General features: G+C 69.6%; 108 protein-coding genes and 3 pseudogenes (2 of these 111 cut by a window edge). 36 read left to right on the forward strand and 75 right to left on the reverse strand.

Annotated features, from left to right (window positions below; translation table 11 throughout):
• The 7 genes from ATK36_RS07860 to ATK36_RS33375 all read right to left on the reverse strand — a co-directional run.
• Positions 1–406 carry the 5' portion of an ESX secretion-associated protein EspG gene (locus tag ATK36_RS07860; protein ID WP_098510666.1) on the reverse strand. It extends 374 nt beyond the left edge of the window, so 406 of the gene's 780 nt are visible here — the first part of the coding sequence; its start codon is at positions 404–406; its stop codon lies off the left edge, out of view.
• A gap of 4 nt (positions 407–410) precedes the next feature.
• Positions 411–1,727: a hypothetical protein gene (locus ATK36_RS31345; protein WP_141544393.1), complete on the reverse strand. Its 1,317-nt coding sequence runs from the start codon at positions 1,725–1,727 to the stop codon at positions 411–413.
• Positions 1,727–2,335 (reverse strand): DUF3558 domain-containing protein, encoded by a 609-nt coding sequence (locus ATK36_RS07865; protein ID WP_342751993.1) that lies wholly within the window; start codon positions 2,333–2,335, stop codon positions 1,727–1,729. The genes ATK36_RS31345 and ATK36_RS07865 overlap by 1 nt, the downstream gene beginning before the upstream one ends.
• Positions 2,332–2,775, reverse strand: coding sequence for a hypothetical protein (locus ATK36_RS31350; protein WP_141544394.1), 444 nt, complete (start codon positions 2,773–2,775; stop codon positions 2,332–2,334). The genes ATK36_RS07865 and ATK36_RS31350 overlap by 4 nt, the downstream gene beginning before the upstream one ends.
• Before the next feature lie 162 nt (positions 2,776–2,937).
• Entirely contained in the window at positions 2,938–3,279 is a 342-nt protein-coding gene (locus tag ATK36_RS33365; protein WP_245914501.1) for a GNAT family N-acetyltransferase, read from the reverse strand.
• Complete coding sequence (locus ATK36_RS33370; protein ID WP_245914503.1) at positions 3,276–3,488, reverse strand: hypothetical protein; 213 nt, start codon at positions 3,486–3,488, stop codon at positions 3,276–3,278. Before ATK36_RS33370 ends, ATK36_RS33365 begins: the two co-directional genes overlap by 4 nt.
• Before the next feature lie 70 nt (positions 3,489–3,558).
• Positions 3,559–3,825: a hypothetical protein gene (locus ATK36_RS33375; protein ID WP_245914505.1), complete on the reverse strand. Its 267-nt coding sequence runs from the start codon at positions 3,823–3,825 to the stop codon at positions 3,559–3,561.
• Between the two features lie 120 nt (positions 3,826–3,945).
• Between ATK36_RS33375 and yaaA the strand changes: the two genes are divergently transcribed.
• The gene (gene yaaA / locus ATK36_RS07880; protein WP_098510668.1) at positions 3,946–4,689 is read left to right on the forward strand and encodes a peroxide stress protein YaaA; all 744 of its coding nucleotides are present in this window, start codon (positions 3,946–3,948) and stop codon (positions 4,687–4,689) included.
• A gap of 297 nt (positions 4,690–4,986) precedes the next feature.
• On the opposite strand, the gene ATK36_RS07885 is transcribed toward yaaA, so the two are convergent.
• A complete protein-coding gene (locus tag ATK36_RS07885) occupies positions 4,987–6,075 on the reverse strand; it encodes an NAD(P)/FAD-dependent oxidoreductase (RefSeq protein WP_098510669.1) in 1,089 nt (362 codons plus the stop codon).
• A 194-nt stretch (positions 6,076–6,269) separates the two neighbouring features.
• A pseudogene (locus ATK36_RS07890) lies at positions 6,270–7,017 on the reverse strand (phytoene desaturase family protein); the annotation flags it as partial.
• A 209-nt stretch (positions 7,018–7,226) separates the two neighbouring features.
• On the opposite strand from ATK36_RS07890, the gene ATK36_RS07895 reads away from it, so the two are divergent.
• The 3 genes from ATK36_RS07895 to ATK36_RS07905 all read left to right on the forward strand — a co-directional run bounded on the left by ATK36_RS07895 (position 7,227) and on the right by ATK36_RS07905 (position 12,329).
• Positions 7,227–8,177, forward strand: a complete 951-nt coding sequence (locus tag ATK36_RS07895) for a serine protein kinase RIO (protein WP_098510670.1) — start codon at positions 7,227–7,229, stop codon at positions 8,175–8,177.
• 323 nt (positions 8,178–8,500) lie between these two features.
• The gene (locus tag ATK36_RS07900; RefSeq protein WP_245914507.1) at positions 8,501–10,291 is read left to right on the forward strand and encodes a DEAD/DEAH box helicase; all 1,791 of its coding nucleotides are present in this window, start codon (positions 8,501–8,503) and stop codon (positions 10,289–10,291) included.
• 865 nt (positions 10,292–11,156) lie between these two features.
• Positions 11,157–12,329, forward strand: coding sequence for an 8-amino-7-oxononanoate synthase (locus tag ATK36_RS07905; protein ID WP_245914509.1), 1,173 nt, complete (start codon positions 11,157–11,159; stop codon positions 12,327–12,329).
• 307 nt (positions 12,330–12,636) lie between these two features.
• On the opposite strand, the gene ATK36_RS07910 is transcribed toward ATK36_RS07905, so the two are convergent.
• The gene (locus tag ATK36_RS07910; protein ID WP_098510672.1) at positions 12,637–13,080 is read right to left on the reverse strand and encodes a GNAT family N-acetyltransferase; all 444 of its coding nucleotides are present in this window, start codon (positions 13,078–13,080) and stop codon (positions 12,637–12,639) included.
• 19 nt (positions 13,081–13,099) lie between these two features.
• Complete coding sequence (locus tag ATK36_RS07915; RefSeq protein WP_098510673.1) at positions 13,100–13,936, reverse strand: S1 family peptidase; 837 nt, start codon at positions 13,934–13,936, stop codon at positions 13,100–13,102.
• Positions 13,937–14,112: 176 nt separating this feature from the next.
• Between ATK36_RS07915 and ATK36_RS07920 the strand changes: the two genes are divergently transcribed.
• Complete coding sequence (locus ATK36_RS07920) at positions 14,113–14,973, forward strand: M15 family metallopeptidase (protein ID WP_211291833.1); 861 nt, start codon at positions 14,113–14,115, stop codon at positions 14,971–14,973.
• Between the two features lie 68 nt (positions 14,974–15,041).
• Positions 15,042–16,436 (forward strand): mycothione reductase, encoded by a 1,395-nt coding sequence (locus ATK36_RS07925; protein WP_098510675.1) that lies wholly within the window; start codon positions 15,042–15,044, stop codon positions 16,434–16,436.
• A 24-nt stretch (positions 16,437–16,460) separates the two neighbouring features.
• Here ATK36_RS07925 and ATK36_RS07930 read toward each other — a convergent pair whose 3' ends face one another.
• Positions 16,461–17,735: a CynX/NimT family MFS transporter gene (locus ATK36_RS07930; RefSeq protein ID WP_098510676.1), complete on the reverse strand. Its 1,275-nt coding sequence runs from the start codon at positions 17,733–17,735 to the stop codon at positions 16,461–16,463.
• A 27-nt stretch (positions 17,736–17,762) separates the two neighbouring features.
• Here ATK36_RS07930 and ATK36_RS07935 point away from each other — a divergent pair, with 27 nt between their 5' ends.
• Complete coding sequence (locus tag ATK36_RS07935; RefSeq protein WP_098510677.1) at positions 17,763–18,437, forward strand: FadR/GntR family transcriptional regulator; 675 nt, start codon at positions 17,763–17,765, stop codon at positions 18,435–18,437.
• Positions 18,438–18,499: 62 nt separating this feature from the next.
• Here ATK36_RS07935 and map read toward each other — a convergent pair whose 3' ends face one another.
• Both map and ATK36_RS07945 read right to left on the reverse strand, forming a co-directional pair.
• Complete coding sequence (map, locus tag ATK36_RS07940) at positions 18,500–19,357, reverse strand: type I methionyl aminopeptidase (protein WP_098510678.1); 858 nt, start codon at positions 19,355–19,357, stop codon at positions 18,500–18,502.
• A gap of 68 nt (positions 19,358–19,425) precedes the next feature.
• A complete protein-coding gene (locus ATK36_RS07945) occupies positions 19,426–20,280 on the reverse strand; it encodes a GNAT family N-acetyltransferase (RefSeq protein ID WP_098510679.1) in 855 nt (284 codons plus the stop codon).
• Positions 20,281–20,367: 87 nt separating this feature from the next.
• Between ATK36_RS07945 and ATK36_RS07950 the strand changes: the two genes are divergently transcribed.
• On the forward strand, positions 20,368–20,574 hold the full coding sequence (locus ATK36_RS07950) for a DUF4177 domain-containing protein (protein ID WP_098510680.1): 207 nt from the start codon (positions 20,368–20,370) through the stop codon (positions 20,572–20,574).
• Positions 20,575–20,771: 197 nt separating this feature from the next.
• Here ATK36_RS07950 and ATK36_RS07955 read toward each other — a convergent pair whose 3' ends face one another.
• Positions 20,772–21,170, reverse strand: coding sequence for a VOC family protein (locus ATK36_RS07955; protein ID WP_098514717.1), 399 nt, complete (start codon positions 21,168–21,170; stop codon positions 20,772–20,774).
• Between the two features lie 116 nt (positions 21,171–21,286).
• On the opposite strand from ATK36_RS07955, the gene ATK36_RS07960 reads away from it, so the two are divergent.
• Positions 21,287–21,802: a hypothetical protein gene (locus ATK36_RS07960; RefSeq protein ID WP_098510681.1), complete on the forward strand. Its 516-nt coding sequence runs from the start codon at positions 21,287–21,289 to the stop codon at positions 21,800–21,802.
• 13 nt (positions 21,803–21,815) lie between these two features.
• Here ATK36_RS07960 and ATK36_RS07965 read toward each other — a convergent pair whose 3' ends face one another.
• Complete coding sequence (locus ATK36_RS07965) at positions 21,816–22,619, reverse strand: helix-turn-helix domain-containing protein (protein ID WP_098510682.1); 804 nt, start codon at positions 22,617–22,619, stop codon at positions 21,816–21,818.
• A gap of 67 nt (positions 22,620–22,686) precedes the next feature.
• Here ATK36_RS07965 and ATK36_RS07970 point away from each other — a divergent pair, with 67 nt between their 5' ends.
• Positions 22,687–22,941 carry a hypothetical protein gene (locus tag ATK36_RS07970; protein WP_098510683.1) on the forward strand — a complete coding sequence of 85 codons (255 nt, stop codon included), beginning with the start codon at positions 22,687–22,689 and terminating at the stop codon, positions 22,939–22,941.
• Positions 22,942–22,948: 7 nt separating this feature from the next.
• On the opposite strand, the gene ispG is transcribed toward ATK36_RS07970, so the two are convergent.
• The 3 genes from ispG to dxr all read right to left on the reverse strand — a co-directional run bounded on the left by ispG (position 22,949) and on the right by dxr (position 26,646).
• A complete protein-coding gene (gene ispG, locus ATK36_RS07975; protein ID WP_170069657.1) occupies positions 22,949–24,100 on the reverse strand; it encodes a flavodoxin-dependent (E)-4-hydroxy-3-methylbut-2-enyl-diphosphate synthase in 1,152 nt (383 codons plus the stop codon).
• A 116-nt stretch (positions 24,101–24,216) separates the two neighbouring features.
• Positions 24,217–25,440, reverse strand: a complete 1,224-nt coding sequence (locus ATK36_RS07980; protein WP_098510685.1) for a M50 family metallopeptidase — start codon at positions 25,438–25,440, stop codon at positions 24,217–24,219.
• Positions 25,441–25,443: 3 nt separating this feature from the next.
• Complete coding sequence (gene dxr / locus ATK36_RS07985; RefSeq protein ID WP_098510686.1) at positions 25,444–26,646, reverse strand: 1-deoxy-D-xylulose-5-phosphate reductoisomerase; 1,203 nt, start codon at positions 26,644–26,646, stop codon at positions 25,444–25,446.
• A gap of 98 nt (positions 26,647–26,744) precedes the next feature.
• On the opposite strand from dxr, the gene ATK36_RS07990 reads away from it, so the two are divergent.
• Positions 26,745–26,999 (forward strand): DUF2631 domain-containing protein, encoded by a 255-nt coding sequence (locus ATK36_RS07990; protein ID WP_098510687.1) that lies wholly within the window; start codon positions 26,745–26,747, stop codon positions 26,997–26,999.
• 414 nt (positions 27,000–27,413) lie between these two features.
• Here ATK36_RS07990 and ATK36_RS07995 read toward each other — a convergent pair whose 3' ends face one another.
• On the reverse strand, positions 27,414–28,034 hold the full coding sequence (locus ATK36_RS07995; RefSeq protein ID WP_098510688.1) for a DUF3558 family protein: 621 nt from the start codon (positions 28,032–28,034) through the stop codon (positions 27,414–27,416).
• Positions 28,035–28,433: a hypothetical protein gene (locus tag ATK36_RS08000; protein ID WP_245914511.1), complete on the reverse strand. Its 399-nt coding sequence runs from the start codon at positions 28,431–28,433 to the stop codon at positions 28,035–28,037.
• A 239-nt stretch (positions 28,434–28,672) separates the two neighbouring features.
• On the opposite strand from ATK36_RS08000, the gene ATK36_RS08005 reads away from it, so the two are divergent.
• Entirely contained in the window at positions 28,673–28,849 is a 177-nt protein-coding gene (locus tag ATK36_RS08005) for a hypothetical protein (RefSeq protein WP_386999146.1), read from the forward strand.
• A gap of 53 nt (positions 28,850–28,902) precedes the next feature.
• Here the strand turns inward: ATK36_RS08005 and ATK36_RS08010 are convergent, their stop codons facing one another.
• From ATK36_RS08010 to rlmN, 12 genes are all read right to left on the reverse strand, one after another.
• A complete protein-coding gene (locus tag ATK36_RS08010; protein ID WP_098510689.1) occupies positions 28,903–30,672 on the reverse strand; it encodes an MFS transporter in 1,770 nt (589 codons plus the stop codon).
• Between the two features lie 212 nt (positions 30,673–30,884).
• Positions 30,885–31,493, reverse strand: coding sequence for a class F sortase (locus ATK36_RS08015; protein ID WP_098510690.1), 609 nt, complete (start codon positions 31,491–31,493; stop codon positions 30,885–30,887).
• Positions 31,490–32,383 (reverse strand): choice-of-anchor P family protein, encoded by an 894-nt coding sequence (locus ATK36_RS08020; protein ID WP_098510691.1) that lies wholly within the window; start codon positions 32,381–32,383, stop codon positions 31,490–31,492. Before ATK36_RS08020 ends, ATK36_RS08015 begins: the two co-directional genes overlap by 4 nt.
• A 464-nt stretch (positions 32,384–32,847) precedes the next feature.
• Positions 32,848–34,173, reverse strand: a complete 1,326-nt coding sequence (locus ATK36_RS08025; protein ID WP_098510692.1) for a hypothetical protein — start codon at positions 34,171–34,173, stop codon at positions 32,848–32,850.
• A 20-nt stretch (positions 34,174–34,193) separates the two neighbouring features.
• Complete coding sequence (locus ATK36_RS08030; protein WP_342752084.1) at positions 34,194–36,014, reverse strand: nSTAND3 domain-containing NTPase; 1,821 nt, start codon at positions 36,012–36,014, stop codon at positions 34,194–34,196.
• Positions 36,015–36,112: 98 nt separating this feature from the next.
• Positions 36,113–36,865: a TIR domain-containing protein gene (locus ATK36_RS08035; RefSeq protein ID WP_098510694.1), complete on the reverse strand. Its 753-nt coding sequence runs from the start codon at positions 36,863–36,865 to the stop codon at positions 36,113–36,115.
• Positions 36,866–36,919: 54 nt separating this feature from the next.
• A complete protein-coding gene (locus ATK36_RS08040) occupies positions 36,920–38,200 on the reverse strand; it encodes a helix-turn-helix domain-containing protein (RefSeq protein WP_245914514.1) in 1,281 nt (426 codons plus the stop codon).
• Between the two features lie 961 nt (positions 38,201–39,161).
• Positions 39,162–39,530, reverse strand: coding sequence for a hypothetical protein (locus tag ATK36_RS08050; RefSeq protein ID WP_098510696.1), 369 nt, complete (start codon positions 39,528–39,530; stop codon positions 39,162–39,164).
• A 151-nt stretch (positions 39,531–39,681) separates the two neighbouring features.
• Positions 39,682–39,912: a hypothetical protein gene (locus ATK36_RS08055; RefSeq protein WP_098510697.1), complete on the reverse strand. Its 231-nt coding sequence runs from the start codon at positions 39,910–39,912 to the stop codon at positions 39,682–39,684.
• 56 nt (positions 39,913–39,968) lie between these two features.
• Positions 39,969–41,069, reverse strand: coding sequence for a serine hydrolase domain-containing protein (locus tag ATK36_RS08060; RefSeq protein WP_170069658.1), 1,101 nt, complete (start codon positions 41,067–41,069; stop codon positions 39,969–39,971).
• 308 nt (positions 41,070–41,377) lie between these two features.
• Positions 41,378–41,656 carry a hypothetical protein gene (locus ATK36_RS08065; RefSeq protein WP_098510699.1) on the reverse strand — a complete coding sequence of 93 codons (279 nt, stop codon included), beginning with the start codon at positions 41,654–41,656 and terminating at the stop codon, positions 41,378–41,380.
• Between the two features lie 31 nt (positions 41,657–41,687).
• Positions 41,688–42,794: a dual-specificity RNA methyltransferase RlmN gene (gene rlmN, locus ATK36_RS08070; protein ID WP_098510700.1), complete on the reverse strand. Its 1,107-nt coding sequence runs from the start codon at positions 42,792–42,794 to the stop codon at positions 41,688–41,690.
• Positions 42,795–42,937: 143 nt separating this feature from the next.
• Between rlmN and ATK36_RS08075 the strand changes: the two genes are divergently transcribed.
• A complete protein-coding gene (locus ATK36_RS08075) occupies positions 42,938–43,318 on the forward strand; it encodes a penicillin acylase family protein (protein ID WP_245914516.1) in 381 nt (126 codons plus the stop codon).
• Positions 43,319–43,334: 16 nt separating this feature from the next.
• Positions 43,335–43,653, forward strand: a pseudogene (locus tag ATK36_RS32830) (penicillin acylase family protein); the annotation flags it as partial.
• Between the two features lie 110 nt (positions 43,654–43,763).
• Here ATK36_RS32830 and ATK36_RS08085 read toward each other — a convergent pair.
• Entirely contained in the window at positions 43,764–45,416 is a 1,653-nt protein-coding gene (locus ATK36_RS08085; RefSeq protein ID WP_098510701.1) for a glutamate--tRNA ligase, read from the reverse strand.
• Between the two features lie 158 nt (positions 45,417–45,574).
• Between ATK36_RS08085 and ATK36_RS08090 the strand changes: the two genes are divergently transcribed.
• Complete coding sequence (locus ATK36_RS08090) at positions 45,575–46,204, forward strand: PadR family transcriptional regulator (protein WP_098510702.1); 630 nt, start codon at positions 45,575–45,577, stop codon at positions 46,202–46,204.
• On the opposite strand, the gene ATK36_RS08095 is transcribed toward ATK36_RS08090, so the two are convergent.
• A complete protein-coding gene (locus ATK36_RS08095) occupies positions 46,144–46,962 on the reverse strand; it encodes a class I SAM-dependent methyltransferase (RefSeq protein ID WP_245914518.1) in 819 nt (272 codons plus the stop codon). The two genes, ATK36_RS08090 and ATK36_RS08095, sit on opposite strands and share 61 nt — an antisense overlap.
• A gap of 108 nt (positions 46,963–47,070) precedes the next feature.
• Between ATK36_RS08095 and ATK36_RS08100 the strand changes: the two genes are divergently transcribed.
• Positions 47,071–47,913 (forward strand): VOC family protein, encoded by an 843-nt coding sequence (locus ATK36_RS08100; RefSeq protein ID WP_098510703.1) that lies wholly within the window; start codon positions 47,071–47,073, stop codon positions 47,911–47,913.
• 4 nt (positions 47,914–47,917) lie between these two features.
• Here ATK36_RS08100 and ATK36_RS33380 read toward each other — a convergent pair whose 3' ends face one another.
• The 5 genes from ATK36_RS33380 to rpsB all read right to left on the reverse strand — a co-directional run bounded on the left by ATK36_RS33380 (position 47,918) and on the right by rpsB (position 52,733).
• Positions 47,918–48,745, reverse strand: a complete 828-nt coding sequence (locus ATK36_RS33380; protein WP_245915347.1) for a phosphatidate cytidylyltransferase — start codon at positions 48,743–48,745, stop codon at positions 47,918–47,920.
• Positions 48,746–49,467: 722 nt separating this feature from the next.
• A complete protein-coding gene (gene frr / locus ATK36_RS08110) occupies positions 49,468–50,025 on the reverse strand; it encodes a ribosome recycling factor (protein WP_098510705.1) in 558 nt (185 codons plus the stop codon).
• A gap of 49 nt (positions 50,026–50,074) precedes the next feature.
• On the reverse strand, positions 50,075–50,818 hold the full coding sequence (pyrH, locus tag ATK36_RS08115) for a UMP kinase (RefSeq protein WP_098510706.1): 744 nt from the start codon (positions 50,816–50,818) through the stop codon (positions 50,075–50,077).
• 96 nt (positions 50,819–50,914) lie between these two features.
• A complete protein-coding gene (tsf, locus tag ATK36_RS08120) occupies positions 50,915–51,730 on the reverse strand; it encodes a translation elongation factor Ts (RefSeq protein WP_098510707.1) in 816 nt (271 codons plus the stop codon).
• Between the two features lie 85 nt (positions 51,731–51,815).
• Positions 51,816–52,733 (reverse strand): 30S ribosomal protein S2, encoded by a 918-nt coding sequence (gene rpsB / locus ATK36_RS08125; protein ID WP_098510708.1) that lies wholly within the window; start codon positions 52,731–52,733, stop codon positions 51,816–51,818.
• A 1,105-nt stretch (positions 52,734–53,838) separates the two neighbouring features.
• Here rpsB and ATK36_RS08130 point away from each other — a divergent pair.
• Positions 53,839–54,636, forward strand: a complete 798-nt coding sequence (locus ATK36_RS08130; RefSeq protein WP_386999163.1) for a murein hydrolase activator EnvC family protein — start codon at positions 53,839–53,841, stop codon at positions 54,634–54,636.
• A 263-nt stretch (positions 54,637–54,899) separates the two neighbouring features.
• Here ATK36_RS08130 and ATK36_RS08135 read toward each other — a convergent pair whose 3' ends face one another.
• From ATK36_RS08135 to ATK36_RS08215, 15 genes are all read right to left on the reverse strand, one after another.
• Positions 54,900–55,748, reverse strand: a complete 849-nt coding sequence (locus tag ATK36_RS08135) for a FliA/WhiG family RNA polymerase sigma factor (protein WP_386999166.1) — start codon at positions 55,746–55,748, stop codon at positions 54,900–54,902.
• Positions 55,749–55,857: 109 nt separating this feature from the next.
• The gene (locus ATK36_RS08140; protein WP_098510710.1) at positions 55,858–56,877 is read right to left on the reverse strand and encodes a tyrosine recombinase XerC; all 1,020 of its coding nucleotides are present in this window, start codon (positions 56,875–56,877) and stop codon (positions 55,858–55,860) included.
• 51 nt (positions 56,878–56,928) lie between these two features.
• A complete protein-coding gene (gene dprA, locus ATK36_RS08145) occupies positions 56,929–58,098 on the reverse strand; it encodes a DNA-processing protein DprA (RefSeq protein ID WP_098510711.1) in 1,170 nt (389 codons plus the stop codon).
• Between the two features lie 1,386 nt (positions 58,099–59,484).
• Complete coding sequence (locus tag ATK36_RS08155) at positions 59,485–60,996, reverse strand: YifB family Mg chelatase-like AAA ATPase (RefSeq protein ID WP_098510713.1); 1,512 nt, start codon at positions 60,994–60,996, stop codon at positions 59,485–59,487.
• Positions 60,996–61,388, reverse strand: coding sequence for a YraN family protein (locus ATK36_RS08160; protein WP_098510714.1), 393 nt, complete (start codon positions 61,386–61,388; stop codon positions 60,996–60,998). The genes ATK36_RS08155 and ATK36_RS08160 overlap by 1 nt, the downstream gene beginning before the upstream one ends.
• Before the next feature lie 204 nt (positions 61,389–61,592).
• The gene (locus ATK36_RS08165; protein ID WP_003096226.1) at positions 61,593–61,916 is read right to left on the reverse strand and encodes a DUF2469 domain-containing protein; all 324 of its coding nucleotides are present in this window, start codon (positions 61,914–61,916) and stop codon (positions 61,593–61,595) included.
• Positions 61,913–62,701: a ribonuclease HII gene (locus ATK36_RS08170; protein WP_098514721.1), complete on the reverse strand. Its 789-nt coding sequence runs from the start codon at positions 62,699–62,701 to the stop codon at positions 61,913–61,915. The genes ATK36_RS08165 and ATK36_RS08170 overlap by 4 nt, the downstream gene beginning before the upstream one ends.
• 78 nt (positions 62,702–62,779) lie before the next feature.
• Positions 62,780–63,709 (reverse strand): signal peptidase I, encoded by a 930-nt coding sequence (gene lepB, locus ATK36_RS08175; protein ID WP_098510715.1) that lies wholly within the window; start codon positions 63,707–63,709, stop codon positions 62,780–62,782.
• Positions 63,710–63,740: 31 nt separating this feature from the next.
• Entirely contained in the window at positions 63,741–64,109 is a 369-nt protein-coding gene (rplS, locus tag ATK36_RS08180) for a 50S ribosomal protein L19 (RefSeq protein ID WP_098510716.1), read from the reverse strand.
• 161 nt (positions 64,110–64,270) lie between these two features.
• Positions 64,271–65,053: a tRNA (guanosine(37)-N1)-methyltransferase TrmD gene (gene trmD / locus ATK36_RS08185; RefSeq protein WP_098510717.1), complete on the reverse strand. Its 783-nt coding sequence runs from the start codon at positions 65,051–65,053 to the stop codon at positions 64,271–64,273.
• Positions 65,054–65,103: 50 nt separating this feature from the next.
• Positions 65,104–65,613 carry a ribosome maturation factor RimM gene (gene rimM, locus ATK36_RS08190; protein WP_098510718.1) on the reverse strand — a complete coding sequence of 170 codons (510 nt, stop codon included), beginning with the start codon at positions 65,611–65,613 and terminating at the stop codon, positions 65,104–65,106.
• Between the two features lie 25 nt (positions 65,614–65,638).
• The gene (locus tag ATK36_RS08195) at positions 65,639–65,878 is read right to left on the reverse strand and encodes an RNA-binding protein (protein ID WP_003103110.1); all 240 of its coding nucleotides are present in this window, start codon (positions 65,876–65,878) and stop codon (positions 65,639–65,641) included.
• Positions 65,875–66,312 carry a 30S ribosomal protein S16 gene (rpsP, locus tag ATK36_RS08200; RefSeq protein WP_098510719.1) on the reverse strand — a complete coding sequence of 146 codons (438 nt, stop codon included), beginning with the start codon at positions 66,310–66,312 and terminating at the stop codon, positions 65,875–65,877. The genes ATK36_RS08195 and rpsP overlap by 4 nt, the downstream gene beginning before the upstream one ends.
• A 195-nt stretch (positions 66,313–66,507) precedes the next feature.
• Positions 66,508–67,305, reverse strand: a complete 798-nt coding sequence (locus tag ATK36_RS08205) for a CPBP family intramembrane glutamic endopeptidase (protein WP_098510720.1) — start codon at positions 67,303–67,305, stop codon at positions 66,508–66,510.
• A 303-nt stretch (positions 67,306–67,608) separates the two neighbouring features.
• On the reverse strand, positions 67,609–68,331 hold the full coding sequence (locus ATK36_RS08215) for a CPBP family intramembrane glutamic endopeptidase (RefSeq protein WP_098510722.1): 723 nt from the start codon (positions 68,329–68,331) through the stop codon (positions 67,609–67,611).
• Positions 68,332–68,828: 497 nt separating this feature from the next.
• On the opposite strand from ATK36_RS08215, the gene ATK36_RS08220 reads away from it, so the two are divergent.
• Positions 68,829–71,132 (forward strand): SdrD B-like domain-containing protein, encoded by a 2,304-nt coding sequence (locus ATK36_RS08220; protein ID WP_141544396.1) that lies wholly within the window; start codon positions 68,829–68,831, stop codon positions 71,130–71,132.
• A gap of 108 nt (positions 71,133–71,240) precedes the next feature.
• Here ATK36_RS08220 and ATK36_RS08225 read toward each other — a convergent pair whose 3' ends face one another.
• Together ATK36_RS08225 and ffh are read right to left on the reverse strand one after the other, a co-directional pair.
• A complete protein-coding gene (locus ATK36_RS08225) occupies positions 71,241–72,314 on the reverse strand; it encodes an amidohydrolase family protein (protein ID WP_098510724.1) in 1,074 nt (357 codons plus the stop codon).
• Positions 72,311–73,843 (reverse strand): signal recognition particle protein, encoded by a 1,533-nt coding sequence (ffh, locus tag ATK36_RS08230; RefSeq protein ID WP_098510725.1) that lies wholly within the window; start codon positions 73,841–73,843, stop codon positions 72,311–72,313. Before ffh ends, ATK36_RS08225 begins: the two co-directional genes overlap by 4 nt.
• 208 nt (positions 73,844–74,051) lie before the next feature.
• Here ffh and ATK36_RS08235 point away from each other — a divergent pair, with 208 nt between their 5' ends.
• The gene (locus ATK36_RS08235; protein WP_098510726.1) at positions 74,052–74,510 is read left to right on the forward strand and encodes a MarR family winged helix-turn-helix transcriptional regulator; all 459 of its coding nucleotides are present in this window, start codon (positions 74,052–74,054) and stop codon (positions 74,508–74,510) included.
• Positions 74,511–74,707: 197 nt separating this feature from the next.
• Here ATK36_RS08235 and ATK36_RS08240 read toward each other — a convergent pair whose 3' ends face one another.
• From ATK36_RS08240 to ATK36_RS08255, 4 genes are all read right to left on the reverse strand, one after another.
• A complete protein-coding gene (locus ATK36_RS08240; RefSeq protein WP_098510727.1) occupies positions 74,708–75,088 on the reverse strand; it encodes a hypothetical protein in 381 nt (126 codons plus the stop codon).
• A 110-nt stretch (positions 75,089–75,198) separates the two neighbouring features.
• Positions 75,199–77,496: a [protein-PII] uridylyltransferase gene (locus ATK36_RS08245; RefSeq protein WP_098510728.1), complete on the reverse strand. Its 2,298-nt coding sequence runs from the start codon at positions 77,494–77,496 to the stop codon at positions 75,199–75,201.
• Between the two features lie 11 nt (positions 77,497–77,507).
• The gene (locus ATK36_RS08250) at positions 77,508–77,846 is read right to left on the reverse strand and encodes a P-II family nitrogen regulator (protein ID WP_098510729.1); all 339 of its coding nucleotides are present in this window, start codon (positions 77,844–77,846) and stop codon (positions 77,508–77,510) included.
• The gene (locus ATK36_RS08255) at positions 77,843–79,216 is read right to left on the reverse strand and encodes an ammonium transporter (RefSeq protein WP_170069659.1); all 1,374 of its coding nucleotides are present in this window, start codon (positions 79,214–79,216) and stop codon (positions 77,843–77,845) included. The genes ATK36_RS08250 and ATK36_RS08255 overlap by 4 nt, the downstream gene beginning before the upstream one ends.
• A gap of 174 nt (positions 79,217–79,390) precedes the next feature.
• On the opposite strand from ATK36_RS08255, the gene ATK36_RS08260 reads away from it, so the two are divergent.
• The 4 genes from ATK36_RS08260 (at position 79,391) to ATK36_RS08270 (ending at position 82,419) form a co-directional block, all read left to right on the forward strand.
• On the forward strand, positions 79,391–80,242 hold the full coding sequence (locus ATK36_RS08260; protein WP_098510730.1) for a putative RNA methyltransferase: 852 nt from the start codon (positions 79,391–79,393) through the stop codon (positions 80,240–80,242).
• A gap of 185 nt (positions 80,243–80,427) precedes the next feature.
• Positions 80,428–80,604 carry a hypothetical protein gene (locus ATK36_RS32080; RefSeq protein WP_170069660.1) on the forward strand — a complete coding sequence of 59 codons (177 nt, stop codon included), beginning with the start codon at positions 80,428–80,430 and terminating at the stop codon, positions 80,602–80,604.
• 97 nt (positions 80,605–80,701) lie between these two features.
• Positions 80,702–81,034, forward strand: coding sequence for a hypothetical protein (locus ATK36_RS08265; RefSeq protein WP_141544397.1), 333 nt, complete (start codon positions 80,702–80,704; stop codon positions 81,032–81,034).
• Complete coding sequence (locus ATK36_RS08270) at positions 81,031–82,419, forward strand: WXG100 family type VII secretion target (RefSeq protein WP_098510732.1); 1,389 nt, start codon at positions 81,031–81,033, stop codon at positions 82,417–82,419. Before ATK36_RS08265 ends, ATK36_RS08270 begins: the two co-directional genes overlap by 4 nt.
• Positions 82,420–82,425: 6 nt before the next feature.
• Here the strand turns inward: ATK36_RS08270 and alc are convergent, their stop codons facing one another.
• Both alc and allB read right to left on the reverse strand, forming a co-directional pair.
• Positions 82,426–83,442: an allantoicase gene (gene alc, locus ATK36_RS08275; RefSeq protein WP_098510733.1), complete on the reverse strand. Its 1,017-nt coding sequence runs from the start codon at positions 83,440–83,442 to the stop codon at positions 82,426–82,428.
• Positions 83,443–83,444: 2 nt separating this feature from the next.
• Entirely contained in the window at positions 83,445–84,773 is a 1,329-nt protein-coding gene (allB, locus tag ATK36_RS08280) for an allantoinase AllB (protein ID WP_098510734.1), read from the reverse strand.
• A 124-nt stretch (positions 84,774–84,897) separates the two neighbouring features.
• Here allB and ATK36_RS08285 point away from each other — a divergent pair, with 124 nt between their 5' ends.
• The 7 genes and pseudogenes from ATK36_RS08285 (at position 84,898) to ATK36_RS08315 (ending at position 91,105) form a co-directional block, all read left to right on the forward strand.
• Entirely contained in the window at positions 84,898–85,374 is a 477-nt protein-coding gene (locus ATK36_RS08285; RefSeq protein WP_098510735.1) for a helix-turn-helix domain-containing protein, read from the forward strand.
• Positions 85,375–85,464: 90 nt separating this feature from the next.
• On the forward strand, positions 85,465–85,944 hold the full coding sequence (gene uraD, locus ATK36_RS08290; RefSeq protein ID WP_098510736.1) for a 2-oxo-4-hydroxy-4-carboxy-5-ureidoimidazoline decarboxylase: 480 nt from the start codon (positions 85,465–85,467) through the stop codon (positions 85,942–85,944).
• Complete coding sequence (gene uraH / locus ATK36_RS08295) at positions 85,941–86,255, forward strand: hydroxyisourate hydrolase (RefSeq protein ID WP_098510737.1); 315 nt, start codon at positions 85,941–85,943, stop codon at positions 86,253–86,255. Before uraD ends, uraH begins: the two co-directional genes overlap by 4 nt.
• A gap of 1 nt (position 86,256) precedes the next feature.
• The gene (gene pucL, locus ATK36_RS08300; protein ID WP_098510738.1) at positions 86,257–87,147 is read left to right on the forward strand and encodes a factor-independent urate hydroxylase; all 891 of its coding nucleotides are present in this window, start codon (positions 86,257–86,259) and stop codon (positions 87,145–87,147) included.
• Between the two features lie 18 nt (positions 87,148–87,165).
• A pseudogene (locus tag ATK36_RS08305) lies at positions 87,166–88,508 on the forward strand (nucleobase:cation symporter-2 family protein).
• Complete coding sequence (locus tag ATK36_RS08310; protein ID WP_170069661.1) at positions 88,505–89,101, forward strand: TetR/AcrR family transcriptional regulator; 597 nt, start codon at positions 88,505–88,507, stop codon at positions 89,099–89,101. The pseudogene ATK36_RS08305 and the gene ATK36_RS08310 overlap by 4 nt, the downstream one beginning before the upstream one ends.
• Before the next feature lie 144 nt (positions 89,102–89,245).
• Positions 89,246–91,105 carry an HNH endonuclease signature motif containing protein gene (locus tag ATK36_RS08315; protein WP_098510739.1) on the forward strand — a complete coding sequence of 620 codons (1,860 nt, stop codon included), beginning with the start codon at positions 89,246–89,248 and terminating at the stop codon, positions 91,103–91,105.
• Between the two features lie 225 nt (positions 91,106–91,330).
• On the opposite strand, the gene pucD is transcribed toward ATK36_RS08315, so the two are convergent.
• The 4 genes from pucD to ATK36_RS08335 are packed head-to-tail and all read right to left on the reverse strand — an operon-like array spanning position 91,331 to position 96,241.
• Positions 91,331–93,595 (reverse strand): xanthine dehydrogenase subunit D, encoded by a 2,265-nt coding sequence (gene pucD / locus ATK36_RS08320; RefSeq protein ID WP_098510740.1) that lies wholly within the window; start codon positions 93,593–93,595, stop codon positions 91,331–91,333.
• The gene (locus ATK36_RS08325; protein ID WP_098510741.1) at positions 93,592–94,932 is read right to left on the reverse strand and encodes an 8-oxoguanine deaminase; all 1,341 of its coding nucleotides are present in this window, start codon (positions 94,930–94,932) and stop codon (positions 93,592–93,594) included. Before ATK36_RS08325 ends, pucD begins: the two co-directional genes overlap by 4 nt.
• The gene (locus ATK36_RS08330; RefSeq protein ID WP_098510742.1) at positions 94,929–95,396 is read right to left on the reverse strand and encodes a (2Fe-2S)-binding protein; all 468 of its coding nucleotides are present in this window, start codon (positions 95,394–95,396) and stop codon (positions 94,929–94,931) included. The genes ATK36_RS08325 and ATK36_RS08330 overlap by 4 nt, the downstream gene beginning before the upstream one ends.
• On the reverse strand, positions 95,387–96,241 hold the full coding sequence (locus ATK36_RS08335; protein ID WP_098510743.1) for an FAD binding domain-containing protein: 855 nt from the start codon (positions 96,239–96,241) through the stop codon (positions 95,387–95,389). The genes ATK36_RS08330 and ATK36_RS08335 overlap by 10 nt, the downstream gene beginning before the upstream one ends.
• Positions 96,242–96,365: 124 nt before the next feature.
• On the opposite strand from ATK36_RS08335, the gene ATK36_RS08340 reads away from it, so the two are divergent.
• Complete coding sequence (locus tag ATK36_RS08340; protein ID WP_098510744.1) at positions 96,366–97,742, forward strand: helix-turn-helix domain-containing protein; 1,377 nt, start codon at positions 96,366–96,368, stop codon at positions 97,740–97,742.
• 112 nt (positions 97,743–97,854) lie between these two features.
• On the opposite strand, the gene htpG is transcribed toward ATK36_RS08340, so the two are convergent.
• From htpG to aceB, 3 genes are read right to left on the reverse strand one after another with little or no spacing between them, the layout of a single operon-like run.
• The gene (gene htpG, locus ATK36_RS08345; RefSeq protein ID WP_098510745.1) at positions 97,855–99,801 is read right to left on the reverse strand and encodes a molecular chaperone HtpG; all 1,947 of its coding nucleotides are present in this window, start codon (positions 99,799–99,801) and stop codon (positions 97,855–97,857) included.
• A gap of 43 nt (positions 99,802–99,844) precedes the next feature.
• Positions 99,845–101,044, reverse strand: coding sequence for a DUF6986 family protein (locus ATK36_RS08350; RefSeq protein ID WP_098510746.1), 1,200 nt, complete (start codon positions 101,042–101,044; stop codon positions 99,845–99,847).
• Entirely contained in the window at positions 101,044–102,618 is a 1,575-nt protein-coding gene (aceB, locus tag ATK36_RS08355; protein ID WP_098510747.1) for a malate synthase A, read from the reverse strand. Before aceB ends, ATK36_RS08350 begins: the two co-directional genes overlap by 1 nt.
• A gap of 108 nt (positions 102,619–102,726) precedes the next feature.
• Here aceB and ATK36_RS08360 point away from each other — a divergent pair, with 108 nt between their 5' ends.
• Positions 102,727–103,491 (forward strand): IclR family transcriptional regulator, encoded by a 765-nt coding sequence (locus tag ATK36_RS08360; protein ID WP_098510748.1) that lies wholly within the window; start codon positions 102,727–102,729, stop codon positions 103,489–103,491.
• Between the two features lie 61 nt (positions 103,492–103,552).
• On the opposite strand, the gene ftsY is transcribed toward ATK36_RS08360, so the two are convergent.
• On the reverse strand, positions 103,553–105,103 hold the full coding sequence (gene ftsY / locus ATK36_RS08365) for a signal recognition particle-docking protein FtsY (protein ID WP_098510749.1): 1,551 nt from the start codon (positions 105,101–105,103) through the stop codon (positions 103,553–103,555).
• A 141-nt stretch (positions 105,104–105,244) separates the two neighbouring features.
• On the opposite strand from ftsY, the gene ATK36_RS08370 reads away from it, so the two are divergent.
• From ATK36_RS08370 to ATK36_RS08380, 3 genes are all read left to right on the forward strand, one after another.
• Complete coding sequence (locus ATK36_RS08370; protein WP_098510750.1) at positions 105,245–106,459, forward strand: anhydro-N-acetylmuramic acid kinase; 1,215 nt, start codon at positions 105,245–105,247, stop codon at positions 106,457–106,459.
• Between the two features lie 9 nt (positions 106,460–106,468).
• Positions 106,469–108,034, forward strand: coding sequence for a sodium:solute symporter (locus ATK36_RS08375; protein ID WP_098510751.1), 1,566 nt, complete (start codon positions 106,469–106,471; stop codon positions 108,032–108,034).
• Between the two features lie 554 nt (positions 108,035–108,588).
• Positions 108,589–108,831: a helix-turn-helix domain-containing protein gene (locus ATK36_RS08380; protein WP_098510752.1), complete on the forward strand. Its 243-nt coding sequence runs from the start codon at positions 108,589–108,591 to the stop codon at positions 108,829–108,831.
• A gap of 48 nt (positions 108,832–108,879) precedes the next feature.
• On the opposite strand, the gene smc is transcribed toward ATK36_RS08380, so the two are convergent.
• Together smc and ATK36_RS08390 are read right to left on the reverse strand one after the other, a co-directional pair.
• Positions 108,880–112,482 carry a chromosome segregation protein SMC gene (gene smc, locus ATK36_RS08385; RefSeq protein ID WP_098510753.1) on the reverse strand — a complete coding sequence of 1,201 codons (3,603 nt, stop codon included), beginning with the start codon at positions 112,480–112,482 and terminating at the stop codon, positions 108,880–108,882.
• 192 nt (positions 112,483–112,674) lie between these two features.
• The gene (locus tag ATK36_RS08390; RefSeq protein WP_098510754.1) at positions 112,675–112,971 is read right to left on the reverse strand and encodes an acylphosphatase; all 297 of its coding nucleotides are present in this window, start codon (positions 112,969–112,971) and stop codon (positions 112,675–112,677) included.
• A 171-nt stretch (positions 112,972–113,142) separates the two neighbouring features.
• Here ATK36_RS08390 and ATK36_RS32085 point away from each other — a divergent pair, with 171 nt between their 5' ends.
• Positions 113,143–113,844, forward strand: coding sequence for a hypothetical protein (locus ATK36_RS32085; protein ID WP_170069662.1), 702 nt, complete (start codon positions 113,143–113,145; stop codon positions 113,842–113,844).
• A gap of 18 nt (positions 113,845–113,862) precedes the next feature.
• Here ATK36_RS32085 and ATK36_RS08400 read toward each other — a convergent pair whose 3' ends face one another.
• Together ATK36_RS08400 and ATK36_RS08405 are read right to left on the reverse strand one after the other, a co-directional pair.
• On the reverse strand, positions 113,863–114,561 hold the full coding sequence (locus ATK36_RS08400; RefSeq protein WP_098510755.1) for a response regulator: 699 nt from the start codon (positions 114,559–114,561) through the stop codon (positions 113,863–113,865).
• Positions 114,558–114,701, reverse strand: the 3' portion of a protein-coding gene (locus tag ATK36_RS08405; RefSeq protein WP_098514724.1) for a sensor histidine kinase. The gene runs 2,421 nt beyond the window's last position; only the last 144 of its 2,565 coding nucleotides appear in the window; its start codon lies off the right edge, out of view — the gene reads right to left on this strand; the stop codon is at positions 114,558–114,560. Before ATK36_RS08405 ends, ATK36_RS08400 begins: the two co-directional genes overlap by 4 nt.

Genomic DNA, 114,701 nt, shown 5'->3' on the forward strand with positions numbered 1-114,701 from the left:
GGCTTTCGATCACCTTCGCCGGCCGGATGGGATCCAGCTGGATCACCTCGTGATCGGTGATCAGCCGGATGGCGTCCCGTCCGGAATCCGCGGTCAGGGACGCCCCGCTCTCGTGCTCGCCGACGTAGTGGCAGTTGCTCCAGGCGTACGCCTCGCGCCGGGCCGTGGCAAGAACCGCCAGCGTGGCCCGATAGCGCGGCGCGAGCAGGCCGTCCGCGTCGGCCAGACCGAGGCGGGCAAGCACCCCGAGCGCGCGTTCCCGCAGCGCGGCAGTGGCTTCGCCGGTCCGATAGGTCTGGTCCGGGTCGACGACAACCGGGAGCGCGCCGAGCCCGGCCAGCTCCCAGGACACCAGAAACACCGGCCGGAACAGCCGCACCGGCTGTTCGATGACGTTGGTCGGCATTGGTTCAGCCCCCGATCGTCGGGGGCGTGGGCGGCAGCCCGGTCCGCGGATCCACCAGCCGCTCGCCGTCGCCGTCGGTCAGGCTGAGCACGGAATCGTCGTCCACGCCGTACTTGCGCTGGTGTTCCTTGTCGCTTTCACCCTTGCCACCAGCGGGCGCCACACCACCCACGACCGCCCCGCCACGCGCCCCGGCGAGCCCACGACCCGCTTCGCGCAGGCTCCCCTCTGCGCCGGCACCCGATCGGGCGCCACCGCCAGGTGCACCAGGCCGCCCGCGACCGGCCGGTCCACCGGGTTTGCCCGGCCCAGTGGACGTGCCACCCCCGAATCCGCCAGACCACGACGAATCGCCACCGGCGCCAGTCGCCGAACCGGACACCGGCAGCGCAGGCGTCGAACCGAACCGCTGCTCGGGTAGCAGCGGCGGCGGTGGCACAGCGCCCGCCGTTCGCATATCGCCGCCGCCGGACGGATCACCCGCCTCAGCCGACGGCCGGTGACCACTCGGAGATGCGGGCTCCTGCGGCCGAGCGAAACCTTTCGACACCGAGCCTTCGACCGGCGACTGTGGCTGCGGCGGTGGCGGTGGCGGTGGCGCAACACCACCCATGCCGGTCGGCTCCGGCTGGACATACGAAGGATTGCCAGGCCCGCTATGAGGCTTGTGCGGCGAAGGGGAGTGCCCTGGGGCTTGCGCAGCAAGCGTGATCTGGCCGTCAAAAGCAGTGAGCCGGCCGTAATCATTCTTCAAACCCTGGCCACTGGCCTGCGCCTGTTTCGCATAACCACGGTAGCGATCCAGATTCTCCTGCGCAATCCTGTTGTAGGCAGCGATCTGCTCTTCGGTGTCGGTGTCCCACGGCGTCGCGGTATCGAAGAAATTCTTGTGCGGCGGCGTCTTCGGCATCGCCTGCAACGCGGATTTCATCTGGTCGAATCCGTGCGCCAGGTCAGCCAGATTCCGCGCATTGCCAATATAAGTCTCCCCTGCCACCGCAGAAGCATCACCCAACGGCCGGATCCTCCCCCGCGCTGCCTCTGCACCATTCCCCGACCATACCGATTCCAGACCAGTACTCAGCCGCTGCACATCAGCACTGACCTCATCATGATCTTGTGCTATTTGATCCAGCGAAGTCGCGCCTTGATGCCATTCCACAGCGCCCTTGCTGGCCAGAATTCTCTCCACCAGATCCGGCGCCGGAACGGCCTGATCACCGGTATTTCCGTGCCACACGTTCGAAGCCCATTGCTCGACCTCGTTGAATTGCTCGTTCAACCATTGCACACCCTCGCCGACCCAGTCGAACATGCTCATCACGAACCCGCCTTCCGCCGCAGGTTGGTGGCGACCATGCCCGCCACCCGCGCCGCCAGCTCACACGGGTCCGCATGCGCGTCCTTCCTGGCTCGACTCAAGATCAGCCCCGCATCGAACGAAACGCTGTCGGCAATCCCGACGCTCACTGTGCAGATGTCACCCAGCTTGCTTTCTCTGCTGACATATCCCACGGCCGGAAAGCCCTGAATCAGCGGAAAGACCCGCCACACCGAGGTTTGTGGCTTGGCATTCCGATATACCGCACTGAGCCCCTGGTGGTCCTGTGTCACGTAGCTCACCGAGACACTGGCGTCAGCGTGCCAATCGCAGCTTGAGCCGAGACCGTCTATGGAATCCGGTTCGCCTTGGGGCACGGTGCCGAGGATTTGGGCAAGCTGGTCCGAGGTCAGCGCACTCTGACAGGGGTCGCCGGAGAGCACGGACGCCGGGAGCGGGTGATCGACTTTGGGGGCACCACTGTGCGGCAAGGCCGCTCTTGCCGAGGATGCCGGAGCACTCGCAGGGGCGGCGGCCGGTTTCGCGGAACAACCTCCCACCGCAAGAACAGCCCCGACCAAGGCAATCGATGCCCGGGGCGCCCTCACGCGAACCCCTTGCCTTCACCCGGCACCACATTCTCGACGTCGGCCCTTGCCTGATTGTCCGACGAATCGGTAATCCCGAGCGCCTGCTCCAGCCGGAAGACCAGCTCATTCGCATAGTTACACGCAAGTTCGATCTGTGCCCTGCCCGCGCCCAGCACACCGCTGTTGTGGTCTTCACCCACCATGTTCTTGTTGTAACTGTTTCCATTTGGCTCGTCAGCCGGCGGATTCATCCTAAGGGTTTTTTCCGCCGCTGAGCGCATGCTGCGGTACTTGTCGCGAACACGCCTGGCCACAACGAGCATGCTCCGCGCCTCGTCGACAGACATCGCGAACCCCGGCCCCGCACCGCCACCGGACGCTCCCCCACCGCCCGGCCGGTCGGTGATCGCAAAGCCGAGTCCTTCGAGCCACTGTGGCCCGGACGCAGGTTGAGACACGGAATTCCCCCTCCGGCTACACCCGTTGGCGCCGGCGGAGCAACCCACTCGAAAACACTCCGCCCCTGACTCAGGGTAGCGGAGGTTTCACCGAAAGATACCTTCTAATGGCGGAATCACCCCAGGGCACTCGGTCCCAACGCACATGACGGCTCCGTCAGTTCAACGGCAGCACGTAGCTATACGTGCTCTCCGCGACCCGGAACCCGCACCGCGTACAGCGACAGCGCCCCGTGGTCGTTCTCCACGTCTACGCTCAGTGCGGAGCGCTCGAAACCGGCCTTTGCGCGCCTCTTGAAGGGTGTACGCGAGCAGTGCGCTCGCGAGCCCGCGTCGGCGCGCTTCAGCGCGAGTACCGATGTAATGCACGTACAGCTCTCGTACGCCGGTTCCCTCGGCGTCGGCAGGGTGAAACGCGCTCAGCACGAACGCCTGTACGCGGTCGCGTCCCGGCGTCAGCAGAAGGAAGGACAGGTCCGCGCGGAAGTCCTTGCTGCCGGTCATCTGGTGCCGCCACGACTCCAGGGTTCCTCCATGCTGCCCCAGTGACCGGCGAAGGTGGCGTTGCGGGCGTCCAGGGTCAGTGCGTCGTAGCGGTCCTCGAACGGCGTACGCACCAGGTCATCGGGCAGGGGCGACGACGGCAACGCCCTGAGGTCCGCGCGCATCTCCACGAACGTCCGAACCCGCCGGTAGCCGGCCTGTGCGAGCACGTCGAGGTACCACCTTTCGTTCTCGTGCGCACCAGTGTGCAGTTCCAGCGGCGCGGCCGGGAAATGCCGTTCATGGACACGACGGGCCGCGACTGGGCCCCATTCGGTGAGGCGGGCGGCCACCTCGCGGGAAACCCGGGTCGGTCAGCGATTCCAGGCTCGGGGCGTGCACCGGGTCGGCCGCTGGACGCGGGGTGACCACGGCGTAGCTCACCAGCTGTGCACCGGCCCAGGCGCCGATGCTGGCCGTCGCCAGGTCCACGGCCGGCGCGGACAGCTCCTCCCGCAAGTCCTCTTCGGAGCAGAATTCGCCGATCCGATCGGCCTTCTCCGCCACCGCGTACAGCCGGGAGAGCGCGCCGGCGTCGTCGAGCGTGAGGGGGCGCCAGGTGAGGTCTATACCAAAAGGGCAGGAACCACCCCCGCACCCGGATCACCCGGCGGCTACGCTCCGGGAGTGCTGGTGCTCCTCCCCCCTTCCGAGACCAAGGCCGACGGCGGCGAAGGCGCTCCGCTCGATCTCGGCGCGCTGTCCTTCCCCGAGCTGAACCCGGTGCGCGCCAAGCTCAGCGACGCGCTGGTCGAGCTGGCCGGCGACGTTCCGGCCAGCCTCTCCGCGCTCGGTATCTCCGCCCGTCAGGCCGACGAGGTCGCCCGCAACGCGCAGCTGCGCACCTCCCCCACGATGCCCGCGCTGCGCCGCTACACCGGCGTGCTCTACGACGCGCTCGATGTGCGCAGTTTCACCCGCGCCGGGCTCGCCAAGGCCCAGCAGCGGCTCGCCGTCACCTCCGCCCTGTTCGGGGTGGTCTCGGCGACCGACCCGATTCCGGCCTACCGGCTCTCCGGCGGGAACACCGTGCCCGCGCTGGGTACCGTGCGCGGGCTGTGGAAACCGGTGCTGGAGCCGGTGCTGCGCGAGGTCGAAGGCCTGGTGATCGACCTGCGGTCGGGCACCTACGCGGCCTTCGCGAAACTGCGCCCGGACGCGGTCACGGTGCGCGTGGTCACCGAGGACGCACCAGGCAACCGCACCACCGTCAGCCATTTCAACAAGGCGTACAAGGGAAAGCTGGCCGCCGTGCTCGCCACCTCCCGCAGCGAACCGTCCACTGTGGAGCAGTTGCTCCGGGTCGTGTCGAAGGCGGGCCTGACCGTGGAGCGCACCGGCGAGCACGCGCTGGAACTGCTCACCGGCTGAGCCAGCAGGGTGTCGGCAAAGTCGGTGTGAGGGGGCGCAGACTGCGAAGGTCCGTGAAGGTCTGTGAAGGGGCCCTTCACGGACTCTGAGTCTGTGAAGGGCCCCTTCACAGACCCGAGACAGGTCCGGCGCACAGCGCGAGGTGGTCGCGCATCTCGAACACCTCCGCATCGCCTGCTGCCGGGCGCAATCGATCGAGAGGGCAGGCGCCGTCGATGGACGACGCGGCAGCCACGGCTCCCTCTGCTGATCACGGGGCCTCGAGCGACTTTGCCGGGACCCTGGGCTGAGCCCGCGTCAGGCGAACCGAGCCGGAGCGCACGGGGCAAGCAGGTCCGCCGGCACGTCCTCGCCCAGGACGAGGTCCGCGACCAGCTTCCCGGCGTAGGGCGCCAGCGTCAGCCCGGCCGGGCCGAAGCCGGTGGCCAGGAACAGCCCGGACGCCACCTGGCCGAGCAGCGGCACTGTGTCCGGCGTCGCCGGGCGGAAGCCCACGCGGGTCTCCGCGAGGCTCGCATCGGCCAGCCCGGGAGCAACGGTGAGCGCCTCGTCCAGGATCTCCCGCTGACCGGCGACGGTCACCCGGTGGTCGAAACCCGAGCCGGTTTCGCGGGTGGCGCCCGCGACCACCCGGCCGCCGGGGAACGCGAGCAGGTAGTGACCGCTCTGCGGCAGGACGACCGGCCACGCCGCGGTATCGGTGCCCGGCAGGTCGAAGTGGCTGATCTGCCCCCGTTGCGGCGCCACCGGCACGGGTACGCCCAACGGCTCGGCGACGTCGGCCGACCACGCTCCGGCGGCCAGCACGACCGCGTCGCCGTCCAGCTCGTCCGCCCCTGCGCGTACCCGCAACCCGGGTTGCAACGAAGCGCCCGCCTGGATGAACTGCACGCCCCGGTCGATCGCGGCAGAGATCAGCGCGCGGCGCAGCACCCGTCCGTCCACCCGGCCGATGCCGGTCAGGTGCACTGCCGCGAGGTCCGGTGCCAGCGGCGGGAACAGTTCGCGGGCCTGCGCCGGATCAAGGCGCTGCAAAGTGCCCGCTTCCGGCGCGTCCCCGATCCGGGCGGCGATCCGCTCCTGCTCGGCGGCGAGTTCGCGCTCGTCCGCTGAAACGACAAGCCCGCCGACCACCTCGTACGACGGCTCGTGCCCAAGTTCCCGCAGCTTAGCCGCGAGCTGCGGGTAGTAGCGGCCAGCCGCGGCAGCGAGCGGGTACACCGCGTCGTCCCACCGCGAGGTCCACGGGCTGACGATCCCGGCCCCCGCGTCCGTGGCCACGCCCGGCAGCTCCGCGTCCACCACTACGACATCCGCCCCGCGCACGGCCAGGTGGTAGGCCGTGGCGGCACCACCCATCCCACTGCCGATCACAATCACACGCATGTCTCTCACCTTGCCCGCCCGGCGCCGAAACGTCGACCGAGTAAAGCCATCGCGGCGTTACTAATCCGAACTGATTAGTAGGCCGACCCCCACCCGGCACGTAACCGTTGCTACGAAGCCATCAGGCCGTGACTGTGGTCGGATTAGTAATGATCGGCACAGTATGGCCCGGAATTCCGCTCACCCCGCCGCCGCGGTGTCTTCGCTTCCACGCACGGGCTGCCATCCGCGTCCCGCGCAAGGCAGTCCTCGATCGACTCGGCCAGCCCGCTGTTCAGCGAAGCCAAGGTAGCTTGCAGTGCTTCGGGGCGCGCGTTCGTTATCCGCCTCGAAAAGGCGAGCCGGCATGTGGAAACCGAACAGAGTCAGCGTCTGCACGCCGGATTCCCTTTCTGCAGCACCGAGAATCGAGCCGTCGGTCAGCGACTGAGAGTAGATCTCGCACGGCGGCAACGCAGGTATCCGGCCCGCCGCAGCCTCCGCGCACGCAGTTTCCAGTTGGGAGAAGGACTCGTTCACATGGAACGTACCGCCGAACGCGTCGAAGGTCACCGCGGCGACCCGTCCGGCCAGCGCGTAGAACCGTTGCCAGGCCTCGAAGTCCTTTGTGGACCCCGTGACCGTGCGGAACGATTCGGCGGTGCGCGCTTCGGTCGCGATGTCGACAAGGAGACCTGTTCCGTCGACCGGCACGTACGAAGACATCCGGTGCCGCTCGTCCAGCCCGAGGTCCGCGATGATCCGCCGAGGCAGCAGGCTTACCAGGTAGGAATAGCGGGACAACCGCACGTCGACCCCCGCGAACGGGCGGGAGGACACCGGCGCGCCACCGATCCCGTCGCGCCGTTCGAGCACCAGCACCGGCCGTCCGGCCCCGGCCAGATAGGCCGCCACGACCAGCCCGTTGTGCCCGCTGCCCACGATCACCGCGTCGTAATCCATGCGCGCAAGCCCAGAAGCCCGCGGCCCGGATAAATCGGTTGCGCCGCCGTCGCACCACGCGGCACGCTGGGCACCGATCGGCAGGGTGCCGGGGTGAGGAGGTGCGTCATGGAGCTTGTCCGGGCGTTTTCCTGCCCGCTTCCGCCCGCCCTGCCCGGCTAGCGCACGTGCTCGTCCGGTGGGGCATCCCGATCGAGGAGAACCCACCAGTGCGCTGGGACGATTACCAAGACTATTCCGATTCCTTCGACGATTCCCCGCGGCGGCCGCGCCGCCAGTCCGACAATGCCCCCGCCCCGGCTCGGCGCGGGCGGCTCACCGAGGGCGAACGCGTCCGGCTGGCACAGCTCCGTGAGGAGGCCTACGCCGAGCCAGAACTCCCGGACGGCGCCGATCGCCGGACCACCTGGGGCGATGCCGAGCAGGGACCGCATCCGCGGCCGGACTGGGTACCCACCGGGCTCGGCGCGCTCGATACCGACCTCGGCGTCCTGAAAACCGGCAAGGAGGCCGATGTCCACCTGATACGCCGCCACGAGCCCGGCGCCGACGGGGTGCTGCTCGCGGCCAAGCGATACCGCTCGGACGAGCACAAGCTGTTCCATCGCGACGCGGGCTACCTCGAAGGCCGGCGCCTGCGCCGGTCCCGCGAGATGCGCGCGATCGCCGGGCGGACCACGTTCGGCCGCAACCTGATCGCCGAACAGTGGGCGGCCGCCGAATTCGCCGCGCTGAGCAAGCTGTGGACGGTAGGCGCCCCAGTGCCCTACCCGGTGCAGCGGCACGGCACCGAATTGCTGCTCGAGTTCCTCGGCGAGCCGGACGGCACCGCGGCTCCCCGGTTGGCCCAGCTCCGCCCGGAGCCGGACGAACTGGCCGGCCTGTGGGAGCAGGCCGGTGTAGCGCTCGAGCTGCTGGCCGGGCAAGGACTCGCGCACGGTGACCTGTCCGCGTACAACCTGCTGGTGCACGAAGGGCACCTGATGGTGATCGATCTGCCGCAGGTGGTCGACCTGATCGTCAACCCGCGTGGGCTCGAGTTCCTGGCCCGCGACGTGGCGAATCTGGCCTGCTGGTTCCGCGGCCGGGGCCTGCCCGAAGACCTGGCCACCACCGACGATCTGGTGGCGCGGCTGACTTTCGCGGCCGGGCTCGGCTGAGGCCACGCGGCGGGGTCGCGGGAGTGGCGCAACGCACACCTGCGACCCTGCCCACAACCGCGGACCTGGGTGCGCGGCCGTGGGTACCGCTCCGGTACAGTAACCACCGACCGCAACGGCGGCGTGGATGAGTTGGTGTCCGTCGCCTCCATAGCCCGCTGCAGGGCTCGCGGTGCAAATCCGAAGCATTTTCCATCGGTGTCCGGCGCCGCGGCGTCGTGCACCGGGTCCGTCCCTGTGAACGCCCACCGCACACCATCTTGCCCTGCCTGCGAGCGGGCAGCCCGGGCCTCCTTGCGACGTGCCACGTCCGAGAGGCATCTGTGACAGTCACGTTCAATTCCGGCCACTCCACCCGCTCCCCGCGAGCCGGCCGGCCCGATCGCGCCCCGCGGCACCGCCAGTCCGGCGGCGAGCTGCTGCGCGACGACGCGGTGGAGACCCCGAAGACCCGCACCTTCGCCGAGCTCGGCCTGCCCGACGGGCTGCTGCGGGCGCTGTCCGAGCAGGGCATCGACGCGCCGTTCCCGATCCAGTCCGCGACCATCCCGGACGCGCTGGCCGGCCGTGACGTGCTGGGCCGCGCGCAGACCGGGTCCGGCAAGACCCTCGCCTTCGGCCTGGCCATGCTGGCCCGGCTCGACGGCGGCAAGGCCCGCCCGAAGCGGCCGCGCGCGCTGATCCTGGTGCCCACCCGCGAGCTGGCCATGCAGGTGGCCGATTCGCTGACCCCGCTGGCCAAGTCGCTCGGCCTGTGGTGCCGCACCGCGGTCGGCGGGATGTCCTTCACCCGCCAGGCCGACGCCCTGCACCGCGGGGTCGACCTGCTGATCGCCACCCCCGGCCGGTTGTCCGACCACGTCCGCCAGGGCACCGCCTCGCTGGGCGACTGCAACTTCATCGCGCTCGACGAGGCCGATCAGATGGCCGACATGGGGTTCATGCCGCAGGTGCGGGAGATCCTCGACCTCACTCCGCCGGGCGGGCAGCGGCTGCTGTTCTCCGCCACGCTCGACGGTGACGTGGACAAGCTGGTCCGCCAGTACCTGGCCGACCCGGTGACGCATTCGGTCGCACCGTCCACCGCGAGCGTGACCACCATGGACCACCACCTGTTCCAGGTGTCGCACTCGGACAAGCAGGACATCATCACCCGGATCGGGGCGCGCGAGGGCCGCACGATCATGTTCGTGCGCACCAAGCACCACGTGGACCGGCTCACCGAGCGGCTGCGCGAGCAGGGTGTGCACGCGGCGGCGCTGCACGGCGGCAAGACTCAGGGCCAGCGCAACCGGGTGCTGTCGGACTTCAAGGAAGGCCACGCCGCGGTGCTGGTGGCCACCGACGTCGCCGCGCGCGGTATCCACGTCGACGACATCTCCCTGGTGCTGCACGTGGACCCGGCCGCGGACCACAAGGACTACCTCCACCGCGCGGGCCGCACCGCGCGGGCCGGGGCGTCCGGCACCGTGGTCACGCTGGTCACCCGCGACCAGCGCCGCACCGTCAACCGGATGACCGACCGCGCGGGCGTCCGCGCCGCGACCACCATGATCCGCCCGGAGGACGACGACCTGTCCCGCATCACCGGCGCCCGCGAACCCAGCGGCGAGCCGGTCGTGGAGCGACGCCGCGAGACCCCTCGCCGCGGCCGTTTCGGCGACCGTGACGACCGCGGCTACCGCGGTGGCCGTGACGACCGCGGCCCCCGCCGCGGCTCGTACGAGGACCGCGGCCGACGCAGCTACGGCGACGGTTCCCGTGGCCCGCGCGAGGACCGGGGTTACGGCAACGGCTCACGGGAGGACCGGGGTTACGGCTCCGGCTCGCGCGAGAGCCGGGGTTACGGCGATCAGTCCTCCTCCCGCGACGATCGTTCTTACAGCCACCAGGGCTCGCGTGACGACCGCCCCGCCTACGGCCACCAGGGTTCCCGGGACGACCGCCCGCACCACGGCAGCCGGAACTACGGGGACCAGTCCTCCCGCGACAGCCGCCCCGGCTACGGTGGCCGCGGGCGCCAGCAGCGCTTCGGCGGGGGCTCCGGCTCCGGCTCCGGCTCCGGCCGCCCGCAACGCCCCGGCCGCGGCCCGCGCCGCAGCTACGATTCCTGATCCCGTCGCCAGCTGATCAGCCCAGCCGACGCCGCCTACCCAGGCCGCCGCGTCGGCTGGGCTGATCTGTTGTGTTGTGGCCATATACCCAAACCATCCGAACCCACCACCCGGCGACCCATGCCGATGACGAGATCATCTGCTCCAACCAGCTGCCCCGCCTGGTCAACCAGACCAGGTGGCCAGCTCACCCGGCCTGTCCACGCCGCTCGGCCTGACCATCTTGGGCGTCTCCATCTGGGCGTCTCCATCCACACCACCCAGACCGCCCGCCCCATCGAGCCGCCCGAGCCAGACTGCTCACCTGGGCCTCTCAGACCAACCGTCCGGACAGGCGAGCCACCCCGCGGTCCGCGCAGCCAACTGGCCCGATCGGATGGCCCGGCCACTCCCCCGACCATCCGATCCAGCCACATGACGCGGCCATCTGATCAACCCAGGTGATGTAGTCGGCGCATCCCCTTCAGCCGGTAAGGCCTCTCCCGGCCTGACCACGGGAGCTTTACCCACCGTCCTGATCACCAGACCATCCTGATCACCAAAACCCGGTCACGCAGCCAGGTCGTCCGGCCTGCCCATCCCGATTACTCACCCGGAGTCCGGCTATCCGATCCGATCGGCGGAGCCGATCGGCGAGTCCGATTGGATGGTCCGGTTATCCAGCCCGACCATCCAGACCGGCCATCCGGCCTTCAGCCGGTCAGCGTCACCTGGTCTGATCATCTGGTCCTTCCCCGCGATGGGGTACCTGAATGACGCCACCATGCGGGGAACCGTGGGGAAGGAGTTTCCGGGACCAGCAGGGCGATACAGCTGTGGCGGGTCGCACGCTCGGCGAGGTCGGGTGGATGCGACACTGCCAGGCGTGAACGCCTCGCCAGCACTGCCGCCGGACAACGTTTTCGACTGGCTTGACGGTGAGGCCGGGAAGCGGGCGGAAGCAGGACTCACCCGCCGCCTCCGGCCGCGGCCGGCGCAGCCGGACGAGCTGGATCTGGCGGGCAACGACTACCTCGGCCTCGCCAGGGACAAGAGGGTCGCCGGAGCGGCCGCGGCGGCTGCGTTGCGGTGGGGAGCGGGGGCCACCGGGTCCCGCCTGGTGACCGGTTCGACCGAGCTGCACGCGGAGCTGGAGCACGAGCTGGCCCGATTCTGCGGGGCGCAGGCTGCGCTCGTCTTCTCCTCCGGATTCGCGGCAAACCTCGGTGCGGTGACGGCGCTGTCCGGTTCGGAATCCGCGATCGTCAGCGACAAGTACGTGCACGCCTCGCTGATCGAAGGCTGCCGGCTCTCCCGGGCCGATGTGGCGGCGGTTGCGCACTCGACCCCAGACGCGGTCCGCCGCGCGCTGGCCACGCGGCGGAAGCCACGGGCGCTGGTGGTCACCGAATCGATCTTCTCGGTGGACGGCGACCTCGCCCCGCTCGCGGAGCTGGCCGGAATCTGCCGCGAGCACAGCGCGGCGCTGCTCGTCGACGACGCTCATGGCCTCGGTGTGCTCGGCGAGGGCGGCCGGGGCGCGGTGTACGCGGCCGGGCTGTCCGCGGCCCCGGATGTCGTCACCACATGCACGCTGTCCAAAGCACTCGGCGCGCAGGGCGGAGCGGTGATCGGTCCACGCCGGGTGATCCGGCATCTGGTGGAGACGGCGCGCAGCTTCATCTTCGACACCGCGCTGGCGCCCGCGAGTGCCGCCGCGGCGCTGGCCGCGCTGGGCGTGCTCAAGTCCGAACCGGACCTGCCGGCGAAGGCGACCGGCAACGCGGCGAACCTGGCCATGCAGCTGAAGGCCGCCGGGCTGAGCGTCACCCTCCCGGAAGCCGCGGTCATCTCAGTGCGCGCGCCATCCCCGGAAACCGCGGTCGGATGGGCGGAATCCTGTGCCGAGCAAGGAATCCGCGTCGCCTGTTTCCGGCCGCCGTCGGTGCCGGACGGGGTCTCCCGGCTCCGCCTGACCGCCCGCGCCGACCTGACCGAGTCCGATGTGGACCGTGCGGTGAAGGTCGTCACCGCGACCGCGCCCCGCGACGCCACCTGAGCGGAGTCGGCCGCGCGGAGAACACCCCGCGTCCGCCCAAGCCGGTTGGAAGGCCGGCAACCCGGCAACCCGGCAACCCGGCAACCCGGCAACCCGGCAACCCGGCAACCCGGCAACCCGGCAACCCGGCAACCCGGCAACCCGGCAACCCGGCAACCCGGCAACCCGGCAACCCGGCAACCCGGCAACCCGGCAACCCGGCAACCCGGCAACCCGGCAACCCGGCAACCCGGCAACCCGGCAACCCGGCAACCCGGCAACGAAAAGCGAACCACGCGGCCTCAGCCCGCGCAATGGCCAAGTAAGATCAACCAGCACCAGCCGCCCGCCGCATGGTCCGGTGCGGGATGCCGTCCTCCAGAAACTCGTCCCCCTCGGCCACAAAGCCGAACCGCGCGTACAGGCTCTGCGCATAAACCTGCGCGTCCAGGACGAACTCGCCGGTGGCGTGCTCCAGCGCCGCAGTCATCAACTGGGCGGCGAGGCCCCGGCCGCGAGCTGCGCGGGCGGTGACCACCCGGCCGATCCGGCCCACACCACCGGGATCGGCCAGCACCCGCAGGTAGGCCAGGGGGTCACCGTCGTCCCCACTCAGCCACAGGTGCCGGGTGTCCGGATTCAGGTCCCGGCCGTCGAGGTCGGCGTACGCGCAGTCCTGCTCCACGACGAACACCTCGGCTCGCAACCGGAGAATCGCGTAGAGCTGGGCGGCAGTCAGGTCGGGACCGGCCGCGTGGTGCAGGGTCGTCACCCGCCCTGCTTAACACAAGTTAGCCGAACAGCCGCTGCTGGGACTGCGCCGCGATGACTCCGGAGTACGCGGACACCCGGGTGTACACGCCCGGCTTGCCGGCCTTCGCGCACCCGTCGCCGAAGGAGACGATGCCGATCAGCGTGTCGCCGACCATCAGCGGGCCGCCCGAGTCGCCCTGGCAGGCGTCCGTTCCGCCCTGCGGGTAGCCGGCGCAGACCATCTTCGCCGGATCGTAGGTGTCGTACGCACTCTTGCAGCTGCTGTCGCTCACCAGCGGGACGTCCGCGCTGCGCAGGAGGTCGGAACGCTGGCCGCCCTCGGCGAGCCGGCCCCAGCCGAGCACGGTCGCCCGGGTTCCCTCGGCGTAGAGCGACCGCTCGGACGAACCGGCTGGTTTGGCCGGGCGATAGGGCAGCTGCCCGCGCACGCTGAGGACGGCCAAGTCGTCACCTTTCGTCGGATCGGTGAACTCCGGGGAGATCCAGGCCCGCGACACAGCGAGCATCACGCCGTCCGAGCTGCGCTTGTCCTGCCGCCCGGCGACCACGCGCATGTCCGTGGGGGAGATCGCCTTGGCGCAGTGCGCCGCGGTGGCCACCGCCGTCGAGCTGACGATCACCGCGCCGCAGAACTGGTTGCCGCTCTGGTCGGTGAGGTACGCCGCGTACGGGTAGTCGGCCACCGAGGCCTCCCCGCCGCCGACGATCCGCGGCTGCGCGGCCTGGGACCCGCTGGTCCCCGGCGCCGGCTCGTCGGGACCGGTGGCCCACGCCGAGCCGACCGGCACCGCGACCGCGGCGGCGAGCAGCGCCCCCACCACGAGCAGGAGCGGACGGCGGAGTGTGGTGGGCATGGGATTTCCCCTTCGGCCGGTGAATACGTCGTCGAGGCCCGGACGCGCCCGGGAGCCATCCGACTCCGGCGCGTGAACAACGGGGCCGCGATTACCCTAAACGGAGCAGGCCCGAAGCGGTGTCACTGGAACGGGTGGATTCTGCCCGACCGGTGGACGTTTGCTTAGCTGGTGACATGCGTGCGAGAACGGCCGCCGCAGCCGGCGTCCTGGGGGTATCGCTGCTGACCGGATGCGCGGCCCCGGCCCCGGAGCCACCCCCGGCCAGTCCGTTGCGCGCCCCCGGGAATCCGGCGAGCCCGGCAGTTCCGGCAACCCGGACGAGCGGGACACCGCCACCGATCACCTGGCAGGTGGGTGCCCGCCCGCTGCCGCTGCGCCCGGACGGCTTCGGCGAGATCCTGCCCACCCCACCCGAACTGGTGAATCGGGCATTGCCCACCCGGGATCTGCTCCCGCCTCCCGCGAACGATCGGTACGCCGCGAACGTCACCGCGGTGCCCGCCGACGTGCTCGCCCGCAGTACCTGGCTACCCGCGTGCCCCGTCGCTTCGGCCGACCTGCGGTACGTCACGCTCTCCTTCTGGGGTTTCGACGGACGCGCGCACACGGGAGAGCTGCTGGTCCGCCAGGACGCGGCGAAGCCGCTCACCGACGCGTTCGGCGAGCTGTTCGCGCAGCGGTTCCCGATCGAAGAGATGCGGATCACCGCGCCGGCCGAACTCGACGCCGCGCCGACCGGCGACGGGAACAACACGAGCGCCTTCGTGTGCCGTCCGGCACGCGGGCAGACGAACTGGTCCGCGCACGCGTACGGGCTCGCGGTGGACGTCGATCCGTTCTGCAATCCCTATACCAAGGGCGATCTCGTCCTGCCGGAGCTCGCTTCGTCCTATGTGGACCGGAAGAACGTGCGACCGGGCATGGTGCTGGCCGGCGATCCGGTGGTACGGGCGTTCGCGCGGGAGGGCTGGCAGTGGGGTGGCGCGTGGCGGTCGCCGACCGATCGGATGCACTTCACCGCCACCGGCGCATGAGCGGGAACACCCTGGCACGCGGCCCGGTTGACTAGTCTGGACCCCACTGGCTCTCGGAAAGGACCGCTGTGCCGCACTACGACCTGGTGATCGTCGGGACCGGCTCGGGCAACTCCGTCCCCGGCCCGGAATTCGCGGACCGGAAGATCGCGATCGTCGAGAAGGGCGTGTTCGGCGGCACCTGCCTGAACGTCGGCTGCATCCCGACCAAGATGTTCGTCTACGCGGCGGATGTCGCGGCCACCCCGGCCCACAGCGCTCGCTACGGGGTGGACGAGCGGCTCGACGGCGTGCGCTGGCCGGACATCCGGGACCGGATCTTCGGCCGGATCGATCCGATCGCCGAAGGCGGCGCGGAGTACCGGACGAACCACGAGGACAACCGGAACGTCGACGTCTACCGGGGTGAAGGCCGGTTCACCGGCCTGCGGCAGCTGCGCGTGCAATTCCCCGGTGAACGGCCGGACGAGGTGCTCACCGCGGACCGGTTCGTGCTCGCCGCGGGCGGACGGCCGGTGGTGCCGGAGGTGCCAGGGCTGGCCGAGACCGGCTTCCACACCTCCGACACCGTGATGCGGCTGGACGAGCTGCCGGCCCGGATCGTGATCATCGGCGGCGGCTACATCGCGGCCGAATTCGCGCACGTGTTCGCGTCGTTCGGGGTGGCGGTGACCGTGGTCAACCGCTCCGGCGCGTTGCTGCGCCAGGAAGACGAGGACATCAGCGCGCGGTTCACGGAGCTGGCCGCGGAGCGGTTCGACGTGCGGCTGGAGCGCAAGACGCTGCGCGCCCGCCGGACCGCCAAGGGCGTGGCGCTGGACCTCGAAGGTCCCCGCGGCGCCGAGACCGTGGAGGCCGACCTGATCCTCGTGGCCGCCGGGCGCAGGCCGAACTCCGATCTGCTCGACGTGGCCGCCACCGGCGTGGTCACCGACGAGACCGGGCACGTGGTGGTGGACGACTACCAGGAGACCTCCGTCGAGGGCATCTACGCGCTCGGCGATCTTTCGTCGCCGCTGGAGCTCAAGCACGTCGCCAATCACGAAGCCCGCGTGGTGCAGCACAATCTCCTGCACCCGGACGCCCGGATCAAGGCCGACCACCGCTTCGTGCCACACGCGGTGTTCACCGCGCCGCAGGTCGCCTCGGTCGGTCTGACCGAGCGCGAGGCCGTGCGCCGTGGACTGTCCTATGTGGTCTCGAAGCAGGACTACGCGGGCATCGCCTACGGCTGGGCGATGGAGGACACCACCGGCTTCGCGAAGCTGCTCGCCGATCCGGCGACCGGGCAGCTGCTGGGCGCGCACCTCATCGGCCCGCAGGCGTCCACCGTGATCCAGCCGCTGATCCAGGCGATGAGCTTCGGCCTCGACGCGCGGTCGATGGCCCGTGGCCAGTACTGGATCCACCCGGCGATGCCGGAGCTGATCGAGAACGCACTGCTCAACCTTCCGCTGGACTGAGCGCAAGGACCACCACGACGGCGGTCAGACGAAGCGGCGGCGTCCGGCGAGGGCGCCGAACACCATCTGCACCAGCAGCACCGCGAGCAGCACTATCAGCGAGACCTGCCAGCCGCCGGTGACGTCGTGCAGCAGGCCGAACACGAACGGCCCGACCGCGGCGAGCAGGTAGCCGAAGCCCTGCGCCATCCCGGACAGCCGCGCGGTGTCCGCGCCGGTCCGCGCCCGCAGCGCGATCACCGTCAGCGCCAGCGAGAACACGCTCATCCCGATGCCGATCAGCGCGCTCCACAGCAACGGCGACCAGCCCGGCGCGAGGAGCACCCCGGCCAGCCCGGCGGCCCCGCATCCGCCCATCCCCACGATCCACGCGCTCTGGCTGCCCTGGCGCGCCGCGATCGGCGGAATCACCAGGCTGATCGGCACCGCGATAACCGAGATCAGCCCGAGCAGCAGCCCGGCCGCGCTCTTGCTCACCCCGGAGTCGATGAACACCTGCGGCAGCCAGCCCATCACCACGTAGGCGATGAACGACTGCAGGCCGAAGAACGTGGTCACGATCCAGGCCAGCGGGCTGCGCAGCAGGGACCGCCCGGCGCCGTCCGCGGCCGGGCTCGGGGAGCGTCCGCCGCCACGCGTGGCGAGGAACCAGACGAGCAACGCGATCGCGGCCACTACGGCCCACGAGCCGAGCGCGGCCCGCCAACCGCCCAGCGCCGTTTCCAGCGGTGGGCTGAGCGCGGAGCCCGCCGCCCCACCGCCCTGCAGCGCGGCGGTGTAGACACCGGTCATCAGCCCGACCCGCGCCGGGAAGGAATCCTTGATCACCACCGGGATCAGCACGTTGACCAGGGCGATTCCGGCGGTGGCCACGAGGGTGCCGCCGAGCACCACGTAGGGACCGTCGAGCACCCGTACGACCAGCCCGAAGGTGAGGACGCCGAGCGCGAACCCGATCGCCGTGCCGATGCCGAACCGGCGGGAAAGCAGTGGCGCGGCCATCCCGGCAGCGGCGAAGCACAGGCCGGGCACCGTCGTCAGCACGCTCGCCCACAGCGCGGAGGCACCCAGCCCCGTGCGCATTTCGGCGAGCAACGGGCCGACGCTGGTGATGGCCGGCCGTAGATTCAGCGCCGTGAGCACCACCGCGACCGCGAGCAGAACGCCACCCGCGATCACCCCCGGCCGCGTCGCCTCGATCCCGCCCTCCAGCTCCAGTTCGAGCCGGTCGGCGTACGCGGGCGGACGGGCGGCGGAGTCAGGCGAGTCGACGGACACGTGCGCTACTCTGCCATACATAGGATGATTGGATGAAGGGATTTACCTGTGCCGTTGGCCACCACCCGCCGCGCCGGACTCGTCGACCAGGTCATCGACCAGCTGCGCCAGGCGGTCCGGGACGGGGAATGGCCGGTCGGGCACCGGATCCCGACCGAGGCGGAACTCGTCGCCCAGCTCGGGGTCGGCCGCAACACAGTGCGGGAGGCGGTCCGCGCGCTCGCGCACACCGGCATCCTGGAAGTCCGCCAGGGCGACGGCACCTACGTGCGCGCGACGAGCGATCTGTCCGGCGCGGTCCGCCGGCTGTGCGGCACCGAGCTGCGTGAAGTGCTGCAGGTGCGGCGGATCCTGGAAGTGGAGGGGGCACGGCTGGCCGCCGCCGCCCGCACGGAGGAGGACTTGGCCGGTCTGCGCGAGCTGCTGACCCGGCGCGCCACCGACTGGCGCGAGGGCCGCGTTGAGGATTTCGCCCGCACGGACGCGGAATTCCACCTCGACGTCGTCCGCTGCGGGCACAACGAGCTGCTGTTCGAGCTGTACCGCGGTCTGCTGGAGGCGATCACCGCGAGCGTGGCGTCCACTTCGGACAATTCGGAGCACGCCGAGCGGATCAAGCACGAAGGCCTGGTCGACGCGATCGAGGACGGCGACGTGGACCGCGCCGGCCGGGAGGCCGCGGGCTTCCTCGAAGAGCTGCTCACCCGGGTGGACCGGGCATGATCAGCCGGTGCGGGCACCGGTCCGGAGTACGCCCGCGACGGTCCTTTGAGGACCCTTCCGGACTAGGGCAGCGTGAGGATCTCCGCGCCGTCCGCAGTGACGACCAGGGTGTGCTCGAACTGGGCCGTCCACTTCTTGTCCTTCGTGGTGACAGTCCAGTCGTCGGCCCACATGTCGTAGTCGATGGTGCCGAGCGTGATCATCGGCTCGATGGTGAAGGTCATGCCTTCCTCGATCACCGTGTGCACCGAAGGCTCTTCGTAGTGCAGCACAGTCGGCGCGGTGTGGAACGCCGGGCCGACGCCGTGACCGGTGAAGTCGCGTACGACGCCGTAGCCGAATCGCTTCGCATACGCCTCGATGACGCGGCCGATCACGTTCAGCTGGCGACCGGGACGTACCGCCTTGATCGCACGCGCAGTGGCTTCACGAGTGCGCTCGACGAGCAGCCGCGCCTCTTCGGACACGTCGCCGGCCAGGAAAGTGGCGTTGGTGTCGCCGTGCACCCCGCCGATGAACGCGGTCACGTCGATGTTGCAGATATCACCGTCCTCGATCACCGTCGAGTCCGGAATGCCGTGGCAGATGACCTCGTTCAGCGAAGTGCAGCAGGACTTCGGGTAGCCGCGGTAGCCGAGCGTGGACGGGTAGGCATGGTGGTCGAGCAGGAACTCGTGCACCGCCTTGTCGATATCGTCGGTGGTCGCGCCCGGCTTGACCGCTTTACCGCCTTCTTCCAGCGCCTGCGCCGCGATCTTCGACGCCACGCGCATCGCCTCGATCACCTCGGGCGTACGCACGCCGTTGCCGGTGTCCCGTTTCGGCGCCGGCCGGTCGACATACTCGGGGCGGGCGATGTCGGCGGGGACGGCACGGCGCGGCGTCTGGACGCCGGGCTGCAGCGGAGCACGATCGGGCATGCCCTCCACCCTACGACGTCCCCGTGAGAACGACCGACCCCCGCCGGGACCCGGTCAGAACAGCCCGGTCAGAACAGCACTGTGGCGTACTGCCCTACCTGCCGGAAGCCGATCTTGCGGTAGGCCGCCAGCGCCGGGGTGTTGAACCCGTTCACGTACAGGCTCGCGGTGCGGCCGAGCCCGTGGACCAGCCTGCTCACCACCGCGGCGGTGCCCGCGGTGCCGAGCCCGGCGCTGCGGCGGTCCGGATGCACCCACACGCCCTGGATCTGCCCGACGTCCGCGGACATCGCACCGATCTCGGCCTTGAACACGACTTCGCCGTCCTCGAACCGGGCGAACGCGCGGCCCCCGGAGATCAGCTCGTTGACCCTGGCCCGGTAGCTGGCCCCGCCGTCCCCGGCCCGCGGGTCGACGCCGACCTCCTCGATGAACATCGCCACCGCCGCGGGCAGGTAGCGGTCCAGCTCGTCCGGGCGCACCGCGCGGACCCGCGGGTCGGCGGGCACCAGGGGGCTGCGGTCCAGCGCCAGCAGCGGCTGGTCCTCGCGCACCTCGCGGGCCGGGCCCCATTCGGTCTCCAGCTCGCCCCACAGCCCGAGCACCTGCTCGGCGGGCCCGACGAGGGAGGAACAGGCGCGCTGCCGCCGCAGCGCCCGGTCGGCGAACGACCGCAGCGCCGAGGAGTTGCCCCGCAACGGGATCAGGTTCGGCCCGGCGAAGCAGAGTCCGGAAAGCCTGCCGTAGCGGGCCGGGCGGCTGTCCGCGGCCCACAGCTCGCCACCGAGCCGCCACGGGTCCAGCCCGGCCACCTCGACCCGCGCGCTGACCATGCAGCTGCCCACCGGATCCGCGGCGAGCGCAGCACGAACCGCCGGGTAGTCCCGGTCATCGAGCAGCCGGGCGCCGGCAAGCCGCAACACGAAGTCAAGAGTGCCAGAAGAAGGCGAGGAACGGAACGCACACCGGCCCGGCCGCACCGGTGATCCGGATTTCGGCACAATCGGCGTATGCAGCGTTACGTGTACCAGGTCGTGGAAGTCCGGGAAAAGATGCTCGGCGGAAAAATCTCCGGTGATCGGCTCGAGAAACTGCTGAACGATCGCGCGGGCGAGGGCTGGCGGCTGAAAACGATCACCGCCGCGGAGATCAAGGGCCGGGTCGGCCCGGGCGGGGTCGAAGGTCTTCTGGTGACCTTCGAACGACCCGTGGACTGAGATTTCGGATTCACCCACCCGGACCATCGCGATGCGGCTGCCGGGCACGGTGGGGAACCCTCTCCCCCACCACGATAAAGCCGCATCGCGACGCGAGGGAATCCCCTCCGGCGCCGCCGGGATGCCGTTCCCGGCTCCCGGCGGCGCCCGGCCCCCGGTCACTGTGGCCGGCTTGTCCACTGTGGAATCTCCGCCGGTCAGGCACCCCGGTACGTGCCGACGGTCCAGGAATTGCCCTCCCCGTCACGCAAGCTGAAAGTGTGCGAGCCGTATTCGGTGTCGTGCAGAGCCAGGGTGATCTCCGCCCCCGCGGCACGCACCCGCCGGTGGATCTCGTCGACCCGGTCGGACACGACGTAGACGGCGCCGGTACCCGGCTTCATCGCGTCGTGCACCCCGTCATCGGGGCCACCGGTACTGCCGAGCATCACACCACCACCCTCCGGCCGGCGAAGCTCGGCGTGCGCGACTTCGCGTTCCGCGGAACCGGGCACCACGAGCGTCTCTTCGAATCCGAGAACGTCGACCAGAAAGCGAATCGCCCGAGGCGCATCGTCATAACGGAGCGCGGGCCAGACTGTCGGTTGTGGAGTCATGGCATCGAGTCTGAACCACCGGCTCCCGCCGGTCTTGGAAAAACGGGAACCGGCGGTCGTAACACTCGCGCGGTGATCGGCGACTTCCCAGCACATCTCGCCTGGGGAGGTCATTCATGATCAAGCGCCTGATGTCCTGCACTGCGATAGCCGGTGCCGCACTGGCCCTCGCCGCGTGCGGCAACGACACGCCCGGCGCGGCCCAGGCACCACCATCGACCGAGTGGCACAGCATGTTCGACTCCGGGCAGCCCACCGGCTGTACCCGGACGGGGTGCACAGAAACGCGTTCCGCCGGCCCTTCCCCCACTCCGCCGCCTCAGCTGACGAGCGAGCCCGAAGCGAAGGATTTCACCGTGGGGCTGCGGACGATTTCCAAGCAGTGCTTCGGTTCCGCGGGCTGCACCACGGTCGTCGAGCCGGAGATTTCCTTCGTCAGCGGCAACACGCTGACCTCCGGCTACGGATGCGACATCACCTACACCATCACCGGTGACGAAAGCGGGGAGATCGTCGAAACCGCCACGAACGCCGGTGGCACGAGCTACACAGCGCATCGCACCGTGGTGAGCACCCCGGGGTCGAAGACGAAGATCGGCGCTTCGGTGACCTCGGTCCATTGCCACCGGTGACTCGCTCAGCGGGTCACCCGGCCGGTTCTTCCACGAGACTCGGCAGTTCCTCGGTTATCCAGGTGCGCGGGGAGCAGCCCGCCAGCGCGCGCCATTCATGGGACAAGTGGGCCTGGTCGTAATAGCCCGCCGCGAGGGCGACGGCCGACAAGTCGTGGCAGCCGGTACGAAGCAGGTGGCCGGCCCGTTCGAAGCGCAGGACGCGGGCGGCCTGTTTCGGGGCCAGGCCCAGCTCCGTCCGGAATCGCTCGCCGAGGTGGCGGCGGCTCCAGCCGATCTCGCCCGCCAGGTCACCGACGCGGACCAAGCCGCCGGTATGGCGCAGAAGGCGCCAGGCCTGGTCCAGTTCCGGCGCGGGCCGCGCCGGTTCGACGGCGCGGGCGGCCAGTACCTCGTCGAGGAGGGCGAAGCGGGACGGCCAGTCCGGCGCTTCGGACAGGCGTTCCGGCAACCGGGCCAGATCGGCGCCGAACTCGGCCAGGTCGGTGATGGAGCCGCTCAGTTCGGCGGCGGAAACGCCCAGCAGAGTACGGACACCCAGGGGGTCGAGTTCCAGGTGCAGGCCCCGCTGCACCCGGCTCTGCGTGATCAGCGCCGGGCTGGTGTGCAGGCCGCCGACGAGCGCCTGCAGGCGGCCGGCGCCGGGCAGACCGGCGCAGTCGATCGGTTCGGCGAGGCTGACGATGAGCGTCACGTGCCGGGAGGGCAGGCCACGATGCACGGCGAGGGTCACGTCGTCCTGGGCGTAGCCGAGGTAGCGCGCGACGAACGGCCGCAGCACCGGGTGCGGCCGCTGTAACGCCCAGCTGTGACCCACAGAACCAGGTTAAGCCCGCCGGTTTCTGCTACCACGGGAATGCGGTCCCCACGAAGAGGAGTAACGGATGTCCATCCAGGAGCAGGCCCAGCACCTCGAACAGCTCGCCGACCAGGTGCCCACCGGTATCGCGCTGGCCACCAAGAGCGAGCTGGAGGACCTGCAGGCGCGAGTACTCGGGGTACTCGGCGCCACCGGCACGGCCACCGCCGTGCAGGGCGCGATCCAGCTCGCCCTCCATCAGATCGACGAGCTGGCCGCCTCGCTGGAGAACGTGCGTGGACAGATCCAGGACGCCGCCCGGCACCACCTGCAGGGCTGAGCCGGGGTCAGCCGACGGTGACGCTCGGGGCGCCCTCGCCGATGCCCTCGCCGGCTTCCTCGGCGATGCGCATGGCCTCTTCGATCAGGGTCTCCACGATGGCGTGCTCGGGCACGGTCTTGATGACCTCGCCCTTGACGAAGATCTGGCCCTTGCCGTTGCCGGACGCGACGCCGAGGTCGGCTTCCCGCGCCTCACCGGGACCGTTCACGACGCAGCCCATCACCGCGACGCGCAGCGGCACCTCCATCCCCTCCAGCCCGGCCGTGACCTGGTCGGCGAGGGTGTAGACGTCGACCTGCGCGCGCCCGCAGGACGGGCAGGACACGATCTCCAGCTTCCGCGGCCGCAGGTTCAGCGACTGCAGGATCTGCGCGCCGACCTTGACCTCCTCGACCGGCGGCGCGGACAGCGACACCCGGATGGTGTCCCCGATGCCCTGCCGCAGCAGGGCGCCGAACGCGACCGCGGACTTGATGGTGCCCTGGAACGCCGGGCCCGCCTCGGTGACGCCGAGGTGCAGCGGGTAGCCGCACTGCTCGGCGAGCAGCTCGTAGGCCCGCACCATGACCACCGGATCGTTGTGCTTGACCGAGATCTTGATGTCGTGGAAATCGTGCTCGGCGAACAGCGAGGCCTCCCACAGCGCGGATTCCGCCAGCGCCTCCGGGGTGGCCTTGCCGTACTTCTCCAGCAGCCGCTTGTCCAGCGAGCCGGCGTTCACGCCGATCCGGATCGGCGTGCCGTGGTCCTTCGCGGCCTGTGCGATCTCCTTGACCTGGTCGTCGAACTTCCGGATGTTGCCGGGGTTCACCCGCACCGCCGCGCAGCCCGCCTCGATCGCGGCGAACACGTACTTGGGCTGGAAATGGATGTCGGCGATCACCGGGATCTGCGACTTCTTCGCGATCGCGGGCAGCGCCTCCGCGTCGTCGGCCGAGGGGCAGGCCACCCGCACGATGTCGCAGCCCGCCGCGGTGAGCTCGGCGATCTGCTGCAGGGTGGCGTTCACGTCCGAGGTCAGCGTGGTGGTCATCGACTGCACGGAGATCGGGTGGTCACTGCCGACCCCCACCGATCCCACCATCAACTGGCGGGTCTTGCGACGATCGGCGAGCACGGGGGGAGGCACGGCGGGCATACCCAAGGGGACGGTCACGCCGTCCAGCCTACTCACTTGTCCGGCAGCCGGTTCAACGAAGTCAGCCGTCACGGTGAGCAGCATTACGGCCGGTCGAAGTGGCGCCGGCCGGGCGACCCGGCCGGTGCCTGCGGCTACTGCAACCGGATCGGGTTGACGATGTCCGCGGTCACGGTCAGTAGCGTGATGCCCCCGCCGATCACCACGAGGACCATGGTCACCGCGGAGAGCTTCGTGTAGTCGACCGGCCCGCCCGCGGCCTTCCCGCGCAGGCCGCGCAGCCAGTCCCGGACGCGTTCGTACCAGACCACCGCGATGTGCCCGCCGTCCAGCGGCAGCAGCGGCAGCAGGTTGAACACGCCGATGAAGAAGTTCAGGCTGGCCAGCAGGAAGAAGAAGATCTCCCACAGGCCCTGCTCGACCGCCTCGCCGCCGATCCGGCTCGCGCCGACCACGCTGACCGGGGTGTTCGGATCGCGCTCCCCGCCGAAGATCGCGCTGACCACGGCCGGGATCCGCTCCGGGAAGTGCACCAGGCGCTGCGCGGTCTCGGAGAACATGGTGCCGGTGAAGGAGAACGTCGCGCCGATCGCGGTCGCGCCGTTGTAATGCAGGTATGCGGGCGGGATCTTCGTGGAGGCCCCCATCATGCCGACCTCGCGGACCTGGCCGTCGCTGGTCAGCCGCTGCACCCGCGGGATGTCGACCACGAGGTTCAGCGTCTGGTCTCCGCGCTGCACGGTGATCGGCGTCGGGCCACCGGAGTTCTGCACGATCTGCAGCACGGTGTCCCAGGCCGGCGTCGGCTTCCCGCCGACCGAGAGGATCTTGTCTCCCGGGAGCATCCCCGCGGCTTTCGCGGGAGCGGGCGCCCCGGGCGGGCACACGGTGTCGCTGAGCTGAGCGGAGGTGGTGGCCGCCCGCGCGCACGAGGTGCTCGCGATGACCGGCTGCCGCGGCTCGGACGCGGCGGCGATGTTGGGCAGCCCCATGGTGACCGCCATCAGGTACAGCACCACGAAACCGAGGATGAAGTGGGTGACCGAACCGGCCATCATCACGACGGTCCGCTTCCAGGTCTTGAACCGCCACATCGCGCGCGGCGACTCTTCCTCGGTGACCTCGTCGAGCGCGGTCATGCCGGCGATGTCGCAGAAGCCGCCGAGCGGGATCCACTTGAGACCGTATTCGGTCTCGCCGCGGCGGAACGAGAACACGGTGGGCCCGAAGCCGACGAAGTACCGGCGGACCTTCATCCCGAACGCCTTGGCCGTGACCATGTGGCCGGCCTCGTGCAGCGCCACGGAGATGCAGATCCCCAGGGCGAACAGCACCACCCCGATGATGTAGGCGAGCACGCGCTACTTCCCCTCGAGCATCGTCATTGCGCGCGCCCGAGCCCAACGCTCGGCCGCGAGTACGTCTTCGACGTCGCGAGGTTCACGACGCCATTCGTCGGCAGCTTCCACTACCTGCGAAACAGTGTCCACAATCGACGTGAAGCTGCTGTTCTGCGCGAGGAACGCGGCCACCGCCTCCTCGTTCGCCGCGTTGTAGACCGCGGGCAGGCAGCCGCCTGCCGTGCCTGCCTCGCGAGCCAGCTCGACCGCCGGGAACGCTTCGTTGTCCAGCGGTTCGAAGGTCCAGCTCGCCGCGGTGTCCCAGCTGCAGGCCGCGGCGGCGCCGGGCACCCGGTCCGGCCAGTGCAGCGCCAGCGCGATCGGCAGCCGCATGTCCGGTGGGCTGGCCTGCGCGATCGTCGACCCGTCGGTGAAGGTGACCATGGAGTGCACGATCGACTGCGGGTGCACGGTCACGTCGATGCGCGCGGGCTCGATGCCGAACAGCAGCGCCGCCTCGATCAGCTCCAGGCCCTTGTTGACCAGCGTGGCCGAGTTGATCGTGATCAGCTTCCCCATCGACCAGGTCGGATGGGCCATCGCCTGCGCGACGGTGACGTCCGTGAGGTCGGCCCGCTTGCGGCCGCGGAACGGACCGCCGGACGCGGTGAGCACCAGCCGGGCGACCTCCTCGTCCCGGCCGGACCGCAGCGCCTGCGCGATCGCCGAGTGCTCGGAGTCCACCGGCACGATCTGGCCGGGCTTGGCCGCGGCGAGCACCAGCGGGCCACCGGCGATCAGCGACTCCTTGTTCGCGAGCGCGAGTGTGGCTCCGGTGGCGAGCGTACGCAGCGTCGGATCGAGGCCCCGCGAACCGGGAAGCGCGTTGAGCACGACGTCGACTTCGACGGTCTCGATCAGCTCCGCCACCGCGTCGGCGCCGGCGAGGATGCGCGGGAGCCGGAACTCTCCCTTCGCGTAACCGCGGCGCTGGGCTTCCGCGTACAGCGCGAGCTGCAGGTCTTCCACCACCGTGGGCTTCGTCACGGCGACGGCGGTCACCTGATGCGCGAGCGCCTGCGCGGCCAGCGCAGCCGGATCGGAGCCGCCGGCGGCGATGCCGGCGACAGTGAACAGATGCGGGTTACGTGCGGCGACGTCGAGTGCCTGCGCACCCACGGACCCGGTGGAACCCAGCACGAGGACGCTTCGCGAGGTAGTCATCGAGAGTCATTATCGCCTGCCCGGGCCGTGTCCGCGGAGCACCCGCCGGTGTGGGACCATTCGGGAGTACAACGTCCGGTGGGCCCGAAGGAGTGGTCGTGGCAGGCAAGGCGATCGAGAAGCGCCCCCAGGTCGACCCGCGCGACGAACCGTCCGCGGAGTGGGGCTGGCACGGCTCGTTCCCGAAGGCCACCCGCATCGCGGGCTGGGTCAGCGCGCTCATCCTGCTGCTGATGCTCAAGGGCAACCACGAGAACAACACCGAGAACGTGTGGCTGATCGGGCTGGCCGCGTTCCTGGTACTGATGCTGCTGCTCGATCTGCGCCGCCGCCGCACCGCCTGGCGGAAGTAGCCTGCGAAGCCGGGCTGGCGCGGTGAGTGTCGGCCCGGTTACTTTGGCAGGCCATGAAATCTCGCAGGCCAGTGAGTCATGACTGTGCAGTCGGCGAGACGGAGAAGCCGCGAAACCTTCGGGCGCCACGCACGACCGACCTTGCGTTGCGGATGCATGCCGATCCGACCGATGGGAACCGGAAGACGGCGCATTTCTCCTGGAAACGGAAGCTGGCCGACCCCGATGTGCGGCTGGCTGATCCCTCGGCGCTCGGTGGATGCGGCGTACCTGAGCGGCACGACCGGATCGCCACGTTTGACTGGCCCAAGAGCGGGCGGCCGCGGCCTCTTCGAGAGGAATGGCAGTGACCACCGCCCCCTGATCCCCGGTCGCCGCACCGAACCCGATACCGGTGCGGCGACCGGGCCTTATTCAGGCAGCGCCCTTGAGGTGCGTTACCACTGCTTCGGCGGTCTTCTGCGCGCTCCTGCACGCGTGGGCCTTGTTCTGCCCGATGTTGATGCTGGTGATCACGGTAAAGGCGAGTTGGTCGGTGATGCCGACCCAGAGGCTGCAACTGCCGGACAAGCGACCGTCCTGGATGTCGGCGAAGACCCCGGGATACCCGTTCACCGTGACCGGCTCGAAATAGGCGGACTTCGCCTTCTTCGCGTAGATGTCGCTGATCCCACCCTTGTTCTGCGGCACCGCACCCACACTCACTCCGTTCTCCCGGATCTCACCGCTCCACGCGCACAGATCCAGGAGCCCCTTCGTGATCCTGCCCGGCGGCTTCAAGCCAAGGCCCGTCACCTGAGCGTCGGTTAACGCGCTACACGGGTTGCTCAGCAGCTCCTGCGCCTGTAGCGGAGCAGGCACCTTCAGCGACGGATCCACCGACGATGAAGATCCACCAGGCGCCGAAGAAGACAGGGACGAGCTGCTGCCGGCCGAGCCACCACCTCGGCCACAGGCAACAAGGAACGCCACGGCAACAAACGCCAGGCCCGCCACGGCACCGGCGCGGCGAGAGCGAGACCAGTTTGCACGCACTCAGTACTCTCCCTTCTCCTTGACAGAGTCGGCGGCTTCCTGCTCCGCCACTGTGATCTTGTTCTTCGCGGCCTTCAGCGCCGTGATGAACTTCATGCTGTAGTCCACCATCGCTTGGTGCTCGGCCAGCAGCGACTGCCCCGACGGCTCGGCACCGTTGTTGATGAAGACGTGGCTCGCTACCTCATCTGCCGGCGCCGTCACGTTGGCGACAGCCCTCGCCTGCCCGAGATCGTCTCGCAGGCCGACGAGTAGGTCTTCCCACTGCTTGATGACCCCGCCCGCTTCCTCCGCGTTGAACACGTAACCCCCGCCAGGGCCGTACCCGTCAACCTGGATCGGCGGCACCGGCGGCAACGCGGCCTTCGGCTGCTCCGGCTGCGGTTGTTCTCCGGTCATGGCTCGTAAGCCCCCCTCACTGCATCGCCCCACCACCCTGACAGGGCAAGATCAACAGCTCGGATGCTAACGCACCGCGTCTGGTTCCTTCCAGAAGCGAGACAACGCGCTGTTCGCCGCCAGGGTGTAACCAACCAGACGACCGTATTTAGGCTGGTCGCCCAGTCCAACGGCGCCGCTGACCGGGGCCGCCGACTGTGTCACAGCCCGAGCCCGGCCACCGCGTTGTCCGAATCATCGTGCACTCCTTCGCCCACATCCCGGCGCAGTATTCGGTGCTGGGCAAGGTGATCCACGGTATGGACGGGATCGACCGGATGGTCGCCGCCGGGATCGTCCCCGCCGACCCGACCGGCCCGCTCGATGGCGCCCCGGCCCATCCGGTGAAGATCCGGCGGGCCGCCCTCGGCCGCTGAACGCCCGCGAGCACGAAAAAGGCCGTCCGGACGAATCCAGGACGGCCTTCTCGTCACCGATCGCTCTGGGGAGCGACCAGCTCGCTCGGCCCACCGCCGGATTCCCCGGCCACCGCGGCCAGTTCCTCACCGACGGACTCGGCCGGTTTCTTCTTCGGGTTCGAGGTCAGCAGGGACGCGATCGCGCCGATCAGGCAGACCACGATGGCGAAGCCGAAAGCGACCGCGAGACCGTCCTGGAACGGACCGGAGATCAGGTTCGGGAAGAAGCTGCGGCCGGTGAGGAACGAGGCCTGGTCCGGCGGCAGGCTGCCCAGGTGGCCGCCGAGCAGCTGCTGGATCGGGTTGTAGCCGAGGAACGCGGCGAACAGCACGGCGACCGCGGGCAGATGCGCGATCTGGCCGGCCGGGCCGGCGGCCACGCCGTGCGAGGTGAGGCCCTGCTCCATCGCCGAGGGCAGGCTGCTCGACAGCCCGGCGATGATCAGGCTGAAGAAGAAGCCGATGGACAAGACCATCGCCGCGTTTTGGAAAGTCGTCATCATGCCTGCGCCGGAGCCCCGCGAGTCGGCGGGCAGGCTGTTCATCACCTCGGCCCGGTTCGGTGAGGAGAACATGCCCATGCCGATCCCGTTGACCAGCAGGATGCCCGCGAACGCCCAGTAATCGAAGTTCACCGGCAGCAGGATCAGCAGCAGGAAGGTGACCGCGGTGATGACCAGGCCGCTCGACGCCAGCGCGCGGCTGCCGATGCGGTCGGAGAGCACGCCGGAGGTCGGCGCGGACACCAGGAAGCCGATCGTCATGGGCAGCATGTAGATCCCGGCCCACAGCGGCGTCTGCTCGAAGGTGTAGCCGTGCTGCGGCAGCCAGATGCCCTGCAGCCAGATGATCAGGATGAACTGCAGGCCGCCCCGGCCGAGCGAGGCGGTCAGGTTGGCCAGGTTGCCCCAGCTGAACGAGCGAATCCGGAACAGCGAAAGCCGGAACAGCGGGTTGGGCACCTTCGTCTCGATCACCACGAAGCCGATCAGCACCGCGATCCCGCCGATCAGGCAGGACAGCACCATCGGGCTGCCCCAGCCGGTGGCCGAGCTGCCGTAGGGCTGGATGCCGTAGGTGATGCCCACCAGCACCGCGATCAGCCCGACCGCGAAGGTGAGGTTGCCCCACCAGTCCATTTTCGCGTGCTTGCGCACCCCGGTGTCGTGCAGCTTGAGGTAGGCCCAGACGGTGCCGATCACCCCGATCGGCACCGAGACCAGGAAGACCAGGTTCCAGTCGATCGGCGCCAGCACCCCGCCGATCACCAGCCCGAGGAACGAGCCCGCGATCGCCGCCACGCCGTTCATGCCGAGCGCGAGACCACGCTGGTTGGCCGGGAAAGCGTCGGTGAGGATGGCCGAGGAGTTGGCCATCAGGAAGGCGCCGCCGACACCCTGCACGATCCGCCAGCCGATCAGCCACAGCGCGGCCGCGGGCCCGTCGAGCCAGGTGACGGCCAGCATGATCGAGGACACCGTGAACACCAGGAATCCGAGGTTGTACATCCTGGCGCGGCCGTACATGTCCCCCAGCCGCCCGAACGCCACCACCAGTACCGCGGTGACCACGAGGAAGCCCATGATCATCCACAGCAGGTAGCCGGTGTTCGACGGCTCCAGCGGGTTGATCCCGATGCCCTTGAAGATGTCCGGCAGGGCGATCAGCACGATCGACGAGTTGATGGTCGCGATCAGCATGCCCAGCGTCGTGTTGGACAGCGCGATCCACTTGTACCGCGGACCGAGTTCCGCGATCGAATAAGTCCGGCGCTCCGCCACAGTCGAAGACCTCTCTCCCAACGTTCCCTTAGCTAGGCTAAGCAAGTTGCTTGCGTTAGACAAGCAACCTTTCGAAACTGTTGCGAGACGCGGATCACAATCGCTTGACTGTCCTTTGTGGATTGTTTACTTCCGCTCGCTCGACCGACGAGCAGGGCCCCGTCACCCTGCCCGAGCGCAGGATGACGGGGCCCCGGTCCGGGACGGCTCACTCAGGCGGCGAGAGTGCCGTACACGATGATGTTGTCCAGGTAGCTGTGCTTCTCCGGATCGAACGTGCCACCGCAGGTGATCAACCGGATCTGCGCGTCGCTGGTGTTCCCGTACACCGCTTCGGTGGGGAACGTCTTCTTCGCGATCTGGTCCACCTTGGTGACGGTGAACGTGGCCTTCGACCCGTCCTTGCGCCCGACCACCACCTGGTCGCCCTTCTTCATCTCGTGCAGCCGCCAGAAGATGCCCTTCTGGTGGTTGCCGTCGATGTGCCCGAGCACGACCGCGGGGCCGGCCTCACCGGGCGTCGGGCCGAAGCGGTACCAGCCCGCCTGCAGCGGCTGGTCGACCGGCGGGACCTGCACCGTCTTGTCCTCGTTGAGCCCGAGCGGGACCAGCGACGAATGCGCGTCGATGCTCGGCACGTCGATCGACACCGGCTCCGATTTGACCAAGCTCGCGGCCGCCGCGGGTGCGGCCTCCGGGGCGGGGTCGGAGGAGCCACAGCCGAGCAGGGCGAAGTTGGCGACCAGCGCCAGCAACAGGGCGAACAGCCCGAACCGGGCCCGCCGCCGTGGGCGGGCACCGGTGGTTGCGGGCTGCGTCACCGGGCGTTCCCCGCGGCCTCCGAACCGTCACCGGTCTCCGGCGCACCGGCGGGCACCACGCTCACCTGGGCGGGACCACCCGCGGGCGGCTGGGTGTTGGTGTTCCCGCCACCGGGGTGACCCGGCTGCGACGGCTGACCGGGGCGGGTCGGCTGGCTCGGCTTGGTCGGCTCGCTGGGCTTGGTCGGCTTCGTCGGCTCGGTCGGCTCGCCGCCGCCGGTGACCTTGGCGCAGGTGGACGAGGCGAGCACGATGTCACCGCTGCCGAGCGCACCGGTCACCTGGCCGCCGAGCAGCTTCAGGTGCAGCGCGTTCACGGTGAGGCTGCCGTCCGGGTGCTTGATCTGCTCGTTCACGATGACCTGCAGCACCTCCGGCACGCCGATCTTCTGGTTCGGCGGGGTGCCGAGTTCCAGGTTGCCGATCTTGCCGAGGTCGAGGCCGACCAGCTTCGAGGTGCCGGTCACGCCCTGCGGAGTGGACTTGCACTCGGAGCTGATCACGCCGGTCTTCGGCGTGCTGCCGGCGAGCCCGGCGAGCAGCGGGATCGTGGCGTCCACGATGGCGGCCTTCGCGGTGACCGGCCCGTGGGGCCCGTCCTGCTCGGCCGAGCTGGTGATCGCCTTGGCGGTGATGACGCCCTTGAGCGGGACGTCCACCACGTCGGCGGAGTGCTTGCCCGAGGTGGAGGACGCGGCCAGCTTGCCGGTCTCCACGGCGATTCCCTTGCCCCCCAGCACCCCGGGCAGCAGAGAAATCGCAGCGGAGGCACCGTAAGCCGATCCGGCCGGCGCCTCGTCGGCCATCGCCGAGGGGGTGACGGTGGCAAGCAGGGCCAGTGCGGGGACGGCGACCGCAACGGTCCGTCCACGCAGCAGGGCAGAACGCATGAATTGTCCTTCCGAACACAGGATAATGAAGCCTTCCGCGGATCCCCGAATCCGCGCGTGATCGACTGCAACTGTCGACCACTCGGCGAGAAGACGACATTATCAAGAGGGGCCGGGAACGCAAACCAAGATCATCCCGAGGCCGCTGCGGCACCCTTCGGATCAGTGATCGCGGCACGGAATTCGACCCCGAAAGAGTTATGTAACGCACCCTTCTCGTCCGAGTGACTATCACGCTGTGCGACCACATACCGCGGCAATCTTCCCAGGACTGCCCTACAGGCAACTCTTATGGGTGATCCTACGATGGGTTTCACCCGTACACCCAACGTGATGTGACCGATACCTCTCCCACCTTCGGCAGGGCGCCCGGGAATTCATCCCGGCATCTCCGGACATGAGGTCGGCAATTGTCCACAATGGAGCTGCGGATTCGCGGACGCGGGCACCCGGCAGCGGCCTGGTCAGGAGGAGGAGTCATTTTCCGGAGGTCCGGGATGCTCGATATGGTCGGTCTTCTCCCCGTTCGCTTCGGCACCCGGATCCGGCCACTGCGGGGCGGATTCCCCGGTGTCCGGCTCGACCGACGCCGATGGTCGCGCGAGAGCACCCGGCGGGAGAGGCTGCGGAGCCTCGCTCGGACCTTCCTGCGCCTCTGCTCGCGATACTTCGACCGCACTGCCCGGCTCCCCCGGGGGCGCGACCGGCTGTGCAGAGTCCTGTCCCGGGCTATCGCCGAGCAGTTCCGGATCCAGTGTTGAGAACGTGGAATGGAGTTCCTGGGCCGCCGCCGTCTTACCGGCCGCTCGCAGGCCGTCGACAACCCGGTCCACGAACAGCTCCCGCTCCGGGCTTCCGGATTCCAGCCCGGCGAGGCCGACCATCTCCTCGACGACGTCGGACAGCGAACGCGGCGGCGCCACATCCTCCGGCACGGATCCGCCGGAGAAGTCCGCCTCGAACATCGACATGTCCCCACCGGAGGGCAGGCTCCGCTGCGCAGGCGGCGTCCACTGGTTGTTCGCGGCCCCGGCGAGATTCGCCAGCGTCGGAATGTCCTGCACCACGGTCTGCACATCGTTCTCGTGCCGCGAAAGCCACCAGACGACGGCACTGCCGGTATCACGCAGGACGTCCTCCCCTAGGTAGCGGCGCTTGTCCTGCTCGCGATGGCGCTGGTAGTCCCAGACCTCGGCGTCCTTCCTGGTCCGGGCGAACATCTCGAGCCGCTCCCGATCGGCAGGCTCCAGCTCGAGCCGGACCCCGGCCGCGGACGCCTCGACCGCCCCGGTCCGGTCCAGCCGGGGTTGCCCGAGCAGGCTGTCCAGCCGATGCCGGACCTGCTGGTGATCGAGCGGATGCTCCGCGGCGGTCACGTCCTTCGCCTGAGCCACGATGGCCTCGATCGCCAGCGCGGCGGGATTCCCGTGCACCGGCTGAGGCACGTCCGGCCGGAACCGCCAGTACACCGTCGCCGAGAAGACGAACCGGTAGTCCGGCTGAGCACTGGGCAGCGCCGTCACCGGGACCGAAGTCTGCTGATGCCGGACCGGCTCGGGAGCCGGCGGCGGTGGCTGGACGGTCAGCCGCTGCGCCGACATCCGGATGTCCAGCTCTCGCTCGTACTCCAGCCGTGCCCGGATCCGCCGGTAGACCACGCCGGGAATCACCGGCAGGGGCACCGCGAACAGCAGCCAGAGCGGCCAGCCGAAGACAAGACCGCAGATCACCGGCACACCGGCGCACAGGAACACCGCGGCGCCCAGCATGGACTTGTCGGACGAGTTCATTTCTTTCCTTTCAGACCGGGTCACCGGGAGCGCCACCCCTGTGCCTCGTCGATACAACGCCGGACGACGCCGGCCACACGCATGCATTCGGTACGATCGGTGCCACTCATCGCCCAGTCCCGCGCGATGACGAAAACAGTGGCAAGAGTCCGTGGCTCATCTCTTACCGAACCCACCATTACCCGGACAAGTACCGGCACTTGTGAATTTTCCACCTTGGTGCAGCCGGCCAGCCATTCCTGGAGATACTCTCGCCATTCCGGCCCGTACGGAGCCCGCAGGGTTCTGCGCCACAACCGTCCGGCACACCGTTGCACGACCGGATCGGCCGAGTAGTGACGTCCCCGGGAGTCGGAGACCATCTGCATTTCGGGATGGAGCACGCGTCGGATCAAGTCGTCCTCGGCCTGCCCGCCGGCACGCCGGCCGTCATCGACCAGCCACCACAACAGGCGGCGATAGATTCTCAGGTTCGACCGCAGCAGGCCCAGCAGTTTCTCCACCGCAACGACATCCACGTGATCACGGCGGCGCTGCGTCAGCCAGCGAAGTCTCGTGAGTGCCTGCTCCGGATAGGCCGGCGCCACTGTGGACACACACAAGTCGGCGATGACACCGGCCAGCTCTTTCGGAAGGTCTGGCGATTTTGCCCATTCGTAAAACTTCCCGCGAAAAGTCCGGCCGTGTCGGGCATGCTCCAGACCGGCGCGCAGGACCACCGCAGCCGATTCGGCTCCTCGCCGGTCTGCGCACCACTGCTCGGCCAGGCTGAGGAGATGCCTCGGCCGATCCGCGGCAAGGCATTGCTCGGCCGTACGCCCGGCGAGGACCAACTGGGACCGCTGCTCGAGATCGGAAAAGGTCCGCGCCACCCACTCGCGAAGAATCTCGTGCAGATGCGGGTTCTCTTCCCAGAAGTACCCCGCCACCGCGCGGCCGTATCCGAATTTCTGAAAGAAGACCAACCCGCGCTCACCCACCTGCAGATGGGTCTCCTTCAGCATCGAATAGAACGAATTTCTCTCCAGCACCGGAGTTTCATTTCCCGGATGTGCCACGATTTTCAAGAGAGTTTCGGCGGCCTCGAAGACAACGTTCCGATGTTCACCTTCGAGCATGGCGGCCGCGAAGGCGAGAGCCCGTACTGCGCCATTCGCGCACTTGCCCAGCTCCTTCCGAACCGAATCCTGCTGGTCGAAAACCGCGCTCAGCGCATCCTGCAGCAGCGTGCGCAGATCCGACGACCCGGTCCGCCACTCGGCCAGCCCCCGGACCGCCTCGGCGAACCGGGCCAGCTTGTCCATGCTCGCCCCGGCAAGGTGCTTCTGAAAGCCTCCCGGCTCCGGCAACCGACCACGAAAGACGACATCACTGGCGGCGAGATGCCGCTGCAGGACGATACGCCAGTCAGGGCGGCCGAGCGATACGGTGTATTGACGGCTTTCGTCCCGCTCGACCTGAGTCTCCAGCGATGGGTTCAGGATCACGACGAGTTTCGCCGACCTGACTTCCCCGACTTTGGCTCGCAGATTCGCCGCGGACCTCCGGAAACCTCCGTACCGGTCCCGGTCCACCTGCGACAGATCCAGCAACAGCAGGTCACCGTCGGCCACTTCGTCCGATCGGAACTCGTCGGACGGGTCCTCCGAGGAGACGATCCGGAACAGATGTCCTGCATCGGCATACAGCCGCAGCAGCATCTTCGCCGCAGTACGCCGCCCGGTACCGGGCTGCCCTTCGAGAAGCACCACGCCGTACTTGTCGAGGGCACTCTGCGCCTGCGCGAACCCCCGCGGCGGCTCGTAGCGACGGTACAGCCACCCCAGATCCGATTCGTCCACCTGATCGAACGCCCGCCGGCGTTCCCCGGTACCGGTGAAGTTGATCTGTACCGTTCGCGCGCCGCCGGCACCGGCGCCGAATGACTGGGTACCGGCGGTCAACGCCGCGATTCCCCGCCCAGGCCGCCCTCGACGGGCCCGCCATTCGGCAGATTGAGGAAGGTGCCCGACCCGGTATTGGCCGGCCCGGTGAACTTCGAACCGCCGAACACGTCTCCGTGGTAAGAGTTCTGGTGGTGGCCGCCCTGGTACCGGTCTCCGAGGTCGACGTGGACCGCACCGCCGGACACGGCGCCCACCGCGGCGCCCCGCCCGCTGTCGCGCACGTCGCTGCGCACCGACCCGCGGTCGACCTCCTCTTCCGCGGACTTGGTGCGGTCCCTCAGGTTCGGCACGAACTGGAGCAGGTCGAGCGCGATCTGCTCCAGCGATGCCTCCGACTCCGGGTCGCGATAGGTCCGATAGTGGAGATTCGCCAGCACGGCCAGCCGTTTCGGCAGCTGATCCATGGGCAACGGGCACGGCGCGCCTTCGTCGAGGATCGGGATCACCCGCACTCCGTGTTCGAGGGCCAGGACCAGCTCCCGGTGAATCCAGTCCTGGGGGTCGTCGATCCGGCGCCGGCCCGCGGCATCAGCGGCCGTCAGCCAGCGGGCACCGATGACGCACAGCAGCACCTTGCTGCCCCACACACCGTTCTCCAGCACCTCGGGGAAAGAGGCACCAGCCGGGATGGAACGGTGGTCCCGGAACACATATTCGTCACCGAATCGATGACACAGGTCGCGATCGATGATCGTGGCCAGCTTCTCGCCATCTCCGGTGCGATAGTTCATGAAAATTTCAGGCATGAAAAAAATAGACCTTCCACTGATTGACACAAAATAAACCGACCGAGAAGAAGTTTAATGCGTTGCGCTCAGCTGACGGGTCAGCTGCGGGTATACCTCCTGCACTGCGCGGGTACGAAGGTGCCGGGAAAAGATTCTCTTCAGCCGCAGCAGGTCCTGCGCGACGGTCGCCGATCCGACGATTTCCGCCGGTCCCAGCAATTCGGACACCAGCGCACAGGCCTGCTCGATTTCGTTCAGCTGCGCATAGGCCAACGCCCTGCGCGCACCATACCGTGCTCTCGTACGCAATGCGTCCGCCGGCACTGATTCGAGCTGGCGGTCGAGAACCACCGCAGCCTCCCGCGGACGGCCGAGATCGAGCAGGCACCAGCCGACGGCCATTGCCGCCGGATCGTCGAGATTCGTCGTACCCAGCACGGGCGACGACCATTCCCCTTCTTCCGCCGGCGCGATCAACAGCGGCCGCGCCCGGTCCAGCGCGCGCATGCAGGTGTCGTAGTCACCGGCCAGGGCATGGCCCTGAGCCTCGTGCTGCGCGGCGAATCCGAGGATTCGAGCCGGCACGGCCCCGCGTTGCGCCTGCTGGGCAAGGCCGATCGCCTCGGCCGCGTCGTCCCGGTAAAGCGAGATCAGCGCACGCCGGGTCAGCGCGTAGCTGGCGAAATGCCGGTCCCCGCCCGAGGCCGCCATTTCCACTGCTCGATCGGTCCACCAGAGCGCGCCTCGTTCGTCCCCGGCTTCCTGGGTCATCCACCCGGCGAACTCGGCGAATCGGGAGGCGAGGCGGAACAGCTGTCCGGACTCGTCGGCGCCGGCCTGCCCGGTCAGCGCGCGCACCGTGTGGGTCTGCGCGACGAGCGTCGGGAGCACCACTCCCGGGCTCGCCGTCTGCCCGAGTTTCCGAATCTGGTCGAACTGCCGACGGAACGCAACTGCGGCGGTGCCTTCCACCGACCGCACTCGCGCGGGCACGCCCATGCTGAATCCGGCCGCGGCACCCAGCGCGAGTGCCTCTCGCCGGCCCATCGGCCGGAACCAGCCTGCTCCGTCTCCGGTCAAGTTCATCATCCACGCCTCTCCGTCATCGGCGACCTCGACCGGGCGCGGACGGGCTTCCGTCGCGCCGGCGAGAGCGGCAAGCCTTCCTCCGGCATCCAGCTCGGCGTCGCAGCGGCGAGCGAATTCGGGCTGCGCATGCTTCAGCCCGTTCTCGATCTTGCTCAGATGCCCCTTGCTGTAGTGCACTGCGGTGGCGAAATCCGCGAGCGAAATACCTGCTCGCGTTCGCCACCGCCGAAGCTCGATGCCGAACTGCACGTCGTCGCCTGCCACTGATTCCTCCCCGTTGCCTGTTGCCCGTCGCTGAGGCCGTCCGGAAAGCCTTCGTTTCCTTTCCGGACGGCGGCACGCTGAACAGTGCAGCACACCGGCAGCCGGTACCGGAAACCAAGATCTCCGATTTACAACGGATGGAGCCATGCTATGAGCGCAGTTCGGCACGTGCGGCAGGAAACGACGCGAATGGGGCACACGCGGCGACCGGCCGCCATCGTGGTCCTCGTCCTCAAGACCCTTCTCGAACTGCTCGCCGGCCTCTCGGGAGCACAACCGGACTGGTTGGGCGTACTCGTCTGGTGCTTGTCCCTGGCCGGCGAGATCCTGCGATACCACGGCCGTTCCACACCTGTGCACGATGCCTGTCACAACGACGATTCTGCAGGTAGCAGTCTTCCTGAAGGAAACCGAAACGGACGGTTTCCCGGTGCCGGGCAAAGAGGAAACAGGAAACCCTGGGCGCACCTGGGCTGAAATGCATGCGCGCTGGACGCGGCACCGGCCACTTCACCGTTGCCGCGGGGCTCGGCCCAGGGTGCCGGCAAAGTCGGTGTGAGGGGCCATGCGCAGACTGCGGAGGTCTGTGAAGGGGCCCTTCACGGACTCTGAGTCTGTGAAGGGCCCCTTCACGGATGGCAGAGTGCGGCCCCGGGCGGCGGCGGACAGAGCGGATTTCGACGCGGCCGCCCGCAGCTGCATGCGCATCCGGTCGTAGGACGGGTCGCCCGCGGACAGTTTCAGGTCCAGCAGGGCGGCGGCAAAGCGTGCGGCGGGTCCGGCGTTGACGTCCGGCACCGTGTGCCGCCGTCCCCGCCGGGCCGGGGCGCGGGAGGTTCGCCTGCGCCACCCGTGCTGTCCGGGGTACGCCCCGGCTCGCCCATGCTGCCTCCAGTGGGTCGTCTCCGCTCACTGGAGCGTGCCAGATGTCCCGGGCCACCGGCCGTTCAGTTCGGCGCGATCAGAGGGAGCAGCCCTTCTGGATCCGCTTCACGGTGTGGTCGACACCGATGTGGAACTTCTTCTTGCCGCTGGTGCCGCCGTTGGTGGTCATGCACTCGACGCTCAGCGCGCCGCCGCCGGTGGTGTCCTCCAGCACGATGCCCGCGGACACCTTGTGCGAACAGTGGTTGTTGAAGTAGACGGTGACGTTGGTGATGCCGTCACCCCACGAGTAGTTCGCCTTGGCGTTCTTCGGCGAGCTGCAGGCGATGCTCGCGGTGTGCTTGGCCTGCGTGCTCATCGTGCCCGCGGTCGCGGCCGGCGCGGTGGCGCCGACCAGCGCGATGCCCAGCGCGGAAGCGGTCAGCAGGGTCTTGCCCATCTTCATGGCCCGATGTCCCCTCAGACGTTTCGGATTGCGGTCGTCCCGGCCGGCCCGGTGTCCCCATCCCAGCCGCCGGAGAGCGCTGTCCTCAAGAGATCGCCGTCCATGGTCAAATGGCCACGAAGTTCGCACAGGTCAGCGAATTGTCCAGGGTTCAGTCAGACGGTCCGCGAAGTGTCAGGACGACGCGTAAGACGTGTTCGACCGCCGAAGCGAACATCGCGCCGCGCAGCTCCCCGCGAGTGGCGAGGTTGCGCGCCGCGAAGTCGAGCATGTGCTGCGGCCCGGCCCGGCGGACCACGAGCGCGGCGACCTCTTCGAGTTCGAGATCCGGATTGTCCATCCGTGCGAAGGAGAACTCGATGAGGAGTTCTTCGTCGGTCATACCGTCTCCCGTGACCACGCTTCCCAGCGTAGCCAGATCCGGCCGGCTGGATCCGGCTACCCGGCCACGATCCGGGCTACCTCGCGTACGGCAGCGGCGAGCAGCTCCTCGTCGTCACCCTGTCCCAGCCGGACCACGACCAGCTCGTGCTCGGGCAGGACGAACAGGCGCTGCCCGTACATTCCGGAGGCCAGCGCGGTCCGCTCCGGCATACCGCCTTCGTACACCGGGCGCCCGAGCCAGCAGAAGCCGCCGCCGTAGATCCCCTCATCGTCGGCTTCCGCCGGGGTGAGGATGTAGTCCAGCCACCCTTCGGGCAGCAGCCGTCCACCCTGCCAGACGCCGTCGTCGAGCACGAACTGGCCGAACCTCGCCCAATCCAGCGCCGTGGCCAGGCACACGCCGGAGAGCAGAAAGTTCCCGGCGGCGTCCGAGCCGAGCAGCACGCTGTCCATCCCCAGCGGGTCGAATAGCAGCCGCCACGGCACGTCGACCGGCTCCGCCAGCCCGGCGGCCGCGGCCACCCGGACCGCGATGCCCGCGCTGAGCAGCGGATCGCTGTTCTGGTAAGCACATCGTGCGCCCGGCGGGGCGAGCAGGCCGAGCCCGGACATGTCGCGCCAGACGTCGTCCGGCCCGGCGTAGACGCCGAAATGCCGGTCGCCGTGGGCCCACGCGGTGGCCCCGGGCGGGCAATCGAGCCCGCTGCTCATGGCGAGCAGGTGGCGCAGCGTGATGCCGGACCGCGCGTCGTGCGCCCACTCGGGCACCGGGGCCGGCCGGTCCAGCTCCAGCAGCCCCTCGTGCACGAGCCGCCCGGCCAGTACCCCGGCCACGCTCTTCGTTGCCGACCAGCCGTTGTGCCGCATTTCGCGGGGAAACCCGGGCGCGTAGCTTTCCGCGACGAGTTTCCCCCGGTGCGCCACCACGGCCGCCCGGCCCAGCCCGTCGGAGGTGAGCCGATCGAGCAGCGCCCTGATCCGGCTCACCGCACCGGCAGGCAGATGCCCTGCGTCCGGCTCGTCTCCGAGAGGCCACGGCCTGCCGATTTCCCGTTGGGACACTTCGGGTTCCGGCGCACGCACGAGGGGCTCGGCGGCGCCGGGCGGGAGCACCTGCAGCCCGTAACGGCCCGTTCCGCACCGCAGTGCGCTCAAGCTCGCTGTCCGCACGCAGCGTGATCCGTTGCGAATCATGGGAAATGCTGACGCGGTCCCAGTCCAGCGGCGCCGCCGGGCCGGTCGCTTCGAGCAGCTCCGTGAACGCCGGTTCGGGCAGATCCTCGGACAGCACCGCCTCGGCCGGACGTCCTTGGCCCAGCACGCCCATCGCCAGCCGGAGAGCGTGGAAGCCCAGCCATTTCCGCTCCGCGTCCGCGGCGAGGCGAACGGGCCGGATCAGGGACGGTTGCGCGCTGTCGGGCCGGTGCATTTCGTCCCCTCGCGCGTCCGGCGGCTGATACGGGTCAGCGGGCCGCGAGCCAAGGCGCCAGCAGGGCTTCCAGGTCCGCGTCCGAAACCGCGCCCGGCCCGCCGTGGAACTCGTGCCACCGCGCGGCATCGCGGGCCGCGTAGAAGTCGACCTCGAAAGCGCGCATCAGCACGTACATGAAGCTCACCGCATTGAACCGCTCCCCCAGCAGCTCCCTGGCCGCGCGGGCGATGTCGACGGCGCACCGCTCGGCGTCGCCGGTCAGTTTCAATTCCTCGGCCGCCGGATCAAGCAGGCTCGGCGCAGACAACACGGTTCATGACTCCAAGACTCGAAACGAACAATCAGCCTTCGGCCGCCAGCTGCCCGCAGGCGGCCGCGATGTCCTGACCCCGGGTGTCGCGCACCGTGCACGCCACCCCGCCGGCGTTGACCAGGCGCACGAATTCCCGCTCCACCGGCTTCGGCGAGGCGTCCCACTTCGAACCCGGCGTGGGGTTGAGCGGGATCACGTTCACGTGCACCAGTTGCCCCAGGTGCTTACGCAACCGCTTCGCCAGCAGCTCCGCACGCCACGGCTGGTCGTTGATGTCGCGGATCAGCGCGTACTCGATCGACACCCGGCGACCGGAAGTGTCGGCGTAGTACCGGGCGGCGGAGAGCACCTCGTCGACCGACCACCGCTCGTTCACCGGCACCAGCGTGTCGCGCAGCTCGTCGTCCGGGGTGTGCAGCGACACCGCCAGCCGCACCTGCATCTTCTCGTCCGCCAGCTTCCGGATCGCCGGGGCGAGGCCGACCGTCGACACGGTCACCGAACGCTGCCCGATACCCAGCCCGCCCGGCGCGGGATCGGTGATCCGGCGCACCGCGGCCACCACCCGCTTGTAGTTCGCGAGCGGCTCACCCATCCCCATGAAGACGATGTTCGACAGCCGCCCCGGACCACCCGGCAGCGCGCCGTCGCGCATCACCGCGGCGGCCGAGCGGACCTGGTCGACGATCTCCGCGGTGGACAGGTTGCGGTCGAGCCCGCCCTGGCCGGTCGCGCAGAACGGGCAGGCCATCCCGCAGCCCGCCTGGCTGGAGATGCACAGCGTGGCGCGGTCGGGATAGCGCATCAGAACGCTTTCCAGCAGCGTGCCGTCGTGGGCGCGCCAGAGCGTCTTGCGGGTCGCGCCGCCGTCCGCGGCCAGCGCGCGCACCTCGGTCAGCAGCGGCGGCATCAGCTCGGCCACCAGCCGCTCCCGCGCGGCGGCGGGGATGTCGGTCATCTCGGCCGGATCGACGGTCAGCCGCGAGAAGTAGTGGTTCGACAGCTGCTTGGCGCGGAACGGTTTCTCCCCCAGCCCGGCGACGGCTTCGGCCCGCTCCGCGACCGTGAGGTCGGCGAGATGGCGCGGCGGGAGGCCGCGCTTGGGCGCATCGAAAACAAGCGGGAGGGCAGTCATGACCGATCCAGTATCTCACACCACGCGAGCGCGCCGACCCACCCGGTGCCCGGCCCACCCCTGAATGCCCGGGTTCAGGGGTGGGACCCACCGGACGCCCGCGATAGCGTCCCCGGCGTCGTCACGTCCCGGGGGTGGAATCGATGCGTTCCAGAACGACTGTCCTGCTCCTGCTCGGCACCCCGCCCGCCGCGTCCGCGGGCGGGGGAACGATCGCGGTGCCCGGCCTGAACCGGCCGGTCGAGCTGCTGGTCGATGAAGTGCCGCACGTCTACGCGGCCGAGACCGCCGACCTGTTCTTCGCGCAGGGTTTCACCGTCGCCCGCGACCGGCTCTTCCAGCTCGACACCTGGCGCCGCCGCGGTCTCCGGCAGCTCAGCGAGGTGCTCGGACCGTCCTATGTGGAGCAAGACCAGGCGGCCCGGCTGTTCCTCTACCGCGGCGATCTGGAGGCCGAATGGGCCTCCACGGGCCGGAAGCGAAGCTCGCCGCCACCCGGTTCGCCGAAGGCATCAACGGGCTAGGTGGGACAGGGCGGCGATGCGCGACAAGCTGATCCTGGGCACGCTGCCACTCGCTTTCCGTGACGTGGCCGGGAAACTCGGCGACGATCCGGGGAAATGGCGCTGGGGCGGCCTGCAGTACGCGCAGTTCGACCACCCGCTCGGCAGCCCCAGCGTGGAGCCGACGCCGATGGGCGGCGACTACGCGACCGTCCACCCGTCGTTCTTCCATCCGCTGACCTATCATCGGCGCGACCTTCAAGATGGCCCTGGACGTCGGCGACTGGGACGCGTCACGGGCGATCAACGCCCCCGGGCAGTCCGGCGACCCGCGCAACCCGCATTACCGCGATCTTCACGACCGCTGGGCCGGCGGCGGTTCGTTCCCCCTGCTGTCCAGCCGACCCGCGGTGGAACGGCATCTGGAGACCCGGATCCGGCACGACCACCTCGCCGGTACCGGGGCTCAGGACGCGAGATTCCCCAATCGCCGCAGGGTCTCCTCGCGGCCGAGCGCCTGCGTGATCGAGTGCAGGTCCGGGCTGCGGGTGGAGCCGGTGATCGCGATCCGGATGATCTGCGAGGCCTCGCGGATCGAGCCGGGGTAGGCGTCCGGATCCTTCTTGTACTCCTTGGCATTGCGGGCGAATCCGTGCTTCGCGGCGACGTCGCGGATCTGCTGGAACCATTCCTGGCCGTCGTCCAGCTGACGATAGGCGCCCACGAAATCGGCCGCGACCGCACGCACCACGTCCGGGGCGACGCCGAGCGCGGCGATCCGCTCGTCGTCCGGACCGGTCACCGGCTGGTGCAGCTCCGGGAAGAAGAACCCGTAGACGGCGCGGAAATCGCTCCACTTCTTCAGATCCTTACGCGGGTTCTCGGCGCCTTCGCGCTCCACGGCGAGCGCGCGCAGCGCCAGCTCACGCGACGACTCCAGCAGCTCGCGCAGCTGCGGGTCGAACTGCTGCGCCCACTCCTGCACCGCTGCGAGGATCTCCGCGCCGGACATGGTCGCAACGTAGTCGGCCGAGATGTCGTCGAGCTTCACCAGGTCCACGAGAGGGCCGGCGACACCGCACTCGTCGAGGTCGATGGGCGCTTCGAGCGCCTGATCGAGCGGCAGCTCGGCGAGCCGGCCGTTGGCCAGGCCGCGCAGGTAGTACAGCACCGCGCGCACCGGGAAGCCGGACTCAAGGTAGAAGTCGACCGACGCTTCGGGGTCCTTGCGCTTCGACAGCTTCCGCTTGCTGCCGCCTTCCTGCTTCATCAGCGGCGCGACGTGCGCGTACTGGATCGGCTCGAAGCCCAGCGCGCCGAACAGCTGCTGATGCACTGGCACCGAGGAGATCCACTCGTCCCCGCGGATGACGAGGTTCACGCGCATTAGGTGATCGTCGACAGCGTGCGCGAAGTGGTACGTCGGCAGCCGCGGGCTCTGGTCGGAGCTCTTGAGGATCACCACGTCGTTGCGGTTGGCCTCGGCCTCGATGGTGCCGCGGATCGCGTCCGTGAAGCGCACGCGCGCACCAGTGTCGTCCGGCGCGCGGAAGCGAACCACCCACGGCTCACCCGCGTCGAGCTTCGCCTGTACGTCGGCAGCTTCGGCGTCACGCCAGATCGCCCACGAGCCGTAGTAGCCGGTGGGCAGCTTCGTCGCCTGCTGACGCGCGGTGATGGACGCCAGCTCGTCCTTCGTCGCGAAGTCGATGTACGCACGGCCTTCGCGGAGCAGCTGCCGGACGTAGGTGAGGTAGATCTGCTCGCGCTCGGACTGACGGTACGGCCCATACTCGCCGCCGCGCGCCGAGTCCTCGTCGGCAGTCAGGCCGAAGTACGCGAAGCCACGCGCGAACTGATCCAGCGCGCCCTCGACCTCGCGTGACTGGTCGGTGTCCTCCACCCGCACCAGGTACCGGCCGCCGGAGTGCCGGGCCACGTCCTGGTCGATCGTGGCCGTGTAGATGCCGCCGATGTGCACGAAGCCGGTGGGCGACGGGCCGAACCGGGTCACCTTCGCGCCGTCGGGCAGCTGCCGGGCCGGGTAGCGCTGCTCCCAGTGCTCCGGTTCGGGCAGATCCGCGGGGAACAGGGCGTCGATGACCGAACGGTCCAGCATCGGAGGTCGAATCTCCCAGGTCGTCGGGGTGGTTCAGGGTGCCTGCTGAGTATCTCCGACCGCCGTTTCCGATGGTCGGTCAGGTCCGCCGGTTGCGTGACGACCGTTTCCGATATATCGTGAACGTGTCGCAACCGTTCTAAGAAAGGATTCCGATCATGAGGAACCGACGACACTCCTTCCCTGGCGGCCACGACCACGGCGAACGCGGCAGGCCCGCGTTCGGTCCGTGGGGCCGCGAATTCGGCGAGTTCGCCTTCGGCCCCGGCCGCGGGCGGCATGGACACGGCCCAGGCCGTGGACCCGGCTCCCGGCGCGGCCGGCGCGGCGACGTCCGGGCGGCGATCCTGGCCCTGCTGGCGGAGCAGCCGCGGCACGGCTACGAGATCATCCGCGAGATCGGCGAACGCAGTGGCGGGCTGTGGAAGCCCAGCCCGGGCTCGATTTACCCGACGCTGCAGATGCTGGCTGACGAAGGCCTGGTGGTGAGCCGCGACGAAAGCGGCAAGAAGCTGTTCGAGCTCACCGAAGATGGCCGCACAGCCGCGGAGCAGCAGACCGGCACCCCGCCGTGGGAGCACTTCGCCGACGACGTCGCCCCGGCCGAGGCCGAACTGCGCAAATCCGCGGCCACCCTCGCGGCCGCCGTGGTGCAGGTGATGCGGGCCGGCAGCACGGGTCAGCAGGCCCGCTCGGTCGACGTGCTCAACGAGGCACGCCGTTCGCTCTACTCGATCCTCGGCGAGGTCGAGGACGAGCCCGGCGCATCGGGCGAGGCGGCCGAGTGACCCGGCAGGACGAGGCCGGTGGGCTTGTCGCGGCAGTGCACGCGATACCCCACCGGCACCGTCACCTCACCCGCCCCCGGATTCATCCGGCGGACATCGCCGATCGCCCGGCTCGCCACCTTCGCACTGAACTCGATCTTCAGCACTGACTCCGCGGCCGCGAGGTCCGCGAACCGCCAGCGGGTGGCGACGCGGCGGCAGCCGAAGCCCTGCGCCGCGAAGAACCGTTCCACCGCGGGCGGATCGTAGTGCGGCAGGTCCGCGCGCATCCACCCGCCGTAGGGCTCACTGGTCACGTCGAGGTCGACGATCAGGATCGACCCACCCGGCCGCAGCACCCGTTCCGCCTCACGCAATCCCGGCTCACAACCCGGGCCGAAGAAGTAGGCCGTACGCGCGTGCACCACGTCGACGCTCGCGTCGCCGGCCGGCAGCCGCTGCGCCCGTCCCTTCCGCACTTGCACGTTCCCAAGCTGCCGCACCCGTCGCCCCGCGTCCCGCGCGAGTGGCGGGTGCGGTTCGACGCCGAGCACGGAACGCGCGTCACGGGCGAAGAACGGCAAGTGATAGCCGTCGCCGCAACCGAGGTCGAGGACGTCGCGGCCGGTCCAGTCGGCTTCCTCGCGCAAGACTCGCCAGATCTCGCCGTCCACGTCCTGCGCGCGGTTCTCCACCTCGTAAGCCTGCTGGTAGTACCAGATGTTCGGGCTCGGCAGCACCTCCGCCGCACCGGGACGGACCTGGGACAACCAGCGCACAAGCGACTCCATGATCACGGGCCGGCGGCGGTTCGGCCGGAATTTCCCCGCTCAGAGCGTAGAACGCGGGGCGGGCGAATAGACTTTGCCCATCGGGAGGAGGCCAGGATGTCCGTTGATTCGCCCGGTTATCGCACGATCCCGACAGGTCTGCCCTGCTGGGTCGAGCTGGCCTGTTACGACGAAGCCGCCACGCAGCGCTTCTACTCCGGCGTCTTCGGCTGGCGGTACGAGGTGCACCGTGATCCGGCGACGCCGACCGGCAGATATTCGATCTCCTCCCTCGATGGCGTTCCCACCGGTGGTCTGTACCAGGCCGGGACGCATTCGGCGCCCGGCTGGACGCTGCACATCTCGGTGCCGCACACGGCGAACGCGGCCGAGTGGGTGGAGCATCTCGGCGGCGAGGTGACCCTCGGCCCGGTCGCGATCCCGAAGCGTGGCAGCATCCTGCACGCGATCGACGCGTGCGGCGCGCCGATCGTGTTCTGGGAGGCGCCGCACGACTGGGAGTTCGCCAGCGGAGCACCGGGCACCTTCAGCGGCGCGGACCTCAACACCCATGACGGGGTCGCCGCGGATCACTTCTACACCAAGCTGTTCAGCTACTCGTGCCGGCAGGTCGGCGACGGGGACAGCATCGACTACGCGGAGTACCTGATCGACCGGGAGCCGGTGCTCTACCGGTACGTGATGGGCGCGGAGTACGAGCCGGACACTCCCCCGCACTGGTTGGTGTACTTCGAGATCTCCCCGGCCCGCGGGACGGACGCGGCCGCCGGGCAGGCGTTGATGCTCGGTGGTTCGGTGGTGCTGGAGCCCTACGACACCCCGTTCGGCCGCACCGCGCTGCTCGCTGATCCGGACGGTTCGGTGTTCGCGGTGATCGACCACTCCCGGGTCCTGCAGGGCGTCGGCCGCGCCGAGGTCGACGACCCGTACGACGACTGACGTCTCAGGCGGGGACGAACGCGGACAGCAGCAGCCAGGACACCACGGCCGAGGGCAGCAACGAGTCGAGACGGTCCATGATGCCGCCGTGCCCGGGCAGCAGCGTGCCCATGTCCTTGATGCCGAGGTCGCGTTTGATCAGCGATTCGACGAGGTCTCCGAGCGTCGCGGTGAGCACGATGGCGGCGCCGAAGATCGCACCCTGCCACGCGTGCCCGTGCAGCATCAGGCTGATCGTGAGCACGCCCGCGGCGATACCTGCGACCAGTGAACCGGCGAAGCCCTCCCAGGACTTCTTCGGGCTGATCGTGGGCGCCATCGGATGCTTGCCGCCAAGCACCCCGGCGATGTAGCCGCCGGTGTCGGAGGCGACGACGCCGATCAGGAACGCGAGCACCCGCCCGACACCGTCGTCCGGCGGCACGAGCATGGCCGCGAACGACGCGAACAACGGCAGGTAGGCGGCGGCGAATACAGACCCGGCGATGTCGCGCAGGTAGCCTTCGGCGCCGCCGGACAACCGCCAGAGCAGACAGGCCAGCACCGTCAGCACGAACGCGATGAGCGATCCTTCGTGCCCGAACGGCCAGGACAGCCAGATCATCGCCTGCCCGCCCACGAGCACCGGGATCAGCGCGATCCGGGTGTCCGCGACCCGGCGCAGCACGCCGGCGAACTCGAAGGTCCCGACCGCGATCGCCGCCGCGATCACCCCGATGAACAGGAACCGGACGGTGAGCAGGGACACGATGATCGCCGCACCGAGCAACAGCCCGACCCCGATGGCGGCGGGCAGATTCCGTCCGGCGCGCGACGCCTTTTTCTCCGGCACGGCGGATTCGGCGGGTCCGGCCTCGCCCCGGTCGCCGCCGTTTCCGGTCGCGGCGGTTTCTTCCCGGGTGGCTTCCGTCCGCCCGGGATCGGCTTTGGCGGAGTCTTTCCGGGTGGCCTTGCGCCGCGACTCACCAGCCGCCGGACCGTCGGGTGTGGCCTCGTCCCGCGCCGCGGCACCGCTCTCGGCGGTGTCCTCCGGACCGGATTCACCAGGGACGGAGCCGGTCACGTCCTTCCAACCGGCTTCGCCACGCGCGGGGCTGCCCTTGGCCGTGTACTTCCGGCCGGCTTCACCACGCTCGGGGCCACTCTCGGCCGTGCCGTTCCGACCAGCCTCAGATGCAGAGCCGCCCTCGGTCGCACCCTTCCGACCGGCTTCGCCACGCACGGAACCGCCCTTGGTCGCGTCCTTCCAACCGGCTTCACCACGCACGGGGCCACTCTCGGTCGTGCCCTTCCGACCAGCCTCACCACGCGCAGAGCCGCCCTCGGTCACGTCCTTCCAACCGGCCCCGGCTCGCCCGGATTCAGCACGCGAAGAACCGCCCCCGGACTTGCCGCCGGACTCGTCCCGGGCCAGACCGCCGTGGCCCGGCCGGGGCGATCCCGGCCCGGCCGGGGTTCCCCAGCCCGGCCGCGAGCCCGGTTCCGGCTCGGGTGCCGGAACCGGCGGCGGGGTGTCCGCCACCCGTTCCTCGCGTTCCTCGCTCACCTGGCTCATCAGACCTCGAGCAGCTCGGCTTCCTTGTGCTTGACCAGCTCGTCGACCTGGTGCACGTAGGTGTCGGTGAGATTCTGCAGCTCCTTCTCGGCGCGTGCGACCTCGTCCTCACCCGCCTCGCCGTCCTTGGCGATCCGGTCGAGCTCTTCCTTGGCCTTGCGGCGGATGCTGCGAATGCTCACCCGGCCGTCCTCGCCCTTGCCCTTGGCGACCTTCACCATCTCCTTGCGCCGCTCCTCGGTGAGCTGCGGGATGACGATGCGGATCACGTTGCCGTCGTTGCTCGGGTTGACGCCGAGGTCCGATTCGCGGATCGCCTTCTCGATGGCACCCAGCTGGGTCTGGTCGTAGGGCTTGATCAGCGCCATCCGCGCCTCCGGCACGTTGACGCTGGCCAGCTGGTTCAGCGGGGTCGGCGCGCCGTAGTACTCGACGACGATGCGCGAGAACATCGACGGGGTGGCCCGGCCGGTCCGTACCGCCGTGAGGTCCTCCTTGGCGACGGACACCGCTTTTTCCATCTTCTCCTCGGCGTCGAGGAGGGTCTCGTCGATCACGGCTACTCCCGGTGTTGTGATTGTCGAACCTGTGCTGATCCCAGCAGGTCTAGGCGGGCTGCCCGTCCGCGGGGGTGGAGACCAGCGTGCCGATCCTCTCACCGCGCACCGCACGCGCGATGTTGCCCTCGGTGAGCAGATTGAACACGATGATCGGCATCTTGTTGTCCATGCAGAGGCTGAACGCCGTGGCGTCGGCGACCTTCAGGCCGCGTTCGAGTACCTCGCGGTGGCTGATCCGGTGGAACATCTCCGCGTCCGGATCGGTCTTCGGGTCCGCGGTGTAGACGCCGTCCACCGCCTTGGCCATCAGCACGGCCTCGCACCCGAGTTCGAGCGACCGCTGTGCGGCGGCGGTGTCGGTGGAGAAGTACGGCATGCCGACGCCTGCTCCGAAGATCACCACGCGGCCCTTCTCCAGGTGCCGCTCCGCGCGGCGCGGGATGTAGGGCTCGGCGACCTGACCCATCGTGATCGCGGTCTGCACCCGCGTCGGCAGGCCCTCCTTCTCCAGGAAGTCCTGCAGGGCCAGGCAGTTCATCACGGTGCCCAGCATCGCCATGTAGTCGGCGCGGTCGCGGTCCATCCCGCGCTGCGACAGCTCGGCACCGCGGAAATAGTTGCCGCCGCCGATCACCACCGCGATCTGCACCCCGGTGCGCGCGACGTCCGCGATCTGCTGCGCCACCGAGTGCACCACGTCCGGATCCACTCCGACGGCACCACCGCCGAACATCTCCCCGCCCAGCTTCAGCAGCACCCGGCGGTACCCGCCCTCCACGCGCTCACCCATCTCTGTCGCCTCCTGCCCCTCGGTAGACCGCACTGTGCCCCGTCCCCGGATCGCGGAGACGGGGCACAGTGCCAGAACCTAGTCCCAGTGCCGCGTTCAGGCCTGGCCGACCTCGAACCGGGCGAACCGGGTCAGGGTCACGCCGACCTCGTCCAGCAGCGCCTTGACAGTCTTTTTGTTGTCCTTGACCGAGGGCTGCTCGAGCAGCACGTTGTCCTTGTAGAACGCGGTGACCTTGCCCTCGATGATCTTCGGCAGCGCCTGCTCGGGCTTGCCCTCCTCGCGGGCGGTCTGCTCGGCGATGCGGCGCTCGTTCTCGACCAGCTCGGCGGGCACCTCCTCGCGGGACAGGTACTTCGCCCGCAGTGCGGCGACCTGCATCGCGGCCGCGCGGGCGGCCTCGGCGTCGTCCCCGGTGAACTCGACGAGCACACCCACCGCGGGCGGCAGGTCCGAACCACGGCGGTGCAGGTAGCTGGTGGTCTGGCCGCCGAACGCGACGACCCGGCGCAGCTCCAGCTTCTCCCCGATCCGGGCGGACAGCTCCTGCACGACCTCGTTGACCGGCTTGCCGTCGAGGTCCGCGGCCTTCAGCGCCTCGACGTCGCTGGACCCCAGGTCCTTGGCGACCGCGACGATCCGGGCCGCGAGCTGCTGGAAGTCGTCGTTCTTGGCGACGAAGTCGGTCTCCGAGTCCAGCTCGATCAGCACACCGCCGTCGCCGGCGACGAGGCCCTCGGCGGTGGTCCGCTCCGCGCGCTTGCCGACGTCCTTGGCACCCTTGATGCGCAGGAACTCGACAGCCTTCTCGAAGTCGCCGTCGTTCTCCTCGAGGGCCTTCTTGCAGTCCATCATGCCGGCGCCGGTCATCTCGCGCAGGCGCTTCACGTCAGCGGCGGTGTAGTTCGCCATCGTGTTGAATCCGTCCGTTTCAGGTACGTGTGCGTCTTCCGGCTGCGCCCGGACGGCCGCGAGGGGCCGTCCGGGCGCAGTTCGATCAGGAGTTGGCCGGAGCCTGCTCGCCGGCCGCGTCCGCGGTCGCCGCCGCGGTCTCGGTCGCGGCGGCCGCCTCGGCGGTGGCGGTCTCGGCGGTGGCGGTCTCGGTCGCGGCAGCCGCCTCGGCGGTGGCGGTCTCCGAACCGGCGAGGAGGTCCTTCTCCCACTCGGTCAGCGGCTCGTCCGCGGCACCCGGCTCCGGCTTGGTGTCCACGGCGGCACCGTTGCGGCTGGAGCGGGACATCAGCCCGGCCGCGGCGGCCTCGGCGACCACCTTGGTGAGCAGCGCGGCCGAGCGGATCGCGTCGTCGTTGCCCGGGATCGGGTAGTCGACCTCGTCCGGGTCGCAGTTCGTGTCGAGAATCGCCACGACCGGGATGTTGAGCTTGCGCGCCTCGCCGACGGCGATGTGCTCCTTCTTCGTGTCGACGATCCACACCGCGGACGGCACCTTGGCCATGTCGCGGATACCGCCGAGGGTCTTCTCGAGCTTGTCCTTCTCGCGGGTCAGCGTGAGGATCTCGCGCTTGGTGAGGCCGGTGAAACCACCGGTCTGCTCCTGCGCCTCGAGCTCCTTCAGGCGGAGCAGGCGCTTGTGCACGGTCTGGAAGTTGGTCAGCATGCCGCCGAGCCAGCGCTGGTTCACGTAGGGCATGCCCACCCGCGCGGCCTCGTTGGCGATCGCTTCCTGCGCCTGCTTCTTGGTACCGACGAACATGATCGTGCCACCGTGCGCGACGGTTTCCTTGATGAACTCGAAGGCACGGTCGATGTAGGTCAGCGTCTGCTGCAGGTCGATGATGTAGATGCCGTTGCGCTCGGTGAAGATGTAGCGCTTCATCTTCGGGTTCCACCGACGGGTCTGGTGCCCGAAGTGCACGCCGCTGTCGAGCAGCTGCTTCATGGTGACGACGGCCATTGCCGGAATCACACCTTCTCTGTACTCGCGCGCGCCCGCGGCGGTTCCGCCACGGATGCGCTGTCCGGTTCGTCGCTCGCGGCCGGGTGACCGCTCGCCCTGGTGCCGTGCCGGAACCCGGACCCGGCGGGATTCGGTGAGAATCCCCCGGGACCGCCGGGCACCGCGCGCTTCTCCGTCCGGCCCCCGCTTCGGAAAAGCGGACCGTCCGGGAACGCACACACGTGCACGCGAAGTCAGCCCACCGAGTGGACTGCGGAACCGATTCTACCCCCTGCCACCAGCCCCGCTCCCACCGGCGGCACCGGATCGCCCCACGGTTGTCCACAACTCGGCCCACCTGTGGACAACCCCCTCGCTACCGGCGGGTAACGACAGCCCCATCCCCGACCATGGACCCGTGACCAGACCACGGCTCCTGCCCCCGCCACCACCGGCTGTCCACCGGCTCACGCCGGCCAGCCCACTCCGGCCGGACCCCGAACAGCGACCGACCGCCGCGCACCCGGCTGCCGGGGAATTCCGCCCCGGCCCGAGACCGCACCCGATTCCGGCGAGCATGCATCTCCCGCCATCCCCCGGACCCGACGCGGGCCTCGCACGCCCGCTGGACGGACAACGCCTGCCAGACCTCGATCTTTCGCGGCGCGACGATCCCGCGCCCGAAGCTGCACCTCGCACCACCACCGGCCGCCCACCGAACGCAGGATCCTCACCGATCATCGGAGCGACTCCCGAAACCCCCTCGGATCCGACGCGAACAACCGGTCTCCTCCGCCGCACGCCTCCCGACGACAAAACATCACTCCGCGACCCCGCACCACACGGCACGGCAGCTCAACGGAAGATGCACCTCGCACCCCCTGCCACCGAAATGGCCCGACCACCCGAACATCCCGTCGCGCTGGCCACCGCTGCCTTGGCAAGACGGCACTCGCGCCCGACCGCACCCCGCACAGTCCTGCTCCGCTCAACAAATCACGCGCACTTCGGCATCGCATTACTCACGGAACCCGGCTCACCGACGGCGACCTTCGCCTGGTCCAGACCGCCCAGTCGCCGCGGCCGTCACCGACGCCGCCCCCATCGGCCACGCCAATTCCGCTTGCTGCTCCTGTTACGCGGTTATCTGGCCATCACCACCCGAACCCTCACCCGCTCGGCCACCGCCTCGTTCCACCTCGCCACCAAATGGTTTTCCCTTGCCCGCCAAGGAATCCACCGACACGAACCACCCACCGGAACGATCGAAGCACGAAGCACAATCCCCCACCGCCCCGACTGGGCTCAGCCGCCATTGCAACTGGCCGGTGGCGCCGTATCCGCCTACGACCCGCGCAAGCGCACCTTGCACACCTGGCTGATCATGACGAGCGCCGCTGCCCTGATCGTCTGGTCCGCTTTCATCGCGAGTACGCGCGCAAACGCCGCCGAACCGTCCGAGCCCCAAGCCAGTACGCCCGCTGCCTCGACCCAAGCCGGAAGGTTCGCCTGGCCGCTGACCCCACACCCGAAGGTGACGAGGAACTTCGAGCCGCCGGAAACACCATTCGGACCGGGACACCGCGGCGTCGACCTGGAAGCCGCACCGGAGCAGCAAGTGCTGGCCGCGGAAATGGGCGTGGTGGTGTTCGCCGGTCAAGTCGCTGGCCATGGCGTCGTCGCGCTGGACCACGACGGCGGCCTCCACACGACTTACCTGCCCGTCACGCCTTCGGTCACCACCGGCGAACAGATCTACCGCAGCCAGCCCATCGGCACGGTCGCCCCCGGACACCCCGGCTGCCCCGTCGCGGCCTGCCTGCATTGGGGCGCACGCCGCGGCACCGAATACCTCGACCCGCTATCCCTGCTCGGCTCCCCCGGACGAGTACGCCTCAAACCCTGGGCTGAAGGCCCCTGAGCCAACGCTCACGCTCTCCCCTTGCCCACAACAGAAATACCCGAAGGAAGGAAACCCAATCAGGTGATATCTGGCTTCAATTCGAGCCGGTGGCTGGTTCGAACCCGGCACACCCGAAGCAGGTTCGCCTCACGAACACCCGCCCCGCGACCAACCAGCCCCCACGACCGCACTCGGGCGAGCCCGGACATGACCAAGGCCGGCGGACCGCGTCCAGCCGGTGGCGGAGCCAAGCCGGGCACGGTCGCTCGGCGGCGCGGTGGTCAACCGCTGGGCTGTTCCATCAGCTTGGCGCGCAGCCGCATCACGGCACGTGTGTGCAGTTGGCTCACCCGTGATTCCGTGACGCCCAGGACCTTGCCGATCTCGGCAAGGGTGAGGCTCTCGAAGTAGTAGAGGCTCACCACGATCTTGTCCCGGTCGGTGAGCTGGGCGATCGCCTCGGCCAGCTGGCGCCGGTTGTCCTGGTCGACGAGGACGGCGACCGGGTCGACAGCGTCGTCGTCGGGCAGGGTGTCGACCAGGGAGCCGGCGTCCTTGCCTGCCGCGACGAGGTCTTCGAGTGCCACAACGCTGGTGAGCCGCAGCTGGCCGTAGAAGTCGCGCAGATCGTCGAGGCCGATGCCCATTTCGCCGGCGAGTTCGGCGTCGGTCGGGGTGCGGTGCAGGCGGGCGCCGAGGCGTTCCAGGGCGCGCGCGGTCTCCTTCGCCTTGCTCCGCACGGCGCGCGGAACCCAGTCCTGGGAACGCAGGTCGTCCAGAATGGCACCGCGGATGCGCTGCATCGCGTACGTCTCGAACCGCAGTCCGCGTTCCGGATCGAACTTCTCGATGGCGTCGACCAGCCCGAAGATGCCGGATTGCACGAGGTCACCCACGTCGACATGAGTGGGCAGGCCGGTGCCGACCCGGCCCGCGACGTACTTCACCAGCGGCGCGTAGTGCAGGACCAGCCGGTCACGTGAGGCCTGGTCGGGCTGACCGGCGAACTGCTGCCACAGCGCCTGTATCCCCGCATCGACGTCATGGCCCGGACGCTCGTCCTCGTCAACGGCGTCCGGTGCCCCGGCGGCTTCCACCCCGGTCTCGCTGACCTGCGGTGTAGCGGTCATTGCACCGTCGTTCTCGGCATGTGGCTCAGTATGGTCTCCGTGCTCGTGCGGATGCGCGTGCGCCGCCGGTGCGGCCCCGGCTCTCCCGGCCGAGCAACCGCCGGCCTCGTCAGGCCCGGGGGTGTGCTCGGTCATGGATCGCCTTCAGCCGATCAACGGTGACGTGAGTGTAGAGCTGGGTCGTGGCAAGCGTAGCGTGACCGAGCAGTTCCTGAACGCTTCTGAGGTCGGCACCTCCCTCGAGCAAATGCGTCGCGGCCGAATGGCGTAGCCCGTGCGGGCCCATATCGAGGGCGCCGGGTACCGCGGCCACCGCCTCGTGCACGACCTGGCGGGCTGCTCGCGGGTCGAGCCGCTTGCCGCGGACGCCCAGGAACAGCGCCGGTCCCGAGCGTTCGCCGATGAGTTCCGGCCGACCTTCCTCGAGCCACTCGGACAACGCCGCGGCCGCCGGCACCCCGAACGGGACCGTGCGCTCCTTGTCGCCCTTGCCCACGACAGTGACCACCCGGCGTGAGAAATCCACCGCACCGACGTCCAGCCCGCACAGCTCGGACACCCGAATACCGGTCGCATACAGCACCTCGATCAGCGCACGATCACGCAGCGCTACCGGATTCCGGTCAGCCGCTCCGCTCGCGGAGGCGGTCATCAGGGCGTCGGCCTGATCGGCGCGCAACACCCCCGGCAGCGTCCGGTGCGCGCGGGGCGCGGCCAGTCGCCCGCCCGGGTCCGACTGCAGGAAACCAGTCCGGTGCGCCCAAGCCGTGAATGTGCGCGCGGCCGCGGCCCGGCGAGCCAAGGTGGTGCGGCCCACGCCTGCAGTGCGTTGCCCGGCAAGCCACGCGCGCAGCTGCGTGATGTCGAGGTCGCGAAGGCTCCGAGCAGGCGCCTCACCCTCCGCCGCGGTCAGGAACGCCAGCAGGGAAACGACGTCGCCGACGTACGCGCGGACCGTATGCGGCGACAGCCCGCGCTCCAGCGACAGATGCCGTTCGTAGTCGGCGACCGCGCCATGGGTGGCTTCCGGCAGAGCATCGCGAAGAGCTCGAAGATCGGGGCGGGGCGGGCGTTTTCGGTGCCCCCCGGGACGCGCAGTTGCACCGGTGCGCGTGGTCGCTGACGACATGACGATTACGCTGCGCGAACCATCGCCGTTGGTCAAGGATCGCCACGCCGATCATCGGGCAGCCGTTCGGACTATTCGCCGCCACCCGCTGTCGCCACGTACTGCGAAACCGTCGATTTCCAGCTCCGGCAGTAAGGCGCGCACCCTCGTGACCGGCACTCCAGCACCTTCAGCGATCTGTTCCGGAGAACGGCCCGCGCGCGGCACCAGCGCTTCGTAGACCCGCAACGCCTCGGGAGCAAGGTTGTCCGTGGGACGGCGAGGTGCGTCCGGCTTGGCTTCCTCAGCGCCAAACCGGCCAACCGTCTCCATGACTTCATCGACTGTGGTCACGAGCGTGGCTTTGCAATCCCTGATGAGCGCGTGGCAGCCCGCGGAGCTGGCGGAGTGCACTGGTCCAGGGACTGCCATCACCACTTTGCCGAGCGCGCCCGCCGTGGTGGCGGTGTTGCGCGCGCCGCTCCGTACGCCTGCTTCGACAACCACCGTGCCGTCGGTGAGGCCAGCGATGAGGCGGTTGCGTACGAGGAAACGATGTCGAGCAGGTGGCGTGCCTGGCGCGTACTCGCTGACGACCGCGCCCCCGTGGCCAACGATGCGTTTCAGCAGTTCTACGTGACCGGCCGGATAGATGACGTCGACAGCACAGCCGAGCACCGCAACGGTGACTCCTTCAGCTCCCAACGCTCCGCGATGTGCAGCGGCATCGATCCCCATCGCGGCGCCGGAGAACACCGGTATTTGGCGGGCAGCCAATGCGTACGCGAGTTCGAAGGAGTTTTCCAGTCCGTAGTCCGTGGCCAGTCTGGCCCCGACGATGGCTACCGCGCGGTCGGCTGCCTCCGCGAGGTTGGCGCTGCCGCGAACCCAAAGGCCCAGTGGCGCGGCGACGTTCTGCACACCGCGCCCGGTCGCGACCGCCAAGGAGAGCAGGGGCCAAGCCGGCCACTCGTGGTCCTCCGGGGTCACCAGCCGGGCGCCGGCTTTTTCGGCGAGTTCGAGGTCTTGTTCTGCGATCACGGAGACCCGCCTCGCCGCGGTCTCCTTGCGGACCGGCTCAGGACAATCGCCGGTACGAACCCGCTCCGCTGCGTCGATCGGTCCTTGCTCGCCTACGAACGCAAGCAGTGCAGGAGCCGGCGGCTCCGCGACACGTAACAGGTACGCGCGAGCCAGGCGTTCGACTTCGGTGGCCGAGGTCTGGTCGGGAAGGGCGGTCACATCGCACCTCTTCGCGCGCTGTCCTCGACGACGGTGAAGGGCCGGGGCGGGGTGAGCTGATCCCGGACCCAGGCGGGGTCCTGTTCCGGATGAGGTTCCTGATCCGGAACGAGCTTGAGCGGCCGGCCCGCGGTGGGCAGTTCGTCGGCCAGCAAGTGCGGGCGGCGATGACGGCGCCGGAGTGCGGTGGATGGGTGTGGGAGGTCGGAGTTGCGAGGTTGGCTGGGATCCGGAGATTCGTGGAGGGGCTCGGGCCCTCGGAGATGGGTCGGGTCGGTGGGGATGGATTGCTGGGGGCGGCTGGGCGAGGTGAGTCGGCGCGCGGAGTCGGAGTGCGAGGCTGGACTTGGGTCAAGGTCCGGGTCGGAGTCGCTGGCAGCGGCGAGGGGGCGGGCCGGGCCGGGGCCTGCGGTCGGATCGATGCGGTAGCGCGAGTCGGATTCGGGGCGGGCGCGGCAATCGTGAGCTGTGGTGGGTTTGAGCGCGGAAGCGGGCTTTCGCCGTTGGGGCGGTCCAGGGACAGCGGAGCAATTGGCCGGGTCGGTCATGGGGGTTCCTTGTTCGTGGATTCGCGAATTCGTGGTTGCGGCGCGCGGGGTTGGTTTCGGTTAGTTGGCCAGCTCGGGTGCGGGAGGCCGAGGACGCAGAGGTAGGTCGCATGGCGGTGGGACGGATCGGTCGGCTGTGGACGGATGGTGCGGGGAAGGCCCCGGGCGAGGAAGCCGACTCTGTCTAAAGCTGGGTGGCTCAGGTGGCTCAGGTGGCTCAGGTGGCTCAGGTGGCTCAGGTGGCTCAGGTGGCTCAGGTGGCTCAGGTGGCTCAGGTGGCTCAGGAGAGTCGAACTCGGTCCCCGAGGGGGCGGCTCCGGGCCTGGCGGACGGTTCTTGGGCTTGACAGGGCGGTCTTGGCTCGGCAGGGCGGCTCCTTGGTCAGCGTGACCTTGGCTCGACGGAGCGGCTCCGAGCCTGGCGAGCTGCTCTTGACCTGGCAGGACGGTCTCGGCCCGCAGGACCGTTCTCGGCCCGGTGGGGCGATTCCTGACTCGGAATGGGGTGGCTTTGGCTCGGCGGGGCAGCTCCGAGACCGGCGGGCTGCCTGGCTTGACGGGGGAGATCTCGGCTGAGCGGGACCGCTTGGGCCGGTGGGGCGATCTCGGCTCGGGTGGGGCGGCTCCTTCTGGTCTGGTGGGGCAGTGGATCTACGGTGCGATTCCTGTCTCTAGGGAGTCGTTCTTGGCCCGGCGGGCAACTCCCGACTCGGACAGGGCGGCCCTGGCCCGGCAGGGCAACTCCCGACTCGGACGGGGTGGCCTTGGTCTGGAGGAGCGACTTCCGGCTCGACTGGGGGTAGGTCCGGGCGTGGGCAGAGTGGGCTGTGGGGTATCGGTCAGGCGGTGATTCGTTCGCGGAAGTTGAGGGCGGCGGCGACTTGTTCGCCGGCGGGGGTGGGGAGGCCTGCCAGGTCGGTGAGGGTCCAGGCGATGCGGAGGCATCGGTCGGCGCCGCGAGCGGTGAGGAGGCCTTTGTTCAGTGCTTTGTCGAGTACGACGGTGGTGCTTGCGGGGAGCGGGAAGTCTCGGCGCAGGATCGGGCCGGGGACATCCGAGTTGATGCGCCAGCCGTGGGATCGCCAGCGGTGGCGGGCGCGGTCGCGGGCGGCCAGTACGCGGTCTCGGACCGTCGCGGAGGGTTCGGGGGGTGTCGTGTGGTGGGCGGAGATCGCGGTCAGGGAGTGGAGGCGGACGCGGAGGTCGACGCGGTCCAGGAGCGGGCCGGAGAGCCTGGCCAGGTAGCGGCGGCGAGTGGGGACGGAGCAGGTGCAGTCGATCTCCCGTGGCGGAGCGCAGGGGCACGGGTTCGTGGCCATGATCAGCTGGAACCGGGCCGGGTAGCGGACCACACCTTTCGCGCGGGCGATGCGGACCTCGCCTTCTTCCAGGATGGTGCGCAGGGAGTCGAGTTTCTGGTTTCCGTACTCGCAAGCCTCATCGAGGAACAGGACCCCGCGGTGGGCCCGGCTGATCGCGCCGGGGGCGGCGAGGCCGGTGCCGCCGCCGATCAGGGCGGAGGTGGTGATCGAGTGGTGGGGGGCGACGAACGGCGGCACGGTGACCAGGGGCGAGGACTTCGACAACGCTCCCTCGACCGAATGAATCGCGGTGACCTGCAGCGCATCCTCTGGCGACAGCTCCGGGAGCAGACCGGGAAGCCGCTGCGCCAGAAGGGTTTTCCCGACGCCGGGTGGGCCTGACAGCAGCAGGTGGTGACCGCCCGCAGCGGCGACTTCCAAGGCCCAGCGGGCTTCCGGCTGGCCGACGACATCCGCGAGGTCCGGTATCGGGGCGGGTTCGGCGGTGGACGGGGGCGGCGCCTCGGCAAGCTCGCCTTCGTCCTTCAGCCAGGCGACCAGGTCGGTCAGCCGGGAGACGCCGGAGATCTCGAGCCCGTCGACGAGAGCGGCTTCGGGCAGGCACTCCGTGGGGACGATGGCGCGTTCGTGACCGGCGGCGCGGGCGGCGAGCAGTCCGGGCAGCACCCCGCGGACCGGGCGGGTCCGGCCGTCGAGCGCGAGTTCGCCGAGCAGGATGGTGCGGAACAGCTTGGTCGCGGGCACCGCGCCGGTCGCGGCGAGGACGGCGGCTGCGATGCCCAGGTCATAACCGGAACCCATCTTCGGCAGGTTCGCCGGGGACAAGGCCAGGGTGATCTTGCCGTCCGGCCACGGCTGGCCGGAGTTCCGCACGGCCGAGCGCACGCGGTCCTTCGCCTCACGCAGCCCGGCGTCGGGCAGCCCGACCAGGGTGACCCGGCTCAGGCCGCCCCCGAGATCGGCCTCGATCTCGACGACCCGGCCCTCGATGCCGAACAACGCGACGGACCACGATTTCGCGTGGGGCATCAGAACGCCCCGGCCAGATGGCGGACGACCGGTTGCACACCGGCCCGGGCGAAGACGGTGACGACGTCGTAGCGGGTCCGGCACCAGCCGACGCGGTGCTCCCGCAGCCAGCGCAAGGCCGCGCGGTGGACACGCTCGGCTTTCTCCGGGGTGACGGATTCGCCCGGCGTGCCGTGGCTGTCTCCGGAGCGGGTCTTCACCTCGCAGAACACGACGCAGTCACGGCCGCGGTTGCGTTCGGACAGGACGAGGTCGAGCTCGCCTTCGCGGCAGTGCCAGTTGCGGCTGAGCAGGATCATGCCCGCGTTCTGCAGGTGCCGAAGCGCCAGGTCCTCACCCCAGCGCCCGAAAGTCCGGCGCCAGAGCGCGCCGGGGTCCGGATCGTCGTTCATCGGTCCCCCTCGACGGATAGTGCACCGCGATCACGGTGCGTGGTCTCTCCACCATCGCAGCGTGACGAAGAGTGCCGCCAGGCCATTCCGCCTTACCTGTGGACAACTGGGGGGTTGTGGATGGCTGAAAGCGATCAGCGACGAAGACGACGAAGGCCACGCGCTCGCCGGTATCGGGTGCGCGTGGCCGTCGAAATCAAGGTGTCAGCCCGAGAACGGGCCGTCCTCGGGAAGCCGGAGGTCGGGTTTGTCCAGCTCCTCCACGTTGACGTCCTTGAACGTGATGACCCGGACGTGCTTGACGAACCGGGCCGGGCGGTACATGTCCCAGACCCAGGCGTCCGACATGCGGACTTCGAAGTACACCTCGCCCCCGCCGTCGCGGACCTGCACGTCCACCGCGTTGGCCAGGTAGAACCGCCGCTCGGTCTCCACCACGTACGAGAACTGGCCGACTATGTCGCGGTACTCGCGGTACAGCGAGAGCTCCATCTCGGTCTCGTACTTCTCGAGATCCTCTGCGCTCATGAAATCCGCGCCCCTCCTCGCGTTCGTCCTGCTCCGGCGGCGGAGCGTTCATTCTTACCCACCGAGCGGACCGTGGCACGGACCGGCCCGCCCGGTTTCTCCAAGGAGTTCTCCAGTGCAGCGTAAGTGAGGACGACCGGATGCGGCGGGGTGAGCCCGTGCGCAAGGGCCGAGGTGGCCACATTGGTATAGGACCAGCGGTGCACCCGGCTCGGGCCGTGCTCGCGCAGCGCGGCCAGATGATCCGAGGTGCTGTACCCCTTGTGCACGTTGAAACCGTAGTCCGGCAGCTCGTCGTGCAGACCGGTCATGATGCGGTCGCGGGTCACCTTCGCCAGTACCGAGGCCGCCGCGATCGCCGCGACGCTGCGGTCGCCCTTGATCACCGCGGCGTTCGGGGCCGGGATGCCGGGCACCGGGAAACCGTCGGTGAGCACGTACCCGGGATGGCTGTGCAGGGCTGCGACGGCCCGGCGCATGCCTTCCAGATTCATCACCCGGATACCGAGCAGATCCACCTGTTCGGTGGGAATGACGATGACCGCGTAGTCGAGCGCCCGCTGCAGCACGCGGTCGTAGACCCGGTCCCGGGCCTTCGCGGTGAGCATCTTCGAATCGGTGAGCTCCGGTAGCCGCGCCCCGTCACCGGGCCGCAGTACGCACGACGCCACCACCAGCGGACCGGCGCACGCTCCGGCGCCCGCCTCGTCCACTCCGGCGACCGGGCCGAGGCCGCGCCGGTCCAGCGCGCTTTGCAGGCCCCAGAACAACTCGCCGCGCACCACGGCCCGCGGTGGACGCAGCGGCTCGGCCGACATGCGGGGAAGGGTCACAACGGCACCACCGGACTGTCGCGCAGGCACTTACCGTCTCCGGCCAGCCGCCTTGCGGAGGCCCGACTTCAGGCGCCGGCCGAGGAACAGCGTGGGCACCGCCGCGGCGAAGCCGACGCCGAGCGGCAGGCCCTGCTGCCACGCTGGGGCGCTCAGCGCCACCGGCTGGGCGTTCTCCTGCGGATTCGGCGCCGAGATGACGTTCCAGCGGCTCGGCGGGAGCACGATGAGCCGGGCCTTGCCGATCACGTCGTCGACCGGCACCGCGCCGTTGGCTCCGCCCCCACCCTGGTACCGGGAGTCCTCGGAGTTGTTGCGGTTGTCGCCCATCACCCAGAGCGAACCCTGCGGAACCTTCACCGGGGCGAACGGCTCCTGCACGCGGTGGTTGGAGTCTTCCCAGTGGATGTAGGGCTCGTCGAGTGCCTTGCCGTCCACGATCACCCGGTTCCGGGCATCGCAGCACTGGACGGTCTGGCCGCCGGTCGCGATCACCCGCTTGACGAAGTCCCGCTCGTCCGGCGGGGCGAACCCGACCAGTGAGCCGAGGCCGCGCAGCGCGCGCACCACGATGTTGCTCGACTCCTGCGGCGCGATCTCGTTCTCGGTCCACGCGGGCGGGCCCTTGAACACGATCACGTCACCCGGGGAGGGGTCGGTGAAGTCGTAGGTCACCCGGTCGACCAGGATCCGGTCGCCGGTGCAGCCGGGGCAGCCGTGCAGGGTGGACTCCATGGATCCCGAGGGGATCATGTAGACCTTCGCGAGGAACGCCTGGATCAGGATCGTGAGCACCAGGGCGATCGCGATCAGGATCGGCAGTTCCTTCCAGAACGACCGCTTCTTCTTCGGGGATTTGCCCCGCCGATGCGAGCCCGCACGCCCGGAGGATTGCTCCTGCTCCTCTTCCGGGCGGTCGGGTTCGCCTTCAGCGGCGTTCTGCGACACGGGTTCGACCACGGCGCCAGGCTACCGGTAACCGGATCGGCACTCAGCGCGCAGCGGTGGTCTCGCGGTTTTCGCGGCGCTCCTTGATCTTCGCCTTCTTGCCGCGCAGCTCGCGCAGGTAGTACAGCTTCGCCCGGCGCACGTCGCCGCGCTTGAAGACCTCGACCTGGGCGAGGTTCGGCGAGTGCACCGGGAAGGTGCGCTCGACGCCGACGCCGAAGGAGACCTTGCGGACGGTGAAGGTCTCCCGGATGCCGCCGCCCTGACGGCGGATCACGACGCCCTGGAAGACCTGGTTGCGCTCGCGGTTGCCCTCGATGACGCGGACGTGGACCTTGAGCGTGTCGCCCGGGCGGAAGTCCGGGATGTCGGAACGCAGTGACTGCGCGTCCAGCGCGTCCAGGGTGTTCATCGGTGGTCCGTCCTCGTATTCGTCTGGCTTACGTACAGCTTTGGGCGCGCAGTGGGGCCCACTGCGACTAGCCCGGGGCTGATGGCATTCCGGCCGACGTCGCGGCTCCGCATCCGGAGATCCGGCGGCGAAGGAGGCTGCGCGTCACGCCAACCGGTCCATTATGGCAAACCTGCCGAGTCCGGTTCGCACGGGGGCTGGCCGGGCTCCCCGCCGAGCCGGTCGAGCACCTCGTGATCGCGGCGGTCCAGGCTGCCTTCGGGCAGCCGCGCCAGCAGATCCGGGCGGCGGGCGGCAGTGCGCGCGAGCGCCTGGTCCCGGCGCCAGCGGTCGATCACCGCGTGGTTGCCCGAGCGCAGCACGTCCGGCACCGCCAGTTCGCGCCACACCTCCGGGCGAGTGTAGCTGGGGCCTTCGAGCAGGCCGTCGGAGAACGAGTCCTCGGCCGCCGACCGCGCGTTGCCGAGTACTCCGGGCAGCAGCCGGACCACCGCTTCGACCATGACCAGCACCGCGGCCTCGCCGCCGACCAGCACATAGTCACCGATGGACACCTCGTCGACCGGCATCCGGCGCGCCGCGTCGTCCACCACGCGCTGATCGATGCCCTCGTAACGGCCGCAGGCGAACACCAGGTGCTCTTCCGCGGCGTACGCGTGCGCCATCTCCTGCGTGAACGGCCGACCGGCCGGCGTGGGCACGACGAGACGCGTCGCAGTGGTGCACACCTCGTCCAGCGCCGGACCCCAGATCTCCGGCTTCATGACCATGCCGGGGCCGCCGCCGTACGGGGCGTCGTCGACCGCGCGGTGCACGTCGTGCGTCCAGTCGCGCAGGTCGTGCACACCGACTTCGATGAGGCCGCGGTCGATCGCCCGGCCCAGCAGCGCGGCACGCAGCGGGTCGAGGTATTCGGGAAAGATCGTGACGACGTCGATGCGCACCGCTTATCGGACCCCGTGTTCGGTGGCTTCCGCACGCGCCGGGGATTTCCTCATTCCAGCAAGCCTTCCGGCGGTTCGAGCACCACGCGCCCGCCGGCGAGATCGACCGTCGGCACGATCGCCCGGACGAAGGGCACGAGCACCTCGCGGCCGTCCACGTCCAGTTCGAGCAGCTCCCCTGCCGGGGAGTGCACGACCTCGGCGACGGTGCCGAGCACCGTGCCGTCGGCCAGCTCGGCACGCAGACCGGCCAGCTCGTGGTCGTAGAACTCCTCCGGGTCACCGGTCGGCGGCAGCGCGCCGGTGTCCACGGTGAGCAGAGCCCCACGCAGCGTTTCCGCGACGTCGCGGGTGAGCACCTGCTCGAAACGCACCAGCAGCCGCCCGCTGTGCTCGCGGGCGGCTGCCACGGTGAGTTCCCTCTCGCTGCCGTCTCGCAGCTTCGTCGCGACGACCGCACCGATCGCGAACCGCTCCTGTGGAGCGTCCGTGCGCACGTCGACCGCGAGCTCGCCGCGGATACCGTGCGCCTTCGCGATCCGGCCGACTACGACGTCCATCCTGACCGTCCGTATCTCAGCCGGGTCAGCGATCGGTGTCGACGACGTCCACCCGGACGCCGCGGCCACCGATGCCGCCCATGACGGTGCGCAGGGCGGTCGCGGTGCGCCCGCCCCGGCCGATCACCTTACCGAGATCGTCGGGGTGCACGTGCACCTCGAGCGTGCGGCCACGGCGGGTGGTCAGCAGCTCGACCCGGACCTCGTCCGGGTTGTCGACGATCCCGCGCACCAGGTGCTCGAGGGAGTCGGCGAGGAAGCTCACTCGGACTTCTCGCCCTCGCCGGCCTCGGGCTTCTCCTCGGCCTTCTTCGGGGCCTTCTTCTTCGCCGTGATGGCCTCGGCGACCGGCTCCTCACCGGCCGCGGCCAGCGCCGCGTTGAACAGGTCCTGCTTGGACGGCTTCGGCTCGGCCACCTTCAGGGTGCCCTCGGCGCCCGGCAGGCCCTTGTGCTTCTGCCAGTCACCGGTGATCTCCAGGATACGCTGGACCGGCTCGGTCGGCTGCGCGCCGACGCCCAGCCAGTACTGCGCACGGTCGGTGTCGACCTCGATCAGGCTCGGCTCTTCCTTGGGGTGGTACTTGCCGATCGTCTCGATGGCCTTGCCGTCCCGGCGGGTGCGCGCGTCGGCGACGATGATGCGGTAGTACGGCGCACGGATCTTGCCGAGGCGCTGCAGCTTGATCTTGACGGCCACGGGTGTGGGTACTCCTCGTTGCTCTCTGGTGCGGTGCGGGCGCACGCCGGACCCCGTGGGGACAGGGCTGCGGGCACCCGAAGGTCAGGAGCTCCCGCACGGTGAGAGGGTCCGGCGGAAGCGGGCAGTGCACCATTCTGCCAGACGATGCGCGCGGGCCTGCGCAGACCCCGGCCGCGGCACCGGGAAGCCGGGTCAGAACCGGGCCACGCCGAGCGCGCCGAGCAGGATCGCCACCGCGGGCAGGAAGTTGTTCACCGCGTGGGCCACGACCCCGCCCGCGAGCCGTCCGGTGACGAGCCGGGCCAGCCCGATCGGGACCGCGATGACCAGCAGCAGCGTGGTGCGCAGCGGCTCCAGGTGGCTGGCCGCGAACACCGCCGTGGACAGCAGGAACGCGGCGAAGCGCCCCCACCGCTCGCTGCTCCACTTCAGGCGCTCGACCGCGCCCCAGAGCAGCCCGCGGTAGATGATCTCCTCGCAGATCGGGCCGAGCAGCCAGAGGTAGGCGAACATCACCACGGCCGCGGGCACGGACATCTTCCGGTCGTCCACCAGCGCGCTGATCGCCGAGGTCGCGTCGGCGGAGCCGACCACCCGGGTCCACAGGTAGGCACCGAGCGAGGTGAGCACGAGGCCGAGCAGGCCGAACTTGAGCCCGGTCTTCACGTCCGCCCAGCACCAGCGCAGCCGCAGGTCCAGCACCGGGCCGTTCCCGCGCACGACGGTGATCAGCAGCGCGACCCCGGCCGCGATCATGGTGGGCAGCATGGTGCCCAGCAGCACCGAGCTGATCGGCAGCGGCTTTCCGGGCGGGGGATCGCCGGCGAGCACGCTGACGAACGCGGCCGAGGCGAGCAGGACCGCCTCGACGAGCAGGAACGCTCCGAACCCCCAGCGCGGCGCGGGCGGTCCGGCGGGCTCGGCCACCGTGTCCTCCCCCGCGATCGGAGGGCCGCCCGGGAGGGGTTCCCGGTGCTGGGAAGTCGTCACGCCGCTCCTCCGGTGCTCGCGCGGATCACCGGTCGAGCCTAACCGCCCGGACGACTTCGTACAGTACTCGAATGATCACGCGGACGATCAAGGTCCGTCGGCGTCGGCAAGTCGCGTTGCACAGACCGCAGAGGTCCGTGAAGGGGTCCTTCATGGACTCTGAGTCCGTGAAGGACCCCTTCACGGACCCGAAAACGGTCCGGCACACACCACGAGGTGGGCGCGCGTCTCGCACCGTCGATGATGACGCGGCAGCCACGGCTCTCTGCTGATCACCGGCCCTCGACATTGCCGGGGTCCTGATCAGTGTCCGGTGAACAGAAGGACCGCGGGCGGCAGGTTGTTCGTGGCGTGGGCGATCACGCTCGCCGCGGTGCGGCCGGAGCGACAGCGCGCCACCCCCAGGACCAGCCCCTGCCCGAACAGCGCGATCACGCGGGTGGATTCGCCGTGTATCACGGCGAAGACGAGCGCGGTGAGCGCCAGCACCACCCACGGCGGCACGCGGTGGTGCTCCAGACCGTTCCACAGTGCCCCGCGGACGAGCAGTTCTTCGGTGATCGGGACGGCTATCACCAGCGCCGCCGCAGCTGCCGCGAGCCAGAGATAGCTGCCCTCGGACACGTCGGGGAGGTCGGTGAGCGGACTGTCGGACACGTCGTCGCCGCCGTAGACCGCGAGGACGCCGAGGTTCAGCAGGTAGCCCACGACGAGCGCGAGTGCGCCACAGGCGAGGCCGATGCGGACGTCGCGCCAGTGCGGCCGCGCCCCGAAGTCACGGTCGAGGCCGAAGCCGAAGCGCATCGAGCCGAGCACCGGGCTGAGCCCGAGCACCAGGTTCGGCACGAACGACAGCAGCAGGCCCGGACCGGCGAGGAGTCCGACCGGATCGTCATCTCCACTCGGGTGAGTGACCGCTGCTGTGGTGATCAGGGTGACAAGGTGATAGCCCGCCACTCCGGCGAAGAACGCGGCGAACGCCCAGTGGGCACCGAAGATCCGCCTGCCCGCGTTGTCGTCGACCACGCCATCACGCTAGGTGGCGGCGTGGTGGCACGGTGCGGCGGGGTCGATCGAGAACCGGGTGACTTCTGACCATTCACACACCGTCTCGGCAAGGAATTCCTCACCCTCTCGGGGGTATTCGCAGAGCGGCAAGGGCCGATCTTTGCCACGGCAACCACGGTCGATGCTACTGAGCAACTGCGGAAGGTCCTGTTGTCCCCCTATAGAATGAACAACTTTCGGGTGACGCTCCCGTCGCTCCCGGGCACCAGATCTACTCAGGTCAACCAGCGCAAGAAAACATTCACCCGGCAGATCCCGATCTTTCCGCAACGGGGCATTCAATTAGGTGTCCGGACGATTTCACGGTAAGACCACTTCGCTGCTCATCACCGGACACCTGCTGCGCCCTTTCTTCTACGACAGCCGCGCCGCAGGTCTCCGGGAACCCGAGTCGCGCACCATCTCGCGTGTCAGGAAAGGACATTGTTGTGGGTTGCTTGCCCATGCGGAGAAGCATGGCGTCCGCGGCATCGCTGTTTCTCGTGCTGACGGGCTCGGCCGCGGTGCAGATCGCGACGTCGCCCGAGGCCGTCGCGGCCGGCGAGAACGGCTACGTCTTCAACGACCAGTGGACGCTGGTCAGCCCGGGTTCCGCGTCGGGGCCGCGTACCCCGAGCGCGTTCAAGAGCCAGGCGGCCACCAAGGCCACCACCAAGATCCCGCTCTCCACCGGGACGGTCGACGTGACCGCCCAGTTCTCGGCCGGTCCCGAGCAGCTGCCTGGGGCGAACTTCCTCGCCAACGGCACGAACCAGGCGTCCTACGGAGCCGCGGCGAACATGCTGACCGGATCGCCGGATCCGGCGAAGCTGCCCGCGCTGGGCGTGCTCACCACGGCCTCCAGCTGCGGCGGCCCGGTGGGCACCGCGGCGCATCAGAACTTCGACGGGGTGTGCGAGAACACCGGCAAGCTGACCCTGAAGTTCTCGAAGCCGGTGACCAACCCGGTGCTGGACATCACCGGCCTCGGTGGCCAGTCCAATGTCGAGCGGGACATCAACGGTGTCTTCTGGGCCCGCGGGTCGTTCGACGCGACGCATTGGACGATCCAGACCCCCGGGGTCAGCTTCGCCGAGCTGTCCGGCGGCCGGACCAATCTGAAGACCGACGGCAAGACCCTCGAAGTCGCCGCTGACAACAGCCACAACATGTGCAACGAGCGTCCGCAGGGACACGCGGGCACGGACTACCGGACTCCGAAGACCGACTTCGCCGGATGCGGTTCGGCTACCCTGCTGGGCACCTTCAGCGAGGTCACGTTCAAGCTGGACACCGAGGTCCGGCGGTTCTCGAACTTCCCCGCCGCGACGTACGACACCGGCAGCCTGTACTTCAAGGACCGCAAAGACGGTCAGGCCGACGGCATCAACGGCCTGAACGTCGTGCCGGGCGAGTCTCCCCTGGTGCCCGAGTACGAGGCCGAGGCGACCACCTCGGACCTGCACCGCGTCTCGCTGCGGCTGCCGGAGACCAACCGGCTCGGTGACTTCGTCTGGGAAGACACCAACGGCAACGGACTCCAGGACTCCGGCGAACCCGGCGTCGCAGGCGTCAAAGCCGAACTCCTCGACTGCACAGGCAAGCCGGCCGACGGAGACGGCAACGGCAAACCGGACACCGCAGTAACCGACGCGAAGGGCAAGTACTCCTTCGACGGCCTGCGCGACGGCTGCTACCAGGTGCGTTTCACCGCGCCCAATGGCAAGACCTTCACCAAGCCCCGCGCCGGGGACACCACGAAAGACTCCGACGCCGACCCCAAGACCGGCACCACCGGACAGACCACCCTCGGCGCGGACAAACGTGAAGACCTCACACTCGACGCCGGACTCGTAGCCAAGACCGGCAACCGGCTCGGTGACTTCGTCTGGGAAGACACCAACGGCAACGGACTCCAAGACACCGGCGAACCCGGCGTCGCAGGCGTCAAAGCCGAACTCCTCGACTGCACAGGCAAGCCAGCAGACGGAGACGGCAACGGCAAACCCGACACCACAGTCACCGACGCCCAAGGCAAATACCACTTCGACGGCCTGCGCGACGGCTGCTACCAGGTGCACTTCACCGCACCCGACGGCAAAACCTTCACCAAGCCCAACATCGGGGACAACGCGAAGAACTCCGACGCCGAGCCCAAGACCGGCACCACCGGACAGACCACCCTCGGCGCGGACAAACGTGAAGACCTCACACTCGACGCCGGTCTCGTGGCCAAGCCGGGCAACCACCTCGGTGACTTCGTCTGGGAAGACACCAACGGCAACGGACTCCAGGACAGCGGCGAACCCGGCGTTCCCGGAGTCAAGGTGGAACTCCTCGACTGCACAGGCAAGCCGGCCGACGGAGACGGCAACGGCAAACCGGACACCGCAGTAACCGACGCGAAGGGCAAGTACTCCTTCGACGGCCTGCGCGACGGCTGCTACCAGGTGCACTTCACCGCACCCGACGGCAAGATCTTCACCAAGCCCCACGCCGGGGACAACACGAAAGACTCCGACGCCGACCCCAAGACCGGCACCACCGGACAGACCACCCTCGGACGGGACAAGCCGACGGACCTGACCGTCGACGCCGGCCTGGTGCCCCAGTCGGGTGCTCCTGGTCTCATCGACAAGGCCAGTGAAAGTGGTCCGCTCGCCTTCACGGGTGTGGACATCGCTTGGATGGCCGGGGCCGCGGTCCTGCTGCTCGGCGGAGGTGGGGCTGCTCTCCTCTACGTGCGCCGTCGCCGCAGTACGGTCACGGATGAAGGCTGACGTATCAGCGCAGCTGTGAAATGAAGTGCGGGGTGCTCACCGGTCTCGGCCGGGAGCACCCCGCATTTTTGACGGTCAACAGCCGCGTACGCACAGACGGTGCGCCGCTCAATCGAAGACGGTGCCGCCCAGCACGATGTGCTTCGGGTGCCGAAGGACGGCGAGGTCTTCACGCGGGTCCGCCGGGTAGACGATCAGGTCGGCGGGTGCGCCGTGCTCTATGCCGGGATGGCCGAGCCACTCGCGGGCCGCCCAGGACGCACTGGCAAGCGCCTGCGTACGCGACATCCCGGCGCGGTGGAGAGCCTCGACTTCGTCGGCGATGAGGCCGTGTTCGACCATGCCGCCCGCATCCGTGCCCGCGAAGACACGTACGCCGGCCTCGACGGCCGTGGAGACCATCTCGCCGACACCTGCGTGCAGCGCACGCATATGGGCCGCGTACGTGGGGTACTTCGTGGCCTTGTCCGCGATGCCGGGAAAGTTCTCGATGTTGATCAGAGTCGGCACGAGCGCGACATCTCGACGGGCCAGCTCGGCGAGCTGTTCCGAGGACAGCGCGGTGCCGTGTTCAAGACAGTCGACACCGGCTTCGATCAACGCCGGCAGCGCGGCTTCGCCGAACACGTGCGCCGTGACCCGCGCGCCCAGATCGTGTGCCACACGGATCGCCTCGGCGAGTATGTCTTCCGGCCACAACGGCGCCAGGTCGCCCTCTGCACGGTCGATCCAGTCGCCGACCAGCTTGACCCAGCCGTCCCCGTCGCGGGCTTGTTCCGCGACGGCTTCGGGCAGCAGCGCCGGGTCGTCCAGCTCGATCGCGTAGCCCGGGAGGTAGCGCTTCGGGAGCGCGAGGTGCCGGCCGCAACGGATGATCGTCGGCAGATCGGCCCGCGACTGCAGGGGCCGGACGTCGATCGGGAGACCGCAATCGCGGATCAGCAGCGTACCGGCGGCACGGTCGACAAGGGCCTGCTGCTCGGCTTCCGCCGGCGGCACCGCGCCACCCGGGCCGATCCCCGGGTGGCAGTGCGCGTCGACCAGGCCGGGCACCAGGAACCCGTCGGTGCACAAGGTTTCGGCGCCGGGGACCGGTTCGGCCGAGATGCGCCCGTCCTCGATCCACAGCTGCGCAGGCTCCCCCGCCGGCAGTACGGTGCCGGTCAGGTGCAGTGCGCTCACTTGGGGTTTTTCGGCAGCTTGAACTTCGAGGGATCGAATCCAGGGACGTCGTTCATGCTGCCGAGCTGGGACAGGCCGGGCATCCCGCCACCGGCGCCACCGGGGGGCAGCATCGGCATGCCACCGGGCATCCCGCCACGCAGCTTGGGCTGTGTGGGGCCGCGGCCCTTGCCTTTCTTCCCTTTCTTGCCCTTGCGTGTTTTGCTGCCGCCGCCCCCGCCGAAGCCGAAGCGGCCGGCCATCTGGGCCATCATCTTCCGCGCCTCGAAGAACCGGTTGACCAGGTCGTTCACGTCGCGCACGGCGACCCCGGAGCCGTTCGCGATGCGCAGCCGCCGGGAGCCGTTGATCATCTTCGGGTCGGCCCGCTCGGCCGGCGTCATGCCGCGGATGATCGCCTGCAGCTTGTCCAGGTGCTTGTCGTCGACCTCGGCGAGCTGGTCCTTCATCTGCCCGGCGCCGGGCAGCATGCCCAGCAGGTTGCCGATCGGGCCCATCTTGCGCACCGCGAGCATCTGCTCGAGGAAGTCCTCCAAGGTCAGCTGGCCGCTGGTCAGCTTCTGCGCGGCCTGTTCGGCCTGTTCCTGGTCGAAGTGCTGCTCGGCCTGCTCGATCAGGGTCAGCACGTCACCCATGCCGAGGATGCGCGAGGCCATCCGGTCCGGGTGGAAGGTGTCGAAGTCCTCCAGCTTCTCGCCGTTGGACGCGAAAAGGATCGGCTGGCCGGTGACCTCGCGTACGGAGAGCGCGGCACCACCGCGGGCGTCACCGTCGAGCTTCGTGAGCACGACGCCGGTGAAGCCGACACCGTCGCGGAACGCCTCGGCGGTGGTCACCGCGTCCTGCCCGATCATGGCGTCGACCACGAAGAGGACTTCGTCCGGCTCGACCGCATCGCGGATATCCGCGGCCTGCTTCATCAGCTCTTCGTCGACACCGAGACGACCTGCCGTGTCGACGACGACGACGTCGTGCTGCGCGTGCCGTGCTTCGGCGATGGCACGACGCGCGACGTCGACCGGGTCGCCGACGCCGTTGCCTGGCTCGGGCGCGAAGGTGGTCACTCCGGCACGCTCGCCGACCACCTGCAGCTGCGTGACCGCGTTGGGCCGCTGGAGGTCACAGGCGACCAGCATCGGCGCGTGGCCCTGCTTCTTCAGCCACATCGCCAGCTTGCCCGCGAGGGTGGTCTTACCGGCACCCTGCAGACCCGCGAGCATGATCACCGACGGCGGGTTCTTCGCCAGGTTCAACCGGCGCGTCTCACCGCCGAGGATCGCCACGAGCTCCTCGTTGACGATCTTGATGACCTGCTGCGCCGGGTTCAGCGCCTGCGAGACCTCGGCGCCCTTCGCGCGTTCCTTGACCCGCGCGACGAACGCCTTGACCACCGGCAGCGCGACGTCCGCTTCCAGCAGCGCGATGCGGATCTCGCGCGCGGTGGCGTCGATGTCGGCGTCGGACAGCCGGCCCTTGCGCGAGAGCGACTGAAGGGCCGAAGTGAGCCGATCGGAGAGAGTGTCGAACACGGGGGTGCACGCTCCAGCTGGGTCGAGAGTTCGCGTGCCGGGCAGCACACAGCCGCCCCGGCATCTCCCGAGGGTAGCCGCCCCGGCTCCCGGGCTTCACGGGTGCGCAGGTATTTGTACGTGTACGTTTACTACCTGGCGCGGCCAGTTCAGCTCAACCATAGGAACTCTGGTGTCGGCCCCGACGGATTTCAGTAAATATAGGCGTATGACATCAGCGATCAAGCAGCACGCCGAACCCGCCGGCGAACTGACCGCGCTCGCTCGCGAGGTGCGCGAAGGCGTCGGGCGGCTCGACTGGCGGATGCGCGCCGAAGCGGACGCGCCTTCGCCGGGGGCGGCCGCGCTCACGGTGCTTTCCCGGCTCTCTCGCGCCGGTACGCACACTCCGGGTGAGCTGGCCGAGACGGAGCGGATGCACCCACAGTCGCTGACGCGGATCCTGGCCACGCTTACCTCGCGCGGGCTCGTCACGCGCACCGCGGACCCTTCGGACGGACGGCGGTCGTTGATCGACATCACCGCCGCCGGACGTGCGGTGCTGCGGGAGTACTCGATGTCGCGCGAGAAGTGGCTGGCCGCCGCGATGGACCGCTCGCTCAGCACAACGGAGCAGGAGCTGCTGCGGATGGCTTCGCAGCTGCTGAAGCGGCTCGCGGAATCCTGAGTCGCGGGGTGGTCCCGGGGCCAGCCGCTCCCCACGACCGGCCCCGGAACCACGGCGAAAGAACACACCTCCCCGGGTGTCCTCCGCCGCCGGCACGCTCGCGGGTACCCCTCGTCCGCTGCGCCGGGGTGCAGTCTGCCTGGAGCGCCACCGGCCACGGCAGCGTGAAGTCACCTAATCGGACTGAGTAGTACTACTCAAACGCGAGTGTCCGGTCCGGCGGACTCGCGAACACAGTCGAGCGAAGGCTGCGCTTCGACCAGCGCCTCGGCGGAACAGCTCGCCGCGCACGCCGCGGCCTGCAGGACTTCGGTGACCACTTCGAGGTCCACCGTGGGGGCCGCGACCAGCGCGACGTTGCGGACGTCCACCCGCCCGGCGAGCCCGGCCAGCGCGTGCGCGAGGGCGCGCTGGCCGGCGACCAGCTGGGTGACGACCTCGGTCAGCTCGCCCAGCGTCGCCGCCTCGTCGTGCCCCCGCAGCGTTTCGGCCAGCTCCTCGGCGCAGGACCGCAGATGACCGGCGACCACGGTGGGAGGCAGGGACAATCCCGGGAGATTCTGCTCCGGACCCCGCATCGTGCTCACCCCCGCTAGCACCCTCCTCGGACCCGCGTCATCCTGCCATCGGAATCGGCCGGCGCCTCGGAGACACCCCGAATGGGTGAGTCCGGACGGCGCAAACCGGCTCACCCGGCAGCAGCGAGCACCGCGGATTCCACCGTTCGGCGCCATCCCGGCTCGATCCGGCCACTGCGTGGGGCCACCGCGAACGAGTCGACTGCCACCCCGCCGAGCGTGGCCACCTTCGCCCACCGCACGCGAGCTTCGCCGCGAAGCGCACCTGCCACGCGAAACAGCAGGCCGATGCGGTCTGCCGCGCGAAGTTCCAGCACCACGGTGTCCGAGCCGCTCGTTTCGTCGTCGAACCAGCGCACGCGCGGGGCGACGACGGGCACCGACGAGGTGGAGTAGTCACGCTCTTTCGCCGCAAGACGGTCGATCAGGGGAAGAGCGCCGGACACTGCGCGCGCGAACTGTTCCCGCAAGAGCGCAGAGTCCGGCAGCGAGCCGAATCGCGGCGAAGCAGTGAACACACCCGCGCGACCCGCGTCGTGCAGTACGGCGCTGTGTACCTCCAGGGAATTCAACGCGAGCACTCCTGCGGCAGGTGCCAGCAGTTCGCCGCCCGTGGGCACCGCGAGAAACGCCGTCACCACCTTGCCGTGTGCAGTGATCCGGACCTGGCCGAGGCCGGTACGCGCGGCTTGGCCGACCAGGTCCCGCTGCGCTTCGTCCAGCGGCTCCGGTGGTGTGAATCCCTTGCCGTGCATTGCCTCTTCGCAGCTTGCGACAAGCTCGGCGAGCAGCCGGTCCTTCCAGTCGGTCCACACGCCCGGTCCGGTGGCCAGCGAATCGGCGCGAGCGAGTGCGTGCAGCAGCTCCAACAGCACCACGTCGCTGTCCAGTGTCTTCGCAACACGAGACACTGTGGCCGGATCGGCGATGTCGCGCCGCGTCGCGGTGTGGGGCAGCAACAGGTGGTGCCGGACCATCGCCGACACGGTCGCGACATCCGTACGCGACAACCCGAGCCGTTCTGCGACGTGGGCGGAGATTTTCGCGCCCAGTTCCGAATGGTCGGCATCGCGGCCTTTGCCGATGTCGTGCAGCAGTGCACCGATCAGCAGCAGATCCGGGCGCGACACCGTCGTCGTCAGCTTCGCTGCTTCGACGCACGCCTGCACCAGATGCCGGTCCACAGTCCACTGATGCACCGGAGAACGGGGCGGTAGATCACGAATCGCGCCCCATTCCGGGAAAAGCCGCGCCCACAGGCCTGTCCGGTCCAGCGCCTCGACAGCGTCGACCAGGCCCTCCCCCGCGCCCAGCAGCTCGACGAGAGCGTTGCGCGCGTCATCCGGCCATGGCGTACGCAGCTCTGGTGCGGAGTCGGCCAAGGTGCGCAACGTGCCGTACGAAATCGATTTCCCAGTACGCGCAGAAGCCGCCGCAACCCGCAGGAGCAACGCTGGGTCTTTGGCCGGGACGGCATCACGCGCCAACGCGACCTCCGTGCCGTGCAACACCACACCCTCTGCCAATGGCGTACGCGCGGGCCTTCGCCCGAATCGGGCGCGCGGTGGCTCCACAGTGGAGCGAAGCGCGACATCCACCGCGTACCCGATCACTCGACCCGTGCCGGAAAGCTTGCGAGCCAAGGCGAACCGGTCGCTGAAGCCCAATTCTGCGGCCACGTGTTCGGCTTCCGGCGCGCTCAGCACGTCGCGCTCTCGTCGCAACTCACGCCGCAACTCGGTACGTACGTCGAGCAGGAGTCCCTTCGCAGCCAACAGCTCTTCGTTCGGACGGTCGGTCAGCTGCGCCGCCGCCAACGCCTCCAGCACGCCGAAATCCCGCAGGCCGCCTCGCCCGTGTTTCAGATCGGGTTCTGCAGACTGCGCGATCTCACCGCTGCGTCGCCAGCGCGTGTGTACGGAATCAGCCAGCTCCGACAGCCGCTTACGGGCCGTACGTCGCCACAGGTCGCGTGCGGCGGAAGCGAGCCGCGCGGTCAGGTCGGCGTCACCGGCGAGGTGCCGGGCGTCGAGCAGGCCGAGCGCGGTCCGCAGATCTTCCGAAGCGACCTGCACCGCTTCGCCCGGCGTACGCACGGAATGGTCCAGCCCGACCTTCGCGTCCCACAGCGGGTACCACAGCGCGTCGGCCATCTCGCCGACCCGCGGGTTGCCGTTGTGCACGAGTACAAGGTCCAGATCCGAGAACGGCACCAGCTCGCACCGCCCGAGACCGCCCACGGCGACCAGCGAGACACCCGGTTCCGCGGTGTCCAGTCCGGCCGCCGTGGCGGCTTTTCTCAGCCAGAACTCGTACAGGTCGACCAGTGCCGCCCGCAGCGCGGCCGGCCGCAGCCTGCCGTCCAGCAGTCCTGCGGCCGCCCTGCCCAGTTCACCCCCGTCGGTCATCCCCCGGCGCCCTAGAGCGCGTCCGTGCCGCGTTCGCCGGTCCGGACCCGGATCACCGTCTCGACCGGGGTGACCCACACCTTGCCGTCGCCGATCTTCCCGGTGTGCGCGGCGGTGGTGATCGCGTCGAGCACCTTCTCCACCGCCGTGTCGTCGGTGACGACCTCGATCTTCAGCTTGCTCACGAAGTCCACCGAGTACTCGGCGCCGCGGTAGACCTCGGTGTGCCCCTTCTGCCTGCCGTAGCCCTGCACTTCGCCGACCGTCATGCCGAGCACGCCCAGCTGCTCCAGCGCGGACCGGATGTCGTCGAGCGTGAACGGCTTGACGATCGCGGTGATCAGCTTCATGCCTTGGTCTCCTCGAGTTTCGTGGCGGTGGCGGGCTTCACCGGGAACGTGCTGTGCTGGCCGATCCCGCCCATCCCGGTGAAGTCGTAGGCGCTTTCCGCGTGCTGCGCCTCGTCGATACCGCTCACCTCGTCCTCGGCGCTGACCCGGAACCCGCCCGCCTTCTTGATCGCGAAGCCGATGATCAGCGACAGCACGAACGAGTAGCCCAGCACCGCGAGCGCGGCGACCACCTGGATGCCCAGCTGTTTCCAGCCGCCACCGTAGAACAACCCGTCGGCGCCCGCGGAGTTGACGCTCGTGGTGGCGAAGAAGCCGATCAGCACGGTGCCGACGAGACCGCCGACCAGGTGCACGCCCACCACGTCGAGCGAGTCGTCGAAGCCGAACCGGTATTTCAGCGACACCGCCAGCGCGCACAGCACCCCGGCGATCACCCCGATCGCGATCGAGCCGAGCGGGCTGACGAACCCGCACGCCGGGGTGATCGCGACCAGCCCGGCCACCGCGCCGGAGGCCGCGCCGAGCGTGGTCGGCTTGCCGAACTTCAGCTGCTCCACGACCAGCCAGCCGAGCACCGCGGCCGCCGTGGCCACCGTGGTGTTGGTGAACGCGACGCCGGCCAGGTCGTTCGCGCCGAGCGAGGAACCGGCGTTGAAGCCGTACCAGCCGAACCACAGCAGCGAAGCACCGAGCAGCACGAACGGGACGTTGTGCGGGCGGCCGGTGTCCTTCGGCCAGCCCTTGCGCTTGCCGAGCACGATGGCCAGCGCGAGGCCGGCGGCGCCGGCGTTGATGTGCACCGCGGTACCGCCCGCGAAGTCGAGAGCCTTGAGCTTGTTGGCGATCCAGCCGCCGACCGCGTCCGCGCCGGTGAACCCGTCGAAGGAGAACACCCAGTGCGCGATCGGGAAGTAGACGATGACCACCCAGATCACCACGAACAGGGTCCAGCCCCAGAATTTCGCGCGGTCCGCGATCGCGCCGGAGATCAGCGCCGGGGTGATGATCGCGAACATCAGCTGGAACATGCAGAACGCCAGCAGCGGCAACGCGTCCGGGCCCGGCCACGCCACCGCCGGCGGGCCGTTCGCGGCGAGGCCGACGAGCTTGCCGAAGGTGTCCGACAGCCCGGCGAAGTCGAAGTTGCCGACCAGGCCGCCGAACGCGTCGTTCCCGAAGGCCATGGAGAACCCGAAGAGCACCCACAGCACCCCGACGACCGCGAGGGCGATGAAGTTCATCATCAGCATGTTCAAAACGCTCTTCGCGCGGACCATGCCGCCGTAGAAGAACGCGAGTCCTGGCGTCATGAGCATGACCAGCGCGGCGCTGATCAGTACCCACGCAGTGTCTCCGGCGTTCAGCACAATCTTCCTCCCGTGCACTGGGTAGCTGGCAGGGAAGTCTTCGGCGCGGGTGTTTCACGGGGCGGCGCGCAAGGTTTCCCGTACGTGAACTCCGGTACCGGAGTTGTTACGGGAAGGTTTCCGGCCGTTCGGCCTGCCGCGTCCGGTTGCGAAACGTCATGGTCGAATAGCGGCATGACAGCAGCCGGACCCGGAATCGACCCATTGCCACCACGGGTCGTGGACGCACTGCGCTGTTCGGTGTGCGGTTCCCCCATCGAGTTGGCCGGGCGCACTCTGCGTTGCGAAAGCCGTCACTCGTTCGACTTGGCCCGCCAGGGTTACGTCAATCTGTTGCACGCGCGGATCCCGGCCGGCACGGCGGACACGGCGCCGATGGTGGAGGCGCGCTCGGCATTGCTCACTTCGGGCGCGTACGCGCCTCTTGCGGACGCCGTCGCCGCCGCAGCCGGCGCGCCGAGCGGCTTGGTCGTGGACGCCGGTGCGGGGCCGGGCTACTACCTCTCTCGGGTCCTGGACGCGGCGCCGTCGGCCGTCGGCCTTGCGTTGGACGTGTCGGCCATAGCGTTGCGTCGCGCGGCAAGGGCGCACCCACGACTGGGCGCCGCGGTGTGGAACCTGTGGGAGCCGTGGCCGGTGGGCGACGGCGTCGCCGAAGTGGTGCTCGACGTCTTCTCGCCGCGCAACGCGGCCGAATTCCACCGGGTCCTCGCGCCTGGCGGCATTCTCGTCGTGGCCGCGCCGCTGCCCGGCCACCTCGCCGAACTGGGTGACCTCGTGCTCGCGGTGGACGAACGGAAGGAACAGCGCCTCGAAACCACTCTCGGCACGCACTTCACCCGTGAAGCGGTCACAGAGGTGGTGCGGACGAGCGCTTTCACCGCGCAGCAGGTACACGACGTGGTCGCGATGGGACCGGCAGGGTTCCACCTGGACCGCGACGGGCGTGGGGAGCGGCTTCGGTCCGCCGCTGCCAGGGACGTGACGCTCGCCGTGACGGTCGGCGTCTGGCGACGTAACGACTGATCACGTCACCGATTGACGCGGGCCCGCACAGTGGTCTCCCGGGTGCTCTCGTTCATCTCATCCGTCCTCTCCGGCTCCGGCGGAATCGTGCAGACAGGCCCAGTGAACTGCTCACCTCGTTCCCGGCCATGCCAAGCTCGCCACCACCGGACCAGGCCGGCACGGCACCCGGGATAGCCTGGGGTATGGCGAAACCCTCTCCCCTGCAGATCCGCAACATCCTGGCCGCGGTGCTCATGGCCGCCGCGTTCGTGTGGAACCTGGTGGCCGGCGGGCCGTGGTGGGTCAGCGCGATCGTCGGGGTCGCCTGCCTGCTGTCCTCGTTCTCCGCCTACCTGAACCGGCCGAGCGCCCGGGGCTAGTTGGCGTTCAGCCGGTGGCCGCGCGCACTTCGCCGGGAGTTCAGCCGCCGCTGATCTACTCTCTTCCGCCGAAACGCGGCAGGAGAACGGAGCGCTGGTGTCAGGGAACGGCTTCACCGTCCATACAGACGAGTTGCACACTTTCAGCAGGTATTTGGACGGCAGGACCGCACCAGCGGTGCACGACGCGGCGAAGTCGGTGGACGACGCCAACCGCGGGGACGTCGATTCGTTCGGCGTGCTCCTCGCGCAGCTCCTCGCCGTCCCCGCGCGGATCACGCTGAAGACCGTTTCCGACAATCTGCACGGCGTCGCCGACGATGTGACCAAAACCGCAGGCAGCACCAAGCAGGCGGCGGAGCGTTACGCCGAGCAGGACGCGCATTTCGCGGCCGGGCTCGGCAAGTTCGATCCGGAGGCGGCCGGATGAGCCTCGTCGAGCCGACCACCACCACCGGCGCGGGCGTCGCGGACAGCTGGCACAGCGTCGCCTCCTCGATCCGGGAGATCCGGGATCTGCACGGCGCGGACGCTGCCGCGGTGGGCGTGGAGATCGGGGTTTCGCTGGCCGGCGCGATCGCGGACACCGTCGCGTTCGCCCTGGACCCGCTCGGCAAGCTGATCGCCGCCGGGCTCGGCTGGATGGTCGAGCACCTGTCGTTCCTCAAGATGCCGCTGGACAAGCTGGCCGGTGACCCCGCCGCGATCAAGGCGATGGCCGAACAGCTGCATCGGACCGGCGAAGACCTGCGTAACTCCGCGAAGGACCTGGACCGCACTCTGGAGAAGACGATCACCGAGTGGCAGGGTGGCGGCTTCGAGGCGTTCCGGAACGAGATCGGGCAGCGGCGCGGCCAGATCGAGAGCGCCGGGCAGTCGGTCGACGCCGCCGGTTACGTCGTGGAGACGACGATGGCGCTGGTCACCGCGTCGCGTGCGCTGATCCGGGACATGATCACCACGTTCCTCGGCGAGATCATCTCCACCATGCTGATCGCGCTGGGGATGGCGGCGTTCACCTTCGGCGCGTCGCTCGTGGCCGGGGTGGCCAACTGCGTCCGGGTGGGGATCTCGCTGGCGCTGGACTTCTCGTCGAAGCTGGCCAAGATCCTCGGGCTCGGCGGGCGCACCGCGGCGCGGCTGGCGGAGCTGGCCGCGAAGGTCAAGCCCGCGCCGGGCGGCGGCAGCGCGGGAGGCACGCAGGAGCTGACCGATCTTCGGCCGCCTACCCCGCACAACCCCGGCACGCCGCCTCCGCCGGACAGGAGCACCCCGCCGCCCCGAGAGGTGCACGAGGAAGACCCGTACGCGACGTGGCTGGCCGCGGATAGGCACTTCAATCCGCCGCCCCACACCGAAAACGCACTGCCGTCGCACGACACGGGCACCCCATCGCTGCACAGTGAGCGTCCATCGTCCGACACGACGACCACGTCGACCACTTCGACAGCCGGAACCGAGCCGCCCGCACCGAAGCCGCAGTCGCCGTTCAAGCCCTACGACATCGGGTTCATGAAGAAGCACGAGGACTGGATGAAGTCCGCGTGCGAGCGCATCAAGGGCTACACCGGCGGCAAGAACGCCTGGGACGACATCGTCAAGGCACCGGACAAGTTCTTCCAGAAGTACCCGGAGGCCTACCCGTACCTGAAGGGCATCGCCGACACGAAGAGCAGCAAGAACCTCGTGGGCTGGGGCGGCAAATCGGCGGTCACGCTCGACAAGTCCCTCACCGACGTCCAGATGCAGGCGGACGACGCCTGGGCGCAGTCGGACGAGCAGTGGCGCACGGACCCGGCAGCGCAGAAGGCCTGACCACGCTCAAGCGGTCGTCTCAGCGAAACGTGCGGTCACGGATTCGCGGCCGCGTTTCGTCAATTCGCCGTGCAGGCGCAAGCGGGCCAAGCCGCCGTCCGGGTAGATGTCCAGGCGGGCCTCGGTGATCTCCGGACCCTCCGCCAGTGCGAAGCGGTGGCGGGTGTCCGGTTGCAGCCGCGTGCGGGGCAGCAACGGCGCCCACTCGCCGTCGTCGAGCCTGCCGCTCACCACGGCCCAGCCCGGGGCGTTGCCCTTGAGGTTGCTCGTGTCCAGTTCCGCGAACCGGACGAGGCCCGCGCCGGCCAGCGCCACCGTCACCCAGTCGTTGCCGTCGTCGCGGCGGCGGGCGGTTTCCCAGCCTTCCGCCTGGTGCGCGGCCAATCCGGGAGAGAACAGGTTGTTCGGCGAGGAGTAGAACCTGTTGCTGCAGCCGGTGACCCGGGCGCCGTTCTCCAGCGCGGCCAGGTCCAGCGACCGCGGATCCAGCAGGGCGGGATCGGGGACCGGGTCACCGTGCACGCGGAGCCGGGCCACGCCGCCGTCGGGATGCTGGGTGAGCCGCACGTGCGTGTAGCGGCGCGGGGAGGTGACCGGGAAGACGTTCTCCGCGTCCCCGGCCGCCGGCGCGTGGTCCACCAGAACCTCCCAGTCCGCGCCCCGCAGCTCTTCCGCGCTCGGATAACCGGGCACCGACACGGCCGCGACCGAGACGAACGGCGGGTAGTTTCCCTTGAAGAACGCGGTATCCACGATCACGCCGGAGAGCACCCCGCCGAGGCCGAGCCGCACGATCGCGTGGTCGTCGCCGGATGCGCGGCGCCGCCGGGTCTCCCAGCCGTCGTAGACCTGGCCTTTGGGACCGAAGGTCTCCGCCCGGTGCACCGGGCGCCACGGGTTGACCAGGTTCTCCTTCTCCGCGAACAGCTCGTCGGTGGCCCACATGACGGTCCCGCCGAACTGCCGTGACGCCAGGTCTGGCTGATCTGTCCACTCCGGACGGACGGGCAGGGGTTCCTCCATCGCTAGCAGTCTCCTCTCCTGAGCAGCCGCCCACGCGGCTCGCCGCCGGTCACCGGTTCCCCACGCAGCCAGGTGCCCCGCACGACCCCGGCCAGCGGGCGCTGGTCGTAGGCGCTCACCGGGTTGCGGTGCGCCAGCTTCGCGACGTCCACCACGAACGCCTCGTCCGGTGCGAACACGCAGAAATCCGCGTCACAGCCGGGTTCGAGGCGTCCTTTGCGCCGCATGCCCACCTGTGCCGCCGGGTTCTCGGACATCCAGGCGACCACATCGGACAGTGTGAAACCCCGTTGCCTGGCTTGGGTCCAGACCGCCGGAAGACCCAGCTGCAGACTGGAGATCCCACCCCAGGCGAGACCGAAGTCGCCGGTGTCGAACCGCTTCAGCTCCGGCGTACACGGCGAATGGTCGCTGACCACGGTTTCGATCACGCCGTCCGCGAGTCCCTTCCACAGCAGCTCCCGGTTTCCCGCCTCACGGATCGGTGGGCAGCACTTGAATTGCGTTGCCCCGTCACGGATCTCCTCGGCGACGAAGCTCAGGTAGTGTGGGCAGGTCTCCACCGACAGCGCCACACCGTCGCGTCGGGCACCGGCGATGAGCTGCAGAGCGTCCGAAGAGGACAGATGAAGGACGTGTGCCCGGGCACCCGTGCGCCGGGCCGCCTCGATGACGTGCGCGATGGCCAGATTCTCCGCGCCACGGGGACGGGAGGACAGGAAATCGGCGTACCGCTCGCCGCGCGGATCCGGCGCCGCGTCGATCGCTTCGGAATCCTCCGCGTGCACGATCAGCTGCGCGCCGAACGAGGCCAGCTCCCGCATCGCCGACTCCAGCCCGGCCGGGTCCAGCGGAGGGAATTCGTCGACCCCGGAATGCAGCAGGAAACACTTGAACCCGAACGCACCCTCGTCGTGCAACGCGCGCAGCGCGCCCTCGTTGCCTGGCACTGCACCGCCCCAGAACCCGACGTCGACGTGCACCCGGCCCTCGGCAGCCGCGCGCTTGACCGCCAGCGAGACCACGTCGACCGTCGGCGGCAAGCTGTTGAGGGGCATGTCCACGATGGTGGTGACGCCACCGGCGGCGGCCGCGCGAGTCGCCGTCTCGAACCCTTCCCACTCCGCCCGGCCCGGATCGTTGACGTGCACATGGGTGTCGACGAGCCCGGGCAGCAACACCTCGTCTTCGCCGAGTGCCATCACCCGCGTACCCGGCAGGTCCACGGATCCGGGCACCACTACGGCGATTCGGCCGTCTTCGACCCCGAGCGTCACCGGGCCTTCCCCGGCCGGAGTCACCGCCCGAGCGGCGCGTACCACGAGATCCATCGGCGGGCACACTCCTCACCCCGACACCGGTATTTCACGGTACGGAAAGGCTGTTTCGCCAAACGAGATTAGCGACGCCGTTCGCGGCTCGTCAACGCCGCCCGGCGCACGTTACGGTCAGTGGGTGCAGTTGGAAGCCGAATTCACCAGCGAGCCGTTCCACGGCGAAGGCGCTCCGCCGGAGCACGCCCTCCTGGCCCGCGCCGCGGCCGAGGAGGCCGGGCTGGAAACCGACTTCGGCCCGCTCGGCACCCTCGCCCGCGGCAGCGCGGACGAGCTGCTGGAGTCGCTGCCCGCGATCGCGCGGGCAGCGCTCGAAGGCGGCGCCACCCGGGTCACCCTGCAGCTTCGGCGCACCGGCGAAACCGAGCCCGGCCCGCCCGTCGAGCTGAACCGCGCGCTGTCCCGGCTGATCGCCGACGTGGAGCGGGAACTGGGCGCGAAGCTGGCCGAGCTGGACCGCCCCGGCAAGCAGCGCGCGGTGCGGCTGCTGCGCGAACGCGGCGCGTTCCACCTGCGGAAATCGGTGTCCGCGGTGGCCGAAGCGCTGGGCGTCACCCGCTTCACGGTCTACAACTATCTCAACCGGGAAGGCGACTGACCAGCCCGTTCAACAAACTGTTGACGAACGGCCAAGCCAGTCGTACGGTCGGCGGAACAGCCAGGTCCCCCCTGCCGCGAGGAGGTCCCCGTGCCGCTCGCACTCGCCGAGTTCAACTCCGCGGAAGCCGCCGACGTCCGGCCCGTGCTCGCTGCCTGCCTGGCCGCGCCACGCTGGGTCGAGACCGTGCTGAGCGGACGCCCGTACGCCGATCTCGCCGCCCTGCACGCGGCCGCGGACCTGCCACTACGCCGGGACGAGGTTCGCGCCGCCATCGCGACGCATCCCCGGATCGGGGAACCGCCCGGCGGCCACCGCGCCGAGGACGGCTGGTCGCGGGCAGACCAGTCCGAAGTGGACAATGCGGACGAGTTCGTCGCCGCCAACGTCGAGTACGAAGCCCGCTTCGGCCACGTCTTCCTGGTGCGCGCACAGGGCCGCAGCGGGGCCGAACTGCTGGCAAACCTCCGGAAGCGGCTGGGCAACGACCCGGAGTCCGAATTGGACGTCGCGGGCGCCGAGCTGACCGAGATTGCGCATCTGCGGCTGGCGAAAGCGGTGACGGCATGAGCCTGGTGACCACCCACGTCCTCGATACCGCGTCCGGAAAGCCGGCCGCCGGGATCGCCGTGCGGTTCGAGCAGGACGGCACTTTGCTCGCCGAAGGCGTCACCGATGCCGACGGCCGGATCCGCGACCTCGGCCCGGGCCGTCTCGAACCCGGCGTCTACCGGCTGGTCTTCGACACCGGCTCGTACCTGGGCCCGGAGGCGTTCTTCCCGGAGGTGACGATCGCCTTCCGGATCGCCGACGGCACTACGCACCACCACGTGCCGATGCTGCTGAGCCCGTTCGCCTACTCGGCCTATCGAGGGAGCTGACGTGGGAATCTCCTTGGGCCCCAACCAATACGGCAAGTCCGAAGTCCGGCTGGTCACGGTGCGCCGGGAAGGCGCGGTGCATCACCTGCGCGACCTCACCGTGTCCACCGCGTTGCGCGGCGACCTGACCGGCACGCACCTCACCGGCGACAACTCCGCGGTGCTGGCCACCGACACGCAGAAGAACACCGTGTACGCCTTCGCCAAGCAGCAGGACATCGGGGAGATCGAGGATTTCGCGCTACGGCTGGGCAGACGCTTCGTTCACACGCAGGAAAAGATCACCACCGCGCGGATCACCATCGCCGAGCACGGCTGGGACCGGATCCCGGTCGACGGCGTGCCGCACGACCACGCGTTCAGCCGCACCGGCGGGGAAACCCGCACGACCGCCGTGACGGTGCGGGAGAACCGGGCTTGGATCGTGTCCGGTGTGGACGGTCTGGTGGTGCTGAAGTCGACCGGCTCGGAGTTCCACGGCTTCCCCCAGGACGAATACACCACGCTGGCCGAGACCGACGACCGTATTCTGGCCACCGCCGTGACCGCGCGGTGGCGATACCAGGGCGAGGACGGGATCGACTGGGCCGGCAGCCACCACGAGATCCGGCGGACGATGCTGGAAACGTTCGCCACCAAGCACAGCCTGTCCTTGCAGCAGACCTTGTACTCGATGGGTGAGGCGGTACTGCGGGCCCGGCCGGACGTCGCCGAGGTCCGGCTTTCGCTGCCGAACAAGCATCACTTCCTCGTCGATCTGAGCCCGTTCGGCCTGGAGAACTCCGGCGAGGTGTACTACGCCGCCGACCGCCCGTACGGCCTGATCGAAGGCTCCGCGGTGCGCGACGAAGCCGAAGAGCCCGGCCCAGCCTGGACCGGCGCCGTGCTCTAGCCCGATCCTGGGAGAGCGATGTCCACGAAGGAACGACCTGCGCGACATCCCGTCGACGCGGCGCCCCCGTTGCCACAGCTCGTGCTCGGCGGAGTGCAGCACGTCGCGGCCATGTACGCCGGCGTGGTGGCCCCACCGCTGGTGATCGGCGCCGCGGTGGGCCTGTCTCCCGGACAGCTGGCGCTGCTGATCAGCGCCGCACTGTTCACCGCCGGTCTGGCCACGCTGCTGCAAACCCTCGGGATCTGGCGGTTCGGTGCCCGGCTGCCGCTGGTCAACGGCGTCACATTCGCCGCCGTGGCGCCGATTCTCGCCATCGCGGCGCAACACCGCTCCGGCAACGCACTGGGCATCGTCTTCGGCGCGACGCTCACCGGCGGCGTGTTCATGGTGCTGGCCGCGCCGTCTTCTCGAAGCTCACCCGGTTTTTCCCGCCGGTGGTGACCGGCACGGTGATCACGCTCATCGGGATCTCGCTGCTGCCGGTCGCCGTGCAGTGGATTTCCGCGCAGCGGCCCGCGGTCCGGCCCTCCGGGCTGCTGCTCGCCGGGGTCGCCCTGGCCGCGGTGCTGGTGTTCACCCGGTTCCTACGCGGATTCTGGAGCCGGATCGCCCTGCTGCTCGGGCTGGTCGCGGGCACGCTCGTGGCCTGGCCACTGGGTCAAGTCGACACGTCGACGCTACGGCAGGCGCCGGTGTTCGGCATCGCCTCGCCGTTCCACTTCGGCGCGCCCCGGTTCGAGGTCGCGGCCATCCTCTCGATGCTCGTCGTGATGCTGGTGACGATGGCCGAGAGCACCGCCGATCTGCTGGCGCTGGGCGAGATCGTGGACCGCCCGACGACCAGCCGCACGCTGGCCGACGGACTGCGCGCGGACGGGCTGTCCACCGCGGTCGGCACCATCTTCGGCGGCTTCGCCTGCACGGCGTTCGCGCAGAACATCGGCCTCGTTTCGCTGACCCGCATGTACAGCCGGTACGTCGTCGCGGCCGCCGGGGCGGTGCTCGTGCTGCTGGGCGCTTTCCCGATCGCAGGCGGGATCGTCGCGCTGGTCCCGCAACCCGTGCTCGGTGGGGCCGGGTTGGTGCTGTTCGGCAGCGTCGCGGTAAGTGGCGTGCGTACGCTGGCGAAGGCGTCGTTCGAGCACCCGGCGAACGCCGCGATCGTCGCCGCGTCGCTCGGCGTCGGGCTGATCCCGATCGTCGCGCCGGGCTTCTACTCGGGATTCCCCGCTTCACTGCAGGTGGTGCTCAACTCCGGCATCAGCGCCGGATGCGTGACCGCAGTGGTGCTGAACCTGGTGTTCGTGCCTCGATTGATAGAACGCTCTAGCGGCCACGAGCTATCCTCGGTGCCGTGACAGGGACGAAGGACCGCATCCTCGCCGCCGGCGCCGAACTGTTCCGGCAGGGCGGATACAGTGGCACGGGCGTGAAGCAGATCGTGGAGAAGGCCGGCGCGCCGTTCGGGTCGCTGTACCACTTCTTCCCCGGCGGCAAGGAGCAGCTGGGCGAGGAGGTCGTGCGGACCTCGGGCATGGCGTACATCCAGCTGTTCGATCTGTTCATCGCACCCGCGCCGGATCTGCTCACCGGCATCGAGACGTTCTTCGCCGCGGGCGTGACCACGTTGCTGGAAACCGACTACGTCGAAGGCTGCCCGATCGCCACGGTGGCACTGGAAGTCGCGACCACGAACGAGCCGCTCCGCAAAGCCACCGCGGACGTGTTCACGGCCTGGATCGAGGCGGGGACGGAGAAGTTCGCCCCCTTCGGACTGCCCCGGGATGCGGCGCGGACGTTGACCATCAGCCTGATCAACAGCCTGGAGGGCGCGTTCGTGCTGGCCCGGTCGATGCGTTCGGTCGAGCCGATGGCCGTTGCCGGTGCTTCGGTGGCTGATACTGCTCGGCGGCTGCTTGCGGAGCTGGGGCAGGATGGGGCCAGAGACTAATCCTTTGTCCAATGTGGACTTTTCTTGGGTTTTAGACTTCTTCCCTTGCCAGTTATCGGTTTTCGATTGTCCATAGTGGATTTTGAGTAGCTTCACCTGATCGTGCGACATCGAACGGGTGTGCGATTCCGGTAGGCTGGTGGAGTGTTCGAGACCTTGTCCTCCGCCGCCCCGGATCGGGAGTTGTGGCAGCTCACCGCAGGGGAAGCCGCTTCCCTGCTGCGGGAGGAGCTGGCGGCGTTGTGGCGGCAGGAGTCGCGGGTGTGCCAGGTGATCGCGCACCTGGACGGCGGTGGTGGCGCGCAGGAGCTGGGCTATTCGTCGACGGCGGCGCTGGTGGCCGAGCTGGCGCGGACATCCCCTGCCGCGGTACGGAAGCTGGTGGCGCGGGCACTCGCCACCAATCCCGGCCACGGTCTGGACGGCGCGGAGATTCCCGCTGCGGCACCGCTGACCGGTCAGGCGGTCGCGGAGGGCACGCTCTCCCCCGCCCAGGCCGACGCGATCGTATCCGTGCTGCACGCGATCCCGGCCACCGTGAGCGCCGCGGACCGGGACCGCACGGAACACACGCTGGTCGAGCTGGCCCGCACCGCGGGGGTGGCCGAGATCGCCGTCGCCGGCCGTCGCGCTCTCGACCTGCTCGACCCGGATGGCACGCCCCCTCGCGATACCCCCGTGCCCGAGCGCGCCCTGCGGCTACGCACCCGCCGAGATGGGACGGTGGTGTTCGATGGTCACCTTGATCCGGTATCCGGAGCGTCGACCCTTGCCCTGCTGGAACCCCTCGCCGCGCCCCACACCGACTCCCGCACCGATGGCCCTGCCGACCACCCTGCCCTTGGCTCTGCCGACGGCTCTGCCGACGGCCCTGGCGGTGAACAGCCGGCGCGAAGCCGTGCCGAGCGATACGGGGACGCGCTCATGGAGATCATCGCCCTCGCCGCCGGCCACCCCGACGCCCCCAACCACAGTGGTGGCCGAGCCGACCTCGTCGTCACCATCCCGCTGGACACGCTCCGCACCGGACTCGGCCACGCCCACCTGGACCTCGCCACCCCACTCACCGCCGCCGAAGCCCGAACCCTCGCCTGCGACTGCCGCCTCATCCCCGCCGTCCTGGGCTCCCCCGGCCAGCCCCTCGACGTCGGCCGCGCGAAACGACTCGTCACCGACCCCATCCGCACCGCCCTCACCCTCCGCGACCGCGGCTGCACCTTCCCCAGCTGCACCCGCCCACCACGCCACTGCGATGCCCACCACATCGTCGAATGGTGGAACGGCGGCCCCACCTCCCTCGACAACCTCACCCTGCTCTGCAAACACCACCACCGCCTCCTCCACCGCAGCGGCTGGACCCTCCACATCACCCACGACCGCCCCCAGTTCACCCCACCCCACTACCTCGACCCCAACGAAAACCCCGAACCAACACCCACCACACCGCCCAACCCCGCGCCGCCTGACCACCCGCCCCGCCCGGTCGGCGGACCACAACTCCGTCCTCGCCACCAGCGGCACCGTCCAGCGGCACCGTCCAGCGGCACCGTCCAGCGGCACCGTCCAGCGGCACCGTCCAGCGGCACCGTCCAGCGGCACCGTCCAGCGGCACCGTCCAGCGGCACCGTCCAGCGGCACCGTCCAGCGGCACCGTCCAGCGGCACCGTCCAGCGGCACCGTCCAGCGGCACCGTCCAGCGGCACCGTCCAGCGGCACCGTCCAGCGGCACCGTCCAGCGGCACCGTCCAGCGGCACCGTCCAGCCCCTAGACGGGGCGGACTGAGGCCGAGAGCAGCCAGACACCGGCCCCCCAAACCGGCCTCACCCAGCCCCGGGCAGACCGGACCCGTCGGCCACCACCCACGGCCCGACCGCCACTCCGCGAACGGCAGCCACCCCACGGCACTCGGCCAGTCCGCGCGCCTAAAGCACCGGCCGCCCCGAGCTGTCCGGTCCATCGCTCACCCGAGCAGCGGGCACCACCGGGCGTTCCGGCAACCCTAGGTGCGCCGGGAATACCGGGCTGCCACCATCACCGGGCATTCCAGCAACGCCAGGGATTCCAGCCACACCACGCCAGCCCGGCTCAGCACGCCTGGCTCCACACCACACCAGCTCAGCACCAGGCCCGACCCCACACCAGTTCAGCACGGCGGGCCCGGTCCGGCAGGCCCGACCCGACCAGGCCCGGCCCAGCCCGACCAGGCCCAGCCCCACAGCAGACCAGCCTCAGGTCCCGGTGAGATGTTCCGGCCGGACCGGGACGCGGCTCAGCGCGAGTCCGGTCGCGGCGCGGATGGCGGCGACGATGGCGGGGGTCGAGGAGATCGTGGGGGGTTCGCCGACGCCGCGGAGGCCGTAGGGGGCGTGCGGGTCCGGGCGTTCCAGGACGTCGATCGACATCGGGGGCATGTCCAGCACGGTGGGGATCAGGTAATCGGTGAACGACGGGTTGCGGACCTGGCCGTCCACCACCTGGATCTCCTCCATCACCGCGAGGCCCAGGCCCTGGGCGGAACCGCCCTGGATCTGCCCGACGACGGCCTGGGGGTTCATGGCCTTGCCGACATCTTGGGCACAGTCCAGCTGCACTACCTTGACCAGGCCCAGCTCCACATCCACATCGACCACGGCGCGGTGGGCCGCGAAGCCGTACTGCACATGGGCATCGCCCTGGCCGGTTTCCGGGTCCAGTGCGGTGGTCGGGCGGTGGCGCCATTCCCGGGTTTCGTCGAACTGCTCGTCGGCCAGGGCGGAAACCAGGTCGGCGACGACCTCTCCGCCGGCGGAGAGCAGTTTGCCGCCGGCGAAACGGGTTTGCGGCTCCAGCGCGGCATGCGCCAGCAGCCGGGTCCGGACGGCGGCGCAGGCCGAGCGCACCGCGCCTCCGGTGACGTAGGTCTGCCGGGACGCGGAGCTGGATCCGCTGTTGCCGATCGACGTGTCCATCGGCAGCACGGTCACCTGCTCCACGCCCAGCTCGGTCCGCACGATCTGCTGCAGCACGGTGACCAGCCCCTGCCCGACCTCGCAGGCAGCGGTCTGCACCGTGGCCGCCGGTTCGCCGCCGACGACCTGCAGCCGGACGCGGGCCGTCGAGTAGTCGTCGAAGCCTTCGGAGAAACAGATGTTCTTGATGCCGACGGCGTAACCGACCCCGCGCACGAGGCCCTCACCGTGCGTAGTGTTGGACACGCCGCCGGGCAGGTTCCGGAGGTCACTGCCGCGCTCGGCGGGCAACGGCTTGTCCCGCACGCGTTCGAGCAGTTCGGCCACCGGCGCCGCGGAGTCCACGACCTGACCGGTCGGCATGACCGAACCCTCGCGCATGGCGTTGCGCATGCGGACTTCCACCGGGTCGATACCGCAGGCCGCGGCGAGCCTGTCCATTTGGGACTCGTAGCCGAACGCCGCCTGCACCGCGCCGAACCCACGCATCGCGCCGCACGGCGGATTGTTCGTGTACGTGCCCCAGCAGTCCACCGACACGTTGTCCACTGTGTACGGTCCCACGCCGAGCGTCGCGGCGTTCGCCACGACAGCGCCGGTGGACGAGGCGTACGCACCACCGTCAAGGAAGATCCGCGCCCGGACGTACACCAGGCGGCCGTCCCTCGTGGCACCGTGCTCGTAGTACATCTTCGCCGGATGCCGGTGCACGTGACCGTAGAAGGACTCTTCGCGGTTGTAGACCATCTTCACTGGCTTGCCGGTATGCAAGGCCAGCAGGCACGCGTGCACCTGCATCGACAGATCCTCCCGGCCGCCGAACGCACCGCCGACGCCACTGAGGGTGAGCCGCACCTTCTCCACCGGAAGCCCGAGCGCCGCAACGATCTGCTGCTGGTCGACGTGCAACCACTGCGTCGCCACGTACAGGTCCACGCCGCCTTCGGTGTCCGGCACGGCAAGCCCGGATTCCGGGCCGAGAAAGGCCTGATCCTGCATACCGACCTCGTACACGCCGGACACCACTACATCGGCCGGAATCTCGGCCGCGCCACGGCGAATCGGTACGTGCCGCACGACGTTGCCGCCCGGATGCAGCTCGGCGCCCACCCCCGCGACCGCGGCTTCGGAATCGGTGACCGGGGTCAGTTCCTCGTACCGCACCTCGATTCGTTTCATTGCCCGCCGCGCGGTCTCCGGATGGTCAGCGGCCACGAGCGCAACCGGTTCCCCTTGGTAGCGCACGACTTCGTCGGCGAGCACCGGCTGGTCGGCGTGTTCCAGGCCGTACCGGTTCAGGCCCGGCACGTCCTCGTGCGTCAGCACCGCGTAAACCCCCGGCACCCGCAATGCCTCAGTGAGGTCGATGCCGCAGATCCGCGCATACGGGTGCGGGCTGCGCAACGTGACGCCCCACAGCATGTCCTCGTGCCACAGATCCGAGGCGTACGCGAACTCGCCACGCACCTTCACCGTGCCGTCCGGCCGGGCCGCGTTCGCGCCGATGCCGTTCGCGCTGCTGGTCGCCTGTTCCGTCGTGGTCATCGGTCCTCCCGCAACCGCATGCTCGCCGCCGTCAGCTCGCGGGCCAGTACGGACTCGTCCGCCAGCTTCAGACGGCCCCGCTCCACCACCGTCTTCCCACCGACGAAAACCCGCGACAACGGTGGCGTGGCGGCCAAGACGAGTGCTGCCACCGGGTCGTCGATGCCCGCATAGTTCAGGCCGGACAGGTCCCACACCGCCAGATCCGCCAGTTTGCCGGGCTCCAGCGAACCCAGTTCGCCCTCCCGGCCGAGGCAGCGCGCGCCGCCCATGGTGCCGAGCCACAACGCTTCCCGGGTCGTCAGCGCGGTCGGCCCGCCGCGCTGACGCGCCTGCAGCAACGCCTGGTGCAGCTCTTCGCCGAGCCCGCCGGACTCATTGGACGCCGCCCCGTCGACGCCCAGGCCGACCGGTGCGCCCGCGTCGAGCAGGTCGCGTACGGGCGCGATCCCGGTGCCCAGCCGTCCGTTCGACGTCGGGCAGTGCGCGGAGCCCGTGCCGGTGGCACCGAAGCGGCGGATCGCGTCCGGGGCGAGGTGCACGGTGTGCGCCAGCCACACGTCCGTACCGAGCCAGCCGAGCAGGTCCGCGTACTCGGCCGGGGTGCGCCCGGTTTCGGCCAGGCACTGCCGCTGCTCGTCGAGCGTCTCGGCGAGATGGGTGTGCAGCCGGACGCCCTTGCGCCGGGCCAGATCCGCGGCACCGGTCATCAGCTTTTCGGTGACGCTGAACGGCGAGCACGGACCGACCGCGATCCGCAGATGCGCACCGGGATCGGGGTCATGGAAACGATCGATCGCCGCTTCCGTGCCGAGCAGGGCGTCCTCGGTGCTCTCCACCAGCCGGTCGGGTGGCAGACCGCCGTCGGACTCGCCGCGGTCCATCGAACCGCGGACCAGATGCAGCCGCACGCCGATCCGCGCTCGCGCGGCGGCGAGCGCGGCCACCTGATCCCCGCCGCCAGAGGGGAACACGTAATGGTGGTCGGCCACCGTCGTGCAGCCGGTCCGCGCGAGGCGAGCCATCCCCGCGCTGGCCGCGGCGTGCGTGATCTCCGCGTCGAGCCGGCCCCACACCGGGTACAGCGCGACCAGCCACTCGAAGAGGGTGTGGTCGGCCGCGAGGCCCCGGGTTGCCCACTGGTACAGGTGATGGTGGGTGTTCACCAGGCCCGGGGTGACGAGGCAGCCGCCGGCATCCACGCGCTCGTCGGCTTCGCCGCGGAACGCTCCCCCGCCTACGCCGGAAATGCGGTCGCCGTCGATCAGAACGTAGCCGTTGCGGTACTCCGGGCCGCTGACCGTGGCGATCGCGGCGTTCTCCACGACCGTCCTCATGCGACACCGCCCTTGGCCGCAAGGCGGACCGCGTCCAGGATCTTCTCGTATCCGGTGCACCGGCACAGATTCCCGGCCAACGCCTCCCGGATCTCCACGTCGCTCGGCTCGGCCACCCGGCGGAGCAGGTCATGCGCGGCGACCACGAGACCGGGCGTGCAGAATCCGCACTGCACCGCCCCGGCATCCACAAAGGACTGCTGTACCGGATCGAGCCGGTCCCCGTCGGCGAGGCCCTCCACGGTGCGGACCGCCCGGCCCTCCACCTGCCCGGCCGCGACCAGGCAGGAACACACCGGCACCTCGTCCAGATACACCGTGCACGAACCGCATTCGCCCTGCTCGCACGCGTTCTTCGAGCCGGGCAGCCCCAGCCGTTCGCGCAATACGTACAGCAGGCTCTCGCCTTCCCACACGTCGTCCGCCTGCCGCGGCTCACCATTCACCGTCACGTTCACGCGCATGAGAACTCCCTCCAGGCCCACGTCAGCGTTCGTCGCGCCAGCACCGACAACGCATGCCGCCGATACCCCGCACTCCCCCGCACGTCGTCGATCGGCGCCGCGGCGGCGGCGACCAGCTCGCCGAACCGGCGCACCAGGGCGTCTCCCAGCGGCGCCGGCCGATCCCACGGCAGCTCCCCCGCCGCGAACTCCTCCGCCGCCCGCACCCGTCGCGGCGTCGGCGCCGCCGAACCGATCCCCGTGCCCACCCGACGCTGATCCGGCCGCAGCACCAAGGCGAACGAACACACCGCGATCACCATCGCGTTCCGCGTCCCCACCTTGCTGAACTGCTGCGGCCCGGCGTCCGCGGGCAGGTGCACCGCCGTGATCAGCTCACCGGGCTCCAGCGCGTTCCGCTTGACCCCCACGTAGAACTCCTCCGCCGGGATGACGCGCGTGCCGCGAACGGAGGCGACCTCCACCGCACCGTCGAGCGCCAGCAGCACCGGATGCACGTCCCCGGCCGGAGAAGCCGCCCCGAGGTTGCCCCCGACCGTGCCCCGGTTGCGGATCTGCGGCGAACCCACGGTCCGCGCCGCTATCGCCAGCCCCGGTACCCGCGCCCCCAGCTCCGTGATGATCCGCGCGTAGGGCATCGTGGCGCCGAGCCGCACCCGGCCGTCCGAAATGGACCATCCGGCCAGCTCGGGCACCCGGGTCAGATCGAGCAGCGCGGCCGGGCGCCGCTGGTCGAAGTTCAGCTCGACCAGCACGTCCGTACCGCCGGCCAGGGGTACGGCGGCCGGCATCCGGGCCAGCTCGGCGAGCGCTTCGCCGAGCGATTCGGGCCGCAGGAACTCCACGCTGGGCTCCTCTTCTCCAGGGAAGCAACCAGTACACGCCGAACGCCCGCCGCCCGGCAACGGCGGCACGCCATGAAAGCCGCGGCAGCGCGGGACCACCCGTTTGTGCTTTCCTACAAGTCTGATGACGACCGTGCGAACCCTGCTGGACCTGCCCGGCCTGCGGCGGCACCCCGGCAGCCCGGACGAGCTGCTCGACCGGGCGGTGACCAGGCTCTACGCGACCGAGCTGCGCGACCCCGGCCGCTACCTCGGCGCGGGCGAGCTGGTCCTGTCCGGGTTGCTGTGGTGGCGGGCGCCGGGCGATGCGGAACCGTTCGTGGCCGCGCTCGCCGCGTCCGGAGCCGCCGCGCTGGCCGCCTCCGGCGCCGATTCGGACGGGATCCCGGACGACGTCGTCACCGCCTGTGCCCGGCACCGCATCGCGCTCCTGGAAGTACCGCCTGAGCTGTCCTTCGCGGTCGTCACCGAACGGGTCGTGCTGGCCCTCGCGGCCACCGCGGACGAGGCACGCAAACGTTTGCTGACCGCCGCCGCCGAAGGCACGCCGGTGTCCGGCCTGCTCGATCGCGCCGCCGCAGAGCTGGGCACGCCGTGCTGGGTGCTTTCCGCGGTGCCACGGGTCGTCGCCGGGACGGACGCGCTGCCGATCGACCCGGCCGAGGCGGTCCGCCGGTTCAGCGCCGCCCACCGCCGTCCGACCGCGGCGGGCGGGCTCACCGTGCTCCCGGTGGAAGGCAGGCAGTCCGTGCCGTGGCTGCTGGCCGTGGCCGGTCCGCTGAGCGGCGCACACGCCGAACTGGCCGAAGAACTGGCCGGGCTGATCAGCCTCGCCAGGCAAGCACCCGAGCCCGCCACGATCGGCGACGGCCCGGTCCGGGCGATCGCCCTGCGCACGGAGGGTTCCGGCGAGGCCGCCGAGGTACTGGCCGAACTCCTCGCCCCCGCGCCGTTCGCCGTCACCCCGGGCGCCGAGGGCGAGGCGTTCGCGCTGGTGCCCGGCGCACACTGGCCCGAAGACTGGGCGGAAACGGCCACCGCCGCACTGTCCACAGTGGAGCCTCTACTGCACGCTTCCCGCCTGGCGGCCGGATTCGCCGACGCGGTCCCCGCCGCGGAAGCGGAGGGGGCACGGGAAGTCGCCCGGCAGGCGCTCATTCTCGCCGCCGCCCGTCCCGGCCCGATCGCCGTCGTGCCGGCCGACGAGGTGGGCGTGCACCAGCTTCTGCTCGCCGGAGCGTCGCCGGACCTGCGCCGCGCGGTACGCCGACGCCGGCTCGGGCCGCTCCTGGACTACGACGCCGAACAGCACTCGAACCTGGTGCACACGGTCCGGGTCTACCTGGAGTGCTCCGGCTCGCCGACCCGGGCCGCGAAAGTACTGCACATCCACGTGAACACGCTGCGCTACCGCATCGGCCGGGCCGCCGAACTGCTCGGCGCGGACCTGACCGACTTCGCCACCCAGGTCGACGTCTATCTCGCGCTGACCGCCGAATAGGTGCGGCTCATCAGGATGCACCGGATCGGGCACGAATTCCGCCTGCCAGAGCGGCAAACCTTCGAAAACCCGGGGCTGTCCCCCGGTGGCGGAGCGCCACCGGGGGACGCCGTCAGAGCGCCTTCGCGGCCCGGTCGGCGACCAGGGCCAGGAAGCGGCTCGGGTCGCTCAGCTCGCCGCCTTCGGCGAGCAGGGCCATGCCGTGCAACAGTTCCGCGGTCTCGGCCAGCGTGGCGTCGGCCGGGTTCTCCCCGTACGCCGTGCGCAGGCCGGTGACCAGCGGGTGCTCCGGGTTCAGCTCCAGGATCCGCTTTACCTGCGGCAGTTCCTGGCCCATCGCGCGGTACATCTTCTCCAGCGTCGGGGTCAGATCGCCCGCGTCACCGACCACGCAGGACGGCGAGGTGGTCAGCCGCGAGGACAGCCGGACCTCCTTGACCGACTCCGACAGCGAGGCCGACATCCACTTCAGCAGGTCCGCGTAGTCCGCCTTCTGCTCGTCGGTGGTCTTGTCGTCCCCGAGGTCGACCTCGCCCTTGGCGACCGACTGGAAGGACTTCCCGTCGAAGCCGGTGACCCCGTCGACCCACATCTCGTCGACCGGGTCGGTGAGGATCAGCACCTCGTACCCCTTGGCCCGGAAGGCCTCCAGGTGCGGCGAGTTCTCGATGGTGCCGCGCGATTCGCCGGTGGCGAAGTAGATGTGCTCCTGGCCGTCCTTCATCCGCGACACGTAGTCCCGCAGCGAGGTCGGGTTCTCCGCGTGGTGGGTGGAGGCGAACGAGGAGATCTCGAGGATCTGCTCGCGGTTCTCCGGATCGTCGAGCAGGCCCTCCTTGACCGCGCGGCCGAACTCGCGCCAGAAGGTCGCGTACTTCTCCGGCTCCTCGGTCATCATCGTCTTGACCGTGGCCAGGACCTTCTTCTCCAGCCGCCGCCGGATGGCACGGATCTGCCGGTCCTGCTGCAGGATCTCGCGCGAGACGTTCAGCGAGAGGTCCTGGGCGTCCACGACACCCTTGACGAAGCGCAGGTAGTTCGGCATCAGCGCGGCGCAGTCGTCCATGATGAAGACGCGCTTGACGTAGAGCTGCACACCGCGCTTCGCGTCCCGCATGAACAGGTCCATCGGCGCCCGCGACGGCAGGAACAGCAGCGCCTGGTACTCGAAGGTGCCCTCGGCCTGCATCCGCACGGTTTCCAGCGGATCGGTCCAGTCGTGGCTGATGTGCTTGTAGAACTCGTGGTACTCCTCGTCGGAGACCTCGTCCTTCGAACGCGCCCAGAGCGCCTTCATCGAGTTGACCGTCTCGAGTTCGGGCGCGGCCGCTTCGCCTGCGCCGTCCTCGTCCGTGCCTTCCTCGGGAGTGCCGGTCTTGGCCATCTTGACCGGCCAGGTGATGAAGTCCGAGTACCGCTTGACGATCTCGCGGACCTTCCACGGCGAGGCGTAGTCGTAGAGGTGGTCCTCGTCGTCGACCGGCTTCAGGTGCAGCGTCACCGAGGTGCCCTGCGGGGCGTCGGCGACCGGCTCGATGGTGTAGGTGCCCTCGCCGGCGGACTCCCAGCGCACCCCCTCGCCGGTGCCCGCCCGCCGGGTCACCAGCGTGACCTTGTCGGCGACCATGAAGCTGGCATAGAAGCCGACGCCGAACTGGCCGATCAGGTCCTGCCCGGCCGCGCCCTTCGCCTCGTCCTTGGCTTCTTTGAGCTTGCGCAGGAACTCCGCGGTGCCCGATTTGGCGATCGTGCCGATCAGGTTCACCACGTCGTCGCGGGACATGCCAATGCCGTTGTCGCGCACGGTGACCGTGCGGGCCTCGGTGTCCAGGTCGATCTCGATGTGCAGGTCGTCCGTGTCGGCCTGCAGCTCCTTGTCCCGATAGGTCTCCAGCCGCAGCTTGTCCAGCGCATCGGAGGCGTTCGACACCAGCTCGCGCAGGAAGATGTCCTTGTTCGAGTAGATCGAGTGGATCATCAGCTGCAGCAGCTGCCGCGCCTCGGACTGGAACTCGTGGGTTTCCACCTGTCCGGTTTCCCCGGCTGTGTTTTCAGTCATCGGTGTTGTATTCCTTCCCGCCCCGTAAAGATCGGCAGGAAGTTTACCCACGTGCTTCGCGGCGGGCGTAGGCATCCAAGGTGTGCACGTCGAACGGCAACTCCGACTCGGCCAGCGCACCACAGTGGTAGCCGCCGAGCAGGTACCGCGCGAGCGCCTCGGCGGTGGCCGGCTCGTCGAGCACGCCACTGGAAACCTGGTCGGCGTAGTTCCGCAGCCGCTGCGCCGCGGACGGGAGGCCTTCGCGATAGAAGGCGTACGTCGCGGCGAAGCGGGTCGGCAGTTGGTGCGGATGAAGGTCCCAACCCTGGTAGAAGCCGTTCTCAAGGGAACGGCGCACCAGACGCCGGTGCTCCGCCCAGGCGCCGTCCAGGTCGTTGCCGACCGGCAGCCGGTTGGTCGAACCGTCGGACAGCCGTACGCCGGTGCCCGCCGCGGCCAGCTGCATGAACTGCTTCGCGAAGTCGGCCGCCGGATGCGCCATGCTCTGATACGCCGCCGCGATGCCCAGACCCGCGCTGTAGTCGTACGTGCCGTAATGCAACCCGGAACAACGGCCGGCGGCGGCCTGGATGATCCGCGCGACCGAGACCGTGCCGTCGACCGAGAGGATCGACTGTGCGGTCTCGATCTGCACCTCGAACCGCAGCGTGCCCTCGGCAAGCCCGTACGCGGCTTCGAGGCGCGCGAGGACGTCCACTGCGGCCTGGACCTGTTCTACCGCGGTGACCTTCGGCAGCGTCACCACGAAGCCGTCCGGCAGAGGCCCTTCTTCGAGCAGCCCCGAGAGAAACAGGTCGAGCGTACGGATGCCACGCCGTCGCGTCGCAGCTTCGAAGCTCTTGAAGCGGATTCCGGCGAACGGCGTGCCACCTGTCGTGGCGAGCGTGCGCCCTGCGGCCAACGCGTCGGCGTCCTCCACGTCGTCGCCGGGGTGGCCGTAGCCGTCCTCGAAATCGATGCGCAGGTCCTCGATCGGCTCGGTAAGGAGCTTCTCGCGGACTCGCTCGGCGACAGCCGGGTCCAGGTCCAGCAGATCACCGTGCTCGATGAAGACCCGCATCGCCTGTTTGCCCCAGTCTGCGACCAGGCGCGTGCGGTACTGGGACGCCGGCACGTACACCGTGTGTACGGGCCGGCGTCCCGGCAGCTCACCTGGGTAGCTGACCGCGACGCGCGCGTCGGCCTCGGCCAAACGCGTGTCCGCTGCGGTGTAGACGTCCTCGGTGAGCCGACCTGCCATTACTGGATGTACTCGTAGGCCGGCAGGGTCAGGAAGTCGGGGAACTCGTCGGCCAGCGCGACCTGCTCGAACAGCTCGACCGCCGGCTTCAGCAGGTCCTCGGGCACCTCGGCGGCAAGCTCGCCGCGTACGTCGGCGACAACGCCGCGCACCAGCTCCGCGGTGACCTTCTCGCCATTGTCGAGCTGTGTGCCGTTCTTGACCCACTGCCACACCTGCGACCGCGAGATCTCCGCCGTGGCGGCGTCCTCCATCAGGTTGTGGATGGCCGCCGCACCGTTGCCGCTCAGCCAGGACGCGATGTAACGGACACCGACGTCCACGGCGGCACGCAGCCCGGCCGCGGTCGCGCTACCCGGGGTCGACGCGACGTCGAGCAACTGATCGGCCGTCACGCTCACCTCGTCACGGGTGCGCTCCAGCTGGTTCGGCTTGTCGCCGAGAACCTTGTCGAACTCGTCCTTGCACAGCGCCACCATGCCGGGGTGCGCAACCCACGAACCGTCGAAGCCGTCGCCCGCTTCGCGCGCCTTGTCCGCGTGCACCTTGTCGAAAGCGCCCTGGTTGACCCCGGGGTCCTTGCTCGGGATGAACGCCGCCATCCCACCGATGGCGAACGCACCGCGCTTGTGGCACGTACGCACCAGCAGCTCGGTGTACGCGCGCATGAACGGTGCTGTCATGGTCACCGAGTTACGGTCCGGCAGCACGAACTTCTCGCCCGCGTCGCGGAAGTACTTGATCACGCTGAACAGGTAGTCCCAGCGCCCCGCGTTCAGCCCCGAAGCGTGCTCACGCAGCTCGTACAGGATCTCTTCCATCTCGAATGCGGCCGGGATGGTCTCGATCAGCACAGTCGCGCGGACCGTGCCATGCTCGATGCCCAACGCCTTCTCGGCTTGCGTGAACACGTCGTTCCACAGCCGCGCTTCGAGGTGGCTTTCCATCTTCGGCAGATAGAAGTATGGCCCCTTGCCGCTGTCGAGCAGCGCGCGCACGTTGTGGAAGAAGTAGAACCCGAAGTCGACCAGCGCGCCGACCCCCTTGCGCCCACCGAAGGTGAGGTTGCGCTCGTCGAGGTGCCAGCCGCGCGGGCGGACCACGATCGTCGCGTGCTCGACGCCGTCCTTCAGCGCGTAGTGCTTGCCGTTCTGGTCGAGCGTGATGCTGCCGCGTACGGCGTCATGCAGGTTGACCTGTCCGCCGACGACGTTGGCCCAATGCGGCGTGTTCGCGTCCTCGAAGTCGGCGAGCCACACCTTGGCGCCGGAGTTGAGCGCGTTGATGGTCATCTTGCGGTCGGTCGGGCCGGTGATCTCCACGCGGCGGTCGCGCAACGCTTCGGGCGCCCCGGCGACCTGCCAGTCACCCTCGCGGATTTCCTTCGTCTCGGGCAGGAAGTCGAGCCGTCCGGTGGTGCGGGCCTCCTCGCGGCGCCTGCCGCGGGCGGCGAGCAGCTCATCGCGGCGCGCGGCGAACGCGTCGTGCAGCCCCGCCACGAAGGCGAGGGCTTCCGGCGTCAGGATCTCGTCCCCGCGTTCGACCGATCCGCCGAGGACCTGGGCTTCAGACATGCGCAACACCCCGAGTGCTGGTTGGGATAACGTCCCTACGGTTTCTACATGACGGACTATAGTTTCTGCATAGCGGAAGCTCAATCGGGACTGTGAGGAGGACCACCGGTGGCGGCGGAGAAAGGCGGGCGGGATGGCGGCGTGCAGTCGCTGCAGCGGGCATTCGAGCTGCTGGAACACCTGGCGGACACCGGTGGCGAGGCCAGCCTGTCGGAGCTGGCGACCCTGTCCGGGCTGCCGATGCCGACGATCCACCGCCTGATCCGGACGCTTGTGGACCTGGGTTACGTGCGGCAGAACAACAATCGGCGCTACGCACTGGGTGCCCGGCTGATCCGCCTGGGCGAGAACGCGAGCATGCAGTTCGGAGCGTGGGCGCGGCCGCTGCTCGCGGAGCTCGTCGACGAGGTCGGCGAGACGGCGAACCTAGCCGTGCTGGAACGCGACGAAGTCGTGTACGTGGCACAGGTGCCGTCGAAGCACTCGATGCGGATGTTCACCGAGGTGGGCCGCCGGCTGCTGCCACACGGCACCGGCGTCGGCAAGGCGATGCTCTCGCAGCTACCCGTCGACGAGGTCGCGGCGCTGCTGTCGCGCACCGGCATGCCCGCCTACACCGAACACACCTTCACCGACCCGAAGGCGCTGGCGGACGAGCTGAAGAAGATCGCGGGCCAGGGCTACGCGCTGGACGAGGCCGAGCAGGAACTGGGCGTCCGCTGCATCGCGGTCGCCGTTCCCGGCGCGCCGGTCCCGGCCGCGGTGTCGGTCTCCGGCCCGTCCGGCCGCCTGACCGCGGACGCCGTCGGCCACATCGCGCCGGTGGTGCAGAAGACCGCGAACCGGCTGGCCCAGCAGCTGCCGGTGGGGTGATTCCCGGCAGGGCTCAGCCGTTTCCGATGCCGGTCACGAGGATTCCCGGCCGCTACCGCGCTCAGCCCAGCAGCGCGTCCACGAAGGCACCCGGTTCGAACGGCGCCAGGTCGTCCGGGCCCTCGCCGAGGCCGACCAGTTTCACCGGGACACCGAGTTCGCGCTGGACCTGGAAGACGATGCCGCCCTTCGCGGTGCCGTCCAGTTTGGTGAGCACGATGCCGGTCACGTCGATGACCTCGGCGAAGACCCGGGCCTGGGCGAGGCCGTTCTGGCCGGTCGTCGCGTCGAGGACCAGCAGGACCTCGTCGACCTTGGCCTGCTTTTCCACGACTCGCTTGACCTTGCCCAGCTCGTCCATCAGGCCGGTCTTCGTGTGCAGGCGGCCGGCGGTGTCCACCAGAACCGCGTCCACGCTCTCGGTGATGCCCTGCTTGACCGCGTCGAAGGCGACCGCGGCAGGGTCCGCGCCCTCCTTGCCGCGCACCACCGAAGCACCCGCACGTTCGCCCCAGGTCTGCAACTGGTCGGCGGCCGCGGCGCGGAACGTGTCGGCCGCGCCGAGCACCACGGTGGCGCCCTGGGCGACCAGGACCCGGGCCAGTTTCCCGGTGGTGGTGGTCTTGCCGGTGCCGTTCACGCCGGCGACCAGCACGACGGCCGGCTGCTTCTTGCCGTCGACCTCGTGCGGCAGCGCACGCACGGAGCGCTCGGAGTCCGTGGACAGCGCGGCGGTCAGCACCTCGCGCAGCACCTCACGGGCCTCGTCGGAGGAACGCACGGCGCGGCGGCCCAGCTCGTCGCGCAGCCGTTCCACGATCTGCGTCGTGGTGGCCGCGCCGAGGTCGGCGAGCAGCAGGGTGTCCTCCACGTCCTGCCACGAATCCTCGTCGAGGTCACCACCGCCGAGCAGGCCGAGCAGGCTCTGCCCGAACATCGAGCGCGACTTCGACAGCCGCCCGCGCAGCCGCTCCAGCCGCCCGGTCGCGGGGTCGATCTCGTCGGCCGGCTCGGATGCGGGCTCCGCCACCGGCTCGGCCGGAGGGGCTGGGGCGCTGGCCGAGTCAGGTGCGGCCGGCGTGGCGGGCTTGGCTGATGTGACAGGTGCGGCGGGCGTCGCAGGCTCGGCTGGTTTGGTGGGCTTCGCAGGTTCGGCTGGTGCGGCAGGCTCGGCTGGTTTGGTGGGCGTCGCAGGCTCGGCCGGTGTGGCGGGTTTGGCTGACGCGGCGGGTTTGGCTGACGTAGCGGGCTTGGCTGGTGCCTCAGCCTCGGCCTCCGCCGCGGCTTCCGGCTCCGGCAGCGCGACGTCGCGTACCGAGCGTTGGTCGGAATCCCGCGGCACGGCTGCGTCGTCGCCCACACCGGGCTGCCCGTCCACCTCCGGCCGGTCCACGACCGGATGCGCCTCCCCCGGATTCGGGCGAGCCTCACCGCCGGGCGCGAAGGTGATCCCGCCGCTCGCGGCGTACCCCCCGCCCTTGGGCTTCTGCTCGACCTCGCGGGGCTCGGCGATGCTGATCCGCCGCCGACGCGCGATGAGCAGCCCGGACACCAGAACGGCGACCAGGACGACGACGGCGGCGATGACGATCCAGAACCAGGTGCTCGACACGCCACCATCCTGTCATCCGCGCCCCGGCCCGCCCGGACACCCCACGCCCGGCCGCCAACGGCCAACCCGGCGGGTTCCGATTGGGCCAAGACTTCACGAACCTGCTTGCGCCCTCGCGGCGTGAGGACTAGACCAATCCGGATGACCAGCCACCGTTTCCGTGTACTCGGGCTGCTGTCCGGTACCTCGGCTGATGGCATCGACGTCGCCGTCGCCGAGCTGCACGCCGAAGCGCAGACAGTGGTACTCACCCCGCTCGGCACGCTCGACGTGCCGTACCCCGCGAAGCTGCGAACCGCGCTCCTCGACGCTCTGCCACCACAGCCAAGCAGCGCCGAAGCGCTGACGGTGCTCGACACGCGCATCGGGCAGGCGTTCGCCGAAGCGGCAACGCGCGGCATCGCAGAGCACGGTCCGGTGGATTTCATCGCTTCACTGGGCCAGACCGTCTTTCACTGGGTCGAAGACGGCGTCGCACTCGGCACGCTCCAGCTGGGCCAGCCGGCATGGATCGCCGAACGCACCGGCGTACCGGTCGTCGCTGACCTTCGCATCCGCGACATCACCGCGGGTGGCCAAGGCGCTCCGCTGGCGAGCACGCTGGACGCGCTGTGGCTGCGTGACCTCGCCGAACAGACCGGACGTCCGGTCGCGGCGTTGAATCTGGGCGGCATCGCGAACATCACCGTCGTCACCATCACCGCAGCCGCCGAGGACGTACTCGCCTACGACACCGGCCCGGCGAACGCCTTACTCGACCTTGCCGCCGCGCGAGTGACCTGCGGTGCACGGCAAGCCGACGTGGACGGGCACCTCGCGCTGACCGGCTCCATACGAACGGACCTGCTCGACCGCCTGCTGGCCGACCCGTATTTCGCCGCTGCACCGCCGAAATCCACCGGAAAAGAGCACTTCCACAGCGCTTATCTCGACACCGCGCTGAGCGGCTTGCCCTCGCTGCGCCCGGAAGACCTGCTGGCGACGCTGACCGAACTGACCGCCGTCACCGTCGCCACGGCATGCCGCCGACACGACGTGGCGACCGTGGTGGCGTCCGGCGGCGGCGTGGCGAACCCGGCGGTGATAGCCGCGCTCGCCCGGCACCTGCCGGCCGGCTCGCTGCGTACGAGCAACGACCTCGGCCTGCCCAGCGCGGGCAAGGAGGCCTACCTGACCGCGTTGCTCGGCTGGCTGAGCTGGTGCGGCGTCCCGGCGACGCTGCCGTCCGCCACCGGTGCGCGCGGCACGCGGCTACTCGGCGCGCTGACGCCGGGTGTACAACCTCTGTCCCTTCCGGCCCCGCTAAGGGGCGCCGTGACCCGGCTCCGGGTCGCGGAAACCGGCGCAGCACGGTAGGAGAGGCTCATGAACCCTGTCGATCTCGTGATCGTCATCGTGTATCTCGCCGCGATGCCGATCATCGGCGTGCTGGTCGGCCGCAGGCAGAAGTCCGCGAACGACTATTTCGTCGGCGAGCGCAGCATGCCGTGGTGGGCGGTGACGCTGTCGGTGGTGGCCACGGAGACCTCCACGCTCACCGTCATCTCCACACCCGGCCTGGTCTTCGGCAGCGCGTTCCTGTTCCTGGAAGTGGCCTTCGGCTACATAATCGGCCGAATCATCGCCGCTTTCGTCTTGCTCCCCCGCTATTTCCGCGGCAATTACGTGAGCGCCTACGAATACCTCGGCCGCCGGTTCGGCCGCGGGCTGCAGGGCACCGCGTCGGTCACCTTCGTGGTGACCCGGCTGCTGGCCGAGGGCCTGCGGCTGTTCGCGGGCGCGATCCCGATCAAGGCGATCCTGGACCACTACGGGATCCACACCGCGTACTGGCACATCGTGGTGCTGCTGACCGCGCTGACCGTGATCTACGCCTTCGTCGGCGGGATCAAGTCGGTGATCTGGGTGGACGTGATCCAGTGGTCGCTCTACATCCTCGGCGCGATCGGCGCGGTGATCTTCCTGTCCACCAAGCTGCCGGACGGCTGGCTGCACACCGCGGCGAGCCAGGGCCGGTTCCAGCTCACCGATTTCGTCTCGAACGTGTTCACCAACCCGTACGCGTTCGTCGGCGCGGTGATCGGCGGGGCGTTCCTGTCCATGGCCTCGCACGGCGCGGACCAGCTGATCGTCGGACGGCTGCTGTCCTGCCGGAGCCTGCGCGACGGCCAGCGCGCGCTGATCGGCTCGGCCTTCGTGGTGTTCGTGCAGTTCGCCCTGTTCCTGCTGGTAGGCGCCATGCTGTGGGTGTTCACCGGCGGCCGCACCGGCGCCACCGCGACCGCCGTCGCGGCCGGGAAGATGTCCGCCGACGACGTGTTCTCCACCTTCATCGTCAACGATCTGCCGGTCGGTCTCGCCGGGCTGCTGATCGCGGGCATCCTCGCCTCGACCATGGGCGCGCTGGCCTCCGCCCTGAACGCGCTGTCCACGTCCACCATCGCCGACCTCTACCAGCGCTTCACCCACCGCTCGTTCGGAGACGCCAGACTGCTCCGCCACGGTCGCATGTGGACACTGATCTGGGCGGTGGTGTTCGCGATCTTCGCCTCGCTGTTCACCAACTCCAAGGACCCGGTGATCCAGCAGGGCCTCGGCATCGTCGGCTACACCTACGGCGCCCTGCTCGGCTCGTTCTTCCTCGGCCTGCTGATCCGCAAGGCCCACCAGCCCGACGCGGTGATCGCGTTCGCCTGCTCCGTGGTGGGCATGGCGTTCCTGATCCTGTTCGTGAAATTCGACAAGACCACCACCGCGATCCATATCCAGTTCGGTACGGCAACCAAGACGCTGGTGCCGCTGGCGACCTATTGGTACACCTTCGCGGGGGTCTTGATCACGATGCTCGTGGGCGGGCTGCTCGCCCTGCGCCACCGCGGCGCCGACCCTCGGGCGGCGGAGGTGGAGGAAGCCCCGGAAGGGGCTGCCTGACCCGTTGCCGACGGCGCTGTGAAGGTCCCTTCACGGACCGAAGGCCAGGGTCCCGGCAAAGTTGGTCGAAGGGCCTGTGATCAGCAGAGAGCCGTGGCTGCCGCGTCATCATCGGCGGGGTACCTGCCATCTCGATCGATTGCGCCCGGCAGCAGGCGATGCGGAGGTGTTCGAGTCGCGCGACCACCTCGTGGTGTGTTCCGGACCGGTTTCAGGTCTGTGAAGGGGCCCTTCACAGACTCTGAGTCCGTGAAGGGCCCCTTCACAGACCTCCTCTCCTTCGGTTCGCACCGGCGACTGTTCAAAGTGGACTGGTAGCTGTGGACTGGTAGATGTGGGCGCGCTGTGAAGCCTTCGGGATTCGCCCGCACGGGTCTTGCTCGGCGCCGGTGTTCACCATTTGCTACAGGTAGAACGGCAGCCGACCGCCCGTCGGCCGGAAGAGTTGAGCACCCGAAGTGGCCCGCGAACAAGACGTAGTTGCTCTAGTCGGCTATCTTCTAGGTTCTTTTTCTCTGGTGCTCGCTGCTTTATTCCGGTGTGGTTGATCCACTATGGCGAAGCCCCCGGTATCCTCGGCGACCCGGACGTTCGGTGAACGTGTCCGGGAGTGCCGTCATGAGCTCGGCGTCAGCCAGGAGACGCTGGCGGCGTGTGCGGGGCTGCACTGGACGTTCGTGAGCCAGGCCGAGCGCGGGCTGCGCAACATCAGCCTGCACAACCTGCTCAAGCTCTCCGCCGGGCTGCAGGTCGACCCGGCGCGGCTGGTCACCGGGCTGGAGCCGCCGGAGTCCTGAACCCGGGCGCGCCAGGTCCACTGTGGACAATCGGGCACCGGCGGGCACTCAGGAAGCCGGGACCGGCTCTTCCTCGGCGGTCCGCAGCCGCTGCGAGATGACCTTCGTGATGCCGTCGCCCTGCATGCTCACGCCGTACAGGGCGTCGGCGATCTCCATGGTCGGCTTCTGGTGGGTGATGATGATCAGCTGCGAGGAGTCGCGCAGCTGCTCCAGCAGCCCGATCAGCCGGCGCATGTTGGTGTCGTCCAGCGCCGCCTCGACCTCGTCCATCACGTAGAACGGCGACGGGCGGGCACGGAAGATGGCCACCAGCATCCCCACCGCGACCAGCGACTTCTCGCCACCGGAGAGCAGCGACAGCCGCTTCACCTTCTTGCCCGGCGGGCGGGCCTCCACGTCCACGCCGGTGTTGAGCAGGTCGTTCGGTGCGGTGAGCACCATCCGGCCCTCGCCGCCGGGGAACAGCACCCCGAACACCGTCTCGAACTCGCGCGCGACGTCGTGGTAGGCCGAGGTGAAGACCTCCAGGATCTTCTCGTCGACCTGTTTGATCGTCTCGTGCAGGTCCTTCTGCGCGGACTTGAGGTCCTCCAGCTGGGTGGACAGGAACTTGTACCGCTCCTCCAGCGCGGCGAACTCCTCCAGCGCCAGCGGGTTGACCTTGCCCAGCAGCGTGAGGTCCTTCTCGGCACGCTTGGCGCGGCGCTCCTGGGTGGCGCGGTCGAAGGGCATCGGCGGCGGGGCGGTGACGTCCTCGCCCCGCTCCTTCGCCGCCTCGTACTCGGCCAGCTCGCCGGCGCTCGGCGGCACCGGCACGTCCGGGCCGTATTCGGCGACCAGATCCTCGAGCCCGATGCCGAAGTCCTCGGCGATCTTGGTCTCCAGCGTCTCCAGCCGCAGCCGCTGCTCGGCGCGCTGCACCTCGTCCCGGTGCACGGCGTCGGTCAGCTTCTCCAGCTCGCCGGACAGCTCACGCACCTTGGCCCGGACCGCGGTCAGCGCGGTCTCCCTGGTCTGCCGCTGGGCCTGTGCCTCGTCGCGCTCGGCCGCCGCGCGCTGCACGGAGTGCTCGATCCGTTCCAGCGCGAACTCACCGGCGTTGACCACGGCGTTGGCGATCTCCGCGCCCCGCTGCCGCGACTCCCGGGCACGGGCGGCGCGCTCGCGGGCCTGCTGCTCGGCGTGCGCGGCGCGGCGCAGCGACTCGGCGCGCCCGGCGATGCTGCGCGCACGCTCTTCCGCGGTGCGCTGGGCGAGCCGCGCTTCGACCTCTTCCTGCCGCACGACGGCGAGCTGCGCGACCGCCTCGTCACGCTCGGCGGTGTCCGGGTCGTCCTCCACCGGCTGCTCGGCGACCGCGGCGAGCCGCTCCTCCAGCTCGGCCAGCTGCTCAAGCGCCTGTTCACGGCTCTGCTCGACCTTCGCGCGCTGCCCGGTCAGCCGCTCGACCTCGGCGCGGGCGGACCGGGCGACCTGCTCCAGCCGGTTCAGCCGCTCCGACGAGCGGGCCCTGCGGACCTTCGCGTCGCTCAGCGCCTCCTTGGCCTGGCCGACCTCGTCCCGGCGGGACTGCTGCTCGGCACGGGCGCCTTCCAGCTCCGCGGAATACCGCTCCAGCGCCCGCTCGGCGGCGCGCAGCCGCTCCTGCGCCTCGTCGACGGCGGCCTGGACCTCGATCACGCTTTCCCGCGCGGCCGATCCACCGGCCACCCAGTGTGCGCCGAACACGTCGCCTTCCGCGGTGACCGCCCGGACCTCCGGATGCGTGGCCACCAGCTGCCGCGCGGCGTCCAGGTCGGAGACCAGCGCGAGCCGCTCCAGCGCCCGTTCCACCGCGGGCCGCAGCTGCTCCGGCGCCCGCACCACTTCCCGCGCCCAGCGCGCGCCGACGGGCAGCACTGGCCAGCTGCTCGGGTCCGCCCCCGGCCCGAAACCGCCGAGCACCAGCCCGGCACGGCCGGAATCGGTGTCCTTCAAGTACTTCAGCGCGGACAGCGCCTGTTCGCCACCGGCCACCGCGACGGCGTCCGCGACCGGCCCGAGCGCCGCGGCCAGCGCGACCTCGTGGCCGGGTTCGACGGTCAGCAGCGCGGCCACCGAACCGAGCAGGCCGGGCAGCTCCGTGGCCGCGCCGAGCAGCGCGCCCGCGCCGTCCTTGCGCTTGAGGCCCATGGACAACGCCTCGACGCGGGCCTTCTCCGACGCGATCTCGCGCTCCGCGGCGCGCTCGGCCTTCACCAGCTCTTCGACGCGAGCCTTCGCCGCGTTGTTGGCTTCGACCGAGCGGTCGTGGCGCTCCTGCAGCTCGGCGTCGTCGGAGTCTTCGACGCCGCCGGAGGCCTTCTCCTCTTCCAGCTCTTCGACGGCGATCTCGGCGCGCTCGGTGGACTCCTCCAGCGACACGGTGAGCCGGTCGATCTCCTCGGCGGTGGCGCCGTTCTTGCTGCGCGCCGCCTCCACCTGGCCGGCCAGCTTCGCCATGCCCTCGCGACGGTCGGCGATCGCCCGGACCGCGGCCCAGTGCGCCCGCTCGGCGGCCTGCACCCGCTGTTCGAGATCCTCGCGCCGCAGCACGGTCTCGGCCAGCAGCTCGCGGGCCTCCAGTACCGCCTCGTTGAGCTCCTGCTCGCGCTCGGCCACCTGCTCGGCCTCGGCCAGCAGCTCCTCCGGGTCACGCCCGCCGGTCGGCGCGTCCACATCGGCCGACAGGTGCCGCTGGCGTTCCACCGCGAGCCGCACGGTGCCACGCAACCGCTCGGCCAGCGCGGAGAGCTTGTACCAGGTCTCCTGCGCGATCTGCAGCCGCGGCGCGTCCTCGGCCAGGGAGGCCTCCAGCTCGGCCTCCTCCGCGGAGACCAGCTCCAACGCCTGCTCCACCTCGGCCCGGCGCTGCCGCGCGGTCCGTTCGTCGGCTTCTTCCCGCGCGATCGAATCGCGCTGGGTGACCAGGTCGTCGGCGAGCAGCCGCAGCCGGGAGTCGCGCAGCTCGGACTGCACCGACTGGGCCTTGCGCGCGATCTCCGCCTGCTTGCCCAGCGGCTTGAGCTGACGGCGCAGCTCGGTGGTCAGATCGCCGAGCCGGTCGAGATTGCCCTGCATGTTGGTCAGCTTGCGCAGGGTCTGTTCCTTGCGCTTGCGGTGCTTGAGCACGCCCGCGGCCTCTTCGATGAAGGCGCGGCGCTCCTCGGGTTTGGACTCCAGGATCGCCGAAAGCTGGCCCTGCCCGACGATCACGTGCATCTCGCGGCCGATCCCGGAGTCCGAGAGCAGCTCCTGCACGTCCATCAGCCGGCAGCGGTCGCCGTTGATCTCGTACTCGCTCGCGCCGTCGCGGAACATCCGGCGGGTGATGGACACCTCGGTGTACTCGATGGGCAGCGCGCCGTCGGCGTTGTCGATGGTGAGCGTGACCTCGGCCCGGCCGAGCGGGGCGCGGCCCGCGGTCCCGGCGAAGATGACGTCCTCCATCTTGCCGCCGCGCAGATCCTTGGCGCCCTGGGTGCCCATCACCCAGCGCAGCGCGTCCAGGACGTTGGACTTGCCCGAGCCGTTCGGCCCGACCACGCAGGTGATCCCCGGTTCGAACCGGAGCGTGGTGGCCGAGGCGAAGGACTTGAAGCCCTTCAGCGTCAAGCTTTTCAGGTGCACTGGGTGCGAACCCCTCTGGCCATGGGTACTGAGCCGGGTGCGGCATGCCGATTCGGGACAGGCTACCCGGGCGGCACCGCCGATCGTGGCAGGCGGGGTGTCCGGGCGCGCCTTAGCACAGGACGGCTCGTCCCGGCAACCCCATGCGCCCCTCCCGACCCAGGCGCACCACAGATCCCAGGGCCGGGCGGATCAGCGCTCGGCGAAGCCGGTGAACCCGCCCTTGGCGGCGGCCCAGCTCTCCACCACACGATCCACTCGACCGGGTGAGGTCTGCGACCGCAACGCCGTCAGCAACCGCGCACAGTGGTCCCGCGGCCCCTCGGCGACGACCTCGACCCGGCCGTCCGGAAGGTTCCGTGCGAAGCCCACCAGCCCCAGTTCCAGCGCCCGGCTGCGCGTCCACCAGCGGAAACCGACGCCCTGTACCTGCCCGTGCACCCAGGCGGCCAGCCGGACGGGGATGTCCTGTTCGTTCACCGGGCCCATCCTGCCCCGCCACCCGTGACTGCGGACGGTGAGCACCGCCTCGTACGTTCGGGCGGGCCCAGGACGTGCGGTGATAGCCTCCGGCCGGGTCGATGTCCGGCGCGCCCCGTTTCCCCGCCGTGCGGACCGAACGAGACCTTCCCGCGTCCGAAACGCCGCAGAGGAGCCTGCATGTCCCGCCCCGACGGGCCTGATCCGAGCGTCTCCGTCTCAGCCGTCCCGCCCGAGAGCCCTGCACCCGGGAGCACCGGGCCCAAGACCACCGCCCCGCCCCAGGGCAGCCGATCCAGCCGGTCCGGGTGGGCCGTGCTCGGGGTCAGCGGCCTCGTGGTGGCCACCGCGTTCGCCGCCGTGGCCGAGCTGGCCGGGCCCGGTGCCCCCGCGGACACCGCCACCACCATCCCGGCCGGCCAAGGCACGCTGACCGGCACCTCGCAGACCGCGCCGGGCACTACCACGACGGGCACGCCCGCCGCGCCGGGTGCGGCCGGCTCCGGCGACCCGAGCACGCCGGCCACCCCGACCACCGTGGTGTCGGTCGGCCCGGACGGCATCCCGACCACCAGCATCGGCATCCCGCCCCCGGCCGCGCCCGGCAACCCCGGAAATCCGGGCACCCCCGGCAGCCCCCTGCCTGGTGGCGGTCCGGTCGGCGGCCCGTCGACCACGCCGCGCAGCGATCCGCCGAGTTCGGACACGCCGCCGCGCCCCTCGGACTCGTCGACCAAACCGCCGACGAGCGACCCGACCAGCCCGCCCTCATCCCAGCCGAGCGACCCGCCCTCCAGCTCCGGCGGGGGCGGTTCGACCAGCGGCAAACCGACCAGCGAGCGGCCGTCCACTTCGGACACGCACTCGAGCGGGCCGTCCTAGCCCTGAGCCGGACACCGGTCACAGCTCGAAGCGGTACCCCATCCCGGGTTCGGTGAGCAGGTGCCGGGGCCGGGACGGCTCCGGCTCCAGCTTCCGCCGCAGCTGGGCCAGATACACGCGCAGGTAGTGTGATTCCGTTTCGTACGAGGGACCCCACACCTCGTGCAGCAGCTGCTTCTGCGCGACCAGCCGCCCGCGGTTGCGCACCAGCATTTCCAGCACGCCCCACTCGGTCTTGGTCAGGTGCACCTCACGGCCGTCGCGGCGCACCTTCTTCGCCGCCAGGTCCACAGTGAACGAACCGGCGTCCACGACCGCCTCCGCGCCGTCCGCGCCGTGCACCGCGGAACGCCGCACGGCCGCACGGAGGCGGGCCAGCAGCTCGTCCATGCCGAAGGGCTTGGTCACGTAGTCGTCGGCGCCCGCGTCGAGTGCCTGCACCTTGTCCGCGGAATCGCCGCGGGCGGAGAGCACGATGATCGGCACCGTGGTCCAGCCGCGCAGGCCCTCGATCACCTCGGTGCCGTCCAGATCCGGCAGCCCGAGGTCGAGCACCACCACGTCCGGTTTGGTCTCCGCGACCGCTTTCAGCGCCGCGGTACCGTCGTGTGCGGTGATCACCTGGTATCCGCGGGCGTTGAGGTTGATCCGCAACGCCCGCACGATCTGCGGTTCGTCGTCGACGACCAGCACCCGCGCCGTCCGGTCGACACTCATCGAGCCCCGTCCCTTTCCACCGCTTCCCCTTCCACGCCCACGAGTTCCCGCCCGGTGCAGGCGGGCAACGAGAGCACCATGGTCAGTCCGCCGCCGGGGGTGTCCTCCGCCCGCACGGTGCCGCCCATCGCCTCGGTGAA

This window comes from Amycolatopsis sulphurea (assembly GCF_002564045.1).
Lineage (GTDB): Bacteria > Actinomycetota > Actinomycetes > Mycobacteriales > Pseudonocardiaceae > Amycolatopsis > Amycolatopsis sulphurea.

What these genes read in the sequence shown, in the direction of transcription:
- ATK36_RS31345 (WP_141544393.1), bottom strand. Translation starts at nt 1,727, where the DNA reads ATGAGCATGTTCGACTGGGTCGGCGAGGGTGTGCAATGGTTGAACGAG.
- ATK36_RS33365 (WP_245914501.1), bottom strand. Translation starts at nt 3,279, where the DNA reads ATGACCGGCAGCAAGGACTTCCGCGCGGACCTGTCCTTCCTTCTGCTG.
- ATK36_RS07885 (WP_098510669.1), bottom strand. Translation starts at nt 6,075, where the DNA reads ATGCGTGTGATTGTGATCGGCAGTGGGATGGGTGGTGCCGCCACGGCC.
- ATK36_RS07915 (WP_098510673.1), bottom strand. Translation starts at nt 13,936, where the DNA reads ATGCCCACCACACTCCGCCGTCCGCTCCTGCTCGTGGTGGGGGCGCTG.
- ATK36_RS07920 (WP_211291833.1), top strand. Translation starts at nt 14,113, where the DNA reads ATGCGTGCGAGAACGGCCGCCGCAGCCGGCGTCCTGGGGGTATCGCTG.
- ATK36_RS07930 (WP_098510676.1), bottom strand. Translation starts at nt 17,735, where the DNA reads ATGTATGGCAGAGTAGCGCACGTGTCCGTCGACTCGCCTGACTCCGCC.
- map (WP_098510678.1), bottom strand. Translation starts at nt 19,357, where the DNA reads ATGCCCGATCGTGCTCCGCTGCAGCCCGGCGTCCAGACGCCGCGCCGT.
- ATK36_RS07950 (WP_098510680.1), top strand. Translation starts at nt 20,368, where the DNA reads ATGCAGCGTTACGTGTACCAGGTCGTGGAAGTCCGGGAAAAGATGCTC.
- ATK36_RS07955 (WP_098514717.1), bottom strand. Translation starts at nt 21,170, where the DNA reads ATGACTCCACAACCGACAGTCTGGCCCGCGCTCCGTTATGACGATGCG.
- ATK36_RS07960 (WP_098510681.1), top strand. Translation starts at nt 21,287, where the DNA reads ATGATCAAGCGCCTGATGTCCTGCACTGCGATAGCCGGTGCCGCACTG.
- ATK36_RS07970 (WP_098510683.1), top strand. Translation starts at nt 22,687, where the DNA reads ATGTCCATCCAGGAGCAGGCCCAGCACCTCGAACAGCTCGCCGACCAG.
- dxr (WP_098510686.1), bottom strand. Translation starts at nt 26,646, where the DNA reads ATGACTACCTCGCGAAGCGTCCTCGTGCTGGGTTCCACCGGGTCCGTG.
- ATK36_RS08000 (WP_245914511.1), bottom strand. Translation starts at nt 28,433, where the DNA reads ATGACCGGAGAACAACCGCAGCCGGAGCAGCCGAAGGCCGCGTTGCCG.
- ATK36_RS08020 (WP_098510691.1), bottom strand. Translation starts at nt 32,383, where the DNA reads ATGCGTTCTGCCCTGCTGCGTGGACGGACCGTTGCGGTCGCCGTCCCC.
- ATK36_RS08025 (WP_098510692.1), bottom strand. Translation starts at nt 34,173, where the DNA reads ATGAACTCGTCCGACAAGTCCATGCTGGGCGCCGCGGTGTTCCTGTGC.
- ATK36_RS08035 (WP_098510694.1), bottom strand. Translation starts at nt 36,865, where the DNA reads ATGCCTGAAATTTTCATGAACTATCGCACCGGAGATGGCGAGAAGCTG.
- ATK36_RS08050 (WP_098510696.1), bottom strand. Translation starts at nt 39,530, where the DNA reads ATGAAGATGGGCAAGACCCTGCTGACCGCTTCCGCGCTGGGCATCGCG.
- ATK36_RS08055 (WP_098510697.1), bottom strand. Translation starts at nt 39,912, where the DNA reads ATGACCGACGAAGAACTCCTCATCGAGTTCTCCTTCGCACGGATGGAC.
- rlmN (WP_098510700.1), bottom strand. Translation starts at nt 42,794, where the DNA reads ATGACTGCCCTCCCGCTTGTTTTCGATGCGCCCAAGCGCGGCCTCCCG.
- ATK36_RS08075 (WP_245914516.1), top strand. Translation starts at nt 42,938, where the DNA reads ATGCGTTCCAGAACGACTGTCCTGCTCCTGCTCGGCACCCCGCCCGCC.
- ATK36_RS08085 (WP_098510701.1), bottom strand. Translation starts at nt 45,416, where the DNA reads ATGCTGGACCGTTCGGTCATCGACGCCCTGTTCCCCGCGGATCTGCCC.
- ATK36_RS08090 (WP_098510702.1), top strand. Translation starts at nt 45,575, where the DNA reads ATGAGGAACCGACGACACTCCTTCCCTGGCGGCCACGACCACGGCGAA.
- ATK36_RS08100 (WP_098510703.1), top strand. Translation starts at nt 47,071, where the DNA reads ATGTCCGTTGATTCGCCCGGTTATCGCACGATCCCGACAGGTCTGCCC.
- pyrH (WP_098510706.1), bottom strand. Translation starts at nt 50,818, where the DNA reads ATGGGTGAGCGCGTGGAGGGCGGGTACCGCCGGGTGCTGCTGAAGCTG.
- tsf (WP_098510707.1), bottom strand. Translation starts at nt 51,730, where the DNA reads ATGGCGAACTACACCGCCGCTGACGTGAAGCGCCTGCGCGAGATGACC.
- rpsB (WP_098510708.1), bottom strand. Translation starts at nt 52,733, where the DNA reads ATGGCCGTCGTCACCATGAAGCAGCTGCTCGACAGCGGCGTGCACTTC.
- ATK36_RS08135 (WP_386999166.1), bottom strand. Translation starts at nt 55,748, where the DNA reads ATGACCGCTACACCGCAGGTCAGCGAGACCGGGGTGGAAGCCGCCGGG.
- ATK36_RS08140 (WP_098510710.1), bottom strand. Translation starts at nt 56,877, where the DNA reads ATGTCGTCAGCGACCACGCGCACCGGTGCAACTGCGCGTCCCGGGGGG.
- ATK36_RS08155 (WP_098510713.1), bottom strand. Translation starts at nt 60,996, where the DNA reads ATGCCCCACGCGAAATCGTGGTCCGTCGCGTTGTTCGGCATCGAGGGC.
- ATK36_RS08160 (WP_098510714.1), bottom strand. Translation starts at nt 61,388, where the DNA reads ATGAACGACGATCCGGACCCCGGCGCGCTCTGGCGCCGGACTTTCGGG.
- ATK36_RS08165 (WP_003096226.1), bottom strand. Translation starts at nt 61,916, where the DNA reads ATGAGCGCAGAGGATCTCGAGAAGTACGAGACCGAGATGGAGCTCTCG.
- rplS (WP_098510716.1), bottom strand. Translation starts at nt 64,109, where the DNA reads ATGAACACCCTGGACGCGCTGGACGCGCAGTCACTGCGTTCCGACATC.
- rimM (WP_098510718.1), bottom strand. Translation starts at nt 65,613, where the DNA reads ATGGACGTCGTAGTCGGCCGGATCGCGAAGGCGCACGGTATCCGCGGC.
- ATK36_RS08220 (WP_141544396.1), top strand. Translation starts at nt 68,829, where the DNA reads ATGGCGTCCGCGGCATCGCTGTTTCTCGTGCTGACGGGCTCGGCCGCG.
- ATK36_RS08235 (WP_098510726.1), top strand. Translation starts at nt 74,052, where the DNA reads ATGACATCAGCGATCAAGCAGCACGCCGAACCCGCCGGCGAACTGACC.
- ATK36_RS08240 (WP_098510727.1), bottom strand. Translation starts at nt 75,088, where the DNA reads ATGCGGGGTCCGGAGCAGAATCTCCCGGGATTGTCCCTGCCTCCCACC.
- ATK36_RS08245 (WP_098510728.1), bottom strand. Translation starts at nt 77,496, where the DNA reads ATGACCGACGGGGGTGAACTGGGCAGGGCGGCCGCAGGACTGCTGGAC.
- ATK36_RS08250 (WP_098510729.1), bottom strand. Translation starts at nt 77,846, where the DNA reads ATGAAGCTGATCACCGCGATCGTCAAGCCGTTCACGCTCGACGACATC.
- ATK36_RS08260 (WP_098510730.1), top strand. Translation starts at nt 79,391, where the DNA reads ATGACAGCAGCCGGACCCGGAATCGACCCATTGCCACCACGGGTCGTG.
- ATK36_RS32080 (WP_170069660.1), top strand. Translation starts at nt 80,428, where the DNA reads ATGGCGAAACCCTCTCCCCTGCAGATCCGCAACATCCTGGCCGCGGTG.
- ATK36_RS08270 (WP_098510732.1), top strand. Translation starts at nt 81,031, where the DNA reads ATGAGCCTCGTCGAGCCGACCACCACCACCGGCGCGGGCGTCGCGGAC.
- alc (WP_098510733.1), bottom strand. Translation starts at nt 83,442, where the DNA reads ATGGAGGAACCCCTGCCCGTCCGTCCGGAGTGGACAGATCAGCCAGAC.
- allB (WP_098510734.1), bottom strand. Translation starts at nt 84,773, where the DNA reads ATGGATCTCGTGGTACGCGCCGCTCGGGCGGTGACTCCGGCCGGGGAA.
- uraH (WP_098510737.1), top strand. Translation starts at nt 85,941, where the DNA reads ATGAGCCTGGTGACCACCCACGTCCTCGATACCGCGTCCGGAAAGCCG.
- pucD (WP_098510740.1), bottom strand. Translation starts at nt 93,595, where the DNA reads ATGACCACGACGGAACAGGCGACCAGCAGCGCGAACGGCATCGGCGCG.
- ATK36_RS08325 (WP_098510741.1), bottom strand. Translation starts at nt 94,932, where the DNA reads ATGAGGACGGTCGTGGAGAACGCCGCGATCGCCACGGTCAGCGGCCCG.
- ATK36_RS08330 (WP_098510742.1), bottom strand. Translation starts at nt 95,396, where the DNA reads ATGCGCGTGAACGTGACGGTGAATGGTGAGCCGCGGCAGGCGGACGAC.
- ATK36_RS08340 (WP_098510744.1), top strand. Translation starts at nt 96,366, where the DNA reads ATGACGACCGTGCGAACCCTGCTGGACCTGCCCGGCCTGCGGCGGCAC.
- htpG (WP_098510745.1), bottom strand. Translation starts at nt 99,801, where the DNA reads ATGACTGAAAACACAGCCGGGGAAACCGGACAGGTGGAAACCCACGAG.
- ATK36_RS08350 (WP_098510746.1), bottom strand. Translation starts at nt 101,044, where the DNA reads ATGGCAGGTCGGCTCACCGAGGACGTCTACACCGCAGCGGACACGCGT.
- aceB (WP_098510747.1), bottom strand. Translation starts at nt 102,618, where the DNA reads ATGTCTGAAGCCCAGGTCCTCGGCGGATCGGTCGAACGCGGGGACGAG.
- ATK36_RS08370 (WP_098510750.1), top strand. Translation starts at nt 105,245, where the DNA reads ATGACCAGCCACCGTTTCCGTGTACTCGGGCTGCTGTCCGGTACCTCG.
- ATK36_RS08375 (WP_098510751.1), top strand. Translation starts at nt 106,469, where the DNA reads ATGAACCCTGTCGATCTCGTGATCGTCATCGTGTATCTCGCCGCGATG.
- ATK36_RS08380 (WP_098510752.1), top strand. Translation starts at nt 108,589, where the DNA reads ATGGCGAAGCCCCCGGTATCCTCGGCGACCCGGACGTTCGGTGAACGT.
- ATK36_RS08390 (WP_098510754.1), bottom strand. Translation starts at nt 112,971, where the DNA reads ATGGGCCCGGTGAACGAACAGGACATCCCCGTCCGGCTGGCCGCCTGG.
- ATK36_RS32085 (WP_170069662.1), top strand. Translation starts at nt 113,143, where the DNA reads ATGTCCCGCCCCGACGGGCCTGATCCGAGCGTCTCCGTCTCAGCCGTC.
- ATK36_RS08400 (WP_098510755.1), bottom strand. Translation starts at nt 114,561, where the DNA reads ATGAGTGTCGACCGGACGGCGCGGGTGCTGGTCGTCGACGACGAACCG.